Origin of the sequence: Bacillus sp. FSL R9-9834 (assembly GCF_038006905.1) — a bacterium.
In the GTDB taxonomy this organism is placed as follows: domain Bacteria; phylum Bacillota; class Bacilli; order Bacillales; family Bacillaceae_G; genus Bacillus_A; species Bacillus_A pacificus.
Window position 1 is genome coordinate 1900930 of the sequence record NZ_JBBOWD010000001.1, and the last position, 115343, is coordinate 2016272.

Annotated in this window: 109 protein-coding genes, 5 pseudogenes and 2 other annotated features (2 of these 116 only partly in view); of the genes and pseudogenes, 90 read left to right on the forward strand and 24 right to left on the reverse strand. The window is 34.6% G+C overall.

Going from position 1 to position 115343, the window contains the following annotated elements; genetic code table 11:
• The 11 genes from MKY00_RS09875 to MKY00_RS09925 form a co-directional block, all read left to right on the forward strand.
• Positions 1-824: the 3' portion of a CobW family GTP-binding protein gene (locus MKY00_RS09875; RefSeq protein ID WP_029141102.1), read on the forward strand. It extends 100 nt beyond the left edge of the window; the window shows 824 of its 924 coding nt (coding positions 101-924); its start codon lies off the left edge, out of view; its stop codon occupies positions 822-824.
• Positions 825-953: 129 nt separating this feature from the next.
• Positions 954-1559, forward strand: coding sequence for a TetR/AcrR family transcriptional regulator (locus tag MKY00_RS09880; RefSeq protein WP_016717210.1), 606 nt, complete (start codon positions 954-956; stop codon positions 1557-1559).
• Between the two features lie 15 nt (positions 1560-1574).
• Positions 1575-3065: an o-succinylbenzoate--CoA ligase gene (locus MKY00_RS09885; protein WP_073529996.1), complete on the forward strand. Its 1491-nt coding sequence runs from the start codon at positions 1575-1577 to the stop codon at positions 3063-3065.
• A 4-nt stretch (positions 3066-3069) separates the two neighbouring features.
• Positions 3070-3486 (forward strand): MaoC family dehydratase, encoded by a 417-nt coding sequence (locus tag MKY00_RS09890; protein ID WP_029141103.1) that lies wholly within the window; start codon positions 3070-3072, stop codon positions 3484-3486.
• Positions 3486-4481 (forward strand): 3-oxoacyl-ACP synthase, encoded by a 996-nt coding sequence (locus tag MKY00_RS09895; RefSeq protein ID WP_016717212.1) that lies wholly within the window; start codon positions 3486-3488, stop codon positions 4479-4481. The genes MKY00_RS09890 and MKY00_RS09895 overlap by 1 nt, the downstream gene beginning before the upstream one ends.
• Positions 4482-4543: 62 nt before the next feature.
• Positions 4544-6340: a 6-bladed beta-propeller gene (locus tag MKY00_RS09900; RefSeq protein WP_029141104.1), complete on the forward strand. Its 1797-nt coding sequence runs from the start codon at positions 4544-4546 to the stop codon at positions 6338-6340.
• Positions 6341-6561: 221 nt separating this feature from the next.
• On the forward strand, positions 6562-7779 hold the full coding sequence (locus MKY00_RS09905; RefSeq protein WP_016717214.1) for a substrate-binding domain-containing protein: 1218 nt from the start codon (positions 6562-6564) through the stop codon (positions 7777-7779).
• Between the two features lie 88 nt (positions 7780-7867).
• Positions 7868-8641 carry an ABC transporter ATP-binding protein gene (locus MKY00_RS09910; protein ID WP_000149326.1) on the forward strand — a complete coding sequence of 258 codons (774 nt, stop codon included), beginning with the start codon at positions 7868-7870 and terminating at the stop codon, positions 8639-8641.
• Entirely contained in the window at positions 8619-9320 is a 702-nt protein-coding gene (locus MKY00_RS09915) for a branched-chain amino acid ABC transporter ATP-binding protein (RefSeq protein WP_001196704.1), read from the forward strand. The genes MKY00_RS09910 and MKY00_RS09915 overlap by 23 nt, the downstream gene beginning before the upstream one ends.
• A 21-nt stretch (positions 9321-9341) precedes the next feature.
• Positions 9342-10202: a branched-chain amino acid ABC transporter permease gene (locus MKY00_RS09920; protein ID WP_000382789.1), complete on the forward strand. Its 861-nt coding sequence runs from the start codon at positions 9342-9344 to the stop codon at positions 10200-10202.
• A 49-nt stretch (positions 10203-10251) separates the two neighbouring features.
• Positions 10252-11205, forward strand: a complete 954-nt coding sequence (locus MKY00_RS09925) for a branched-chain amino acid ABC transporter permease (protein ID WP_029141105.1) — start codon at positions 10252-10254, stop codon at positions 11203-11205.
• Between the two features lie 98 nt (positions 11206-11303).
• Here MKY00_RS09925 and MKY00_RS09930 read toward each other — a convergent pair whose 3' ends face one another.
• The gene (locus tag MKY00_RS09930; RefSeq protein WP_016717215.1) at positions 11304-12092 is read right to left on the reverse strand and encodes a LysR family transcriptional regulator; all 789 of its coding nucleotides are present in this window, start codon (positions 12090-12092) and stop codon (positions 11304-11306) included.
• 120 nt (positions 12093-12212) lie between these two features.
• On the opposite strand from MKY00_RS09930, the gene MKY00_RS09935 reads away from it, so the two are divergent.
• From MKY00_RS09935 to MKY00_RS10005, 15 genes are all read left to right on the forward strand, one after another.
• Positions 12213-12752, forward strand: a complete 540-nt coding sequence (locus MKY00_RS09935) for a DUF4865 family protein (RefSeq protein WP_016717216.1) — start codon at positions 12213-12215, stop codon at positions 12750-12752.
• Positions 12753-12793: 41 nt separating this feature from the next.
• Positions 12794-13201 (forward strand): tautomerase family protein, encoded by a 408-nt coding sequence (locus MKY00_RS09940; RefSeq protein WP_016717217.1) that lies wholly within the window; start codon positions 12794-12796, stop codon positions 13199-13201.
• Between the two features lies 1 nt (position 13202).
• On the forward strand, positions 13203-13526 hold the full coding sequence (locus MKY00_RS09945) for a carboxymuconolactone decarboxylase family protein (RefSeq protein ID WP_000980852.1): 324 nt from the start codon (positions 13203-13205) through the stop codon (positions 13524-13526).
• A gap of 153 nt (positions 13527-13679) precedes the next feature.
• Positions 13680-14123, forward strand: a complete 444-nt coding sequence (locus MKY00_RS09950) for a MarR family winged helix-turn-helix transcriptional regulator (RefSeq protein ID WP_001205526.1) — start codon at positions 13680-13682, stop codon at positions 14121-14123.
• Positions 14124-14243: 120 nt separating this feature from the next.
• A complete protein-coding gene (locus MKY00_RS09955) occupies positions 14244-15299 on the forward strand; it encodes an LLM class flavin-dependent oxidoreductase (protein ID WP_016717218.1) in 1056 nt (351 codons plus the stop codon).
• Positions 15300-15904: 605 nt separating this feature from the next.
• Positions 15905-17308, forward strand: a complete 1404-nt coding sequence (gene cydA, locus MKY00_RS09960; protein WP_000448882.1) for a cytochrome ubiquinol oxidase subunit I — start codon at positions 15905-15907, stop codon at positions 17306-17308.
• Entirely contained in the window at positions 17295-18311 is a 1017-nt protein-coding gene (gene cydB, locus MKY00_RS09965) for a cytochrome d ubiquinol oxidase subunit II (RefSeq protein ID WP_016717219.1), read from the forward strand. The genes cydA and cydB overlap by 14 nt, the downstream gene beginning before the upstream one ends.
• Complete coding sequence (cydD, locus tag MKY00_RS09970; protein WP_016717220.1) at positions 18311-20026, forward strand: thiol reductant ABC exporter subunit CydD; 1716 nt, start codon at positions 18311-18313, stop codon at positions 20024-20026. Before cydB ends, cydD begins: the two co-directional genes overlap by 1 nt.
• A gap of 2 nt (positions 20027-20028) precedes the next feature.
• Positions 20029-21753, forward strand: coding sequence for a thiol reductant ABC exporter subunit CydC (gene cydC, locus MKY00_RS09975; protein ID WP_016717221.1), 1725 nt, complete (start codon positions 20029-20031; stop codon positions 21751-21753).
• A 315-nt stretch (positions 21754-22068) separates the two neighbouring features.
• Entirely contained in the window at positions 22069-23217 is a 1149-nt protein-coding gene (locus tag MKY00_RS09980) for a hypothetical protein (protein ID WP_016717222.1), read from the forward strand.
• Positions 23218-23323: 106 nt separating this feature from the next.
• Entirely contained in the window at positions 23324-25885 is a 2562-nt protein-coding gene (locus MKY00_RS09985; protein ID WP_016717223.1) for a glycosyltransferase, read from the forward strand.
• 19 nt (positions 25886-25904) lie between these two features.
• Positions 25905-27035, forward strand: coding sequence for an aminotransferase class I/II-fold pyridoxal phosphate-dependent enzyme (locus MKY00_RS09990; protein WP_016717224.1), 1131 nt, complete (start codon positions 25905-25907; stop codon positions 27033-27035).
• The gene (locus MKY00_RS09995) at positions 27028-27594 is read left to right on the forward strand and encodes an acyltransferase (protein WP_016717225.1); all 567 of its coding nucleotides are present in this window, start codon (positions 27028-27030) and stop codon (positions 27592-27594) included. Before MKY00_RS09990 ends, MKY00_RS09995 begins: the two co-directional genes overlap by 8 nt.
• A gap of 127 nt (positions 27595-27721) precedes the next feature.
• On the forward strand, positions 27722-27943 hold the full coding sequence (locus MKY00_RS10000) for a hypothetical protein (RefSeq protein WP_000459104.1): 222 nt from the start codon (positions 27722-27724) through the stop codon (positions 27941-27943).
• Positions 27944-28033: 90 nt separating this feature from the next.
• On the forward strand, positions 28034-28480 hold the full coding sequence (locus tag MKY00_RS10005) for a DUF6376 family protein (RefSeq protein ID WP_016717226.1): 447 nt from the start codon (positions 28034-28036) through the stop codon (positions 28478-28480).
• A 44-nt stretch (positions 28481-28524) separates the two neighbouring features.
• Here MKY00_RS10005 and MKY00_RS10010 read toward each other — a convergent pair whose 3' ends face one another.
• From MKY00_RS10010 to MKY00_RS10020, 3 genes are all read right to left on the reverse strand, one after another.
• Positions 28525-28863 (reverse strand): EamA family transporter, encoded by a 339-nt coding sequence (locus MKY00_RS10010; protein WP_016717227.1) that lies wholly within the window; start codon positions 28861-28863, stop codon positions 28525-28527.
• On the reverse strand, positions 28856-29197 hold the full coding sequence (locus MKY00_RS10015; protein WP_016717228.1) for an EamA family transporter: 342 nt from the start codon (positions 29195-29197) through the stop codon (positions 28856-28858). Before MKY00_RS10015 ends, MKY00_RS10010 begins: the two co-directional genes overlap by 8 nt.
• A 150-nt stretch (positions 29198-29347) precedes the next feature.
• Positions 29348-30349 carry a S66 family peptidase gene (locus MKY00_RS10020; RefSeq protein WP_016717229.1) on the reverse strand — a complete coding sequence of 334 codons (1002 nt, stop codon included), beginning with the start codon at positions 30347-30349 and terminating at the stop codon, positions 29348-29350.
• Between the two features lie 206 nt (positions 30350-30555).
• Between MKY00_RS10020 and MKY00_RS10025 the strand changes: the two genes are divergently transcribed.
• On the forward strand, positions 30556-31509 hold the full coding sequence (locus tag MKY00_RS10025; protein ID WP_000825886.1) for a D-alanyl-D-alanine carboxypeptidase family protein: 954 nt from the start codon (positions 30556-30558) through the stop codon (positions 31507-31509).
• Between the two features lie 243 nt (positions 31510-31752).
• On the forward strand, positions 31753-32355 hold the full coding sequence (locus tag MKY00_RS10030; protein WP_001993708.1) for a nitroreductase family protein: 603 nt from the start codon (positions 31753-31755) through the stop codon (positions 32353-32355).
• Positions 32356-32463: 108 nt separating this feature from the next.
• Here MKY00_RS10030 and MKY00_RS10035 read toward each other — a convergent pair whose 3' ends face one another.
• The gene (locus MKY00_RS10035; RefSeq protein WP_011040231.1) at positions 32464-32634 is read right to left on the reverse strand and encodes a hypothetical protein; all 171 of its coding nucleotides are present in this window, start codon (positions 32632-32634) and stop codon (positions 32464-32466) included.
• Between the two features lie 614 nt (positions 32635-33248).
• Between MKY00_RS10035 and entFM the strand changes: the two genes are divergently transcribed.
• Positions 33249-34547, forward strand: a complete 1299-nt coding sequence (entFM, locus tag MKY00_RS10040; protein WP_016717230.1) for an enterotoxin EntFM — start codon at positions 33249-33251, stop codon at positions 34545-34547.
• A 97-nt stretch (positions 34548-34644) separates the two neighbouring features.
• Here the strand turns inward: entFM and MKY00_RS10045 are convergent, their stop codons facing one another.
• On the reverse strand, positions 34645-35409 hold the full coding sequence (locus MKY00_RS10045) for an alpha/beta fold hydrolase (RefSeq protein WP_001194311.1): 765 nt from the start codon (positions 35407-35409) through the stop codon (positions 34645-34647).
• A gap of 239 nt (positions 35410-35648) precedes the next feature.
• Between MKY00_RS10045 and MKY00_RS10050 the strand changes: the two genes are divergently transcribed.
• From MKY00_RS10050 to hitS, 3 genes are all read left to right on the forward strand, one after another.
• Positions 35649-37409: an ABC transporter ATP-binding protein gene (locus tag MKY00_RS10050; protein ID WP_016717231.1), complete on the forward strand. Its 1761-nt coding sequence runs from the start codon at positions 35649-35651 to the stop codon at positions 37407-37409.
• Positions 37410-37497: 88 nt separating this feature from the next.
• On the forward strand, positions 37498-38175 hold the full coding sequence (hitR, locus tag MKY00_RS10055; RefSeq protein WP_016717232.1) for an envelope stress response regulator transcription factor HitR: 678 nt from the start codon (positions 37498-37500) through the stop codon (positions 38173-38175).
• Complete coding sequence (gene hitS / locus MKY00_RS10060; protein WP_016717233.1) at positions 38172-39245, forward strand: envelope stress sensor histidine kinase HitS; 1074 nt, start codon at positions 38172-38174, stop codon at positions 39243-39245. The genes hitR and hitS overlap by 4 nt, the downstream gene beginning before the upstream one ends.
• On the opposite strand, the gene MKY00_RS10065 is transcribed toward hitS, so the two are convergent.
• A complete protein-coding gene (locus MKY00_RS10065; RefSeq protein WP_016717234.1) occupies positions 39226-39852 on the reverse strand; it encodes a DUF3139 domain-containing protein in 627 nt (208 codons plus the stop codon). The genes hitS and MKY00_RS10065 overlap by 20 nt on opposite strands.
• Positions 39853-40048: 196 nt before the next feature.
• Between MKY00_RS10065 and MKY00_RS10070 the strand changes: the two genes are divergently transcribed.
• The 5 genes from MKY00_RS10070 (at position 40049) to MKY00_RS10090 (ending at position 43950) form a co-directional block, all read left to right on the forward strand.
• Complete coding sequence (locus tag MKY00_RS10070) at positions 40049-40768, forward strand: 3-ketoacyl-ACP reductase (RefSeq protein ID WP_000818985.1); 720 nt, start codon at positions 40049-40051, stop codon at positions 40766-40768.
• Positions 40769-40916: 148 nt separating this feature from the next.
• Positions 40917-41588: an O-methyltransferase gene (locus MKY00_RS10075; protein ID WP_029141106.1), complete on the forward strand. Its 672-nt coding sequence runs from the start codon at positions 40917-40919 to the stop codon at positions 41586-41588.
• 133 nt (positions 41589-41721) lie between these two features.
• The gene (locus MKY00_RS10080) at positions 41722-42594 is read left to right on the forward strand and encodes an aminoglycoside 6-adenylyltransferase (RefSeq protein WP_016717235.1); all 873 of its coding nucleotides are present in this window, start codon (positions 41722-41724) and stop codon (positions 42592-42594) included.
• A gap of 117 nt (positions 42595-42711) precedes the next feature.
• Positions 42712-43539: a peptidoglycan-N-acetylglucosamine deacetylase gene (locus tag MKY00_RS10085; protein ID WP_000291219.1), complete on the forward strand. Its 828-nt coding sequence runs from the start codon at positions 42712-42714 to the stop codon at positions 43537-43539.
• 72 nt (positions 43540-43611) lie between these two features.
• On the forward strand, positions 43612-43950 hold the full coding sequence (locus MKY00_RS10090; protein ID WP_016717236.1) for an SdpI family protein: 339 nt from the start codon (positions 43612-43614) through the stop codon (positions 43948-43950).
• 48 nt (positions 43951-43998) lie between these two features.
• Here the strand turns inward: MKY00_RS10090 and MKY00_RS10095 are convergent, their stop codons facing one another.
• Positions 43999-44607: an NUDIX hydrolase gene (locus tag MKY00_RS10095; protein WP_000141399.1), complete on the reverse strand. Its 609-nt coding sequence runs from the start codon at positions 44605-44607 to the stop codon at positions 43999-44001.
• A gap of 143 nt (positions 44608-44750) precedes the next feature.
• Between MKY00_RS10095 and MKY00_RS10100 the strand changes: the two are divergent.
• The 19 genes and pseudogenes from MKY00_RS10100 (at position 44751) to MKY00_RS10190 (ending at position 64221) form a co-directional block, all read left to right on the forward strand.
• Positions 44751-45430 (forward strand): annotated as a pseudogene (locus MKY00_RS10100) (IS607 family transposase).
• Entirely contained in the window at positions 45381-46226 is an 846-nt protein-coding gene (locus MKY00_RS10105; RefSeq protein WP_050558047.1) for a hypothetical protein, read from the forward strand. The pseudogene MKY00_RS10100 and the gene MKY00_RS10105 overlap by 50 nt, the downstream one beginning before the upstream one ends.
• 77 nt (positions 46227-46303) lie before the next feature.
• Positions 46304-46936, forward strand: coding sequence for an IS200/IS605 family accessory protein TnpB-related protein (locus tag MKY00_RS10110; RefSeq protein WP_141114867.1), 633 nt, complete (start codon positions 46304-46306; stop codon positions 46934-46936).
• Positions 46937-47240: 304 nt separating this feature from the next.
• Positions 47241-47342: pseudogene (locus tag MKY00_RS10115) on the forward strand (pyridoxamine 5'-phosphate oxidase family protein); the annotation flags it as partial.
• Between the two features lie 248 nt (positions 47343-47590).
• Positions 47591-47822 (forward strand) — a binding site (T-box leader).
• 114 nt (positions 47823-47936) lie between these two features.
• Positions 47937-48168, forward strand: a binding site (T-box leader).
• Between the two features lie 154 nt (positions 48169-48322).
• Positions 48323-49618, forward strand: coding sequence for a homoserine dehydrogenase (locus tag MKY00_RS10120; RefSeq protein WP_001067136.1), 1296 nt, complete (start codon positions 48323-48325; stop codon positions 49616-49618).
• Complete coding sequence (gene thrC / locus MKY00_RS10125) at positions 49611-50669, forward strand: threonine synthase (protein ID WP_000276440.1); 1059 nt, start codon at positions 49611-49613, stop codon at positions 50667-50669. Before MKY00_RS10120 ends, thrC begins: the two co-directional genes overlap by 8 nt.
• Positions 50666-51559: a homoserine kinase gene (gene thrB, locus MKY00_RS10130; RefSeq protein WP_341034883.1), complete on the forward strand. Its 894-nt coding sequence runs from the start codon at positions 50666-50668 to the stop codon at positions 51557-51559. The genes thrC and thrB overlap by 4 nt, the downstream gene beginning before the upstream one ends.
• 108 nt (positions 51560-51667) lie before the next feature.
• Positions 51668-51877, forward strand: a complete 210-nt coding sequence (locus tag MKY00_RS10135) for a DUF6366 family protein (RefSeq protein ID WP_000808278.1) — start codon at positions 51668-51670, stop codon at positions 51875-51877.
• A gap of 287 nt (positions 51878-52164) precedes the next feature.
• Positions 52165-54471 (forward strand): glycoside hydrolase, encoded by a 2307-nt coding sequence (locus MKY00_RS10140; protein ID WP_016717239.1) that lies wholly within the window; start codon positions 52165-52167, stop codon positions 54469-54471.
• A gap of 283 nt (positions 54472-54754) precedes the next feature.
• Positions 54755-55756, forward strand: coding sequence for an LCP family protein (locus tag MKY00_RS10145; protein ID WP_016717240.1), 1002 nt, complete (start codon positions 54755-54757; stop codon positions 55754-55756).
• Positions 55757-55920: 164 nt separating this feature from the next.
• Positions 55921-57168: a hypothetical protein gene (locus tag MKY00_RS10150; protein ID WP_016717241.1), complete on the forward strand. Its 1248-nt coding sequence runs from the start codon at positions 55921-55923 to the stop codon at positions 57166-57168.
• A 13-nt stretch (positions 57169-57181) separates the two neighbouring features.
• The gene (locus MKY00_RS10155) at positions 57182-57871 is read left to right on the forward strand and encodes a response regulator transcription factor (RefSeq protein WP_016717242.1); all 690 of its coding nucleotides are present in this window, start codon (positions 57182-57184) and stop codon (positions 57869-57871) included.
• Positions 57868-59229 (forward strand): sensor histidine kinase, encoded by a 1362-nt coding sequence (locus tag MKY00_RS10160; RefSeq protein WP_016717243.1) that lies wholly within the window; start codon positions 57868-57870, stop codon positions 59227-59229. The genes MKY00_RS10155 and MKY00_RS10160 overlap by 4 nt, the downstream gene beginning before the upstream one ends.
• 101 nt (positions 59230-59330) lie before the next feature.
• Complete coding sequence (locus MKY00_RS10165) at positions 59331-60152, forward strand: peptidoglycan-N-acetylglucosamine deacetylase (protein WP_016717244.1); 822 nt, start codon at positions 59331-59333, stop codon at positions 60150-60152.
• Positions 60153-60166: 14 nt separating this feature from the next.
• A complete protein-coding gene (locus MKY00_RS10170; protein WP_000873553.1) occupies positions 60167-60823 on the forward strand; it encodes a YkyA family protein in 657 nt (218 codons plus the stop codon).
• A gap of 159 nt (positions 60824-60982) precedes the next feature.
• The gene (locus MKY00_RS10175) at positions 60983-61663 is read left to right on the forward strand and encodes an MgtC/SapB family protein (protein WP_000119508.1); all 681 of its coding nucleotides are present in this window, start codon (positions 60983-60985) and stop codon (positions 61661-61663) included.
• Between the two features lie 93 nt (positions 61664-61756).
• A complete protein-coding gene (locus tag MKY00_RS10180; protein WP_016717245.1) occupies positions 61757-62281 on the forward strand; it encodes a GNAT family N-acetyltransferase in 525 nt (174 codons plus the stop codon).
• Between the two features lie 266 nt (positions 62282-62547).
• Positions 62548-62754, forward strand: coding sequence for an alpha/beta-type small acid-soluble spore protein (locus MKY00_RS10185; protein ID WP_000113545.1), 207 nt, complete (start codon positions 62548-62550; stop codon positions 62752-62754).
• A 237-nt stretch (positions 62755-62991) separates the two neighbouring features.
• Positions 62992-64221, forward strand: coding sequence for an MFS transporter (locus tag MKY00_RS10190; protein ID WP_033678375.1), 1230 nt, complete (start codon positions 62992-62994; stop codon positions 64219-64221).
• A 53-nt stretch (positions 64222-64274) separates the two neighbouring features.
• Here MKY00_RS10190 and MKY00_RS10195 read toward each other — a convergent pair whose 3' ends face one another.
• Positions 64275-64889 carry a LysE/ArgO family amino acid transporter gene (locus tag MKY00_RS10195; protein WP_001287294.1) on the reverse strand — a complete coding sequence of 205 codons (615 nt, stop codon included), beginning with the start codon at positions 64887-64889 and terminating at the stop codon, positions 64275-64277.
• Between the two features lie 115 nt (positions 64890-65004).
• Between MKY00_RS10195 and MKY00_RS10200 the strand changes: the two genes are divergently transcribed.
• Positions 65005-66450: an aminotransferase-like domain-containing protein gene (locus MKY00_RS10200; RefSeq protein WP_141114866.1), complete on the forward strand. Its 1446-nt coding sequence runs from the start codon at positions 65005-65007 to the stop codon at positions 66448-66450.
• Between the two features lie 12 nt (positions 66451-66462).
• The gene (locus tag MKY00_RS10205; protein WP_000816383.1) at positions 66463-66630 is read left to right on the forward strand and encodes a DUF3933 family protein; all 168 of its coding nucleotides are present in this window, start codon (positions 66463-66465) and stop codon (positions 66628-66630) included.
• Positions 66631-66735: 105 nt separating this feature from the next.
• On the opposite strand, the gene MKY00_RS10210 is transcribed toward MKY00_RS10205, so the two are convergent.
• Positions 66736-67701: a patatin-like phospholipase family protein gene (locus MKY00_RS10210; RefSeq protein ID WP_000686819.1), complete on the reverse strand. Its 966-nt coding sequence runs from the start codon at positions 67699-67701 to the stop codon at positions 66736-66738.
• An 87-nt stretch (positions 67702-67788) separates the two neighbouring features.
• Positions 67789-67944: a YjcZ family sporulation protein gene (locus tag MKY00_RS10215; RefSeq protein ID WP_000540426.1), complete on the reverse strand. Its 156-nt coding sequence runs from the start codon at positions 67942-67944 to the stop codon at positions 67789-67791.
• Between the two features lie 224 nt (positions 67945-68168).
• Here MKY00_RS10215 and MKY00_RS10220 point away from each other — a divergent pair, with 224 nt between their 5' ends.
• The 4 genes from MKY00_RS10220 (at position 68169) to MKY00_RS10235 (ending at position 71026) form a co-directional block, all read left to right on the forward strand.
• On the forward strand, positions 68169-68921 hold the full coding sequence (locus MKY00_RS10220) for a YwqG family protein (RefSeq protein ID WP_001041264.1): 753 nt from the start codon (positions 68169-68171) through the stop codon (positions 68919-68921).
• Between the two features lie 145 nt (positions 68922-69066).
• Positions 69067-70227, forward strand: a complete 1161-nt coding sequence (locus tag MKY00_RS10225) for a transglutaminase domain-containing protein (RefSeq protein WP_000520871.1) — start codon at positions 69067-69069, stop codon at positions 70225-70227.
• Positions 70228-70335: 108 nt separating this feature from the next.
• Positions 70336-70533 carry a DUF4083 domain-containing protein gene (locus MKY00_RS10230; protein ID WP_014893815.1) on the forward strand — a complete coding sequence of 66 codons (198 nt, stop codon included), beginning with the start codon at positions 70336-70338 and terminating at the stop codon, positions 70531-70533.
• A gap of 31 nt (positions 70534-70564) precedes the next feature.
• Entirely contained in the window at positions 70565-71026 is a 462-nt protein-coding gene (locus tag MKY00_RS10235; RefSeq protein WP_014893814.1) for an NUDIX hydrolase, read from the forward strand.
• Between the two features lie 48 nt (positions 71027-71074).
• On the opposite strand, the gene nadE is transcribed toward MKY00_RS10235, so the two are convergent.
• Positions 71075-71893, reverse strand: a complete 819-nt coding sequence (gene nadE, locus MKY00_RS10240) for an ammonia-dependent NAD(+) synthetase (protein ID WP_000174882.1) — start codon at positions 71891-71893, stop codon at positions 71075-71077.
• Positions 71894-72164: 271 nt separating this feature from the next.
• Between nadE and MKY00_RS10245 the strand changes: the two genes are divergently transcribed.
• From MKY00_RS10245 to MKY00_RS10255, 3 genes are all read left to right on the forward strand, one after another.
• Positions 72165-74045 (forward strand): FtsX-like permease family protein, encoded by a 1881-nt coding sequence (locus MKY00_RS10245; RefSeq protein WP_016717249.1) that lies wholly within the window; start codon positions 72165-72167, stop codon positions 74043-74045.
• Positions 74046-74161: 116 nt separating this feature from the next.
• Positions 74162-74449, forward strand: a complete 288-nt coding sequence (locus tag MKY00_RS10250) for an AbrB/MazE/SpoVT family DNA-binding domain-containing protein (protein WP_000648331.1) — start codon at positions 74162-74164, stop codon at positions 74447-74449.
• Positions 74450-74761: 312 nt separating this feature from the next.
• Complete coding sequence (locus MKY00_RS10255) at positions 74762-75712, forward strand: serine protease (RefSeq protein ID WP_001089044.1); 951 nt, start codon at positions 74762-74764, stop codon at positions 75710-75712.
• 210 nt (positions 75713-75922) lie between these two features.
• On the opposite strand, the gene MKY00_RS10260 is transcribed toward MKY00_RS10255, so the two are convergent.
• From MKY00_RS10260 to MKY00_RS10270, 3 genes are all read right to left on the reverse strand, one after another.
• Positions 75923-77026: an ABC transporter ATP-binding protein gene (locus MKY00_RS10260; RefSeq protein WP_016717250.1), complete on the reverse strand. Its 1104-nt coding sequence runs from the start codon at positions 77024-77026 to the stop codon at positions 75923-75925.
• A 235-nt stretch (positions 77027-77261) separates the two neighbouring features.
• On the reverse strand, positions 77262-78125 hold the full coding sequence (locus MKY00_RS10265) for a PucR family transcriptional regulator (RefSeq protein WP_016717251.1): 864 nt from the start codon (positions 78123-78125) through the stop codon (positions 77262-77264).
• A 68-nt stretch (positions 78126-78193) separates the two neighbouring features.
• The gene (locus MKY00_RS10270; RefSeq protein WP_016717252.1) at positions 78194-79054 is read right to left on the reverse strand and encodes an AraC family transcriptional regulator; all 861 of its coding nucleotides are present in this window, start codon (positions 79052-79054) and stop codon (positions 78194-78196) included.
• Positions 79055-79188: 134 nt separating this feature from the next.
• Here MKY00_RS10270 and MKY00_RS10275 point away from each other — a divergent pair.
• The 12 genes and pseudogenes from MKY00_RS10275 to galT all read left to right on the forward strand — a co-directional run bounded on the left by MKY00_RS10275 (position 79189) and on the right by galT (position 97088).
• Positions 79189-80566 (forward strand): annotated as a pseudogene (locus MKY00_RS10275) (carbohydrate ABC transporter substrate-binding protein).
• A gap of 70 nt (positions 80567-80636) precedes the next feature.
• A complete protein-coding gene (locus tag MKY00_RS10280) occupies positions 80637-81527 on the forward strand; it encodes a carbohydrate ABC transporter permease (RefSeq protein WP_001044589.1) in 891 nt (296 codons plus the stop codon).
• A 15-nt stretch (positions 81528-81542) separates the two neighbouring features.
• Positions 81543-82532: a carbohydrate ABC transporter permease gene (locus MKY00_RS10285; RefSeq protein WP_016717254.1), complete on the forward strand. Its 990-nt coding sequence runs from the start codon at positions 81543-81545 to the stop codon at positions 82530-82532.
• Positions 82533-82544: 12 nt separating this feature from the next.
• Positions 82545-84716 carry a 1,3-beta-galactosyl-N-acetylhexosamine phosphorylase gene (gene gnpA / locus MKY00_RS10290; RefSeq protein ID WP_016717255.1) on the forward strand — a complete coding sequence of 724 codons (2172 nt, stop codon included), beginning with the start codon at positions 82545-82547 and terminating at the stop codon, positions 84714-84716.
• Complete coding sequence (locus tag MKY00_RS10295; RefSeq protein WP_000646587.1) at positions 84706-84873, forward strand: DUF6903 family protein; 168 nt, start codon at positions 84706-84708, stop codon at positions 84871-84873. The genes gnpA and MKY00_RS10295 overlap by 11 nt, the downstream gene beginning before the upstream one ends.
• A 108-nt stretch (positions 84874-84981) precedes the next feature.
• Complete coding sequence (locus MKY00_RS10300) at positions 84982-85881, forward strand: ROK family protein (RefSeq protein WP_016717256.1); 900 nt, start codon at positions 84982-84984, stop codon at positions 85879-85881.
• A gap of 105 nt (positions 85882-85986) precedes the next feature.
• Positions 85987-87153 carry an SIS domain-containing protein gene (locus tag MKY00_RS10305; RefSeq protein WP_016717257.1) on the forward strand — a complete coding sequence of 389 codons (1167 nt, stop codon included), beginning with the start codon at positions 85987-85989 and terminating at the stop codon, positions 87151-87153.
• A 20-nt stretch (positions 87154-87173) separates the two neighbouring features.
• A complete protein-coding gene (nagA, locus tag MKY00_RS10310; protein ID WP_016717258.1) occupies positions 87174-88322 on the forward strand; it encodes an N-acetylglucosamine-6-phosphate deacetylase in 1149 nt (382 codons plus the stop codon).
• Between the two features lie 26 nt (positions 88323-88348).
• Complete coding sequence (locus tag MKY00_RS10315; protein ID WP_016717259.1) at positions 88349-89287, forward strand: hexose kinase; 939 nt, start codon at positions 88349-88351, stop codon at positions 89285-89287.
• Between the two features lie 12 nt (positions 89288-89299).
• Positions 89300-90307 (forward strand): tagatose-bisphosphate aldolase, encoded by a 1008-nt coding sequence (lacD, locus tag MKY00_RS10320; protein WP_016717260.1) that lies wholly within the window; start codon positions 89300-89302, stop codon positions 90305-90307.
• Positions 90308-90817: 510 nt separating this feature from the next.
• Complete coding sequence (locus MKY00_RS10325; RefSeq protein ID WP_016717261.1) at positions 90818-95194, forward strand: endo-alpha-N-acetylgalactosaminidase family protein; 4377 nt, start codon at positions 90818-90820, stop codon at positions 95192-95194.
• Between the two features lie 403 nt (positions 95195-95597).
• Entirely contained in the window at positions 95598-97088 is a 1491-nt protein-coding gene (gene galT / locus MKY00_RS10330; protein ID WP_016717262.1) for a UDP-glucose--hexose-1-phosphate uridylyltransferase, read from the forward strand.
• A 110-nt stretch (positions 97089-97198) separates the two neighbouring features.
• Here galT and MKY00_RS10335 read toward each other — a convergent pair whose 3' ends face one another.
• Entirely contained in the window at positions 97199-97507 is a 309-nt protein-coding gene (locus tag MKY00_RS10335) for an ArsR/SmtB family transcription factor (protein ID WP_001259915.1), read from the reverse strand.
• Positions 97508-97614: 107 nt separating this feature from the next.
• On the opposite strand from MKY00_RS10335, the gene MKY00_RS10340 reads away from it, so the two are divergent.
• Positions 97615-98550, forward strand: coding sequence for an aldo/keto reductase (locus tag MKY00_RS10340; RefSeq protein ID WP_016717263.1), 936 nt, complete (start codon positions 97615-97617; stop codon positions 98548-98550).
• A gap of 169 nt (positions 98551-98719) precedes the next feature.
• A pseudogene (locus tag MKY00_RS10345) lies at positions 98720-98983 on the forward strand (MFS transporter); the annotation flags it as partial.
• 193 nt (positions 98984-99176) lie between these two features.
• Here the strand turns inward: MKY00_RS10345 and MKY00_RS10350 are convergent.
• Entirely contained in the window at positions 99177-99401 is a 225-nt protein-coding gene (locus MKY00_RS10350; protein ID WP_000162606.1) for a hypothetical protein, read from the reverse strand.
• Between the two features lie 84 nt (positions 99402-99485).
• A complete protein-coding gene (locus MKY00_RS10355; protein ID WP_000426318.1) occupies positions 99486-99833 on the reverse strand; it encodes a DUF4257 domain-containing protein in 348 nt (115 codons plus the stop codon).
• A gap of 196 nt (positions 99834-100029) precedes the next feature.
• Here MKY00_RS10355 and MKY00_RS10360 point away from each other — a divergent pair, with 196 nt between their 5' ends.
• The 5 genes from MKY00_RS10360 to MKY00_RS10380 all read left to right on the forward strand — a co-directional run bounded on the left by MKY00_RS10360 (position 100030) and on the right by MKY00_RS10380 (position 105144).
• A complete protein-coding gene (locus MKY00_RS10360; protein WP_014893813.1) occupies positions 100030-100548 on the forward strand; it encodes a DinB family protein in 519 nt (172 codons plus the stop codon).
• A gap of 191 nt (positions 100549-100739) precedes the next feature.
• Positions 100740-101789: a ribosome small subunit-dependent GTPase A gene (gene rsgA / locus MKY00_RS10365; protein ID WP_001073055.1), complete on the forward strand. Its 1050-nt coding sequence runs from the start codon at positions 100740-100742 to the stop codon at positions 101787-101789.
• A gap of 204 nt (positions 101790-101993) precedes the next feature.
• Complete coding sequence (locus MKY00_RS10370; protein WP_000533117.1) at positions 101994-103976, forward strand: HAMP domain-containing methyl-accepting chemotaxis protein; 1983 nt, start codon at positions 101994-101996, stop codon at positions 103974-103976.
• A 197-nt stretch (positions 103977-104173) separates the two neighbouring features.
• Entirely contained in the window at positions 104174-104479 is a 306-nt protein-coding gene (locus MKY00_RS10375) for a hypothetical protein (protein ID WP_000539578.1), read from the forward strand.
• Between the two features lie 296 nt (positions 104480-104775).
• The gene (locus MKY00_RS10380; RefSeq protein WP_000965086.1) at positions 104776-105144 is read left to right on the forward strand and encodes a DUF3979 family protein; all 369 of its coding nucleotides are present in this window, start codon (positions 104776-104778) and stop codon (positions 105142-105144) included.
• A 38-nt stretch (positions 105145-105182) separates the two neighbouring features.
• Here MKY00_RS10380 and MKY00_RS10385 read toward each other — a convergent pair whose 3' ends face one another.
• The gene (locus MKY00_RS10385; protein ID WP_000370194.1) at positions 105183-106223 is read right to left on the reverse strand and encodes a YkvI family membrane protein; all 1041 of its coding nucleotides are present in this window, start codon (positions 106221-106223) and stop codon (positions 105183-105185) included.
• Positions 106224-106464: 241 nt separating this feature from the next.
• Here MKY00_RS10385 and MKY00_RS10390 point away from each other — a divergent pair, with 241 nt between their 5' ends.
• Positions 106465-106908: a Dps family protein gene (locus MKY00_RS10390; RefSeq protein WP_000105198.1), complete on the forward strand. Its 444-nt coding sequence runs from the start codon at positions 106465-106467 to the stop codon at positions 106906-106908.
• A gap of 155 nt (positions 106909-107063) precedes the next feature.
• Positions 107064-107519: a DUF3939 domain-containing protein gene (locus MKY00_RS10395; protein ID WP_000488187.1), complete on the forward strand. Its 456-nt coding sequence runs from the start codon at positions 107064-107066 to the stop codon at positions 107517-107519.
• 144 nt (positions 107520-107663) lie between these two features.
• Here the strand turns inward: MKY00_RS10395 and MKY00_RS10400 are convergent, their stop codons facing one another.
• The gene (locus MKY00_RS10400) at positions 107664-108665 is read right to left on the reverse strand and encodes an LLM class flavin-dependent oxidoreductase (protein WP_000594053.1); all 1002 of its coding nucleotides are present in this window, start codon (positions 108663-108665) and stop codon (positions 107664-107666) included.
• Between the two features lie 105 nt (positions 108666-108770).
• Complete coding sequence (locus MKY00_RS10405; protein ID WP_000805517.1) at positions 108771-108962, reverse strand: DUF3896 domain-containing protein; 192 nt, start codon at positions 108960-108962, stop codon at positions 108771-108773.
• A 177-nt stretch (positions 108963-109139) separates the two neighbouring features.
• Here MKY00_RS10405 and MKY00_RS10410 point away from each other — a divergent pair, with 177 nt between their 5' ends.
• Both MKY00_RS10410 and MKY00_RS10415 read left to right on the forward strand, forming a co-directional pair.
• Positions 109140-110612, forward strand: coding sequence for a flavin monoamine oxidase family protein (locus tag MKY00_RS10410; RefSeq protein WP_016717266.1), 1473 nt, complete (start codon positions 109140-109142; stop codon positions 110610-110612).
• A gap of 75 nt (positions 110613-110687) precedes the next feature.
• Positions 110688-111272 carry a GNAT family N-acetyltransferase gene (locus tag MKY00_RS10415; RefSeq protein ID WP_016717267.1) on the forward strand — a complete coding sequence of 195 codons (585 nt, stop codon included), beginning with the start codon at positions 110688-110690 and terminating at the stop codon, positions 111270-111272.
• 24 nt (positions 111273-111296) lie between these two features.
• Here MKY00_RS10415 and MKY00_RS10420 read toward each other — a convergent pair.
• Positions 111297-112201, reverse strand: a pseudogene (locus MKY00_RS10420) (aldo/keto reductase).
• A 164-nt stretch (positions 112202-112365) separates the two neighbouring features.
• Here MKY00_RS10420 and MKY00_RS10425 point away from each other — a divergent pair.
• The gene (locus MKY00_RS10425; RefSeq protein ID WP_016717269.1) at positions 112366-113316 is read left to right on the forward strand and encodes a CobW family GTP-binding protein; all 951 of its coding nucleotides are present in this window, start codon (positions 112366-112368) and stop codon (positions 113314-113316) included.
• A 97-nt stretch (positions 113317-113413) separates the two neighbouring features.
• Here MKY00_RS10425 and MKY00_RS10430 read toward each other — a convergent pair whose 3' ends face one another.
• Positions 113414-113884 carry a GNAT family N-acetyltransferase gene (locus tag MKY00_RS10430; RefSeq protein ID WP_000172424.1) on the reverse strand — a complete coding sequence of 157 codons (471 nt, stop codon included), beginning with the start codon at positions 113882-113884 and terminating at the stop codon, positions 113414-113416.
• Between the two features lie 135 nt (positions 113885-114019).
• The gene (locus MKY00_RS10435) at positions 114020-114970 is read right to left on the reverse strand and encodes a metal ABC transporter substrate-binding protein (protein WP_001126183.1); all 951 of its coding nucleotides are present in this window, start codon (positions 114968-114970) and stop codon (positions 114020-114022) included.
• Between the two features lie 267 nt (positions 114971-115237).
• Between MKY00_RS10435 and MKY00_RS10440 the strand changes: the two genes are divergently transcribed.
• Positions 115238-115343, forward strand: the 5' portion of a protein-coding gene (locus MKY00_RS10440; RefSeq protein WP_000540927.1) for a hypothetical protein. The gene runs 44 nt beyond the window's last position; only the first 106 of its 150 coding nucleotides appear in the window; it begins with the start codon at positions 115238-115240; its stop codon lies off the right edge, out of view.

Genomic DNA, 115343 nt, shown 5'->3' on the forward strand with positions numbered 1-115343 from the left:
AAGTTGCAGTATTGATGAATGAAATTGGTGAATACTCGGTAGATACCGATATTATTGGAAAAGAGAATGTTTTAAGGGAACTTCTGAAAGGATGTATTTGTTGTACGTTAAAAGAAGAGCTTGAAATACAGTTGCATTCGTTATATCAGCAAGAAAGACCAGATGTCATTTATATAGAAACGACAGGTGTTGCGCATCCAATTGAAGTGTTAGATGCATGTGTATCACCAATTTTAGCACCTTTCTTAGAAGTGAAATCCATTGTAGTCGTTTTAGATGCAGTAAGATGGTTAAATCGAAGTGTATTAAGTGCAAACGTTCAGCAATTATTGCATGAGCAACTGAAGTTTGGTAGTCACATTTTAATTAATAAATCAGATTTACTAACAGGTGCGGATAAGAACAAAGTAATAGAAGAAGTGAAAGTGATAAATAATCATGCGAAATTGTTTGAAACAAAATATTGTAATATATCTTTAGAAGACATAGAAGAAGCTGAATTTACGAATGACGCGGAACATGAGACACTACATGTAAAACAGCATTTACATATACAAACGATGACGTATCAATTTACGAAATCGATTGATCAAGATAAATTATACGAATGGCTTTCAAATTTACCAGATAGTATTTATCGCGTAAAAGGTTTTGTGAAATTTCATGGGGACAAATATCCTCACTTATTCCAATACTCGTTCGGAGTACCGACTTTACTGGAACAAGACTTCGGTTTCCCAACGAACTTAGTAGTAATAGGGGAAGGGCTAGATAAGAAGCAATTGGCTGAAGGGTTAGAGGAAGTGGAAAATAATTCTAATTAAGATAAAAGGCCTAACTTATTTTTAAGTTAGGCCTTTTTGTATGTAGAAAAACACTTGCAGATTTTGTCTAACGATAATAATTGTAAAATTAAGAAAAATATTTATAATCAAATCTAAGAGGTGATTCAGGTGTCAGAAAAAATAATAATGGATGTAAAAAACTTAACAACAAAAGGGTTAGAAACGAGAGAGAAATTATTGTGTGCTGCAGAAGAGGTATTTGGTAGTAAAGGATATTACGAGGCTTCTATCGTGAATATTACACAAGAAGCAAAGGTAGCGCACGGAACTTTCTATAATTACTTTCCATCTAAAAAAGATATATTTGATGAATTGATTCGCAGATTGAACCGTGAGTTACGCTTGCTTATTAAAGAAGAAATGAAGGGAATATCAAGTTATGAAGAGGCACAAAGAAGAGGTTTTCAGGCTTTTTTTCGGTGGGTGAAAGATCGACCTAATCTATATAACATTGTACAACAAGCAGTAGTAGTTGATGATAATTTATATAGATGGTACTATGCAAAGCTCGCAAATGGATTTTTAAAAAGTTTATCAGCTGGTATGGAAGCGGGAGAGTTTAAACAACTTGATACAGAAACAATTGCGTATTGTCTTATGTCAATTGGACAATTTCTAGGTATGCGATGGGGTTATTGGGAAGAGAAAGATGTTCCAGAAGATGTATTTGAAGCAGCGATGTCATTAATATTTGAAGGATTGAGAAAGAGATAAGGGAGTGGGGAACATATGCAAGGCATTGCTTATTGGATTGAAAAACGTGCCTATTTACATCCAGATCGCATTGCTATTATTACAGATGAGGAGGAAATGACATATAAACAGTTACATGAGTATGTAAATAAAGTAGCCGCATATTTCATTTACGACTTACATGTGCAAAAAGGAGAAAGGATAGCTATTTTATCGCAAAATAGCTTGGAATATATTGTGCTTTTATTCGCTATAGCAAAAGTAGAATGTATTGCTGTTCCACTGAATATACGGTTAACAGAAAATGAACTTATATTTCAGTTAAAAGATAGTGGAACTACATTGTTATTTGTAGAGGAAACATTTCAAAATATGGCAATGTCAATGCAGAAGGTATCGTATGTACAAAGTGTGATTTCGATTACAAGTTTAAATGAAATAGAAGATAGAAAAATTGATAACTTTGAAGAGATAAATGAAAGCGCATCCTTTATTATATGTTATACCTCAGGGACAACTGGAAAACCGAAAGGAGCTGTACTTACACAAGACAATATGTTTTGGAATGCACTAAATAATACATTTGCGATTGATCTAACTATTCACGATCGCTCCATTGTATTACTGCCTTTATTTCACATTGGTGGGATTGGTTTATTCGCATTTCCAACTTTATTTGCAGGTGGTGTAATCATTGTTCCAAGAAAATTTGAGCCAACTACAGCTCTTTCTATGATAGAAAAACATAAAGTGACTGTAGTGATGGGAGTACCTACAATTCATCAAGCATTAGTGAATTGCGAGAATTTTGAAACTGCAAATTTGCAATCAGTTCGCTGGTTTTATAACGGTGGTGCTCCATGTCCAGAAGAGTTGATGAGAGAATTTATAGATAGAGGATTTTTATTTGGTCAAGGCTTTGGTATGACTGAAACATCACCAACCGTATTTATGCTTTCAGAAGAAGATGCAAGACGTAAAGTAGGTTCAATTGGAAAGCCTGTTCTGTTTTGTGATTATGTACTTATTGATGAAAACAAAAATAAAGTTGAGATTGGTGAAGTTGGAGAGCTACTTATAAGAGGACCAAATGTAATGAAAGAGTATTGGAATCGGCCACATGCAACAAAAGAAGCGATTCAAGATGGTTGGTTATATACGGGAGATTTAGCTAGAGTTGATGAAGATGGTTTTGTATACATTGTCGGTAGAAAAAAAGAAATGATAATTTCCGGTGGTGAAAATATTTATCCACTTGAAGTAGAGCAAGTCATTAATAAGCTTTCGGACGTATATGAGGTAGCGGTCGTTGGTAGGCAACATGTAAAGTGGGGAGAGACTCCAATCGCCTTTATTGTGAAAAAGGGTAGCAGTGTATTAACTGAAAAGGAAGTCATTGAACATTGTCGTTTATTTCTAGCAAAATATAAAATACCGAAAGAGATTATTTTTCTAAAAGAATTGCCTAAAAATGCAACTGGTAAAATTCAAAAAGCACAGTTAGTAAATCAATTGAAAAGTAGGTGAAGAGATGACGATGTACAGCACGGGTCAAAAGGCGTCATGTAGTAAAACAATAACAGAAACGGATTTTGTATTATTTGCAGGTTTAAGTGGGGATTTTAATCCGATCCATATTGATCATGAGTATGCGAAGCAAACTAGATTTAATCAAAGAATAGCACATGGGTTACTAACTTCTAGTTTATTATCGCAATTGCTTGGTATTCATTTACCTGGAAAAGGATCCGTTTATATGGAGCAAACTATTAAATTTACAGCGCCAGTTTTTATAGGAGATACAATTACAGCAACGGCTACAGTGCAAGAATTTATGATAGAAAAGAGAGTTTTGAAATTGTTAACGGAGTGTCATAACCAAAAAGGAGATTTAGTATTAACAGGTGTAGCTACTATGATGGTGCCAAAAGAAGGAGGAGTAGTCTAATGAATATTGGGATTGAAGCGACTGGTGTTTTCTTCCCAAAAGACGTAGAGACGGCTGTAGACTTATCTAAAAAAACAGGTATCCCTGAGCACATTATTATAGAAAAGTTTGGATTACATGAAAAACATGTCGCAGATGAAACGATGCATGCATCAGATTTAGCTATTGCTGCTGCAAAGCCAATATTATCACAAGTAGATCCTCAATCTATTGATGTAGTCATTTATTTTGGCAGTCCACATAAAGATTACCACGTATGGTCTAGTGCCCCAAAAATTCAGCATGAACTTGGATTGAAAAATGCTTATGCTTTTGAAATTATGAATGTTAGTTCTTGCTTTCCTATTGCTCTCAAAGTCGCAAAAGATATGCTCTACTCCGATAACTCAATTGAAAATATATTATTAGTAGGTGGATGTAAAGAATCTCAAATTGTAGATTATGATAATCCACGCTCACGTTTTATGTTTAATTTCGCTGATGGCGGAAGCGCAGCTTTAGTGAAAAAAGATGCTAGCAACGGTGAAATATTAGGAAGTGCGATTATAACAGATGGTTCATTTCATGAAGATGTACGTATTCCAGCAGGTGGGTCAAAGCAGGTTGCGAGCTATGATACAGTTAAGAATCGACAACATTATATTGATGTAATAGATCCTAATAGTATGAAAGAGCGTCTAGACCGGGTTTCAATCCCTAATTTTGACAAGGTGATTCGAGAGGCGTTAAGAAAAAGTGGGTTAACTCCTAAAGATATTAAAGTATTATTACCATTGCATACAAAACGTTCTATGTTAATAGAATTGATACAGGGGTTAGGGCTAGAAGAAGAACAAGTTGTATATTTAGATCATTATGGACATATGTCAGCGCTTGATCCTTGTATTGGTCTTCACTTTGCAAACGAACAGGGAAAATTACAGGCCGGAGATATTGCAGTAGTAGTTAGCGCAGGGACTGGGTATACGTGGGCAGCTACTGTGATTAGGTGGTAATAAAGATGAATTTTATCAAAAAAATTATATATTGTTTTTTCATTGTTACTGTGAGTCTAGGGATGTTTGCTTCTTTAGGAAGTGCCTCTGCTGTAAAATATGTGAAATCATGGGGAAGTGAGCTAGATACTTCTAAGTTATTAAGGACACCAGTGGCGATGGCAAGGGATGCAAAAGGATTTTTGTATGTTGTTGATATGGGGAATAATAGAATTTTGAAAATAGATAAGAATGGAGAAGTTGTTGATGCTATAGGAACTTTTGGTGAAGGTCCGGGACAGTTTAATATGCCATTTGGTATTGCTGTTGATAAAGAAGGTAATATTTTAGTTGCGGATACAGCGAATTATCGTATTCAAAAATTTAATGAGGAGTTTCAATTTATTAAAAGTTGGGGCACAAAAGGTAAAGGAAGTGAGCAGTTCTCGTTTCCTAGGGAAATTGCAGTAGATAGCGATAACAATTACTATATTACGGATGAATACAATCATCGTATTCAAAAATATAGCCCGGATGGGCAGTATATTCAAACGATAGGGAGTTATGGAAAGGCGAATGGAGAAATGGCTTTACCACAAGGAATCGCGATAAATAAACAGGACGAGGTCTATATTGCAGACACATATAACAATCGTATTCAAGTGTTTGATAAAAAAGGGGAGTTTCAACGAGTAATCGGAACAGGAAGTGCAGGTTTAGGCCCATATCAATTCTACCATCCAAGAGGAATAAATTTTGAATCAATATCTGGATCGCTATATGTAGCAGATACATATAACAATCGGATAATGAAATTTACAAATAAAGATCAATTTTTATATACAGTAGGTAACTTTTTTCAGTTTGTTTATCCTAATCAAGTTCTTCCGGATAGTAAAGGGAATATCTATATAACGGATACGGGAAATAATCGTGTACTTTTATATAATGAGGTAGGCCTAACAGCGGTAATGAAGAAAACCCTAGGTAATGAAAGGAATGGAAATACACAATATGCAGGACCTTATGATGTCGAAAGAGACACGAATGGAAATGTTTTTGTATCTGATTCCTTTAATCATCGAATTTTGAAATATGATATATCTGGGAAGGTTGTTGGGAAGTGGGGAAGTTTATTTGGTGCTGGTGGACCATTAGGATACGGAAGTCTTCCGGGACAGTTTTATGTTCCAAGACAAATTGCAACGGATCGTTACAATAACGTGTATGTATCTGATTCTGTAAATCATCGTATCCAAAAATTCACCAACTCAGGGATAGTGCTTGCTTCATATGGTTCATTTGGAGTATTACCAGGTTTTTTTCAATTTCCATCTGGAATAGCTATTGATAGTAAAGGAAACATATTTATAGCTGATTCAGAAAATCATCGTATTCAAAAGTTTAATCCATTCTTTGTATATATGAAAGAATGGGGGAGAAAAGGAAGTGGAGAGGGAGAGTTTTTTCAACCTATGCAATTAGCAATTGATTCAAAAGATAATGTTTATGTTGTGGATCGGATTAATAATAGGGTTCAAAAATTTGATAATGAGGGTAATTTTCTTACAAAATGGGGTACAAATCATGGAGCCGGAAACTTAGATCCACTAGAAAATTGGAGAGAGGGTTCAGGAGATCTTTTTTTGCCAATAGGAATTGAAATCGATATAAATAATACGGTGTATGTTACAGATACTTCTAATAATCGTGTGAATATTTATAATGAAAATGGGGATTTTTTAGAGTCTTTTGGAAGTTTTAATGGTATGTCAGGGCAGTTTTTCTCGCCACAAGGAATAGATGTGGATAGCCAAGGGAATATCATTATTACAGATGGTTTACTCCAAAGAATTCAATTTTTTAAGAAAGCTAATTAATTTTGGATACTCAAAATTAATTAGAAAGGATAGAAGTTTAATAGAGTGGGAATGCGGTTAAAATATTTATATCAAATTGTAAAGGTGTTTAATTGAAATCGTAGAAGATACATGTATACTAACAATTTCGTTTATATTATTCAAAGAAAAAGTCATAATTACGGATGGGTAACTTTGGCGTGTTTGATTCTATCAGAAAGTAAAATATGGGGAGGATCACAATGTCGATGAAAAAACGTAAATGGCTAAGAATGGTAGCTACTGGTTGTGTTTTAGGTTCGTTATTCATAATGGCAGCTTGTTCAGGAAAGAAGGCAAGTACAGAAGATGAAAAGACGATTAAGGTAGGGGTTCTTGCTTCATTAACAGGACCGTTAGAATCGTATGGAAAACAAACAGTGAACGGATTTGAATTAGGGTTAGACTATGCAACGGGCGGAACTGGGAAAGTGGAAGGAAAGAAGATTAAGTTTGTTGTAGAAGATACAGAAACAAAAGCTGATGTAGCGGTTAAAAAAGCTACGAAATTATTAGAAGAAGAGAAAGTTGATTTTTTAGTCGGATCGTCTAGTTCAAGTGATACATTAGCGGTTTTACCACTAGCTGAAGAATATGAAAAAATAATGGTTGTAGAACCGGCGGTAGCTGATAGTATTACCGGTAAGAACTGGAATAAATATATTTTTAGAACAGGTAGAAATTCATCTCAAGATGCAGTCGCTGGTGCTGCAGCAATTGCTAAAAAAGATGTGAAAATAGCAACGTTAGCACAAGATAATGCTTACGGTCGTGAAGGGATTGCTGCATTTAAAGCTGGAGCGAAGAAATTAGGTGCAAATATTGTGAACGAGCAATATGCTGATACAAATTCGACTGACTTCACTGCAAATATTCAAAATATCATTAGCTCAAAACCAGATTATTTATTTATTGTTTGGGCAGGGGCAAATTCACCTTGGAAACAGTTGAAAGATATGAATGTGGAAGCGCAAGGTATTAAAATTTCTACTGGTGCACCAGATATTCCGGCATTAAAAACGATGGATGCGTTAGTAGGAATGCAAGGGTTTTCGGTATATTATCATACACTCCCGAAAAATAAGGTGAATGATTGGTTAGTAGAAGAACATAAAAAACGATTTAATGGTGCGGTGCCAGATTTATTTACAGCAGGGGGAATGTCAGCGGCAATTTCTATTGTAGAAGCGTTAAAGAAAACAAAAGGTGATACAGATGTAGATACATTAATTAAGAAAATGGAAGGAATGGAATTTGATACACCGAAAGGAAAGATGAAGTTTAGAGAAAAGGATCACCAAGCGATGCAGACGCTTTATTCTATCACGTTGAAAAAGCAAGATGGTGTTGACTATCCAGTGCCAGTATTAGAGCGAGAATTAACGATGAAAGAGACAGAGCCACCAGTTCAAAATAAATAGACTGAATTTTCTGTTGTTTTTGCATAAAGAGGGGATCCCCTCTTTGTACGTATTTTTTTCATACTTAAAGCTTTAAAGGGGGGATTTCATGACACATTTGCTAGAAACGAAAAATCTTAGTGTATCTTTTGGCGAGCATCATGTTATTAAAGATGTAAATTTAACTGTACAAAAAGGAAAACTCATTTCTATTATCGGGCCAAATGGTGCGGGTAAGACAACATTATTTAATTTACTAAGTGGACAGATTTCACCCACAACAGGTGAAGTGTATTTTAAAGGGCAAGATATTACAAAACTATCGATTTCAGATCGAACACGCTTAGGAATCGGTCGCTCTTTTCAGCTTACAAACATATTCCCAGAATTAACGGTACTTGAAAATGTCCGTTTAAGTGTTCAATCATTCGTACAAGATTACTATAGTTTTTTCCCGAGTCCAGCAAAATTAAAGCAACAAGTTGGAGAGGCGAGACGTTTCTTAAAAACAGTATTACTTCAGGAGAAAGAGAATGTATTAGCAAAAGATTTGGCACATGGAGAGAAAAGAAAGCTAGAACTTGCGATGTTATTAGCTTTAAAAACGGATGTGTTATTACTTGATGAGCCGACGGCAGGTATTTCGGTTGAGGAAGTCCCGGCTATATTACAAGTGATTGAAAATATTAAGAAACATCCAGAGAGTACAATTGTACTGATTGAACACAAAATGGATATGGTACTAGATTTGTCAGACCATCTAATCGTTTTATTTCATGGAGAGTTATTGGCTGAAGGTTTACCCGAAGAAATTATGAAAGATGAGCGTGTACAAAGTGCTTATTTAGGGGGATTATATAGTGGCACTATTACAAGTGAATAATATAGAGACGTATTTAGATCAGTTTCATATTTTACAAGGGGTATCTCTTACTGTTGAGAAAGGAACGATTACTGTACTGTTTGGAAGAAATGGGGCAGGGAAGACTACGACGTTACGTTCGGTTATGGGGTTTCACCATATCGCACATGGTGAAATTTATTATGATCGTACACAAGTAAATGGATTATCTACACATTTAATTTCAAGGAAAGGGATAGGGTATGTACCAGAAAATCAAGGTATTTTTCACGATCTGACAGTAGAAGAAACATTCGCTCTTGCTAGAGGTAAGGGCGAAGAAGCGGAAGAAAAGATAGAATGGATGCTTGAACTATTTCCAGATTTAAAGCAATTTTGGCACAAAAAAAGTGGACTCTTAAGCGGGGGACAAAAGCAAATGTTAGCAATTTCAAGAGCATTTATTAATAGTGATGGTTTACTACTTATTGATGAGCCGAGTAAAGGCTTGTCTCCTATTATGATAGAAAAATTAATGATAGCTATTTTGAAAATGAAGGAGAAAACAACAGTTTTACTCGTTGAACAAAATTTTATGATGGCTAGTCAAATTGGTGATTATTTTTATATTATGGATAACGGAAAAATTGTTCATAACGGTTTTATGCATGAATTAAAAGAGGATAAGGAAATGTGTCACAAATATTTAGGAATCTCTTAACATGAATCCGGGGTGAGAAGGATGGATGTGTTAATCAATTTATTTGTAAATGGGATTTCAACAGGGATGCTCATTTTTTTATTAGCATCAGGTCTTTCACTTATTTTCGGTTTAATGAGTGTTCTAAACTTCGCACATGGTGGTTTATTTGCATGGGGAGCATTTACAGGTGTTTGGCTATTTAATATGACAGGGAGTTATGTGTTAGCTTTAATTGGAGCAATAGCTATGGGAATGTTCCTTGGATTTATTTTAGAAAGATTCCTTATTAGACCGGTATATGGAAATCATGTTCGCCAGCTTCTTGTTACGCTTGGAGGAATGCTTGTACTTAGTGAATGTATTAAAGTATTTTGGGGACCAAATCCAATTGGGGCAAAGTTACCGTTATGGCTACAAGGAAGTTTTACGTTCGGAGGCGTTATATTAATTAAATATCGTCTATTCGTTATCATAATTGGGGTTATCATATACATTGCCTTATTATTATTGCTCAAAAAAACAAAGATAGGTCTTATGATACGCGCAGGTGTAATGGATAAAGAGATGGTTCAAGCGCTCGGTATTAACGTAAAAGCTATATTTTCTTTCGTCTTTTTATTAGGAGCAGGGATGGCTGCCTTAGGTGGCTTCTTATTAGCACCATACTCAGGCGTTATTTTCGCTGAGATGGGTATGCAGTATGCGATTTTAGCTTTCATAGTAGTAATCATTGGAGGGCTAGGAAGCGTACAAGGTTCAGCAATCGCTTCTTTAATTGTCGGATTAGCTGGTGCTTTTACAGCGTATTTTATACCGGATTTATCACTTGCAATCAATATGTTAATGTTACTATTTTTCTTAATAGTGAAGCCAAATGGACTTGTTGGTGAAAAGGGGTGAAATGGTGAACAGCACATCAAATCGAATTAAAGTATACTTCGGAGTATGTATGCTCATTTGTTTAAGTGTATTTCCATTCGTAAATGATTCACGGAGCTTGTTAATTTTGTTCACTCAAATCTTCATCTTTGCTATTTTTGCAATGAGTTTTGATGTATTGCTTGGATATACAGGAATTGTATCATTCGGCCATTGTATGTTCTTTGGGATAGGAGCATATGGCGTAGCGCTTTTATTTGATCGACAAGGAGTATCCATAACGAACTTTTTAATAGGAATAGTAGCTGCAATTATCATTTCAGCCATTGTTAGTTATATAATTGGTTTGCTTTCTTTACGGCTGAAAAGTCATTTTTATGCGATGTTAACACTTGCTATTTCACAGTTGTTTTTCGTACTTGCTGAAAAATGGCGTGGGCTCACTCACGGAGGAGATGGTTTTACATTTGGTGTACCAGAAGTATTCCGTGATCGTTTTACGTTTTATTATGTAACACTTATATGTTTACTTATCATTTTTGTTCTGTTACGTCTTTTCACCAAATCTTCTATTGGAAAAGTATTAAAGGCAATTTCACAAAATGAGCAACGTGTTGAAGCACTAGGATATAAAGTTCTTCATTATAAAATTATTGCTAGCATTGTTGCAGGAGTAGTAGCTGCAATTAGCGGTGGTTTATTTGTTATCACTTTACGCTTTGTTAATACAACTGTATTTTCAATTGAAATGACATTAAATGCATTATTGATGACTATGATTGGAGGCGTTGGAACGTTAATAGGAGCCATTGCAGGAGCTGGAATTATTGAATCCCTAAAATATTATTTATCAGAACTAGCTACAGAGTATCCGATCTTTGAACGATGGACGATTATTCTTGGTGTATTGTACATTATCGTATTGCTAGTTTTCCCGAAAGGATTAGTTGGCACGGTTAAGAGACTGAAGAATATGAAACGGAATAAGAAGGAGAAAAGTGCAGAAGTGGAGCAAAATGTGTGAAAAATCAATTGTATAGAATATGAAAATCCCTCTTTTAGATTCGGAAAGGAGGGATTTTTATTGCTGTATGTAAATTTAGTTCGTTTATAGCTATTATATTAATCAAATAGTTCATCAGGGATTTGTTTGAAAGAATTTTGATTCGTAAAGAAATGAACAGCTAATTTCTCAATTGGAACATTTTCAATTGGTACTAATTTATCATTTTTAATCGGTAAAAAGGCTATTCCTTTTCCGTCCTGAATAAACTCTTCTATAAGCGAATAAGAATCTAATTGTTGAAGTTGACGCTGAGATAAATTATTTTCTTTTAGAAATTGTATCGTCTTATTCCTAAAAGGGCACTTTTTGTCATTACTAACGAAGAAGAGTTCCTTTGAAAAGTCAATGGTACACTTTTCTTTCGGTTTTAATAAGCCGATAGAAATTGAAGTGGAAAATACTTTTTTGAACGATATGTCTGGGTAATCCTCATAAGTAATGACCATATCAACTTTTTGTTGCTGCAGTAATTTTTGCAAATGACTACTATTTTCTACATATATTTGATAACTCCTAAAATTTTCTTTAATGCGCTTGCTTACATAATTAGTCAAAATAGATTGTGATGTTGCGATTATATAAGAAGACCCACTCGTTTTAATTTTATCTTTTGCTTCTTCTACTAGCGTTAATATTTGATTTGTGTAGTCTAATAAAATGTCACCAGAAGGTAATAAAGAAACGCCTTTGTTATCTCTATGTAGTAAAGGTGTTTCTAACTCTTGTTCTAATTTTTTAATTCGCTCAGTTACGTTCGGTTGAACATACCCTAACTCTTTCGCAGCTTTACTAATAGAACCTTCGCTAGCCACAGTTTTGAATATAATAAGATCATTTATTTCCATTTATCACAGCCCCTTATACGATATCATTATAAATGATACCAAACATAATTTATACCTATTTTACGTTAGTCAATCATCGGTTTATCATTGTGTATATAAGATGGAAAGTGAGTGATAAACATGATTGGAATGCAATATAAGGTCATTTTGCCAAAGGATTATGACATGGATATTATTAGAAAAAGGGTAGAGGATAATGGATATAAAACGGACGGGTTTCAAGAATTGAATTTCAAAGCGTATTTAATTACTGAGGCGGGTAAGGAAGGGAATTTCTATAACTGTTATGCACCTTTATATATTTGGAATGGTCATGAAGGAATGAACAAATTTATCTTTGAAGGGTATTACGATAATATTTTACAATCTTTTGGATGGCAACAAATAAATATAGGTGTTCCATTAGTTGTTAATGTAAAGGGTAATTTTAAGAAATGTAGATATGTTGTTGGATATGAAGGAAGTATTTCTCCAAGTGAATCATTGAGTGGGATTCAATCTATCATTGTGGATCAAAAGGTAGAAAATTGTTTAGGAAATGTAATAGTATATAATCCAGATAAATGGGGATATAGTCAGTTTAATTTTTATGAAGAGAAGCCTGATATTATAGCGAATAAAGGTGTTACATTATATGAGATTTTGCACATTTCACGATGAAAACTTGTTGAAGTTAAATTAAGAAAAAGGAATGACAATGTATGCCTTTTGTGAACGTCTATTATCATGAAAATAAATTAAGTAAAGAAGAAATCAAAAAGATAGGTGAATGTATTCATCTTTCATTAATTGAACATTTTAACATTCCTGAAAATGATTTCTTTCAAATGTTTTTACCCTATCAACAAAATCACTTTTTATATAATCCATATTATTTATTAGAAAGAGGAGAAAAGAGAACAGAGAATATGATGTATGTTTCTATCACATGTGGACCGGGAAGAACGATAAAACAGAAAAGTGATCTATATCATTCGATATCCTCGAAGGTTTCTGAATGTTCTAGTATAAAAAGTGCAAATATTTTTATTACGGTAAATGAGACATCTGCAGAAAATTGGTCATTTGGTCAAGGAATGGCACAATTGGTAAAAGTGAAGGGGGAGTGAAATGATGAATGAATCCATTGGATATTGTATTCAAGAGAAAATGAGAGAAATGGCACCTGTATTTGCACATTATAGTGAAGAGATACTGTTCGGGGAAGTGTGGCGAGATGACACTTTAACATTACGAGAAAGAAGTTTATGTACTGTGTCAGCACTAATCAGTCTTGGTAATACAGAACAATTACCATTTCATCTGAAGCTAGCTAAACAAAATGGGATTATGGAGAATGAGTTGGTTGCATTAATAACACATATGGCTTTTTATGTTGGTTGGCCCAAAGCAGCGGGAACTTTACATATAGTAATGAATGAAATGGAAAGTTAAGAATAACGATAAGAAAGAATTCGTTTAAACATGAATTCTTTCTTATCGTTATGTATGCAATACTTTAATGAGATATTTTTCACGGTTTCTCTTGCTTTTTTATCACTTGCGTAGTAAAGTGATAGTAAGATTCACGATAGGAAGTGATCAAACATGCGTGATAATACGATAGGATCATTAATATGGTTACGTTTAATACGATTTACGAACCAAAGTAATCAGATGTCAAATGAGTTTTTAAAACGCTTTGATTTAACGACTGCTCAATTTGATGTGCTTTTGCAAATACGTACGTATCAACCACTAACACAAATGGAGTTAGCTGAAAAGGTAACTGTTACACAAGGCGGTATTTCTCGAATGTTAACACGTCTTGAAAAAGAAGGATATATTGTACGAAAACAAGATTGGAAAACGAAAACAATTAGTCTGACAGAGCAAGGGGAAGCGGCCTTAGAGAGAGCACTGCCAGAGCAGCTTGCATTTCAATCATCGTTTTTTGATGATGTATTAAATGAAGAAGAGCAGAAAATGTTATACGAGCTAATGACGAAAGTTCATAAGCATAGTGAAAAAAAAGAATTACCGCAAGAGTAATTTTTTTTACACTATCAATTGACTAATCAAGTGATGTTGTAAGCAATAGGGAAAAACATTTGACTTACAAATGTTTTTAAAAGAGAAAATAATAACACCTCATCAAAGGAGAGAGCAATGATGGAAAAATACCGTATGAATACAAGTAAAGGAATGGAGTTTGGATTATATTCAATTGGGGATCATGTTTTAAATCCACATAACGGAGAGAAAATTAGTGCTGAACAAAGAATTCATGAATTAATTAAAACAGCAAAGTTAGCGGATGAAGCTGGACTTGATGTATTTGCTGTCGGTGAAAGTCATCAAACGCACTTTACAACGCAAGCTCATACAGTTATTTTAGGAGCGATTGCGCAAGCTACGAAAAATATAAAAATTGCAAGTTCAGCAACGATAATAAGTACATCTGATCCGGTACGAGTATACGAGGACTTTGCTACACTTGATTTGATTTCTAATGGACGTGCAGAAATTGTGGCTGGTCGTGGATCTCGTATTGGGGGATATAGTTTACTTGGTTATGATGTGAATGATTATGAAGAGTTATTTGAAGAGAAGATGGATCTTTTATTAAAAATTAATAAAGAGGAACATGTAACATGGAATGGACAGTTCAGAGCACCGCTTGCGCATGCATCGGTTATTCCAAGAGCTAAAAATAATAACTTACCAATTTGGCGTGCAGTTGGTGGCCCACCAGCTAGTGCGATTAAAGCAGGACGTGCAGGTGTACCAATGATGATAACAACACTAGGTGGCCCAGCTATTAACTTTAAAGGATCAGTAGATGCTTACCGTGAGGCGGCTGCGCAAAGTGGATTTAATCCAGCGAGTTTGCCAGTTGCAACAACGAGTTTATTTTACACAGCAAAAAATTCACAAGACGCACTTAGTGAATACTATCCTCACATTAATGCTGGTATGCTTACGCTACGCGGTGGTGGGTATCCGAAACAACAATTTACAAATGCAATAGATTACCGTGACGCGTTAATGGTTGGTAGCCCGCAACAAATTATCGAAAAAATGCTTTACCAATATGAATTGTTTGGGCAACAACGTTTTATGGCAGAAATTGATTTTGGTGGTGTACCATTTGATAAAATTGAGAAAAACATCGAATTAATTGCTACTGAAATTTTACCGGCTATTAGAAAACATACAGAAAAGTAATTTGAAAAATACCGAGAGTCTAATCGATTCTCGGTATTTTTTTATGTATGAATTTAGTTTGAAAAAATGACAATAAAATGAATTTTCAGTCTAGAAAGAGGGAGTATATTTTCTATTTTTGAATAACATTATTTCGTGTTTGAATTTTAGAAATACATTTTTCTCTTGACAAAAAAATAACGAATTTATCCATTGATTAATAGGACATTTTTTCGTAGAAAAGTCAAGTGTATAAAGAGAGAAACGATTATTTTATTGATGCAAAGATAAGTCTCATATTAAAAAAACACATTTTATCGATGAGGAAAATATAATTCAAAAAAATACCAAAAGACATATTTCAGACAAAATGATGTCAATAATACGTCAAAAATCAGCTGAATTTACTATGCAGGTATATTATACAATTCGATTAACGAATAAAACACTACAGAAATAGTGAAAAGGTAAAAAATAGCATTACAATAGTTTGAAAAACTGAAACTTCATATTTTTCGACAATACATACAAAATGTTTTTGTCTTTTCGTATTTCTTAATAATTGAGTTTGATAAGATTGCTCAATTAACTTTTATTATAAAAACTATGAAGGAAGTGATTGTAGTATGGAAACGCTCGAATTGGCACGAATACAATTCGCATCAACAACGATTTTCCATTACTTTTTTGTTCCGCTGTCTATTGGTTTAGCTTTTATCATTGCGTTAATGCAAACGTTATATGTGGTAAAGGGACAAGAAATTTATAAGAAGATGACAAAGTTTTGGACGCAAATATTCCTTGTTAACTTTGCAGTAGGTGTAGTAACTGGTATTCTACAAGAATTCCAGTTTGGCATGAACTGGTCAACCTATTCACGTTTCGTAGGCGATGTGTTTGGTCCATCACTTGCGATTGAAGGTTTATTAGCATTTTTCATTGAGTCTACATTTTTAGGTTTATGGGTATTCGGTGAGGATAAATTACCGAAGCGCATTCATCTTTTATGTATTTGGCTCCTTTCAATTGGAACAATGTTATCAGCATTTTGGATTTTAACTGCAAGTGCATTTATGCAATCGCCAGTAGGATATGAAATGGCAGCAGATGGACGTGCACAAATGAATGATTTCTTAGCAATTATTCAAAATCCACAATTATGGGTACAATTCCCGCATACCATTACAGCGGCAATTGCAACTGGTGCATTCTTTATTGCCGGTGTGAGTGCATGGAAAATAACGAAAGCACAAGAAACTGAAGTGTTTAAAAAATCATTCCGCATTTCTATCATTGTTGGAACACTTACAACGGCGCTAGTATTATTCTTCGGTCATGCGCAAGCACAACAATTAATTAAGACACACCCAATGAAAATGGCAGCAGCTGAAGCGTTATGGAATACGAGCGAAGATCCAGCACCATTTACAGTATTTGCGAAAATTGATGCGGAGAAGAAAGAAAATTCGTTTGAAATTCAAATCCCGTATATGCTAAGTCTATTATCATATGATAAATTTAGCGGCCAAGTAGAAGGGATGAATCAAATTCAAAAGCAATATGAAGAAAAATATGGGCCTGGAGATTATATTCCACCAGTACACACGATGTTCTGGAGCTTTAGAGCGATGGTAATGAGTGGAACATTTATGCTTCTTCTAGGAGCGTACGGTTGGTTCTTATCAAGAAAAGATCGTTTAGCTGAAAAAACTTGGTATTTAAAATTAATGGTGTATGCAATTTCACTACCGTTTATCGGTAATACAGTAGGATGGATTATGACTGAAATGGGACGTCAACCTTGGGTAGTTTTCGGTGTTATGAAAACGGAAGATGCTGTATCTCCAAATGTTACGTTCGGAGAAGTGCTATTCTCTTTAGTTTCGTTCACATCATTATATTTAATTATAGGTGGAATTACAGTTTACTTATTCGTTCGTATTATTAAAGGACATGAGAATAAGAAAGCGAAACAGGATTCTCAAAGCCATGATCCATTTGATAAGGAGGATGAGTATGTTATCTCTTAATGAGTTGTGGTTTATTATTATTGCAGTTTTATTCGTTGGCTTCTTTGTACTTGAAGGTTTCGATTTCGGTGTAGGTATAGTTTCAAGGTTTTTAGGAGAAAACGATTTAGAGAAAAGAATATATTTAAATACAATTGGTCCATTTTGGCACGCGAATGAAGTATGGCTTGTTTGTGCAGGTGGCGCTATGTTTGCGGCATTCCCGCATTGGTATGCAACTTTATTTAGTGGGTTTTACATTCCGTTTGTATTTATGCTTCTTGCTTTAATTATTAGAGGTGTTTCTTTTAAATTCCGTGCGAAAATAGATAATCATAAATGGAAAGGCTTTTGGGATTGGGGTATGTTTTTAGGAAGTTTACTACCGCCTATCCTTTGGGGAGTTGCCATTGCTAACTTTATGGTAGGTATTCCAATTGATGAGATGAAAAATGCTGTAGGTGGATTCTTACAATTACTTCATCCATTTGCATTACTTGGAGGAGTTATGTTCCTTCTGTTATGTATTGTTCATGGATTGCAATTCCTTACTATACGTACAACAGGTAAGTTAAGAGAACGTGCACGTATTGCCGCGTTGAAAATTGCACCACTCGCAATTACAGCACTTCTTATTTTTGCCGGTGTAGGGTTATGGAAAACAGATATTTTCACTGGTCATGGTACAGAGTGGATTATGGTTCCAATCGGAGCTTTTGTAGCGTTATGTGCGTCAACATTATTAAATAAAAGAAGAAGAGATGGTTGGGCTTTCTTTATGACAAGTTTAACAATCATTTTACTAAGTGCGAGTGTGTTTGCTGGCATGTTCCCACGTGTCTTAATTAGCTCGTTAGGGTCAATATACGATTTGACAATTTATAATGCAGCATCAGGAGATTATGCACTAAAACTGATGACATATTTTTCAATTGCTATATTGCCATTTGTTTTGGGAAGTCAAATATGGAGTTTCTATGTGTTTAGACAACCTGTTAAGTCAGATAAAGATTTGGAGTACTAATGAAAAGAAAAAGAGGACTTCCGTCGTATCCTGGTAGCCGAGTTTTATATGTAGTGTTAACAATCATTAGCATGTTAGAAGCTTTTAGTATTATTGCACAAACAGTGTTTTTAGCGCGAGCTATTACGTTTTTATTTCAGGGAGAAGTAGTGCAATCTGTGTTAAATGAAACAGTTTATTTCGGAATCACGTTTGCAGTACGTCACTTGCTAGTTCGAATGTCACAAATATTAGTGGAACGTTTCGCTGAAAAAACAGGATCGCTACTGAGAAAACAATTAATAGAGGCGTATTTCACATTAGGTCCACGGTATGTTCAAACTGTTGGAACAGGTCATCTGGTTACCTTATCGATAGAGGGTATTGAGAAATTTAAAACATATATTGAATTAACAATTCCTAAAATGATTAGAAGTAGTATCGTACCAGGACTAATTGTACTATATGTTTTTACACTAGATATTGAGTCTGGAATCATTTTAGTTGTAACGATTCCTATCGTAATTATTTTTATGATCCTACTAGGATTAGCAGCGCAGAAAATGGCGGATAGCCAATATGAAACATATCGTGTTCTTTCTAATCATTTTGTAGATACGTTAAAAGGATTAGAAACATTAAAGTATTTAGGTCAAAGTAAACAACACGAAGGAAAGATTGAGAAAGTAAGTAAAAGATATAGAAAAGCAACGATGCGTACTTTGCGAGTTGCTTTTCTTTCTTCATTTGCATTAGATTTCTTTACGAGTTTATCAATTGCATTTGTAGCGGTCGGATTAGGGATACGTTTAATAGATGGAACAATTGTACTATTGCCAGCCCTTACGATTTTAATTTTAGCTCCGGAATACTTCTTGCCGATTAAACAAGTTGGCGCAAATTATCATGCTACGTTAGATGGACAACTTGCAATGGAGCAAATAGAAGAGATTTTACAGCGACAAAAAGAAATAGGGAAGAAAGAATCTAATGTAGACTTAATATGGAATTCAACTAGTAACTTGAAATTACAAGTTGTAAAAGTAAAGAATGATGAATCTGAAAAAGCTATATTAGAGGGAATTGATTTTACTTGGAAAGGCACTGGCGCTATAGGTGTAATTGGTGAAAGTGGAGCAGGGAAATCGACGTTAATCGATGTATTAGCTGGATTTTTAACTCCTTCGGGTGGAAAGATGATCGTAAATGGTGTAGAAATTGACGGGTCTACTCGTGAAGAGTGGCAAAAGAATATTGCTTATATTCCGCAGCAACCTTATATTTTCCCGCTTTCATTAAAAGATAACATTTGTTTCTATGAAACAAATATAACTGATGAAGAAGTGGAAAGAGTTATGAATGAAGTTGGTCTTCGTTCACTCGTTACATCGCTTCCAAATGGAATGTATGAAAGAATTGGAGAAGGTGGGCGTATGCTGAGTGGCGGACAAGAACAACGTGTCGCAATGGCGCGAGCCCTTTTAAGTAAAAAGCCAATTATTTTATTAGACGAGCCTACGGCACATCTTGATATTGAAACTGAATTTGAAATAAAGCAAGCGATGTTACGTCTGTTTGAAGGTAAGCTAGTATTTCTTGCAACACATCGTCTTCACTGGATGAAACAAATGGATCATATTCTTATTTTAAATAAAGGGAAAATGATAGAAAGTGGAACGTATGAAGAACTTGTAAAGAATGAGGCATTACATGTTCACAGGAAAGAGAGGGGATAGAGATGAGTAACTGGATTAAACCGTATATACAGCAAAATAAAGGTAGAATGACTGTAACTCTTTTCCTTGGTCTTCTTGGAGTTAGTTCAGGTGCGATGCTACTTTTCATTTCAGGTTATTTAATCTCTAAATCTGCTCTTAGACCAGAAAATGTAATGGCAGTTTATGTACCTATCGTTGCAACACGTGCGTTTAGTATAGGACAAGCGGTATTTCATTATGTAGAGCGTTTAGTTGGACACGATGTTGTATTACGCATATTAGAAAAGATGAGAACGAAACTATATGGGATAGTAGAACCACAGGCGTTATTTTTCCGTTCACGATTTCAAACGGGCGATATGTTAGGCGTATTATCCGAAGATATAGAGCATTTACAAAACCTATATTTACGTACAATATTTCCTAGCATATTAGCATTAGTTGTATATAGCATATTCGTACTTGTTATCGGTACATTTGACGTAGTGTTTGCACTTATTGCAGGGTGTATGCTAGCTATTATCGTTTTTCTGCTTCCATTTGTATCGTTACTTTTAATGAAGCGACATCATGTTACTTTAAAACAAGGAAGAAATCGTTTGTATCAACAACTAACAGATGCTGTTTTTGGATTATCTGATTGGCAAGCAAGTGGTAGAAAAGATGAATTCATTGATAAGTATGTAGAGCAAAATGCTCAGTTGTTAAAAACGGAAAAAAGAATGAAGCGTTGGAATCATATTCGGGACAGTATTATTCAATTAGTAGTGGGTATTGTAGTTATTGCAATGATTATATGGACTGGAAATGAGGCTGCGAGTGAACAAATTGCTCCTACCGTTATTGCGGCTTTCGTCTTAATGACGTTATCTGTCACAAACGCGTTAATTCCTCTGTCAGATGCTATCGATCGAATTCCATCATATGTAGAATCCGCTCATCGTCTCAATCAAGTAGAAGGTAATGGTGTTTTACAGGATGAAAAGGAATTACATGTAGATAAAGATTATATTGCATCTAAACATATAGACATTGAATTAAATCATGTATCGTATAGTTACCCACATAGTAATGAAATGATATTGAAAGACGTATCATTACAAATAAAAGCAGGAAAGAAAATTGCCATTTTAGGAAGAAGCGGAACCGGAAAATCTACTTTGTTAAAATTGTTAACAGGTGCGCTAAGCCCGTTACATGGTGAAGTTTTATTGAATAGTGAACATGCTCACACGAATCTTTTATCAAAATATATTTCTGTATTGAATCAAAAGCCGCACTTATTCGATACGACAATTGGAAATAATGTGCGAATCGGCAAACAAGAGGCAACAGATGAAGAGATATGGAAAGCTTTAGAGAAAGCACAATTAGCTTCTCATATTGTTTCTCTTCCAGATGGATTACAAACAAAAATGCATGAGATGGGAAAAAGATTTTCTGGTGGGGAAAGACAACGGGTTGCTTTTGCAAGAACGCTAATGCAAGAAGCACCAATCATTGTACTAGATGAACCTACAATCGGCTTAGATCCAAAGACAGAATTATGTTTAATAGAAACGATGTTTTCTGCAACGGAAGAAAAGACAGTAATTTGGATTACGCACCATCTTGTAGGAATGGAGCATGTTGATGAAGTAATATTCCTTGATCGTGGTCAAATTGTGATGCAAGGTAGTCATGAACAACTTCTGAAAGAAAATGAGAAGTATCGTATGCTTTATGAGTTAGACAAAGGAATATAATTTTATCCGACTTTAATGGGCAGTAAGACCCCCACCTTAAAATGCAGTGAAAGCAAAGAAGTTAGGTGGGGGATCAACTGCCCATAAAAGTCCGATTGGTTCAACTAATAATCAGTGGGGGATGAAGAAAACCCCCACTGATTAAAGTTTCACTTTATTAAGTATGTAATGGAAAAATAGCTACGCCTAATGGTGGAGCTATTTTTTTGTTTTGAAATGAATATTCTATTCTTGTTTATGATGGATGGCAAATGTATATGATCGTTACGAATGAAAAATGAATTTCATATTATACATATAATGGAGGGGATATACGTGAAGGAGCAGTATAAAATTATTGTTTTAAGTGATGAATTATCAAAGGAGAAGATTCAAAATACATTAGACAAAAATAAATGTAAAACAATCGTTCATCTTGTAGACGTGTCAGCTATTGTTCAAATAGAAAATTCTTTTCAATATATAGTCATTTGGAGAATGGACGCAGAAAAAATTACAAATGAATTGATAAATAGGGGCGTGCAAAGTACAAAAATTATTAATTTAACAAAATACATGTATGAATGGAGGAATAAATTAATTTCTATCTATCAAATAAATCCGGATCTTATGTCTTTATACATTTCTATGAAAAAAGCAAAGGGTGATCCGACGTATGAATTATTTGCGACGGGCTTATCTTATCCGCATTGTGGCATAAGTACGGAGCTCCTCTCAAAAAAGTCAATAAAACTAACACTTCCATCGCAAGATTTATACTATGATTATTTAATAGCGTCACAACTGCTATCAAACGATCATTCCTTTCAATATTGTTTGATAGGAATAGCCTATTTCTCTTTTTACTTTGACATGTCGTTATCATCTGAAGCATATAGAATTCACAAAGTATATTATCCATTGTTTCAAGACGGTCATCATACTGTAGTGCATTCTCCTTTACCCACTGCTGGATTCTCACATCTAGATACCCCGAAACCACTTTCTTCTATTTTTAATTTGCATTTTGAATATATTTTATTAGACGAACTAAAAGATGAATCATTGATGTTGCCTTGGTTAAATGCTGAATGGAATAACACGCCTCTTCACATTCCTTTTGAAGAACACGGAAAAATAAGAGCAGTTTCACATGCTAAATTGTCATATCCTCATACTTTAGTTGAAAATAAAACGATTTTCAAAAAATATTTAGAACTATTGTTAAAACATGATATAAAACCACTAATTGTTGTATTTCCTGTTACTTCACATTATTTCAATTGTAGTAGTAAGAAATTAAAAGAAGATTTTTATAACGTTATAAAAGATTTTCAATCTCAATATTCTTTTCAAATTATAGATTTATTTGATTCGCCATTATTTTGCGATGATGATTTTTATGATAGTGATCATATGAATAAAAAAGGTGCAAATAAAATGTCCGTGTTATTAAATATGTTTATTCAGGAACGAAAAGTATGATATTTCGTTTCATGTCTGCATAAAAGTATATAGGCTCCATTCGGTTACAGTAATGTGATTTTTGTGTCGCGTATATAAATAATATGCGAAGAGGTGAGAGAGTAAAATGAGAACTCGTATTGAAAGAAATGAAGAGGTGGTAGATCAACTTCCGTTGGTAAGTGTATTAATTCCTACATATAATCGTCCACGCCACTTTGAAGAGGCGTTATGTAGTGTGTTAGAACAAACGTACCCTAATATAGAAATTATAGTTGGAGATGATAGTACGAATGATGAAACAGAAAAGGTGTTACAAAAATACTTATGTGATCATTCAAATATTACTTATATAAAAAACAGGTCAACTCTCGGACAGTTTGAAAATGCTCTAATGTTATTTAATGAAGCGAGCGGTGAGTATATAAATTTTTTAATGGACGATGATATCTTTCATGTGGATAAAATTGAAAAAATGATGAAGTATTTTTTCAATGATTTAGATAATGAAATTAAGCTTGTAACATCCCATCGTCAAGTAATTGATGAAAAAGGGAAAGAACTACGACATATTTATTCAACTGTCCGTTTATTTAAAGAGGATACGATTATAGAGGGAACAGAATTAGCAAATAGGGTAATTGTCGATCAAAAAAATTATATTGGAGAACCGACAACAGTTTTGTTTCGTAAAAGTGATTTACAAGAACCGTATGGAATCTTTGATAAGAGGAGGTATCTTTGTAACGTAGATATAGCTTCATGGTTATCTTTATTAAGTAAAGGAAAAGCAGTATATATAGCAGAGACACTGAGTTACTTTCGATTACATCCAGATCAACAGTTAAATGAATCTAATAAAATGATGGATGGATTAGAAGATTTTTCACATAGTATTTTAGCAGGAGAAAAATATGGTTTCTTATCTAACGAAAAAGAGTTAGATAAAGCGATAACTAATTTTCTAGATTATGCAAGAAGGATAGTTCCATCATCAATATTATATACATTAGACTATTATCAAAAAATTAAAGAAAAGAAAATAAACATAGAAAAGAAAAAACAACATATAAATAATAATTCGCCTTTACCGAAAGTAAGTATACTTATTCCTGCGTACAATAGGCCGTATTACTTGGAATTGGCGCTTCACAGCGCTCTGAATCAAACATATGAAAATATTGAAATTATTATTTCTGACGACAGTACAAATAATGAAGTCAATGCTATGATTCAACCGTATTTACGTGAATATGAGTGTATTACATATGTTAAAAATGAAACTCCGTTAGTTGCTGAAAACTTTAATAAGTGTATAGAACTTGCGAACGGGGATTATATAAACTTTTTATTAGATGATGACTTATTTCATCATGAAAAGATCGAGAGAATGATGAAATACTTTTTGACGTTAGAAAATATTTCATTTGTGACGTCTTATCGTGAACTGATTGATGAGAACGGAGAGATATTACCACCTTCAACTTTGAATATGAAAATCGCGAAAGAAACTACACTTTTTGAAGGAAAAGAATTAGGGAATTACATATTGAAAAATTTAAAAAATATAGTGGGTGAGCCAACAACTGTTCTGTTTAATCGGAACTTGTTTGAAGGGAAGTTTGGGTATTTTAAAGGGAAGGCTTATTCTGCTATTAATGACATTGCAACTTGGTTAGATATGATGAGGAAAGGGAAAGTAGTTTATATAAAAGAGCCTCTTAGTTATTTTAGACAACATAGTGAACAAAATCAAAAACAAATGCATTTTATTTTAATGACAATTGACGAATGGATTGAATTAATTATAGATGCATATAATAGTGGTTTTTTAAGTTCTGAGAGGGATTATAAAGAGAGCCTATCTTATTGTTTAGAAAATGCAGGATTTATAGTTAAAGATGCAGTAAGAAATGGAGAACTAGATCAAATTTATAATGAAAAGATTAAAAAAGGATTAAACAAGCTAGTTGCTCATATGTTTGAGAAAGAATCGTGTTATTGTCAATATTGCAATCAACAATTTGAAAAATTTTCACCTTGGCCAGCAGATTATGATTTTCCGAAATATAAATTTGAGATGTGGAATAAAGATACAGGGATATGTCCAGTTTGTAGTTCAATGGATCGTGAAAGATTGTATCGTGCGTACATTGAAACGGAAACGGACTTGTTAAGTAGAAAATATACCATGCTTCATATTGCACCTGAAGCGAATTTAAGGGATTGGTTTAACGAGTATAAAAATATTACGTATGTATGTGGGGATATAGAACCAAAGGATCCATTAATGAAGGAAATTGATGTTACAAGTATTACATATGATAGTAATACGTTTGATGTAATTTTATGTAGCCATGTATTAGAACACGTTCTTGACGATGATAAAGCAATGCGAGAGTTATATAGGGTTTTAAAACCAAATGGATGGGGAATTATTCAAGTACCAATCGTAATGAATGTAGATTCTATTATAGAGAATAAATTAATTGTAACACCACAATTGAGAAAATTAGCTTTTGGTCAAGAAGATCATGTGAGAATTTATAATCAATCGGGATTCATTCAACGATTAACGAATGCAGGATTTAAGGTGGAATTATATAACATAGCTGAAAGACAAGGAATGAAAAGTGCGAGGGAATTTGGATTATCTGAAACAGATATGCTCTATATTGTCCGAAAATGATAGGAAGGAATAAATAGATATGGAGAATATTCCTTTTTTACGTGCTTCAACTGTACCAGTAATTGAGTATTTAGATGAATTGAAGGAAATTGATGCATCGCACATATATACGAATTATGGACCTATAAATCAACGTTTTGAACAAACAATTATGTCGGGATTTTTTCAGAACAGGGGAGCTGTTACAACAGTAGCAAACGCAACGTTAGGGTTAATGGCGGCCATTCAACTTAAGAAAAGAAAAAAAGGAAAGTATGCCCTCATGCCTAGTTTTACATTCCCTGCAACTCCATTAGCGGCTATTTGGTGTGGGTTGGAACCTTATTTTATTGATATTTCAATAGATGATTGGTATATGGATAAAACAGTACTCTGGGATAAGATTGAAGAATTAAAAGAAGAGGTTGCGATTGTTGTCCCGTACGCAACTTTTGGCTCATGGATGAACTTAGAAGAATATGAAGAATTAGAGAAAAAAGGTGTTCCGGTTGTCGTAGATGCGGCACCGGGATTTGGATTAATGAATGGAGGGATGCATTATGGTCAAGATTTTAGTGGAATGATCATATATAGCTTTCATGCAACAAAGCCTTTCGGAATTGGTGAAGGAGGGCTCATATATAGTAAAAATGAAGAAGATATACAACGTATTAAAAGAATGGGGAATTTCGGATTTGATACAAATCGTGAATGTACGATGATGGGGTTTAATTGTAAAATGTCTGAATACGCAGCCGCGATTGGGATTGCAACTATGAAAAAATGGGATGACAAATTAAAAGAACGCACCCGTATTTCTGAATGGTATAAACAATTGTTACAAAGTAATGGGTTAATGAAAAAAGGGTGGCAACTCCAAAAGACAGAAGCAGTTATTCAGCAATTTATGCCTATTCTTTGTCCGGAAGAAGTTCGCAACAAACAAGTAATAGAAGAACTGAAAAAACAGAAAATAGAAGCTAGATTATACTTTTCGCCCTCTTGCCACCAACAAGTTCTTTTTAGAAACTATAAGTCTACAGATTTAACAAGAACGAATAAAATAGCAAAACGAATAGTAAGTTTGCCTTTATGGGAAGGAATGACGAAAGAAATAGTAGAACAAATTGTAATCTGTTTAGGACAGAAGGTGGTGTCGGCAGATGAATAGTTTTTATAGTCAAGAAGAGCTAAAGAAAATTGGATTTTTATCTGTTGGGAAAAATGTATTGATTAGTAAAAAAGCAAGTATATATAATCCAGGTGTTATATCAGTTGGTAATCATGTAAGAATTGATGATTTTTGCATTTTAAGTGGCAAAATCACAATTGGAAGTTATTCGCATATATCAGCGTATACAGCGTTATATGGAGGGGAAGTTGGAATTGAAATGCATGACTTTGCAAATATCTCAGCTAAAACCTTAGTATATGCAGTACTAGATGATTTCAGTGGGAATACATTAATGGGGCCAACCGTCCCGAATCAATATAGGAATGTGAAAACAGAAAAAGTTATTTTAAAAAAACATGCGATTATTGGTGCTAATTCTATTCTTTTTCCAAATGTAACTATAGGAGAAGGCACGGCAGTAGGTGCGATGAGTATGGTGAAAAAGAGTTTAGAAGATTGGTATATTTATGCTGGAGTTCCCGTAAGAAAAATAAAACCTCGTCAAAGAAAGATGCTAGAGTTAGAAATTGATTTTTTAAAAAACATTCCTTCTTAACAAAAAGAAGGAATGTTTTTATTTTTATAGTGCAGCAGAGTGTGTATATAAACGTATTATGTTTTAAATTTTGCTGACCAAGGCAATACTGAGCCATAGTGAATGTAAAGTTGGAGGGCGAGCGTATATGTTTGATGAGGATGGGATTGTTTTAATTATGGAACCGGCTGATGAAAGAAATTTAAGGAGATTTATTTTTTCAGTACCAAAGTCAGTGTATGAAAAGAAGGGGCTTACATTACACTATGGAACAGCTATAGGACAAGGATATACGGATATAATTGAAGATATTATTAGCGTACATATAGAAGTAGATGTTGTAACGGTAATCGGGCATGTAAGAGGGTAAATAGCTATTTAAAAAAGGGTTATAAGTAATGTAGCTAGAAGTTAGGAGAGAGAAACTTACAGACAATTATAAAGACGAAGGGAGCCTAAAATGAAAATAAAATCAATTTTATTAGTATTTATAGTTACAATTGGTTTGATGGGATGTTCACTCGTTGAACAAGGAAAGAACTCCATAGATTATGCTCAAAAAGCGACAGATTATGTAAATGAAATAAGTGCATTTGCAAATGATGCACCAGCATTAGCTGAAAAGGCTGTTAATGATAGCGAAGCTCGAAAAGAATTAGAAACGAAGCTTAGTGAAATTAAACAAGATATACCCGCTTTTAATGAATTAACGCCACCTGATGTAGCAAAGGATCTTCATCAACAAATCGTCGGATATAACGAAAAATTAAATACGTTAATTGATACGGCGATGACAAAGATAGAAGAAGGGAAAGTGAATGTAGAGCAATTTAAAAACTCTGAGCTTATGCAGACGGTAGATCAAGTTCGAGATTTGAAAGATAAAGTGCAAAATTTAGGTCAATAGTGAAAAGCTCCGTTTGTGATAAACGGAGCTTTTTGTATAAGTGATTACTTAATAAAATACACCACAACACCCATTAAAATGATAGCATTCCCAATTACTTTTCTTTTCGTTACTTTTTCACCTAAAAAATACCAACCGAAAATTAATATGATGATATAACTTAATGATTCTAATGCAGAGACTTGATTTATTGTCAGTCCCTTTAAGGCGATAATATTGAATCCTGCGTTAAGTACAAATAAAGAGTAACCGATGATTACATATGGATTTACATATTCTTTTAATTTAGAATCATATTGCTGTAAAGTAGCCTTTTTTAATAAAATTTGTGAGTAATTGGCCAATACGATTCCAAAGATCAATAACAACATATAACTATTCATCTTTTGTCACCACCACAATTCCGACGATAATAATAGTCGCACCAAGTAAATGATTCCACTGTATCGTATCTCCAAATAGAACCACTGACCAAAGCATTGACCACAGTATAATAATTCCGCGATGTGAATATGCTTTTGATATTTCAAAATGCTTAATTACTTGTTGCCATAAAATTGCATATCCAAATAAAAGTACAACTAGTCCGAAATAAGCAATAAAAAATGAGATGGAAGCAATGGGAAACTTAGCTGCCCATTTCATGTAAACCACAATGATAGAATATATCAAAAAAGCTACATGTAAAAATACGTAATTTTTAATAGTTGGTTTCATTTATTCACTCTCTTTTACATATAAATATATATTTATATTTATATCTATCTTTTCCTAATAATAGATATTGGAACGTATTTTGTTTAATCTTTCACATTCCAAATTATATAGTATCATGGCTTTTATTGTAAAACAATAGAAGCTATGCATTCATTTTTTCCAAGGTTCTACAATATGTATCGTTTTATTTGTTGCATCCAACTCTACTTGAACACCGATAGGTATAGTAATCATTGGATGTGTATGACAACAATCGAAGTCAGCTAGAAAAGGAATTCTTTGATTTTGAAGTACTTCTAATAGTATTTCAAAAGGTGTTCGGTTGGTACCACAATCATCAAATTGCTCGTGTTTTCCAAGAATGATACCTGAAATTTTATCGAATACACCGTTAATTTTAAGGAATGAAAAGCTTCTTTCAATAGTAGCTGCATCTTTTGAACTGTCCTCAATAAAGAGAATGTCGCCTTCTTGAATATGTGGCATATAGGGGCTACCCAAAATTCCTTGTATCGTGTTTAAATTCCCGCCAATAATACGCCCAGTAGCTTTTCCATCAATTACTGAAATCCAATCGTTTGGTCGAAGTTCTTTCTCCTTCGTCTTTTCTTCCCAATTAATAAATTCATCTGACCAAAATAATGGTTGTTTTATATGATAAGGAAGAGAATGATCATGTAGTAAAGTTTCAGCAAAATATTTGTATGTGCAATCAACAAAAGGTTCAAATTCGCCAAAGGAAGGGACGAGAGCTGGTCCATAAAATGTAGGGATTCCTGTTTTGGCGTAAATTCCTAGTAATAAAGCAGTTGCATCTGAATACCCAATCATTATTTTAGGGTTATTTAGAAAAGCATCATAATCAATATAAGGTAATATTGAATTTGAATTCATCCCACCAATTGTTGACATAATACAAGAAACATTAGGATTTCTTATTAAAGCATTCAGTTCCTCAGCACGCTCTTGTATACTACCCGAACGATAATAATCATATCGACCTGTTAGTGAACCTTCTAATATATGAAATCCTTTCTGTTGTAAGTAAGATTTCGCTCGTTCAAATCTTTTAGGAGAAGTGTAGGTTACTGGAGAAGAAGGTGAGTAAATCCCAATTGTGTCTCCGTATTTTAATGATTTTGGAAGTGGCATTTGTATGAATCCCTTCTATTAATAGTTTTATTCATAAGGATTTATCATTGAATATTCTTATATTTCGGTATTGTTATTGTAACATACATGCATTGAAATAATAATTGCTGTAGATGAATAAATATGCTTTTTACCTTGACGATATAAAGGGAAAGTTGTTATGGTTAAATGTGAGTGTATAAAAGGTTTGTTAAAGGAGTTTTGAAATGAAGCGGTTAAAATGGGGAAGGCTGACAGTCCTATTAGTCATTGTTTTAGGGATATGTTGGTTCTTATTCCAAGGAACTCAAAAGAGTGCAACAAGTATAGAGGGACAACCTTTACAAGTGGCAGAACTACCTAAAACAGGATTAGTTGAAAAAGTAGTCCCACCAAAGTACATACCACCGGAAATTGATGCAAAAGCAGCTATGATTATTGATGCGAGTAATGGAGATATTATTTATCAACATAATGAAAATGAGGCTTTTGCGCCAGCAAGTATGTCTAAGATGATGACAGCATATCTTCTATTAGAAAATGTACATAATGGGAAAGTTCGCTGGGAAGATCCGGTGAAAATGAGTGCGAAAGCGGCACAAACAGAGGGAGCGAGAATCCCAGTACAAGTTAATGACACATTAACTGTTAAAGATTTATATCATGCATTAATGATTGAGTCAGCTAATAATTCAGCTGTGGCTTTAGCAGAACATATGGCAAAATCGGAGAAAGATTTCGTTCAGCTTATGAATGCAAAAGCGAAACAGTTAAAAATGTCGGAACATGCTAAATTTGCAAATGCTTCTGGATTACAAGAGCCCGATGGAAGTGAAACAAAAATGACGGCTGGTGATGTAGCAAACTTGGCGTATCATCTTATAAAAGATTACCCAGAAATATTAGAAGTGACTCACTTACGTCAAAGTCAGTTAGCATTTAATAATATTAATGTTATAAGTACAAATGATATGTTAAACAAAAATAATAAAGCTTTATATATAGAAGGAATAGACGGATTAAAAACAGGATTTACAGATAGCGCAGGGTATTGTTTTACGGGTACAGCAAAACAAGGTGATACTCGTATTATTACAGTTGTTATGGGAACAAAAGGTAAAACAAAGCGTTTTACAGAGACGAATAAGCTAATGTCTTATGCATTTGGCTTAGTTAATTAAGTGAAATACTGAGTTGGATCATCATATAAGAAAGGCAATTTGTTGTTACGTATTATCGGTAACAACAAATTGCCTTTTATTTTTTAGCACTAATAAAGTAAAAAGGTAAAAAATGTGAGTGTTATTATTTGAGTTTATTATTGTTTGTTTATATTATAAAGTTAGAAACTTATTAATGATAAGTTTTGAGGGGCATATGATGTGTACATAGGAAAAAGCCTCAAATGAAAATTGGAGGGAATTATGATGGCAAAAGATTTTTACTCAGCAATTGAAGACAGAAGATCTATTTACGCAATTAGTAAAGAACAAGTAGTTTCTGATGAAAAAATTCAAGAAGTAATTTATCATGCTGTAAAACATACACCTTCAGCTTTTAACTCTCAGAGTGCTCGCGTTGTCGTCTTGCTTGGAGAACAACACGATAAGTTATGGGATATTACGAAAGAAACGTTACGAAAAATTGTACCTGAAAATAACTTCGCTTCTACGGAAGAAAAAATGAATGCATTTAAAAGTGGTTATGGAACAGTTCTATACTTCGAAGATAGTGAAGTGGTGGAAGAACTGCAAGAAAAATTTGCATTATACAAAGAGAACTTTCCAATTTGGTCTCAGCAATCCTCAGGAATGTTACAATTTGCAATTTGGACAGCTTTGGAAATTGAAGGGTTTGGTGCTACATTGCAACATTACAATCCATTAATTGATGAAGAAGTGAGAAAAGAATGGGGAGTTCCAGAAAATTGGAAGCTTATTGCGCAAATGCCGTTTGGTAAACCAGTTGTACCTGCAGGTGAAAAAGAATACCAGCCTTTAGAAAACCGTGTGAAAATTTATAAATAATGTAGGAACGAGTGGGGGAATTGTTTATCCCCCACTAATTATTATTTGAACCAATCGGGGTTTTGCTACTTATAAAAAGGTGAACAGGGATACAACCTGTTCACCTTTTTATAAGTAGTAAGGATTTTTTTGATAGGAATTTTTCATCTGATTTTTTAATTCGTTTTTACGTGTTTCAATAGTTGATATTTTTTGTAAGGTAATAATTGAAACGAATTGAAAAAAAGCATAGTACAGTTCTATATTTTTATTTATAGGATCATCTATTATGTTTTTCATAAATATACCTCCCTTTTGATTCCACTATTTGCAAGCAATAAAACGCTACTATATATATGATAATATAAATAACCTATAAATTCCATAGATAGTTAAAAATGGGTAGCGGAATGTGTACTTTCGTCAAATTAGAACAAAATTTTTGAAGTTAAATCTTACAAATCGTCAAATCTTTTAAAAGTGATAGATAGTATCAAAAATAGTTTTCTAAAAATATTATACTATTGATAAAAAAAGTGTTTTTTGTCATGATAAGAGTATACTTCATAGGAGGAACTATACTAGGAAATACATTCTTTGCATTGTGTTAGATGAATAGAATTTTTTAAGTGGATAGAAAATATATACTAAGATAATGAATGGTATGTCGAATTTTCAATAAAATACATAAGAAATATAAAAAAAGCATTGCAAAAAGAGTAAGTTTAATGGTAAAGTTCACATGAAGTTCACACGGATTTCACTTCGCTCGTTTAAAATGAACTCTGTGTGAAAAATAAAACTCTTGTTAAAAAATGGAACTTAATGAATATTTTACTTTGATAATATTGTAAAGTATTAAGTTTATACGTTTTTTTTAAGAGGATAGTAGGGAAAGGAAGTAAAGACAACTTATGAAAAAAGTAATTGCAGGTTTAGCAGCAGCTTCAGTAGCAGGTGTTGCAGTTCCAGGTATGGATTCTGCTCATGCACAAGTTTCAAACGAAGCGCTAAAAGAAATTAATGGACAAACTCAAACACAAACGACTGTAACTGAAACAAAAACTGTAGAAACAAAATCTGACTTAAAATACACAGTAACTGCTGATGTATTAAATGTTCGTTCAGGTGCTGGTACAGGACATAGCGTTATTTCTAAAGTAAAACAAGGTCAAGTACTACAAGTAATTGGACAAGAAAACGGTTGGTTCAAAGTAACTGTAAACGGTCAAACTGGTTATGTAAGTGGTGACTTCGTAACGACTGGTGGTAAAACAGGAACTACTGTTCAACAAGGAACTGGTACTTACACAGTAAACGTTTCTTCACTTAACGTACGTACAGGCCCAAGTACATCTCATACAGTATTAGGCTCTGTAAATAAAGGTAAAACAGTACAAGTTGTTGGTGAAGTACAAGATTGGTTTAAAATCAATTTCAATGGTGGAACTGGATACGTAAGCAAAGACTTCGTAACAAAAGGTGGTTCTGCTGTATCTAACCAAACACAACAACCAACTACAAACAACAATACTACTACAGTTCAAACTGGTGGTTCTTATGTTGTTAACACTGGTGCTTTAAAAGTACGTACAGGCCCAGCTACATACAACGCTGTAATCGGTGGTGTAACAAACGGTACAGTATTAAACGTTACTGGCGCTGAAAATGGTTGGTACAAAATTAACCATAACGGCCGCACAGGTTACGTAAGTGCAGACTTCGTTAAGTTTGTAAAAGGCGGAGTAAACAACGTTACAAATAACAATAACGTTACAAATAACAATAACGTTACAAATAACGTTCAACAACCAGGTAAAGACGTACAAAAGCCAACAACTGGTGGAGATACATCTTCAATCGCTGGATTCGCTAGATCATTAAATGGTTCACCATACAGAACAGCTGGTACGACACCTGCTGGTTTTGATTGCAGTGGATTCATTCACTATGTATTAAATCAAACTGGTCATAAAGGCGCTCGTCAAACAGTTGCTGGATACTGGAGCTCTAAAACAAAAACTAGCAATCCACAACCAGGTGATTTAGTATACTTCCAAAACACTTATAAATCAGGTCCTTCTCACATGGGTGTTTACTTAGGAAACGGTCAGTTCATTAGTGCAGAAACTGATGCAACTGGTGTACGTATTAGTTCTGTAAGTAACTCTTACTGGAGCAAGCACCTATTAGGTTACACAAAAGCATACTAAGAAAAAGTAGATTATATACTTTTCGTATAGAGAAAAGGCTTTCCAGGGAAACTTGGGAAGCCTTTTTATAGTTTAATAAATTGGAAGGTAATAGTTTTTACTGTAACTTCCCGTTTAAAAATCGAGCGTATAGATCATGAAAGTAGTTGGGGCGGAATAAGTTTGCTGCATGTCCTGCTAACGGTATTTCTTTATATAAAACGTTAGGAAGAATGGACTTTAAATCAAAAAGACAAGATTTATAGAGATGATCATGTTCGCCCATTACCCATAGAATAGGGTGGGGAAGTGATTTTAATTTAGATTTTAAATCGAATTCTAACCGGTGACGTAATGATTGAGCAATAATTGATGAATGTAATTGCAATCCGAACCGATAATAAATATTTCTTGAAATGACTGCGAACGGATTTGCCTTTAGTATGCCACTTGGAAAAATGGTATTTGCGTATTGAGAGAGCCATTTAGAGTAATCGTCTCCTCGCTTCTCCCAAAACTTTTGAAATACGTTATATAAAAGGGAAGGGTTATTATAATGTCCACCAATATGACAAATGCTCAAAACTTTTTCTGGATGCATTTGTGCAAAAATGGTAGAGATATAACAGCCGTAGCTTAAAGCGCAAATATGAGCTTTTTGAATGCCTTCTTTTTCGTATAAATTCAATAATTGATCAACGAGACGCTGTAATGAAAATTCGATAGCTTCTCCTTTATCATCGCCGTGACCTAATAAGTCATAAGTAATAATGTTGTAAGAGGCGGAAAATCGTTTATGCTCTTTTTTGAAAGCACGACGATTGCCGACTAAACCATGAATAAAAATAATTGTTTCCTTTTTAGAATGTATATTTGTTTGCAAAAAGGATACTCCTTTCAATAACTGGAGATTTATATAGTATTGTAAATTAGTTATCTATCATTCACATAGAACAATATTAAGTACCAGGTAATAATATCAGATGTTTATATCTGTTGTAAAGATGAGTTTTTATGTATATTTTGTAAAAACAGAAAAAGTGTGTTTACATTCAGTTTACATTTGTATTGTATTCTATTTTTAGAAAGAACAGTTTTGTTTAACACGAGGAGATGACAGAAATGGAAGTTAGAAATGAAATAAAGAAAAAAGGGAGTTGGAGGCAGTTTTTACGCCTTATTCAAGATACAAATCCTTCGAAAGGGATTCTTGTTTTTGCGTTATTCATGAGTTTGCTTTCTACGGGAGCGAGTTTATTTATTCCGATGTTAACAAAAGGATTAGTAGATAATTTTTCACTTTCGTCAATTAGTACAGGACAAATTGTTGGGCTAGTTGCATTCTTTATTATGCAAACTATAGCTGCAGGATTATCTATATATTTACTAAATTATATCGGGCAGAAGATTGTAGCCGGACTGAGAGAACGTTTGTGGAAAAAGGTACTTATATTGCCAGTATCTTATTATGATCAAAATAGAACAGGCGATACAATTAGCCGAATGACAAATGATACAGGTGTTGTGAAGACATTAATTTCTGAGCATTTGTCAAATTTATTAACAGGCGGTATTTCAATTGTCGGATCATTAATCGTATTATTTGTTTTAGATTGGAAAATGACACTTTTACTTTTAACGGTTATTCCATTATCAGTACTGATCTTAGTTCCACTAGGGCGAAAAATGTATAAGATTTCAAAAGCACTTCAAGATGAAACAGCTTCTTTTACAAGTGTGCTAACGCAAGTATTATCAGAAATTCGTTTAGTGAAATCTTCGAACACAGAAAAAAGAGAATATGAAACTGGAAATAAAGGTATCGAGAAGTTATTGCAATTTGGTTTGAAAGAGGGAAAAGTGCAAGCGTTAATTTCACCAGTTATGTCGTTTGTTTTAATGGCATTACTTGTTATTATCGTAGGATATGGCGGGATGCGAGTTTCTAGCGGTGCATTAACAACTGGGGAACTAGTAGCGTTTATTTTATATTTAGTTCAAATTATAATGCCGATGAGTCAATTATCTATGTTCTTTACACAATTCCAAAAGGCAATTGGTGCAACGGAAAGAATTAATACTATTTTAGAATACGAAGTAGAAGACCATGAAACGGGTGTGAAAGTCACAAATGCTAAGCAACCAATTGTTCTTGAAAATGTACATTTCGAGTATAACGAAGAAGAGCAAGTGTTAAAGAATATTGATTTCACAATTGAATCAGGAAAAGTAACAGCGATCGTAGGGCCAAGTGGTAGCGGGAAAACGACATTATTTTCACTATTAGAACGTTTTTATGAGCCAACTAGCGGTGCTATTAAATTAGGGAAAGATACAATTACGAACTATTCATTACAGTCATGGCGACGTCAAATTGGTTACGTTTCACAAGATAGTCCGTTAATTGATGGAACGATTCGAGATAACATTTGTTACGGCGTTGAGGGAGAAGTGACAGATGGAGAAATTGAAAAAGTAGCGGCGATGGCATACGTTGATGCATTTATTCATGATTTGCCAAATGGATATGCAACAGAAGTTGGAGAACGTGGTGTGAAACTTTCTGGAGGACAAAGACAGCGAATTGCCATTGCCCGAGCGTTACTTCGAAATCCACAAATTCTTATGTTAGATGAAGCAACTTCTAGTTTAGATAGTAAATCAGAGTCTGTCGTTCAAAAGGCATTAAATAACTTAATGAAAGGGAGAACAACGTTAGTTATTGCACATAGACTTTCTACTGTAGTAGATGCAGATAAAATTATTTTTATAGAAAAAGGGAATCTTACAGGAAGCGGTACACATGATGAATTGTTACGCACACATGACATGTATCGTGAATTTGCAACGCAACAATTGAAAATTAAAGAGGGCGTATTATAAAATGAATCATCAGTGGGGCTTATACTCCGCTGATGATTCATTTTTACAAGTTATATAAAAGATGCTACGTAGAAAGGAGAGGTTTTCTTTGCTACCAAAAATTTTAATAGTAGATGACGATCCACATATTAGAGAACTTGTTTCTGTATTTTTAGAGCGGGAAGGATTTCAAACATATGAAGCAATTGATGGTCTAGATGCACTTCAAAAAATAAATGAAGTGAAAGTTGATATGGTTATTCTTGATATCATGATGCCGAATATGGATGGATTTGATGTATGTTTTGAATTAAGAAAATACTATGATATCCCTATTTTGATGCTAACTGCTAAAGGAGAAACATCTCAAAAAGTAAAAGGGTTTCATCTTGGTACGGATGATTATCTTGTAAAACCATTTGATCCGATAGAACTAGTAGTAAGGGTAAAGGCGTTATTGAAACGTTATCAAATTACTGTGTCGCAATCAATTCAAGTTGGAAATGTACTGTTAAACCGTAAAATATTTGAAGTTACAACCGGAGAACAAACGGTTACGTTACCGCTAAAAGAATTCGAATTGCTCTTTACTTTAGGTTCTAAAGCGGGAAGGACTTGTTCGAGAGAGCAATTAATTGAAGATGTATGGGGATATGATTTTGAAGGGAATGAGCGTACACTAGACGTTCATATAAATCGGTTACGTGAGAAGTTCCAAGAAGAGAAGTCGAAATTTAGTATTAAAACGATAAGAGGCTTAGGATATCGCTTAGAGGTAAGTAAATGAGAAGAAGAGAGCGAATGAATAAGGTGAAGATATTGAAAATAATTGGAGCGGTACTAGCTCTCTTTTCTTTTCTCACAATAATTTGGTCTATAGCCTTTTATGTATCATCAAGTGTAATAAATGCTCTTGAAATACAAGTATCACCTTTTGTTACTTTTTTAATTAGTGATATGGTCGGCTTTGTATTTATTGTTCTTATTTGGGTGTTGATTGGGGTATTAATGAGACCGAAGCGAGAGGCGATGATTTGGACTATTATTGAACCGATACAAAAAATTGCAAAAGGGGACTTCTCCGTAAAAATACGAAATGAAGAGAAATATGATGGAGAAATTGGTGTGCTCGTAAAAAGTATAAATGATATGACAGATGAACTAAATGCGATGGAGAAAATGCGCCAGGAATTTGTATCGAATGTTTCTCATGAAATACAGTCACCATTAACTTCTATAAAAGGATTTGCTAGAGCGCTACAAGATAACAATCTTTCCGAGGAAAAGAGAGAGCATTACCTTACCATTATTGAAACGGAAACGACGAGATTATCTAAACTAAGTCAAAATTTACTGAAGCTTACCCTTTTAGAGTCGGAAGAATATACACCAGAAAGAGTGACTTATCGATTAGATCAACAGTTAAAGCAAATTGTGTTAAATAGTGAACCGCTCTGGGCTGAAAAAGAAATTGAATTGGAACTTAATTTAGAGAAAGTGCACATTACTGCTGACCAAGAAAGTATGAGTCAAGTTTGGATAAATTTAATTCATAATAGTATTAAATTTACGCCAAATGGTGGCACGATTACAATTCAGTTAAAAGAATATGAGAAAGTAGTGGAAGTACGTATTCGCGATTCAGGAATTGGTATATCAAAAGAACAGAAGCAACATATTTTTGAGCGCTTTTATAAAGCGGATTCTTCACGAAATCGTGCTTATGGAGGAAGTGGCTTAGGTTTGGCTATCGTAAAAAAAGTACTCGACCTTCATCAAGGAGAAATAAAAGTCGAGAGTGAGGAAGGGAAGGGTACGGAATTTATTGTGTGTATTCCTAAGTATAAAGAGAAATAGTGTTAGGAGCATATCTTCTAACACTATTTTCTTTATACATACATTTACCATTGCTGCAGCTATACTGATAAGCTTTTCCTTCACTATTCATACGGTATGAGTAATCAGATTCTTTATCTTTTTTAAAGTCAACGTATGCTTCTGCACCGTTTTTATCATCATCAATATCAACGAATTGAACATGGCGTATAGAATAATCTTTCTTTTTACTTAAACCTCTTTCTTGCAAGTTTTTATGAATACCGTCTACTAACTCGTCAAACAATGACCAGTTTAAATTAAGATTTTTAAATGACTCAGTATGTCTTCCTAAAATGCCGTTGTCTTGTATTATTTTATTATTATCGTATGTATAAGAGTATGTAAAATAAGGTTCGTCTTTATATACGACTTCCGCATAATAGCCGATATTATAAAGAGGAGTATATTTTCCGGTTATGCTTTGTATTTCTTTTTGCTTATATCCTTTTATAGTATGGAGATATTCGTTAGTATCTTTTTCTATTACTTTATAATGTAGTGGATTACCAAATATAAAGTACATAGCCAAAAATATGATGCATAGTCCGACTGCAGTTAGTGGCAAGAACCATTTTTTTCTTGTCATACACATATACTCTCCTATGTAGAATTTATTTTTATTTTACATGAATTATGGCAAATCCATAAGAATTATAAATAAAAAATTTCTATAGTTACCTACAAGTAACCTACGCACATGAAAGTGCATCATTGCCTTTTTACATAAACATAGATACAATTTTCATATAGTACATAACTGAGATGATTAAGGAGTGTTATACTTGGCAGAATTATTACAAGGCAAAAATGCTTTAATTACAGGAGCAGGTAGAGGGATTGGTCGCGCTGTAGCGATCGCATTAGCGAAAGAAGGCGTAAATGTCGGTCTTTTAGCTCGTTCAGAAGAAAACTTAAAAGCTGTAGCGAAAGAAGTAGAAGCAGAAGGCGTAAAAGCTGTTATTGCGACTGCTGATGTTTCTTCATATGAAGAGGTAACTACTGCAATTGAAACGTTAAAAAACGGTTTAGGATCTATCGATATTTTAATTAATAACGCTGGTATTTCTAAATTCGGTAAGTTTTTAGAATTAGACGTTGCTGATTGGGAAAAAATCATTCAAGTAAACTTAATGGGTGTATACTATGCAACTCGCGCAGCTTTACCAAGCATGATTGAACAACAATCTGGTGATATTATTAATATTTCATCTACAGCAGGACAAAAAGGTGCACCTGTAACAAGTGCATATAGTGCTTCTAAATTTGGTGTTCTTGGCTTAACAGAATCGTTAGCGATGGAAGTTCGCAAACATAACATTCGTGTAACAGCTTTAACTCCAAGTACAGTAGCAACAGACATGGCTGTTGATTTAGGATTAACTGACGGAAATCCGGATAAAGTAATGCAAGCAGAAGATATTGCAGAGTTTATCGTAGCGCAGCTGAAATTAAATAAACGTACATTTATTAAATCAGCAGGACTTTGGTCTACTAATCCGTAAGGGATACATGTATAAATAAAAGAAGGGATATCTATTTTGTAATGAAGTAGATGTCCCTTCTTTATTTTTTGTATATAAGACGGAATTTTCGATATAATCAAAAGTGGATAGTAGAAAAGCATTGAAAAATTGAAGGGATGGTATTTTCATGAGTATGATTGAGACATGGACGGCCGTTGATCAATATGTGAGTGATGTATTAATACCGAAAGATTCTACATTAGAAGAAGTTCTTCAAGTAAACGCTGCAGCTAAATTACCAGCACATGATGTATCGCCAACGCAAGGGAAGTTTTTGCAACTATTAGTTCAAATTCAAGGAGCTCGAAACATTTTGGAAATTGGTACTCTAGGTGGATATAGTACGATATGGCTTGCAAGAGGATTGTCATCGGGAGGCCGAGTTGTTACATTGGAAGCAAGTGAAAAGCATGCTGACATTGCGCGTAGCAATATTGAACGCGCTAATTTGAATGATAGAGTTGAAGTGCGAACAGGATTAGCTTTAGATTCTTTACAACAAATAGAAAATGAGAAGTATGAACCATTTGATTTTATCTTTATAGACGCTGATAAACAAAATAACCCTGCTTATTTTGAATGGGCACTGAAACTATCACGCCCCGGTACTGTAATTATTGGGGATAACGTAGTACGTGAAGGAGAAGTGATTGACAATACGAGTAATGACCCTCGCGTACAAGGGATACGTCGCTTCTATGAGCTAATAGCTGCTGAGCCACGTGTAAGTGCTACAGCGCTTCAAACAGTCGGAAGTAAAGGGTACGATGGATTTATAATGGCAGTCGTAAAAGAATAACGAAAGGAGATAAATAGAATGAAAAAGATGTTTGAAAAGTTATAACATGTATCGTATACAACGCAGTTAGCTCGTGGACCTCCAACGTACTTCAAAATATAAGTTTATATTAAAAATTGGAGGTTAGGAATAGATGAGAACTGAAAAAGAAATGCTGGACTTAATTATAAATACAGCAAAAGAGGATGAAAGAATTCGAGCTGTCATCATGAATGGATCGCGTGTAAATCCAAATGTGAAAAGAGATTGTTTTCAAGACTACGATATTATATATGTTGTAAAAGATATACGCTCTTTTACGTCTAATCATAATTGGATTCATAGGTTTGGAGAAATAATGATTGTACAAATGCCAGAAGAAATGTTATTAGTTCCACCAGATGGAGACGGGAAGTTTCCGTATTTAATGCAGTTCATGGATGGAAATCGGATTGATTTAACATTAGTTCCGGTTGATTTAATAAAAAAGTTCGTTGGACAAGATAGCTTAAGTAAATTACTTCTCGATAAAGATAATTGTATGGAAGAATTCCCGCCAGCAAGCGATAAAGATTACTTAATAAAAAAGCCTACAGAAAAAGAGTTTTTAGGTTGCTGTAATGAATTTTGGTGGTGTAGTACGAATGTGGCAAAAGGATTATGGAGAGAAGAGCTTTCTTATGCAAAAGGAATGCTTGATGGTCCGGTGCGAGATATGTTCATCGTAATGCTAGAATGGCATATTGGTATGAAAACAGACTTTACAGTTAATGCAGGGAAGTTTGGAAAGCATTTTGAGCAATATTTCGAAGGAGATATGTGGGAGCAATTTAAAAAGACATTTTCTAATGCAGAATATGAAAACATATGGGAATCATTCTTTGTCATGGGTGATTTATTTAGGGAAGTGGCGAATGAAATTGCTAGCGCTTATGGATATCAGTACCCGCAAGGTGATGATGACAGAGTGACGAGTTATTTAAAACATGTGAAAGCTTTACCAAAAGATAGCACATCAATTTATTAACAATAGTAAGTAGTAAGACTGTCCAAATTACGGACAGTCTTATTTTTGTTTATGAATAAGAATTTCTCTAACAAAGTGTAGAGGAATCACATATGAAATTTTAGGGAGGTTTTTATTATGTATTATTTTTATTCGCCACAAATGTTTGCTCCATATCAATGGGGACTAGAACGAGATGTTCCGTATACCTATATGCCATATAACTTATTTTATTACGGAAATTATATAAGCACATTGCCATACACATATACCCCTCAAAGCTATGAAGTACAAATGAAAGCAGATGAACGTGGATCGTGGACACCATTTTCATGGGTCGAAAAATATGCGTACGCATTTTCAGGACCGTACAATAAAGCGGAAGTCGCACTTACATTTGATGATGGACCGGATTTAGAATTTACGCCGAAAATATTAGATAAGTTAAAACAACATAATGTAAAAGCGACTTTTTTCTTACTTGGTGAAAACGCAGAAAAGTTTCCGAATGTCGTAAAGCGTATTGCGAATGAAGGGCATGTAATTGGCAATCATACGTATAGTCATCCGAATTTAGCGAAAGTAAATGAGGTCGAGTACCGTAATCAAATTATAAAAACGGAAGAAATATTAAAACGTTTAGTCGGCTATGCTCCTAAATTTATACGCCCGCCGTATGGTGAAATACTTGAAAATCAATTGCATTGGGCAACTGAGCAAAACTTTATGATTGTACAGTGGAGTGTGGATACAGTTGATTGGAAAGGTGTAAGCGCTGATACGATTACAAATAATGTGTTAGGGAACTCATTTCCTGGTAGTATCATACTTCAACATTCAACTCCAGGTGGACGCCTGCAAGGATCTGTAGAGGCACTGGACCAAATCATTCCACAGTTAAAAACGAAAGGGGCACGTTTTGTAACGCTGCCAAGCATGTTCCAAACATCGAAAGAGCGAAAGTGAATGTGTTGTAAATTTGGAAAAAACAGGATTGTGTCGTATAATGAAGCTGTAGGTTAGGAGGGGATATAATTGATGTATGCACTAATAAACATAGGAATGAGTATTTTAATAGGTATTATATTTATACTTGCGGCAATTGTCCTTCAAAAAAATCCACCGAACGATATTAATGCGGCATATGGTTATCGTACGAAACAATCTATGAAAAATAAAGAATTATGGGATGCAGGTAATAGGTATAGTGCAGAAGTGATGAAGCAAAACGGATTCATTATGATGTTAATTGGAAGTGTGATTAGTATACTGTTTAGATATCCACATACAATGATAGCGATTATGGTGATTATGCTGTTATTAATCATTCGTTTATTTATACAAGTAGAGAGTAGATTGAAAATACTTGAACAATAATGAAAAACTAGGACTCCTTGCAGTACGATGCTAGGAGTCCTAGTTTATTTATAGACTATTATTTTCTAGTAAGTCTTTTCCTTGTTCAATAACAAATTCATAGTATGCAAAATCATATGGATAAATATCATCAAAAGTTATCGTTAGCGGTTTATTGCTCAAAACAGAAGTAGCGGTAAAAGATGAAATCTCTCTTTTTAATAGCTGTAGAAAAGAAGTTGCATGTATTTTCATCACATCGTCTACTTCTTGACCCGGTGCGAATGGAAGTGGGTTAATGACATTGTGGAAATACATATGACAAAACTCGCGATCTGTAAGATTTGAAATTTCATAATCTATTGTAAAGATGCCCTTATATGCTAAATCAGTCGTTTGAAAAGAAAGCCCTAATTCTTCTTCAATTTCACGAAGACCACCACTTTGTACATCTTCATCATGCATAATATGTCCAGCGGAAGTAATATCCCAAATGTTCGGAGCTTCTTTTTTATTTTTAGAGCGTAATTGGAAATATAAAAACATATCTTCATCATCTTTTTCTACAAACCAACAATGAAATGTTTCGTGCCAATCACCGTCACGATGCACTTCATCACGTAATTTCTTCCCAAGTATATTTTTTTCAGTATCAAATATTGTTAACCACTCTGTCATTTAAATTCCCCTTTCTGCAAATTTTATTATACAATATTTGTAATGAATTTTGGGAAAATAAAGAAAAAAGGAGAGGGTGTTTAGCAGTTGAATGATTTTATAGACAGACATATATATTCGTTGTCATATATGATAAAGTGTGAGTGTGGAAAAAATTATTAAATTTAAAAACAGTAACTGAATTATTAGATGTTTCCGTTAAAACATTACAACGATGGGATGCACAAGGGAAAATACAAGTCGTTCGCACTCCTAGTGGTAGAAGACGTATTCCTGAAAGCGAAGTGCATCGCATATTAGGTGTAGAAAATATAAAAACAAATAAAAAATTAGCTATTTATGGTCGTGTTTCTTCAAACGAACAAAAACAAAAAGGAGATTTGGAACGTCAAATCTCCTTTTTGTTCAAGAAAAAATGGAAAAATTACATTTTTCTTCTATTGTAACCTTTTCGGATGTCGGTTCAGGTTTGAACGATAAACGAAAAGGTTTGTTAAAACTAATGGATTTGGCGAAAAAAGGAGAGATAACAGATGTAGCTATCCGTTATCGAGATCGATTAACACGTTTTGGCTATGGCTATTTAGAAGAATATTTTAAAAGCCACAATGTAACTATTCATGTATTAGATGAAAAAGAAAATACAAAAAGTATACAAGAAGAGTTAGCGGATGATTTAATTGGTATTATTACCAGTTTTTCAGGAAAATTATATGGACTACGAAGTAAAAAACATAAGGAGTTGCAAAAAACAGTAGAGGAGGAAATCATTCGTGTTCCAAACGTACAAAACAAAACTTCAGAACACGAATGTTCTGAGTAGTAAAGGTATAACAATCAACACTTATGAATACTATCAACAATTCGCAAAAGAATTTGGTCATATCGAACGCAAACTATTTGTGGATTTATATGTGCGTGGTCACAATGAAAACCAAACAAAAGTACGCTATTGTCGTTTATACGACCTTACTTCTCGTCAATATAATAGCATTAAGAGACAATTAGACGGACGTGTCAAAGCACGTAGAGAACTACAAAAATTATATATAAAAGAAACGACAGAAAAAATCATTCATTTACAGGGTGTAATCATAAAGAAAATGGAACAAAAAGAAAAAGCACATGAAAAATTGCTACAAATGAATGGGAAAGAAAAGAATTTTACAAAAAAGGTAAGAAGTTATAGAAAACAAAAGCATACCATTCATCAAAAGAAAAGAAGATTATATCGTTTAGAACTAAAATTAAAGCGATTACAAGAAGATGAAAAAAATAAAAAAATTCGTATTTGTTTTGGTTCAAAAGAATGGTTTCATAAACAATTCCATTTAGAAGAAAACAAGTTAACCTTTAAAGAATGGAAACAAAAATGGCAAGAAAAACGTGCTGCTCAATTTACGTTTATTGGTTCGAGTGATGAAAAGAATGGCAATCAAACCTGTATGTATGACACCGACAATCATTTACGGATTCGTGTAGATAACCAAAATGAAACAACATATGGCACACATTTTACTGTTCCGAACGTTGTGTTCCCTTATGGTCAAGAACAATTAGACGTAGCAAAAATAGGTCGAGTGGGATATACAAAGGGAAAAGGAAATAAAGTAACGTAACGTACTATCGTGCCTTAACCTTTAAATTCATTCGAGAAGAAGACAATTGGTATTTGTGTGCGACTGTGGATGTTGATATGCCAGACATTCAAACCATAAAAGGGAATGGATGCATTGGAATTGATTGTAACGCAAACTTTTTATCGGTAACGGAAACAGACCGTTTCGGAAATCCAATTTATACATTCGATGTTCCATTTAAGGGATACAATGTTTCTTCGGAAGTTGCCGAACAAAGTTTAAGTGTAGCATTAAAACAAGTGGTCGAATACGCATTAGAAAAGAAAAAACCAATTGCTTATGAAGATTTAGATTTTAAAAAGAAAAAATTACAGCTTCGTGAAAGTAGTAAAAATGGAGCAAGACTATTAAGTGGTTTTTATTATAGTCGTTATAAAGAACTTTTACAGCATAAGTGTTTAAAAATAGGCGTAGAAGCAATACCTGTTAACCCTGCTTATACCAGTCAAATTGGTCATACAGTATTTATGAAACGGTATGGATTAAGTTCTCACGGAAGTGCGGCTTGTGTAATTGCAAGAAGAGGGATGGATTTGACATTTGAAAAAGTGCCGTATGCTTGTCCATTAGGGTATCCGAAAAAAATGAATCGTTCGATGGAACGAAAAAAACAATGGGCTTCGGCAACAAAACATTGGAAAAAACATACGTTCCAACAAAAATTATATGTATTATCTAAATTAGGATAGTTTTAAATTAAAACAAAAAAACGGTGGTGGCAATGCCATGGATAACCTGTAAGGAAGACTCCGTGCCCATGAAATCGTCGTGACAACAAAGTGCAGTAAAAAGTCGAGCTAACAGCTCCTACTGAGTCAGGGGTGACCTCTGATCCTATGAACTGGAACTTCGAAAGGAGGGAAAGGGCAATTGTGACGTCAAATATTCGGTAGACGTGGGTGAGATTCCCTGTGGCGAATCGTACAAGGCGCACCGTTTTTGCTTGTGCGTGACGAATGTATACATTTGTCTAGTTTTTTTCAAACGGTATAAGTGGGTATAGAGAGGACGGAAATAAAATCGATTATTTCAACAGAGGAAGAATTACGGAAAATATTGGGGCAACCAAGTGAGAGAGCGTTAAAGAAAGTTATACGAAAAGATTGTATTGAAAAATTTTATTGGTATAGTTTTTTGTGGGGATGTACGTGTTTTAGAATGGGATATTTATATGTGAACTGTTGATTTAAAAACTGGAGAAATAACAAAATAGGTAAATTGAGTGGCAGTTGCATAATGATATTGTGAAATATAATAAAAAAATTTCTTGAAAATAGTTAGTAAAAATAGGCTTGCTTTTTAAAAACTTCATAACTATAATAAATTAACAAATAGACATGAACGAAAAAGTAATGATAAGGACACGGAATCATTTTTACGGTTTACAGAGAGGGAAGTCAAGGGTGTGAGCTTCCTAACACGAGAAATGATTTTACCACCTTTGAACTTCAATAGTGAACGAGTAATCTAGTAATTATTGACGGAATCAGCCGTTATCTGAACTTGAGCAATCTAGAGAGAAATACGTTTAGATTGGAACAAGGGTGGAACCACGAAAACACATTCGTCCCTTTCCTAGGGATGAGTGTGTTTTTTTATGGTTTTAGAGATTGAAAATTAAAAATAATTAAAAAATAGTATTGATTTTGTTTTTTATGCGAGTATAATGAGTTAACAAATAAACATGAACGAAAAGTAACGATAAGGACATGAAATCATTTTTACGGTTTACAGAGAGGGAAGTCAAGGGTGTGAGCTTCCTAACACGAGAAATGATTTTACCACCTTTGAACTTCAATAGTGAACGAGTAATCTAGTAATTATTGACGGAATCAGCCGTTATCTGAACTTGAGCAATCTAGAGAGAAATATGTCTAGATTGGAACAAGGGTGGAACCACGAAAACACATTCGTCCCTTTCCTAGGGATGAGTGTGTTTTTTTATTACTTTGAAAGGAGGTGCTGTAACATGAAACGATTTGTACGTACGGAAATAACCACCACCTGCATGATTGAAAAGCAGAGTAAGGTGATTGATAAAGATAAAAAATAAAATTGTAGGAGGAGATTAGAAGATGAATAATGTTGTTAATGTAGGGGTGTTAGGATTAGGTACGGTCGGAAGTGGTGTTGTCCATATTTTGAAAGAACATTGTAAAAAAATTGCGCTTGATACAGGGTATGAAGTGAAAGTGAAGACAGTTGCTGTACGTGATTTAGAAAAAGAACGTGATGTTTGTATTGATGGAATCGTAGTAACAAGTCATGTCGATGAAGTTCTAAATGATTCAAATATTGATATTGTAGTAGAGGTAATGGGCGGAATTGAAGAAGCGAAGCAGCATATTGTTAAAGCTTTACGAAATAAGAAACATGTCGTAACAGCAAATAAAGATTTAATGGCTGTATATGGTGCAGAGCTTCTCCAGCTGGCGAACGATAATGATTGTGATTTATGTTATGAGGCAAGTGTAGCGGGCGGTATTCCGGTGTTAAGAGGGTTAACAGACGGATTAGCATCAGATCAAATTGAAAAAATAATGGGAATTGTAAATGGTACAACAAATTACATGTTAACAAAGATGAGTCAAAATGGATGGTCGTATGAAGAAGCTTTACAGGAAGCACAAAAATTAGGTTTTGCAGAATCAGATCCGACAGCGGATGTAGATGGGCTAGATGCGGCGAGAAAGGTAGCGATTCTTGCAAACTTAGGTTTTTCGATGAATGTTTCTTTAGATGATGTACAAGTAAGAGGGATTCGAAAGGTCGAAAAAGAAGATTTACAAATGGCTGAAAAGTTAGGGTTTACAATGAAATTAATTGGTAAAGCAGAGAAACAAGGATCAGCCATTCATTTAAGTGTAGAACCGACTCTTTTACCTAGTCATCATCCATTATCGAATGTAAATAATGAATTTAATGCAGTATATGTTCACGGTCAAGCAGTAGGGGAAGTAATGTTTTACGGACCTGGAGCTGGGAAGTTACCGACTGGTTCTGCTGTAGTAAGTGATATTATTTCAATCGTTAAAAATATGAATCAAGTTCAGAAAAATAAAAGTGCGTTAAAAGAACCAGAGCCGTACGAATTACAGGGAGATGAAGAAGTCGTTTCGAAATATTTCTTGCGTATTTCATTACGAGACGAACCAGGGATGTTGCAAAAAATAACAGAATGTTTCGTTAATTATTCCGTAAGTTTAAAAGAAGTGATTCAATTACCTTTAAATCGTGAACTTGCAGAAGTCGTTGTTGTAACACATCAAACTTCAAAGTATCAATTCGAACGAGTTTTAGGAGCGATAGAAGATGTCGCAAGTGAAATAAACAGTTACTACATTATTGAGGAGGAAAAACAATATGTATAAAGGATTATTAAAACAGTATGCTTCTTATTTACCAGTAAATGAAAATACACCTGATGTGAGCTTAATGGAAGGGAATACACCGCTTATCCCGTTATTAAATATATCAAAACAATTAGGAATTCAGTTATACGGTAAGTATGAAGGAGCGAATCCGACAGGTTCTTTTAAAGATCGTGGTATGGTAATGGCAGTTGCGAAGGCGAAAGAAGAAGGTTCAGAGGCCATTATTTGTGCGTCAACAGGTAATACATCAGCATCGGCTGCCGCATACGCGGCACGTCTTGGAATGAAATGTATTATCGTAATCCCAGAAGGGAAAATTGCACATGGAAAATTAGCGCAAGCAGTTGCCTATGGTGCTGAAATTATTTCAATAGAAGGAAATTTTGATGATGCACTAAAGGCTGTAAGAAATATTGCTGCAGAAGAGCCAATCACATTAGTTAACTCGGTAAATCCTTATCGAATTGAAGGGCAAAAAACAGCAGCATTTGAAATTTGTGACCAATTGCAAAGTGCACCAGATGTTTTAGCGATTCCTGTTGGGAATGCTGGGAATATTACAGCGTACTGGAAGGGTTTCTGTGAATATGAGAAAGAAAAAGGATATAAGAAGCCAAGAATTCATGGATTTGAAGCGGAAGGAGCAGCTGCTATTGTAAAAGGGCATGTAATTGACGAGCCAGAAACAATTGCAACAGCGATACGCATCGGTAACCCAGCAAGTTGGTCATATGCAGTAGAGGCTGCTGAGCAGTCTCACGGTGAAATAGATATGGTATCAGATGAAGAAATTTTACATGCGTATAGATTATTAGCAAAATCGGAAGGGGTTTTCGCTGAGCCAGGATCGAATGCTTCATTAGCTGGCGTAATGAAACATGTTCAATCTGGAAAAATCAAAAAAGGAGAAACAGTTGTTGCAGTTTTAACTGGAAACGGCTTGAAAGATCCTGATATCGCAATTTCTTCTAATACATTAGATATTGCAAGTGTTTCAAATAATATAGAACAAATTAAAGAGCATATTAAAGGGGTGATTATGTCGTGATACCATTAAGTATTCGTGTTCCTGCTAGTACAGCGAATGTTGGACCTGGATTCGATTCAGTAGGAATAGCTTTGTCATTGTATTTGCATGTAGTAGTAAAAGAGAAATCTAATAAATGGCAAGTGATCCATTCTTTTGATGAGTCGATTCCGACAGACGATAAAAATTTAATCGTTAGTACGGCATGTAAAGTGAGTCCTTCTTTATCACCTTATATAATAGAAGTTACTAGTAATATCCCATTAACAAGAGGACTAGGAAGTAGTGCATCAGCAATTGTAGCTGGGATAGAGCTTGCGAATCAACTAGGTAACTTGAACTTAACGACTGATCAAAAAGTTCAAATTGCTACAAATTTTGAAGGTCATCCTGATAATGTTGCTGCTTCTATATTAGGAGGAACGGTAATCGGAGCACTTGATGGAAAGAATGTTTCGGTTGTAAGAATTGAAAGTAAGGAATTAGGCGTTATTTCTCTTATTCCAAATGAAGAGCTAAATACAGATGAAAGTCGATCTGTATTACCAGATGTATTCCCGTTTCATGAAGCTGTTAAGGCTAGTGCAATAAGTAATGTATTAGTAGCTGCTTTATGTCAAAAGAAATGGGAAGTTGTAGGCGAAATGATGGAAAGGGATCATTTTCACGAGCCGTATCGTTTAGAGCTTGTACCGTTATTACCATCTATTCGTAAATGTGCAAAAGAATTCGGTGCATACGGTACAGCGCTTAGCGGTGCAGGGCCGTCTATTTTTATATTAACGCCGTATGAGAAACGTCAAGAAATTGCTGAGCAATTAGCAAGAGTATTTACGTCTATGAAAGTGTGTGAGCTAGAAATTGAGCATAGAGGGATTACTGTAAATAAGGAAGAACATATTGGATTATAAAAAAAGCTAGCATCGCTAGCTTTTTTTATGTTGTAAATATGTTTGCGTATAAAAGAAAAATATTAATGTATAATTTAGTAAAGAGTGTATTCATTTGGAGGTGATCCTATGAAGCAAGAGTCACCAGAAGAAAAAAGAGAACGTATAAGGCAAAGTGAATTGAAAAATAATCCTACAGGTTCTTTAAAGGATGGATTAAACAGAGCTGAAACAGGTAGTCCAGTTGATATGGCAGGTGGTATGAATTGGAAAGGTACAGCGCTAGTAATTTTAGTGCTAGCTTTAGGCTATATTATATACACTTATTTCTTTAGTTAAGAAATAAGTGTTACAACTTAGAATGATTTGCCTTTATTCCGCGTTAATGGACAGTAAAACTCCCATCTCAAAATTCAGTTGGAGCAAAGAAGTTAGGTGGGAGATGAACTGTCCGTAAACGTCCGATTGGTGAGGGCTAATCATCAGTGGGGGATGAACAAAACCCCCACTGATTAAAGTTTCACTTTATTTTTAATACGCAAATAGAGCTAGTTTATGCTAGTTCTATTTTTTTGCCACATTCCTGTAACAAAGCCCCTGTATATTCGGTGGTGGAGGTGCAGAAGATGAAAAAAATGATAGCGATATGTCTTCTTACAACGATGTCATTTTCGACTTTAGTCGGGTGTGATGTAAAAGATAGCAATACTGTTCAAGAGTCTAAAATAAAGAAAGCGACGTATAAAGAGTTTACTTATGATGTAAATCCAGAGACTTTCACGTTAATTGTAGAACATGATGGCGTAAAGGAACTGGCATCACAGCCTTTGCCGAAAATGAAGGTGTCGAATGTAAAAAAAGATAAGGATCGTACATCTTGGGAATATCCAGATCAAAAAGTAAAAGTGAATCTAGAGAAGAAAAAAGATCACTTAAATATTGAAGTGGAATCGACTGGTGCAGAAAGCTTTACTTGGCCGAAAGTACAAGCTGAAAATTATACACTTCCGTTATGGGAAGGGAAACAAATTCCGAGTAATGATGAAAATTGGAAGAAGTTTTTAAAGGATGATGCCTATTCATTTGCTGAATCATTTTCTATGAAGTTTTTCGCGTTAAATGGTTCGAAATATTCGATTGTATATATTTCGAACAATATGTTTAATAATGAATTGAAATTTCATTCGGATCCGAAAATAGGATTTGATTTTATACATGAATTTCCGCGTATAAATAAAAATAAAACATATGGATTTCAAGTATATGTGACAAATAATGATGCAGTAAGTATTGCTAAACTGTATAAAGACAATATCGCTCGAAAAGGCGAATTTAAAACATTAAAAGAAAAGGCTAGAAAAAATAAAGAGATAGAAAAGCTTTACGGTGCAGCTCATTTTTATTTTTGGAATCAAAATGGCTTATCAGAAAGTAATGTAAATTGGCTAAAGCTAAGAGAGAAAATAAATAGCCCTGTGTTTAGCCATATAAAAGAGCTTATTCAAAAATATAGTTCAGAGCCTGGAGAATTAAATGTATTCGATCAAGTAAGTAAACAAGATTTCATTGATAAGTATCAAAAAAATGTTATTTTGCGTTATATAAATGAAGTATTATCAATGAAGGAATTATATAAAGAGGATATTTTCCAAAGAGTGGATCAGAAGGCTAGTGAGTTATTAAACAAAGGTGTGGATCATTTATCAAAGATGGAGTTATATAACTTAAATAAGCATGTATTAAAGTCAGCGCTCGATGATGCAGTTGAAGAAGTAAGTAAATGGGGTAAGGCAGATGGAACGGATATTATAAAGGAAATGAAAGCTGCAGGAATAGATAATGCATGGATTGGGTTACCGAACTGGGAACAAGGGTATATGCAGCCTGATTTCGTGACAGAAGCTAAGAAAATGGGGTATTTAGTTGGTCCGTATGATTCTTACCATTCTATTCACGAAAAAGCTGATAAAAATTGGAATACAGCTTCTTTTACTGATCCATCGTTATATGAAGAGGCAACTGTGACGAAGAAAAATGGAGAAAAGGTACAAGGATTTTTAGGTAGAGGGCGAAAATTAAATCCAACTTTATCTCTTCCTAGTGTAAAAGAGAGAATGAACGATATATTACAAAATGGACCTAAATATAATTCATGGTTTATTGATTGTGATGCGACAGGTGAAATTTATGATGACTATTCGGCCAAACATATAACAACACAAGAACAAGATTTAAAAGCAAGGTTGCAACGAATGGATTATATTGCGCAAGAAAAAGGTATGGTAGTTGGTTCAGAAGGCGGAAATGACTTTGCAAGTAGCACGATTGCATTTGCTCACGGCATTGAAACGCCTGTTATTAAATGGGACGATGAAGATATGAGGAAAAATAAAAATAGTCCGTATTATGTGGGCGGATATTGGTCACCGAATCAAAATGTTCCAGAAAAATATGCAAAACAAGTACCATTAAAAGAAGAATATAAACAAGTATATTTAAATCCAGTATATTCGGTACCGTTATATAAATTAGTATACAATGATTCTGTAATTACAACGCATCACTGGGAATGGGGAAGTTTGAAAGTAAAAGATGAGGTAGGAAGCCGTATGTTATATGAGTTATTGTATAATGTTCCTCCGTTGTATCATTTAGATGAAGTAGAGTGGAATAAGCATAAACAAGAAATTACGCAGCACCTGAAGGTTTGGAATGAAGTTCATGAAAAGGCAGTAAAAGAAGAAATGACGAACTTTGTATATTTGTCAGAAGATAAATTAGTTCAATCTGCATCATATGGAAAAGATATTAAAGTTATTGTGAATTTCTCAAATGAAGAGATAGAAATAGATAAGGCGAAACTAAAAGCAAAATCCGCTTTCATTTATAATCATGGAAAAAAAACAATGTATACACCGCTCGAGAAAAAATAATGTGAAATGTATTGTTGCATTACTAATTTTTCACATGAAAATTGAAGGATTTGAAACGGATAAATTTATAAATCTGTAATTTAGGATGTTGGGAAATGTTAAATTTTTGAAGTTAAAAAATAGTGACTTGCCAAAAATAAGCACGAGAGTATAATGTGAAATGTAATACATATTGGATTCATTATGTAACCTTACAAAAATGTAAGGTATTTGAAAGGAAATTCAATATGAAGATTGCTAGACATACATTATACTAGGGAAAGAGAAAGAGAGGCGAATGAAGATGAGCTCTGAATTAGAACAAAATACGAGAAGCAATAAAAAACGTTCTAAAAGAAGGTCAATAAAATGGTTCATTTTAATTCCATTTTTCCTACTTATTTTTGGAGGAGTAGGATATGGATCGTTTATATATAACAAAGCAAAAGCGGTTGTAAGTGATGCGTATGCACAAATTGATAAGTCATCGAAGCGTGATAAAGAAGTTGAACCTTTAAAGGATAACATCTCCATTTTAATTATGGGTGTAGATGGTAGTGAAATGCGGAAAAGTCAATACGGTGAAGCTGTTCGAACAGATGCACTTTTATTAGCAACAATTAATAAAAATGATAAGTCCGTTAAGTTAGTAAGTATTCCGCGTGATTCACGTGTTTATATTCCATCTAGAAAGAAATTAGATAAAATTACACACGCACACGTATTTGGTGGTGTTGAAAGTACACGAGATACAGTGGAAAGATTTTTAAATGTTCCTGTGGATTATTATGTGAAGTTTAACTTTGAATCATTCGTACAAATTGTCGACTCAATTGGTGGTATTGACATTGATGTACCAGTTACTTTCACTGAACAAGATAGTAAAGACCAAGCGGGTATGATTCATTTAGAGAAAGGTTACCAACATTTAAATGGGGAACAAGCACTTGCACTTGCAAGAACGCGTAAAATTGACAGTGATGCAATGCGTGGTCAAAGACAACAACTTGTAATAGAAGCAATTGCTAAAAAAGCGATGTCTGTTCAATCAATTAGCAAAATGGGCTCTTTACTTGATGCGGTTGATAAAAATATGAAAACGAACTTAACTTTTGATGATATGCTTGCTATTACAAAAAATATGGCAGGATCTAATTTGGAAATGGAAAAAATGCAAGTAGAAGGTACAGATAAACGTATCGGAGGTATTTATTATTACATTCCAAATGAAAAAAATGTGAAAGATATTTCGAACAAATTAAATAATCATCTAGGTGTAACACCAAAACCAGTTCGAAACGAATAATAAAAAAAGATTGGCTTTCGCCAATCTTTTTTTATCGGAATGGATTTGTAACTTTTCTGTAACGATTTTTTATTTTAGAAAAATTATACTCATATGTATGAGAATATTGGAGAAGCAAAAAGTAAAGGGGAATAATTAAAATCTGTAATAAGGAAAGATATCATATGCAGAAATGGATAGGCATTATGGGAATCATTTTTATGTTAACTGGATGTAAAATGTCTGAAGCTCCAACAAGTTTAATGGGTGCTCCTGCCAATGAAAAATGGATTAATGAACTAAAAGAGCAAATAGATAAAGATTTGCCTGTAAATTATCGATTGCTAACTCCAATGTCTAATAAAGATAAACAGATGATCTGGTCAATGGATTTTAAACAAGATAATAAGAAAGAAGCCATCTTATTTTATAAATTGCCGAATGAAGATCATAGCGTATATTTAGCTGTATATGAAGAATTCGGAAATGGCTGGAAAGTAAAGTCCACGCATAGATTTGATGGTGGAGATGTAGATATCGTTGAAGTTGGTGATTTTACAGGGAACGGGAAGCGGGAGCTATTAATCGGAATTTCTGTCAATCGTGAATCGTTAGAACATGTTATGTATGTTTTTTCGGAAGAAAATGAAGATATGAAGGAAATATATAATCGAAGTTATACGAAGTTATTCATAGAGGATTTAAATAAAAATGGACTGAAAGATATAAGCCTAGTTACGTATGAAAAGGATGAGAAATTGACAGTTGAGTTCATGGAACAATTCAAGACTTTATCTGAAACGTCATTCGATCCGTTTATAAATAGCATTCAAAGAATACAAATGGGCCGCATTTCTAAATCACTAAAGGCGGTTGTAATTGATGCAGGTGTTGGCGCTCATTCAGGGATAACGTATGTAGCAAAATTTGATAAGGGTCATTATGAGCCACTACATATAGATGGAAAAGAAGACTTATTCAATGATTATGTAGTGGAAAGCAAAGATATAAATGAAGACGGCATTATTGAATTTGTTCGTACAGTGCGTCCAAAAGGTTGGGAAGAGGTATCGTACGGAGAGAGTACGATGTTTGAACGTTATATTCAGTGGAGTGAAGAGGGAATTAAACCGATAGAAGAAAGATATGTAAATATAGAGAAAGGTTATTTTGTCAAAATCCCGCAAGCGTTAATTGGAAAAATAACTGTTCCAGTTCAGCAAGAAGCATCAGATGTACAAAAATTTATAGATACTACGAAAAATGAACTATGGCTTGAAGTCCATATATTTAAGCGGAAAGAATGGTTCAAAATAAAAGGATACGAGGCAGCAGTAAAAACGGCTTCTCACGTATATGCCGTACCGAAACAACCACATTTTGAAAAGGTGAAAGAATATGTAAAACCGCTAGCGGATTATCAACAAGAGTAGGGAGGTGGGAATTATGCCAACAATTTTAGTTTTAGAAGATGAAATACCTATTCGTAGTTTTATCGTATTAAATTTGAAACGCGCTGGATTTTATGTATTAGAAGCTAGTACGGGAGAAGAGGCGTTACAGATTTTATGTGAACATACTGTTGATGTAGCATTGCTTGATGTAATGTTACCAGGAATGGATGGTTTTCAAGTTTGTAAAGCGATCAGGGAAGAAAATAAAAAAATCGGTATTATTATGTTAACCGCACGTGTGCAAGATGAAGATAAGGTACAAGGATTAGGAATTGGTGCAGATGATTATATCGCAAAGCCGTTTAGTCCAGTGGAATTAACTGCACGTATACAATCGTTATTAAGAAGAATAGAAGTACATGATGAAAAAGCAAATATTATCACATCTGGCCCGTTTTCATTAAATGTTATAGAAGAAAGATTATATAAAAGTGGACAATTAGTTGATTTAACCCCTACAGAGTATATGATATTACATTATTTAATGAATCAGGCTGCAAAGCCGGTTTCACGTGATGAAATTTTAAATATGATTTGGGGAACGAATTATGTAGGTGAGACGAAAGTAGTAGATGTAAATATGAGGCGATTACGTCAAAAGATAGAATGTAATCCGTCAGAACCTGAATTCATTCTTACTGTGTGGGGAAAAGGATATGTGTGGAAGGAAAGTATAAGATGAAAAGAAAAGTGACTTTATATTTTATGACGGTCATTATACTTATGCTTGTATTATTTGAAGTCGTATTTTCAGTCTCCATATATCGTTATTATTATAATGGTATTGTGCAATATATAGAATCTCATGCGAAGACAAGTACACGATTTTTCTCTGAATACAATTCCCTATACTTTATTCGTTTGCAAGAATACAGCGGTGATATAATTGAGAGCTTTCAGTTAGAAGGAACAGAATTACAATTAATTGATCGACATGGTACGATTATACAGTCTTCAAGTGGACAAAAGGTAAAAGGTAAAATAGTTATTCCGTATTCGTTACTAGAAGGAGAAATGTATCATCAAGTGACTACTACGAAAGATAATGTGAAACAATTAGAAGTGATTAGTCCGCTTATTCATCAAGGACAAACGATAGGTGTTTTGAAATATACGACTGTTTTAACGAATGTAAATGCAAAGATTATCGAAATCATTATGTTTACTATTTCTGTAGGCATTGTTATTTCAGGAATTGTCTTCTTAATCAGTAGACGATTAGCAAATTCGTTTGTTAGACCTATCGAATCTATTATTCATGCTTCTTCACAAATTGCAGAAGGTACATTAAAGAAAAAAATTAAAGAGGATTATCCTGGTGAATTAGGTGAATTGGCACATAGTTTAAATCATATGTCTAATAAAATAGAAAAAGCGGAACAGATGAAAAATGAATTCATTGCTTCGATTTCTCATGAAATACGAACGCCTTTAACTGGAATTAAAGGTTGGAGTGAGACGTTAAAAACGGTAGATCATTTAACGGAAGAAGAGATAAAGCAAGGCATGGGAATTATATCAGGTGAGACAGACCGATTGATTCATTTAGTAGAAGAATTGCTAGATTTTTCAAGATTACAATCAAATCATTTCAATTTATATAAACAAAAGGTGCAATTATACGATATACTAGAGGAGACGATTTGGCAATTAACTCCTAATGCTGAAGAGAAGCAAATGCAATTCATCAAAACTATAGAACGAATCGAATTGATAGGAGATCGAAATAGACTAAAGCAAATTTTCTTGAATATTGTTCAAAATGCCATTAAATATTCACATAAAAATGGTAAAGTATATATTGAAGCGACTAAAAATGAAGGACAAGCAGTGATAAAGGTGAAAGACGAAGGGATTGGAATTGCTAAAGAGCATTTACCGTATATAGAACAGTCATTTTACCAGATTAATAACCATGCTACAGGTGCCGGTCTTGGTTTAGCTATCGTTAAAAAAATGGTAGAGCTTCATGGAGGTACACTTAGTTTTATAAGTAAAGAAGGAATAGGAACAACTATTTTGATAAAACTCCCATTATAATACATATATAGGTCTGTTTATATAGTGTAATAAAATAAATAGATGTATAATTATATTGGGTGATTTATATATAAGATTAATAGGGAGAGGAATTCGATAGAATGGAAAAAGCTTTTAACATTAAACGAGTAGTAGTCGTTTTAATAGCGATTGCAGCAGTAGCTATTGGGTATTTCATGTTTCAATCCATTACTTCACCAGCAAAGGCTGTTGCAAAACAAGAAAACGTAGTACAGCTTGCAAGTGAACAACCGAAAGTAGAAATGAATAAAACGGCACCAAGTCGTTTTAATGGGAAAGAAAGAAAAGTTGCTTATCTTACATTTGATGATGGCCCAGGGAAATATACGGCTGAATTATTAAATATGTTAAAACAGCATGATGCGAAGGCGACATTCTTTTTAATTGGAGCGAATGTAAAAGAATTTCCGGATTTAGTGAAACGTGAAAATGCAGAGGGTCATTATGTAGGTATGCATAGTATGACACATAATTTTGCAAAGTTATATAAAAATGGCGAGTATGTAAATGAAATGAAAGAAGATCAAAGCTTAATCGCAAATATTATTGGAAAATCACCTAAATTAACACGTCCGCCATACGGTTCGATGCCTGGATTAAATGAAGGTCTTCGAAATAAAGTAGTAGAGGGCGGTTTTAAAGTATGGGATTGGACAATTGATTCATTAGACTGGAAATATAACAAAGTGCAAGTTGATGCAGCGGCAGCTCAAATTGCTCAAAATGTAATAACAAATGCAACAAAACCACAGGAAGTTATTTTAATGCATGACATTCACCCACAATCAGTTGCTGCTGTGCCAGCAATTTTAAAAGGGTTAAAAGAAAAGGGTTATGAGTTTGAAGCTTATCATGAAGAGAGTCACTTCCCAGTGAATTTCTGGCATGATAACCGTATGTAATGGAGGAATGAACGTTGAAGTATGGAAAAGTAGCAGTAGTAGGAGCACTATCAGTAGGACTATTAACAGGTTGTTTCGGTGAAAAACCAGAAGAAAACTTATATACAGCTTTTGAAACAGCGGCGACACAAGAGAAATCATTAGTTGATGAAGCGAAAAAATTAGAGAAGTTAGAGAAGGAAGGTCAAGAACTATATTCTCAAATTTTACAAGAAGGTAAAGATCATAATGACGCTGTTATGAAGAAAATAGAGCAAGCTACTGCAAATGTAGATGATCGTGAAAAAGCATTGAAAAATGAGAAAGAAATGCTAGAAAAAGCTCAGAAAGAAACAAAATCTGTTCAAGGAAATATAGAGAAGCTTGAAGATAAAAAGTTACAAAAACAAGCGAAAGCAGTAGAAGAGTCGTATAAAAACCGTTATGATGCATTCCAAAAGATGAATGAAAATTATACGAAGGCGTTGGCGACTGAAAAAGAACTGTATGAAAAATTAAAAGTAAAAGAAACGAAATTAAAAGAGATTGGTGAAAAAGTTAAGGCTGTTAATGAATTAACTGTGGAAGCACAAAAATCAAAAGAGCAATTTAACAATTTTACAAAAGAGTATAATGACAGTAAATTAGCATTCTACAAAGATGCAGAGATTAAGATTAAAGATCAGAAATAAAGAAGAGTTTTAAGCGTAATAAAAAGCCGGAGAAACATCGTCACAAATGTTTTTTCGGTTTTTTACGTTAAATGAATAGAAAAGACTGGAATTGATATCATAAAAGAGTTATAGTGAATTATTCTAAGGGAAACATTGTTAAGTAAGGAGAATGGAAATATGTCATATGAATTTTTACTCAAATTAGGTTTAGCACTCTTTTTAGGATTATTCATTGGGATAGATAGGCAGCTAAAGAATAAACCACTTGGTGTGAAAACAAGTATGGTTATTTCTGTAGCAAGTTGTTTAATTACGATGGTTTCAATTGAATCTGTACATGTATATTCTGTTCCAGGGCATACCAATATGGATCCCATGCGTTTAGCTGCTCAAATTGTGAGCGGAATTGGTTTTCTTGGAGCAGGTGTTATTTTACGAAGAAGTAATGACGTTATTTCTGGATTAACGACTGCCTCTATGGTGTGGGCTGCTTCAGCTTTAGGTATAGCGATTGGAGCAGGATTTTATTTACAAGCGACGGTTGCTATGATTTTAATTATTTTAGCAATTAATGTACTTCCGCAACTGGTGAAAATTGCAGGACCGTATTCATTAAGACAAAAGGACTTGTCTATTAAAATTACTGTAAAAGAGCATCATGAGTTAGATGGTATATTTAAGCAGATTAAAAATTTAGGAATGCATGTAAAACGCGTGAAGATTAAAGATATAGATAGTGGAGCATTTCAGCAACTGGAGATGGTTATTTTAGCTCCAGAAGATTTATATACAACAGAGTTATATAGTTCCCTAAAAGAGATAGATCGTGTTGTTTCAGTTGAAGTGGAAAGTAGATAAAGATGATAAAAAAGAGTGAAGTGAATTCACTCTTTTTTATTTGGATTTTTAAGGAAAGAAATTGATATAATGGTGAATAACAAGGGGGGAGAAATGTTGGAAATACATATTAGAAGAGCGATAAAAGATGATATACCAGGTATAGCAAAGGTCCACGCTGATAGTTGGAAAACGACATATAAAGGCATATTCCCTAACGAGATTTTAGAAAATATAACATATGAGCAACGGGAAAAACAATGGGAAAATATTTTTCAAAAAGCATGTAATCATCAATTTAGATTTGTAGCAGAGACGTTAAATGGAGAAATAGTTGGATTCATCGATGGAGGAGCAGAAAGAACTGGTACATATAATTGTGATGGAGAATTATATGCGATTTACCTTTTACAAGAGTATCAAGGAATGAAAATAGGACAAAAGTTATTTCAAGCTTTACTATCTGAATGTACAAACAATAATATGCGATCACTTTTAGTATGGGTTGTTACGAATAACCCTTCTAAAACGTTTTATGAAAAATTTAATCCAGAAAAAATTGATACAAAATTTTTAGAGAGATTACAGGTGGAAGAAACAGCGTATTGTTGGAAAGATATTAATAATATTATTATGTAAAGTGTATGTTTGAGAGAGGTATACCAATTAAAGTTTACCTCTTTTGTTTCACTCGAATGGTTTGGACATAATGTGAAAGATATATGAAAAGAAGAAATGAAAGTACTAACAAATAGAAATTTAGAAGTAGTAACTTCTTAGTATAAAATGATGTAAGAGTCTCTCATTGTAGAGACTCTTTTTTTAAAATACAAATAACCAAAAATTACCATGTATTTAAATTAAAATTTAACACAATTTATATATAAATAAGGAGGTGATTGGTAATGGCTAGAAATCGTAATTCTAATCAATTAGCATCACATGGAGCACAAGCTGCTTTAGATCAAATGAAATATGAAATTGCACAAGAGTTTGGTGTACAACTTGGCGCTGATACTTCTTCACGTGCAAACGGTTCTGTAGGCGGTGAAATTACAAAACGCCTTGTAGCGATGGCAGAACAACAACTTGGTGGCGGATATACTCGCTAATTGTAGAAGGTTATAGGAGAAAGGAAGGATTCTTCCTTTCTTTTTTTTTTCAATTAATTGGTATGGATATATTGTGAACTGGATTCAAAGAATAGGAATAATACTATATTTTCCCCAATTTCTTTTGTTGTGAATGGGAAGTAGTAAAAATGTAATAGCCCTGGTGGAATGAAAAGTTACGTTCCAGCAGGGCTATTATATGGTAAGAAATATATGATGAAAGGTTTCGAAGCCAACATGTTAAAAAAAGAAAACTGTTGTTTAATTGCGCTTGCATCAGTTCCACTTGTTATGACATTAGGGAATTCAATGCTCATCCCAATTCTGCCGACTATTGAAAAAAAATTACATATTTCATCATTTCAAGTATCCATGATTATTACAATTTACTCTATCGTAGCCATTCTACTTATACCGATTGCTGGTTATTTATCAGATAGATGGGGACGAAAGATGGTAATGGTTCCGAGTTTGCTGATTGCGGCTATAGGAGGAGCGATAACTGGTTGGGTATCTTGGAAAGTTGATAATCCCTACACTTGGATATTGATCGGTAGAGCGATTCAAGGTATTGGTGCTGCTGGTGCAATGCCAGTTGTTATACCGTGTGTTGGTGATTTATACAAAGATGAAAAACAAGTTAGTACAGGTTTAGGAATCATCGAAACATCCAATACATTTGGGAAAGTGTTGAGCCCTATTTTAGGGTCTGCTCTTGCTGCCATTGTATGGTTCCTACCGTTTTGGGCGATTCCAGTTTTATGCGTAGTATCAATTGTTTTATTACTTGTTCTAGTAAAGGCAAAGAAACAAGAAGGAGAAGTACCACCGCTTAAAGAGTTTATAAAATCAATTCTTGCTACGTTTCGAGAAAAAGGAAGATGGTTAATTGCCATTTTTGCATTAGGTGCAATTATTATGCTTATTTTATTCGGAATTCTCTTTTATTTGTCAACTATACTGGAATCAAAGTATGACATTCATGGTATTTGGAAAGGGTGTGTACTTGCAATCCCGTTACTTGTACTGTCACTTAGTTCATATATGGCTGGCAAAAAAATTGGAGACAACCAAAATGTGATGAAGAAGTGTATTTACATTGGTTTTTTAATGGCTGCTGCATCAGTCATCATTCCTTTATTTATAAAAGGAATTTATTTACTACTTCTTTGTCTCGTTATTATGGGGGTAGGAATTGGTATGGCACTCCCATGTTTAGATGCTCTCATTACACAAGGAATTGAAAAGGAGCAAAGGGGGACGGTTACGTCATTTTATAGTTCTATGCGATTTATCGGTGTAGCAGCTGGACCACCTCTATACTCTTTTTTCATGAAAGGTGCTGACCATGAAGTGTTTTATTTAACAAGTATTTTCGCTGGGATCGGTGCTGCTATAGCAATCATTTGGATTAAACCAGCAAAAGATGCAAAGAACGTAAAAAAGAAACCAGAACCTACTTCATAATTTGTAAGAGAATTGCATGATGTTTTCAGTAACATGCAATTCTCTTTCGTTCATTAGGAATAAATAACTTGTTTTAACATATAAAGTGCGACACTCCATATGATGAGACCAGAAAATTTATTTAATAATACGATTGTCTTTCCGGTTGAGTCTAGCCTTTTTAGAAATTTCCCCGCTAAAGCTAAGCTTATAAACCAAATCCAAGAAACGATAATAGTTGCAAGTGTGAAAGCCCATTTTTCATTTCCTATGTATTGAATAGAATTGGTTCCAATTACACCGATTGTATCTAAAATTGCATGTGGATTTAATAACGAAACCGATGCGGCGAAAAGGATTTGCTTTTTTAAGGGCATGCTTTTTTCTTGTTTTACATCGTTGGAAGGGTTACTTCTCCAAATAACAAAGCCCATGTATAGGAGAAAGAAAAATCCAATTATATATAACGAGTTAGTTAGCCAAGAAAAAGTAAGGAGTACAAGGGAAACACCTTGTACCGCTATCAATATGAGTAACGTATCACATATAGAGGCAGTTAATACGACAGGGGCTGCTCTCCAAATATTCGGTTGGCTCGCACCTTGGTTAAAGACGAAAACATTTTGAACACCTAATGGAATGATAAGGCCAAATGCAAGAATGATACCATGAATAATTGCTTCACTCATCATATTACCTCCTATTTTAATTCGTTATGATAGTGTATATTGTATAGAAGAAATGAAAATTTGTATCCATCCATATGGTTGGGGAGGTTACCAACCAAAAAGAATGTAAGGTGATATGATGGAAAGAATCGTTTGGAAACCGAATATGTCTCTAGCGACGCCTCTATATAAACAAATAGAAATGTATATAAAAGAAAGAATCGTTAATGGAGAATGGACTGTTGGAACGAAATTACCTTCACAAAGAGAATTGGCATATACATTTGGTGTGAATCGAAGCACAATTGTAATGGCTTTCGATGAACTAGTTGCCAAGGGGTACATTGAAGGAAACGGCAGGAAAGGAACAATTGTTGTAAATAATAATGTGAATGCTTCCACATACGCACCCCCGCCTAATTGGCAGTCTTATGTAGAAACAGGACTTCATTATCCGAATCTGCCTGCTATTCAAGAAATAAATCAAGCTGAATTTGATCCGCATGTCATTCGTTTAGGAACAGGTGAGCTCGCGCCAAGTCTTTTACCTGAAAAAAAGATGAAAGATATTATGAATAAGCTTTTAGGAGCCAAGATGATACTTGGCTATGAAGAGCCGAAAGGAAATCTTTCTTTAAGGAAGAAGATTGCAGATTATTTAAAAGGACAGGGTATATATGTATCTCCTGACTCTATATTGATTGTTTCAGGAGCAATTCAAGCGCTTCAACTTATTTCTATTGGGCTTCTTCCGAAAGGAGCGTCAATTTTATTAGAAAAACCATCATATTTATACTCTCTCAATGTTTTTCAATCAGCAGGAATACGTTTAATTGGAATGCCATTGGATGAGAGAGGGCTAGATGTGTCATATATTGCGAAATATAAGAAGCAATTTAATGCTTCTATTTTATATACAATCCCTTCTTTTCATAATCCAACTAATTTTAGCATGGATACGAAGAAGCGGACAGAAGTGATGGAGATATGCAATGAGATTGGATTGCCTATTATAGAGGACGCAGTGTATCAAGACTTATGGTTTGATGCTCCTATTTCGAAACCTTTAAAAGCATATGATAAAAATGGAATCGTACTACATATTGGAAGTATGTCTAAAGTTATTAGTCCGGGATTAAGAATTGGATGGATTGTTGGGTCTGAGCCTGTTATTCAAAGATTGGCAGACATAAAAATGCAAACAGATTATGGATCGAGTTCTATATCCCAGCAAATTGCAGCGGAATGGTTTACAAATGGATTGTATGATGAACATTTACAGTTTGTAAGAACTAAGTTGAAAAAACGCAGAGATTTTATGTTACAAATGTTAGAGAAATATTGCCATGATATAGCAACTTGGTATGAACCAGCAGGTGGTTTTTATATTTGGTTACATATGAATATCCCCGTTTCAAATCGTAGCTTATTTGACAAAGCTTTGAAAGAAAAGGTTTTATTAAATCCAGGTACTTTGTATGATAGAAGTGCAAATCAATTTTTGCGTTTATCATATTCATACGCAACGTTAGAAGAAATTGAAATAGGTATAAAAAAACTTGCACAACTAATGAAAAAGTAAGAGGAGAAAGTAATGAAACAATATGTAATTTGCCAAATTATCAATGGAGAAAAATATTTAGCTGCTTATGCGGAGACGAAGCAGGAAGCAATTGAAAAAGCAGAATTGTTAGGATTACGAACGGGAAATCGATACACCGTTATTACTGCAGAGGAAGCAGAAGGGTTAACTTATCCTTAAACAACGTATAATAATGATGCAGAAAGTAAATAAGCTTAGTAATATATTATTACTAGGCTTATTTTTTTGAAAGCGTTACGTGTTCTCGTATAAAAGATAATAATATTATGAGTCAAGTTGACGGAAATAACGATTTGATTTTCGATCCTGATTTCCGTTTCTATAGTTATCAATATATTGTCTGAAGTTCCACGATTGTAAAAACTTATTTGCGGCGTTATAACCAGAATTGTATAGCCACTCTTTTTCTTCCATTGTTAACTCAAAGTTTGTACTAGTAATGGACCCTGTTGGGATTGTAATTGTTCTTGCTTTTGATTCCTTGTCTAAATGACGTAAATCATGGGCTTGCATCATTGTTTTAAAAAGTCCTTTGAACATGGAGATCGGCTCGTTGTAGTGGGCTGGGTCAGCTTGAATCTCATCTTTTACGAAATGAAACCCAAAAGTCGGCCAGCGGGGAGAGGTAGGGGAGTCGAAAATCCAAATTGGATAATTGCTTAAAATTCCTCCATCAACCATATAACAAGGCTGCTTCCATTTTGGGGTTCTCCATTTCACCGGTTCAAAAAAGAAGGGGATTGTACTACTCATTCGTACAGCTTTAGCAATAGAGAAGCGATAATTTAAAAATCCGTAGTTTGGTAAATCATCGGGAAAGATAACCATTTTACCATTACTTATATCAGAAGCGATAATTTTAAGCTTATTTAAATCAGGTAAATCTGTAAATAAATGAACTCCTTTTTTTCGAAGTAATTCTTCAATCCATTCTTCTATAAAAATATTAGAGTAAATACCAAGAGTAGTCCATGCGCTTAATCCTTTTCCGATAAATGGGATTCTGTCAATAAAGGTTTTCTTCGTAAATTTATTATAATCAATATTTGTTATAATCGTTTTTAGCTCTGAGCAAGAGTATCCTGCTGCTAGGAGCGCAGCGATAATCGAACCAGCTGATGTTCCAGCTACACGTTCCCATTCATAGCCTTTTTCAGCTAACGCGCAAATTGCCCCTACATGCGCAATTCCGCGTACACCGCCTCCTTCAAAAACACCATCAATCTTCATAAAGCATACTTCCTTTCACATAAAAAATTTGAAAATGGCAAAAAAGCACGTATTGTACGTGCTTTTTTACAATAGTTTTTAAATTTACTAGCAGCCTACAAAGCCGCCCCAACAGCTAGCTCCGATGATGATTAGAAGGATGAATAAAACGATTAATAAAGCGAAACCTCCATAACCACATCCACCACAACTACCGCCGTAACCGCCGTAACCGTAGCCGCCGCAACTATATCCGTAACCCATGTGGAATTCCTCCTTATATTAAAAATAAAAATGAACGAGGGGAAAATGTACTGGAAGAAATAATGAACTATCGTGTTTGTAGGAACAATGTATACTATGCTTTTTTAAACTTGTTCGCGTATGAAGGAAGAGCCCGTTTTTTCGGAGGCTTGTTGTTTTTATAAAGAATGGAGTATAATTTTTGTGCGATGATACAAATAAGTATGTAAATATAAGGAGAATGTATGAATAAACAAATTGAAGTATTAATTGATAAATATGGGCTGACGCATTTAAAAGAGGAACTTATGAATACTGTATTTCCTTGTATAAAAGTTGTGCCAAAGCAGGAGGAAACAGTAGCGATAGGTAGTTCGAAAATGGGAGGGGTTCCTGACTTGCCATTTACATTTGAATATCCAACGCATAAAGGAAATCCGTTACAGTTTATTGCACAATTTAATTTAAAGGATTTACAAAATGTTGGTATAGATCATAATCTTCCTAAGACAGGGATGTTATATTTCTTTAGCGTTGAAAATTACTTTGAAGAAGATGTGAATCCAACCGAAGCGGGACGTGTACTTTATTATGATGTTCCTGTTGAGCAATTACGGAGAGCGGATGAATTGCAAACGGATTATAACCAGTGTGCAACTACTTTTGAACTGACATATAAATTGCCAGAGCTTTTCATTGAAGATGAGAATGATTCAGATCGTTTCTTACAATTACTTGAAGAGCTAATCCCAGATAACTACGATAACCATCAAATATTTGGTGAGCCATTTTCTGTACAAGATGAGGTATTGTACGAAACTGGACAGTATATGGAAATAGACCCGCAGCAAATGACGCTTTTATTCCAAATTGACTCAGATACTAAAAATTGTAATATGATGTGGGGAGATTTAGGGATGCTTTATTTCTGTATTGGAAATGAAGACTTGAAAAATCGACGTTTTGAAAATGCATGTTGTGTATTACAAACTTGTTAAGGAAGAAGGTTGTTCTTATAAAAAGAACAGCCTTTTTACAATGTTAAATATGCATAATCTCATATGACCTATACGAAAAAGTATTGTATACTCTGAAACTATACGATACTTTTTCGTATAGTTATAGAATGTAAGGAGTGACATGATGGGAAAGACAAGTAAGTATGTGACAGCTGCCGCACTTTGTTCAACGATAGTAATGGGAGGCTTACAGGCTTCATCTGTATCTTATGCAGCTACGAATTCAACTGTAGCGACATCACAATCAGATGCAAAGTTGTTAAATGATTTTAGAAAAGAATTAAAAAAACAGGTTGATAATCGAGAAGAAAATATTACAATCACATATAAAACGAAAGATAGAAATGCTAGAAATGTGATGGACCAATTGTACGGCGAGTTTAATAAAGTTGTAGATGCAGATGAGTATGTAAAATATAATGTAGCGTCTACTAAATATTCTATTAAAGGGTTACCAGGAAACTATACGTTTACACTGCAAGTTAAGTACCGTGAATCAAAAGAGCAAACACAATATGTAAAATCCCAGGCGAAAGCGATTATAGGCTCGATTGTAAAACCAGGAATGGATGAGCATGAGAAAGTAAAAGCTATTCATGATTACGTTGTAAAACATGTATCGTATGATACGTCTTATGGAGCATATACAGCATATGAAGCGTTAGCGAATCGTTCTGCCGTTTGCCAAGGATATACGTTATTAACATATGAATTACTAAAAGAAGCGGGTATCCAAAACCATATTGTAACAGGTACAGGAAATGGACAAGCTCACGCATGGAATTTAGTGAACATTGAAAACAAATGGTACCACCTTGATACTACATTCGATGATCCGGTACCGGATAAAGCTGGGCGCGTAACATATTCATATTTTAATATGTCTGATGAGCAATTAAGTAAAGATCACGACTGGGATCGTAGTAAATATCCTGCAGCATCTACAAGTTATTTTAATGAATTAACAAACAAAATAAAAGCGGGTAGTTCAAAGACTGCGGCGTATGAACAAATGTTAAAAGAAACAAATTTAAAATATATGTCTACACAATACGGAGCAGAGAATTATAGTGAGTTTAAGAAGAAATTACAGCAACAATTTGCTTCTAAGCCAGAAAAGGTAGAAGTACGATATAAGCAGTCTATGGATGGAACAATGCAAGATATAAAGAAAGTGTTAAATGAAATAAATTGGCCAAAAGGTGCAAAGCGTGTATCTTATCAAGTAGCACCTTATAGTGCGATGGCAGATTATTCATTAGCGACAATTACATTTACGTATTAAGTAATGAAAAAGAGCATCTGTAAAAAGGTGCTCTTTTTACATTTGTTTATTACTTTAAAATATTGGGAATTATGTGATAAAATAACGAGGAGAGGATGTGAATGCTGAATGAACTTCTTCGAAAGTAATATATTTACATTGATATATACTTGTTTAGTAATCGGACTTATCGTTTTGTTTTTCATATCATTTACTTTGTTTATTAGAAGAGTATTACAAAGCAGTGCTGCAAAGAAACACCACGCGATTAATATGAACCAGAAGCTAGATCGAATTATTGAATTGCTTGAAAAAGATAAGAAATAGTGATAAAAGAAGTATGAAAAGGGGAAAGAGAATGGCCAATTATATAAAAGAATTACGTGAAAAAGTAGGACATGATTATGTTTTCTTAAACTTTGCCGGTGGTTGTGTATTTAATAAAGAAGGAGAAGTATTACTGCAAAAAAGAGGAGACTTTAATGCCTGGGGCTTTCCTGGCGGGGCAATGGAAATTGGAGAATCGGCTGCAGAAACTGCAATTCGAGAAATAAAAGAAGAAACCGGGTATGATGTAGAAATAAATGAGCTTATTGGAGTGTATACAAAATATTTTCAATCATATCCAAATGGAGACAAGGCACAGTCAATTGTGATAGTCTTTTCATGCTCAATTGTTGGAGGAGAGAAAAGAACAGACGGTGATGAAACATTGGATTTGCAGTTTTTCCCGTTAGATAAAATGCCGCCTTTATTTTGTAAACAACATGAAGATTGCTTGCAGGATGTATTGGAGAAAAGAGTAGGGGTATATCGTTAACATATAAAAAAGAAGCTAAATGAGATTAGCTTCTTTTTTATGTTTTACTTACTTCCACCAATCATCAAACATAGATGCTGGAACTTGTCTCTTATGTTCGCTCACTGTGTAACGTTTTTCAATTTTTTCTGCAACGTCAGTTGGAACTGCTTTACCTTCTAAATAGTCATCAAGTTGATCGTATGTAATACCTAACTCTGTTTCATCAGCTTGACCAGGTTTTTCATCCAATAAATCAGCTGTTGGCATTTTTAAATAAAGTCGCTCGTCTGCACCTAATTCTTGTAGTAAAGCACGTCCTTGGCGCTTCGTTAATCCTGTTAATGGTAATAAATCTGCACCACCATCTCCGAATTTTGTAAAGAATCCCGTTACAGCTTCTGCAGCGTGATCTGTTCCGATAACAAGAAGGCTGTTTTGTCCACCGATTGCATATTGTGTAACCATGCGGATACGTGCTTTCACGTTACCTTTATTGAAATCTGTTAATGATTCACCTAATAAGTTTTCGTATTGATTTGAGAAAGCATCAACTGTTGAAGCGATATCAAATGCAACAGATTGATCAGCTTGAATAAATTGTAATGCTAATTGCGCATCATCTTCGTCTTTTTGCACTTTATAGGGAAGGCGCACGGCGATAAACGTTGCGTTACCACCTTCATTACGAATTTCTTCAACTGCAAGCTGGGCTAAACGTCCCGCTAATGTAGAGTCTTGTCCGCCACTAATTCCAAGTACAAATCCTTTCGCACCTGTTTTTTTTACATAATCTTTTAAGAAATCAACACGTTTACGGATTTCTGCTTTCGGATCAATTACAGGTTGAACGTGTAATGCTTTCATAATCTGTTCTTGCAATGTCATTATGTTTTCCTCCTATTCATATTAAAGCGGTAAATAAGTTTATATGTATATTGGTACATACTTCTATCCTTTATTATTTCGCAAAATTAACGAATATACAATAGGATGTGTGTATGAATATGAATGTAGTCATTATAATGAAACTGCATCGTTTAAGCAATTTTTTTGAAACCTTTCAACAATGTAAGGTTTTTGTCATTTGAATCGATGGAAGCTATTTCCGCATTTTACTAATATAAGAACATAGCTAGTAGAAGGGCGGAGAAGGAATATGAACATTAGAGAACTCGCATACCGAAATGTAACGCGAAATAGACGAACATACTCAGCATATTTTTTAAGTAGTGCATTTGCTATTATGGCTTTTTTTGTTTATTCATTTTTTGCGTTTCATCCGGCGTTAAGTGCTGGAGAATTGGGACAATACGTGTTCATAAGTATGTCGTTTGCACAGTCCATTATTTACTTATTTACATTTTTCTTTATTTTATATTCGATGGGAATGTTTTTAAAAACGAGAAAGCGTGAATTAGGAATTTTAATGATGTTAGGTATGACGAAATATCAATTAAAGCGTCTTATCTTTTTTGAAAATATTATGATTGGGATAGGGGCAATTATTTTTGGAATTCTAGCAGGAATGTTATTTTCTGGAGTATTAATGTTTGTAGCTCCCATGATATTAAAGTTAGATATTTCCTTACCTTATTACATTCCAATGAAAGCCATTGTTGTAACGAGTATTATGTTTTTCGTATTATTTATGATTATTTCATTGTTTAGTGCAGGAATGATCCGGAAGAATAAAATTATGAAATTGTTTAGAGGATCAGCAGAAGCGAAGCCGGAACCGAGAGCATCCATTATTTCTTCTATATTAGCAGTCATATTGCTTAGTGCGGGATATGCAGGAGCGCTTATGTCACACGGTGCAATGGTATTTATCATGATGATTCCTGTTACAACGGTAGTCATTATTGGTACGTATTTGCTGTATAAGCAGTTGAGTGTCTTTATTATTAGACTATGTAAAAAAAGTAAACGTTTCTATTGGACACAGACAAATATTATTACGTTGTCAGATTTAGCTTACCGTATGAGAGATAACGCAAGAATGTTCTTTATTGTAACCATAATTTCAACTGTAGCATTTTCAGCAATAGGTACATTAGTTGGCTTTACATCAATGACAAAGGCGATTATGGAGAGACCAATTGCGTTTCACTATCATTCTAAGCAAGGAAATAGTAATGAATCACAGCATTTGAAAATGATTGACGAAGGATTAAAGAAACATAGTATAGCAGCTTCAAAAACTAATATTTCAACGAAGAAAACGGAAGAGCAGTCGTTAAAAAGCGCCACCTTTATAAAGGAATCAGACTATAAGGAATATGCGAAGTTAACAGGAGAACCCTTTCATGCGGTATCCCAAAAAGAAGTTTTATTTTTGTCAGTCGATATACCAGGACCACCGATAAAGGAAAGAAAAGAAATTACTTTACCACATTTGAGTGAACCTTTACATGTGAAAAAAGTTAATACTTCTTCATTAAGTAAAATATTAAGAGGTAACGTTTATGTAATCTCTAAAAATCAATATGATGCATTACAAGATGGATTTAAAGAGGAAAAAGATTATGTGTACAAAACAGAAGGAACGAAAGATGAAGTTGAGGTTGGTAAAGAACTAACGCATCAGATGAAGCCTTATGAAGAACATACAACGTTTAGTGCAGAAGAGTACGAACAAAACCAAAGTTTACAAATTGCAGGACCAATTCTATTTGTAGGTTTCTTTATTGGTATTGTATTTTTCGTATGTGCAGGAAGCTTCCTTTATTTCCGTTTGTTTTCTGACTTGGAGGATGATACTCGTTTGTTTGAAATGATTCGAAAAGTAGGCTTAACAAGTGGAGAATTATCGAAAGTAGTTACAATTCGATTGGGACTTTTATTCTTCGTTCCAATAGGTGTTGCAACATTACATGGGGCAGTAGCGTTAACTGCACTCGGACAGATGTTTGAGTACTCACTATTTAAAGAAAATGCGATTGTATTAAGTATTTTCATAGGAATTCAAGTTGTATATTTTTTACTGATTCGCTCTCGTTATTTAAAACAATTGAAAGAGAGATTACGTATTCGTTAAATGTGTTTTTTTAACTTGAGTACAAAATTTTCTAAAAAGAGGCAGGTATTACCAAAAAGTGATAAAATGGAAAAAGCGAGGTGAAAAAATTAATAAAAAGTAAGGGAGGAAGTAATATGAAAGCAACAGGAGTTATTCGAAAAGTAGACGAATTAGGACGAATTGTAATTCCTAAAGAATTACGTGATGTATTGGGAATACAAATTAAATCACCGCTTGAAATTTTCGTAGAAGAAGACAAAGTCATTTTACAAAAATATCAACCTTACAATGCTTGTCAAATAACAGGTGATGTTTCAAATCAAAACATATCATTAGCAAATGGAAACATTACTGTTAGTATAGATGGAGCGAAATATTTAATAAAAGAAATAGAAAAGTTTTTAAACAAGAGTGAGGTTTAGTCTTAATTCAAATTATTTTTAAAATTCCATATCATTCTTTAAAAACTATAAAAGGACCATTCAATTGGTCCTTTTATTTATCTCGTAATTTTTCGTTTCTAAAAATTACGAGATAAATAAAGTGAAACTTTAATCAGCCCTCACCAATCGGGCTGCCCATTAAAGCGGGATAAAAGAGTAGTATAAAATTCGTAAGCCTTATTGAGAAACATTTTTAAGGAAGGAAAACGAAACACATAAAACGAATGTTACATGTAAGTGTTTTCAAAAGTGGTCTGAAATGAAAATAATATATTTTCAGGAGGGATTACGATGAATAGTAGTACAGCGAATAAACAAAAAGGTATACAATTGATTCCTTTTACAGTAGATAAGGTGGTTGAACAAGTAAATGAAATTCCGCCAGGTGTACAACTCATTCATGCTCCGCAAGTATGGGAGAAGAGTGCGAAAGGAAAAGATATTGTCGTTGCCGTATTAGATACAGGGTGTGATACGAATCATATAGATTTAAAGGATCGTATTATCGGCGGAAGAAATTTCACGAAAGATTACGAAGGAGATCCAAATATTTATCTTGATAATAACGGACACGGTACTCATGTAGCGGGGACAATTGCAGCGACTGAAAATGGAATCGGTGTTTTAGGAGTGGCACCACTTGCTAAAATGCTAGTGTTAAAGGTTTTAGCAGGGGATGGTTCTGGAAGTTATGAGCAAATTATTGAGGCGATTCATTATGCTGTAAATTGGAGAGGGCCTAATAAAGAAAGAGTTAGAGTCATTTCCATGTCACTTGGTGGCCCGCAAGACGTTCCGGAATTACATGAAGCAATTCAAAATGCGGTAAAGCAAGATGTTCTCGTCGTATGTGCTGCTGGGAATAATGGAGATTGTAATGATAACACGGAGGAACTAGATTTCCCAGGTGCATACTCAGAAGTAATTGAAGTCGGCGCTGTCAATTTAGATCGGAAAATCGCATGTTTTAGTAATTCAAATCAAGAAATTGATTTAGTGGCGCCAGGCGATGAAATATTATCTACGTATCCTGAAGGGAAATATGCGGTATTAAGTGGTACTTCTATGGCGACACCGCATGTCGCTGGAGCACTGGCATTGCTCATAAAGCAGTGTGAAAGGGAATATGGTAGAAAGTTATCAGAACCAGAAATATATGCACAACTTATTAAAAGAACTGTACCTTTAGGATATGAACGTACATCTGAAGGGAATGGTTTATTAGATTTATTAAAAGAATAGAAAATACTAAAAAACATTTCATATTCATATGAGATGTTTTTTAGTATGGTTCTGTCGCATATATAGTGGAATCTAGTCTTGAATTCTTTTTCAAGAAATGTTTGTCGTAGCTACATCTATTTTTTTCGAAGTAGAAGTTATGCATACAATAAAATGGAAAGATTGAGTTACTTACGGGACAATTCTATCGGGATTTTTTTTAGACATTCGTCAATTATTACGTATTCTTTGCTCGGTAGTGATATCAAAAAAGTGTGCTTTCGCTAAACTAAAAGCTAATGGAAGTGTATCGTTAGTTTTAATCTCGGAACGAGCGTTAATTCGTGCAATAAAGTTTTGGTTTGAAAGTTTTCCATGAATCATCGTTTCAGCACCTAATAATTCAGCAACTTCTACTGTAATTTCGACTGTGGATTCAGGAGAAGATTGAAGAACGATAGGTTCATCATGAATGTCTTCAGGACGAATACCGAGTATGATTTTTTTTCCATTATACCCTTTTTGCTTTAATGTCTTTAGTTGACCATCTGGTACTTTGAAGCGGATATTTTCCATGTGAAAATAGCTATCTTGTAATGTACCGGTAAAGAAATTCATAGCTGGAGAACCAATGAATCCGCCAACAAATATGTTCTCAGGAGTATCATATACCTCTTTTGGAGTTCCAACTTGCTGGATGAGCCCATCTTTCATAACAACAAGGCGTGATGCCATTGTCATTGCTTCTGTTTGATCATGTGTCACATATATAGTGGTCGTATTTAAACGGCGGTGAAGTTTAGAAATTTCTGAACGCATGCTTACGCGTAACTTTGCGTCTAAATTTGATAGAGGTTCGTCCATTAAAAATACTTTTGCATCACGGACTATAGCTCTTCCTAGTGCAACCCGTTGGCGTTGTCCACCTGATAATGCCTTTGGTTTGCGTTGTAAGTAATCTTCTAGTCCTAAGATTTTCGCCGCTTCCGTTACTCGACGATTAATTTCATCTTTTGGAAGTTTACGTAGTTTCAAGCCAAACGCCATATTATCATAAACAGTCATATGCGGGTAGAGTGCGTAATTTTGAAATACCATTGCAATGTTGCGATCTTTTGGAGCGACATCATTCATACGATCTCCATCAATATAAAACGAACCATCAGAAATGTCTTCTAGACCTGCAATCATACGTAGAGTTGTTGATTTCCCGCACCCAGAAGGACCGACAAATACAATAAACTCTTTATCTTCAATATGTAAATTAAAGTCAGAAACGGCAGTGATTTTATTATCATAAACTTTAAAAATATGATCTAATACAAGTTCGGCCATAAATATTCACTCCTTTTTTATAATTAATAGAATTGTAAGATTATTAAAAGTGTAAGTAAATTGGCGTTGTGCACAAAAAAATAAGAGGCTTTTATGCAAGTTTACAGATTTAAGATACGAGAAAGCTCTTTTAGATATAAGTTCAACTATAGATAAGAGAAATAATGGGAAAGAGTTTCCAAATCATGCAAGAGTGTATATAACGATGTGGCATAAGAAAAATGAATATTGTTTTTCATGAGATATCTAAAGAAAGAAACGCCATATAAACTGCTACTGCACCTTCAAAGGTTTTTATATTAATCCCTGTTTTTTCAATGAATTTATCAATTCGATACTGCAAAGTATTACGATGTAAATATAATTGTTTAGCTGCAAGAGAGACATTTAAGTTACATTGGAAGAATACTTTAACGCTATCTATTAGTTCTTTGTCATTTGAAATATGTGCCAATAATTGATGCGTATATTTTTCTCTTTTTTCTTTCGGTAATGAAATCATTAATTGATAAGGGAGCAGTTGTTCAATGTATGTAATTTTTTTTGATAAATAGGGAGAAAGAACAGAAAATAATGTTCGTTCCCATTGATACAGGTAAGTAAATTCAGTTGTTTGCGTATAACGTCGTCCAACAAAGAAGGATAGGGATATAAAAAAATCTGTTTCTAGTGTATCTAAGGCTGTTTGCAATACAGATTCCGTTATGTTTTCTTCCAAGATGAGAACACCAGCTTGCGAGGTTTCCCATATCATTGTAGTAGTAAAAGAAAACATAGACTGTAAAGCATCTTGAAATTCTTCTCTTTCTACAATAGATTGTGTTGTGAAAAAGTGTAAAAAACGAACGGACCGTATAGGGATGTTGTTATTTCTGTATAATGCTTCATACCACGATTTTTCTTTTTCTGTTTTATAAAATGTATCAGTATGAATGGGTGTTAAGATGGATGAAAGCAATTGATGTTCCCTTTGATGTAATCGAATTTTTCGGATTCCGACTTTGTTTCCTTCAACTAAAAACCAGCTATAATCTTCTGACAACACAGCTTCATTAATTTTTATATCCTCACCATAATATGTTTTTAATTGTTGAATCATAGGAACACTCTCTTTCCAAAATAATAGTAACAATACATTAAAGAAGTATAGGTTAATTGAATGTATCTTTAAATTTTTGCACTAGAATCTAGTTTGTTTTTGCTAGAATTTATAGCGTTTCTGTATTGTGAAGGAGATAGATTTGTTTCTCGTTTAAATGATTGTGCAAAGAATGATTGGGAAGAAAAACCGGTAATGGTTGAAATATTAGAAATCGAATAATTAGTAGTTTCTAGCAAAATTTTACTTTCTCTAATACGAGTTTGAATTAAATATTCAATAGGCGACACACCGACGAATTTCCTAAAGGAATGGGATAGATAATATTTATTAATATGACTAATGCTTGCTAATGTATCTAGGCTAATATTTTCGTGAAAATGCTGCTTAATATAGTTTTTAATAAATTCAATATCTTTATTGATTTTTTGAGTAGATGTTTTCTCTACATTAAAAGATTTTTTTCGCATCATCTTAAGTAATAATATTTCCAGAATATTTTGTATAATCAAATCGTAATCTTCTTGATGGTTTTCCACTTCTTCAACCAATTGCTGAAGGTAGAAGAGGAAGTTTTTTTGATCCTGTTTATAGTTATGAATAGTGACGGGACTGGGATTTTCTATGGATGAAAAGGACAGACCTTGAATGCCAAGTGCAATGTATTCGAGTGGATAATTCGTATCAGACTTTTCCGTGTGCTCGATATTTGGATTGATGATAATTAAATTGTGTTCTTGGACAGGGATTTCTTCTTTATAAAAGATAAAAGTTCCTTTGCCCTTAGTAATATACAATAGCTCTGTAAAGTGATGAGCGTGAATGGTGCTATGCCAATCTTTATCGTATTTTGATTTTGTTATATAAAGAAGTTTAACTGGAAGGTGATTTCGTTGAAACTGCGGAATCTCATATACTTCATTGGACAAATGAATCCCTCCTTCGTAGACTTTTTATCTATTTTATAAAGATTTTAGTGGGATATTCAGTAAAAAGCAAGATATCTAAAAAACAGAACAAGATGTTTATTGTGAAAGCGTTATCTATTTTGTATTCTTTAATTATGAAAGGAAGATTAGGAGATGGGGGTAAATAGAGATGAAAAAAAGTTATTGTTGTCTGGGATGACAGCTTTGTTATCTTTTAGTTTAATAGCTTGCCAAAGTAATACTACAAAAGTTGATAACGCTAAGGATGGTAAAGGCTCCAGTGAGAAACAAACCCTTCATGTGGCAACACTTGAATCGGCTTATGGTAAAGAGATGTGGAACAAAGTGATTGACGCATATGAGGCTGCTAATCCTAAAGTTGATGTTAAATTGACAGTGGACAAAAATCTTGAGGATGTCATAGGCTCAAATATGAAAGCAGGAAAGTATCCGGATGTTGTGTTGTTGGCAACCGGGAGAAAACAGGCGCTAACAGAAACTTTGATTAAAGATAAAGCATTAGAAGACATTACTGATGTTTTTGATAAAAATGTTTATGGTGAAGATGTTAAAGTCAAAGATAAGTTAGTACCAGGGCTTACTGGTACACCTGCAACTAATCCTTATAATGACGGTAAAATTTATATGGCACCGATGTTCTATAGTCCAACTGGATTATTTTATAATGCTAGTTTATTAAAAGAAAAAGGTTGGGAAGTGCCGAAGACTTGGGACGAAATGTGGGCGTTAGGAGATAAAGCGAAAGCAGAAGGGATTGCATTATTTACTTATCCTACTACAGGCTACTTTGATACATTCTTCTACTCTTTACTACTAGGGGTGGGCGGGCCTGAGTTATTTAATAAAGCTATGAAATATACAGATGGTGTTTGGGAAACTTCTGAAGCAACAAAATCCTTCGAAATTATCGGAAAATTAGCAAAATATACAGAGCCAACTACTGTTGCGAATGCAAATGATAAAGACTACAAGAAAAATCAACAGTTGATTCTCGATAACAAAGCTTTGTTTATGCCAAATGGTACGTGGGTAGTTGGTGAAATGAAAGAAGCTCCTCGATCTAAAGGGTTTGAATGGGGCATGATGGCTTTACCGACAATTGATGCTAATAGCGACCGTTATGCATTTACTTTCTTTGAACAAATGTGGATTCCATCGGCAGCTAAAAATAAACAACTTGCTAAAGATTTCATGACGTTTGTTTATTCGGATAAGGCAGCTGAAATTTTTGCTGAGTCGAGTGCGATCCAGCCTATCAAAGGCCTTTCTAATAAACTGACAGGTGAAAATAAATCATTCTATAGTATCTATGATAATGGAGTGAAAGTGGGAATAGGTGGATTTGCTGCAACGAAAGCTGTTGAAGGTGTAAGTATGCCAGATACATTATTTAGAACGATTGACAGTGTTGTTTCTGGTGATAAAAAGGTGAAAGATTGGCAAAGCTCTGTTGAAAAAGTGAGTGACCAATTACGGTCTGCATTAAAATAAATTCGTTTTCACTATATACAATGGTGAGTCGTCTAGTCTCACCGTTGTACTTATTAACTGAGGTGATGGCATGAATAAGACGACAGAAAAAAGAATTTTTATTTTTGTTTGTACTGCACCAGCACTAATCCTGTTAGCCATTTTTATGATTGTTCCTACGATTGAGGTATTCAGGATGTCTTTATATAAGTGGGGAGGATTTTCTAATAATAAGGTATTTGTTGGGCTCGAAAACTTCAAGATTTTATGGAATGATATGAACTTCTTTCGGTCTCTCCAAAACAGTATAGTCTTGATTGTTATCGTCACACTCATCACGATGGTGATGGCGATCTTGTTTGCCACTTTGTTAACGAGAGAAAAAATAAAAGGAAAAAGCTTCTTTCGAATTATTTTTTATATCCCTAATATTTTATCGGTTGTAGTTATCGCGGGAATATTTTCTGCAGTTTATGACCCAACTACAGGGTTGTTAAATAATTTACTTGCTTTATTTAATCTGGAACACCTACAAAAGATGTGGCTCGGAAATCAAAAAATTGCCATTTACAGCATTGGCGGGGCACTCATTTGGCAAGCGATTGGTTACTATATGGTCATGTATATGGCGGCAATGGCAAGTATCCCGGAAAGTTTTTATGAAGCATCTGCTTTGGAAGGTGCTGGACGGTTCAGACAATTTTTTAGTATTACTTTACCGTTAATTTGGAACAACATTCGGACGACGTTAACTTTCTTCGTTATTAGTACGATTAATTTAAGTTTTCTTCTCGTTCAAGCAATGACTGGCGGCGGACCTGATGGATCGACGGAAGTGTTTTTAAGCTACATGTATAAGCAGGCTTACACAAATTCTTCTTACGGTTACGGTATGGCTATTGGGGTGGTCATTTTCTTATTCTCATTCGCATTATCTGCAATTATCAGTGGTGTTACTAAAAGGGAAGTGTTGGAGTATTAAGGAGGTCCAAAAACGATGGAAACACAAAAAAGAATGACTACAGAAACAGCTTATCGAGATCCAAAAAAGATAGAAACACAAAAAGAAATGACTGTAGAATCAGCTTATCCAGCCCCAAAAACAATGAAAACACAAAAAGGAATGACTACAGAAGCAATGTATCGCTGTTTTATCTACGTAGCACTTATTACGTTAGCGATTTCAATTGTTATTCCTGTTGCATGGGTTTTCTTAGCCTCAGTGAAGCAAAATTCGGAGTTTTATGGAAGTCCTTGGGCCATGCCGAAAAGTTTCTATTTTCAAAACTTTATCGATGCTTTCCAAAAGGCAAACATGGGTACCTATATGTTGAATTCAGTCATGGTAACTGCGTTGGCCCTTCTTATTTTATTGATTGTGGCTTTACCAGCAGCTTATGTGTTGGCAAGATATACCTTTAGAGGAAGCAAATTAATAAATACTTTTTTTAAAGCTGGATTATTCATCAATGTGAACTACATTGTTGTGCCAATTTTCTTGATGTTATTGGACGGAGATAACTTTTTACGAGGCCAACTAGGTGATGGATTGCTACTAGACAATTTATTTATTTTAGCTGTGGTATATGCGGCGACGGCGTTACCATTCACGATTTACTTGCTGTCTAGTTTTTTTCAATCGCTGCCATCCACGTATGAGGAAGCGGCGTTGGTTGATGGTGCTGGATATTTCAAAACAATGATTTCAGTTATGATTCCGATAGCTCGTCCAAGTATTATTGCCGTCATTTTATTTAATTTTCTTGCCTTTTGGAACGAATACATTATTGCTTTAACATTAATTCCAGGGCCGAATAAGACGTTACCTGTTGGGTTAATGAACTTGATGGCAGCTCAAAAATCCGCTGCAAACTATGGTCAAATGTATGCAGGAATGGTTCTTGTCATGCTACCAACTTTGATTTTATATATCATTGTTCAAAAAAAATTAACACAAGGAATGACCCTTGGTGGTTTAAAGGATTAGAGGAGGATTTACATGAAAAGGAAAAAAGGTCGAGTTACTTTACCGAGTGAAGAAAATTTTCTTAAGGAAACGAAAGAATTAATGGAACGATGGGGTGCAGATGCGATTCGCGATAGTGATGGAACGAAACTAGATGATGATATTAAACAATTGGATGCGAAAATTTATACGACTTATTTTGTTGCTCGAGCTCACAATGAGTTCGCAGAGAAGCATATGGATGAATGCCAGCAACTTTATTTAATGAGCTTGTTCAATACGGCGCTTACTGACACCCTCGAAATTGATTTTATGAAAGGCTACTTTGAGGAACAATTAAAACCGGATTATGTTCACAGTCCAAAAAAATACTGGGAGGTTATTGATCGGACAACAGGAGAAGTTGTTGACGTTAATGATTGGGAAGTAAACGAAGATCAAAATCGTGTTTTGATTACGAAGGCGATTCCTTGGCATGAATATACGGTTTCATTCCTAGTCTATGCGATTTGGGATCCAACCCAAATGTACAATCATATTACTAATAATTGGGGAGATAAGCCACATGATATTCCTTTTGATGTCAGGCAGCCACATTCTAATGAATTTATGAAAAACTATTTAAAACAATGGCTGACAGAAAATCCGGATACAGATGTAGTCAGGTTTACAACGTTTTTCTATCATTTTACCCTTGTGTTCAATAATCTTGGCAAAGAGAAATTTGTCGATTGGTTCGGATATGGTGCAAGTGTTTCAGTTGCTGCTTTGGATGCTTTTCAAAAAGAAAAAGGCTATCGCTTAAGACCAGAGGACATTGTTGATCAAGGTTATTATAATACTTCGTTTCGAATTCCAACTCCAGCTTTTTTAGATTATATAGATTTTGTTCATAAGTTCGTTGCTGAAGAAGCAAAGAAACTTGTGGATATTGTCCATGAAAGTGGAAAAGAAGCAATGATGTTTCTTGGTGATAACTGGATTGGTACAGAACCATATGGGAAATACTTTGAAAATATCGGATTGGATGCAGTTGTAGGCAGTGTGGGCGGTGGGGCTACATTGCGTATGATTGCAGATATACCACATGTTCGATATACAGAAGGGCGTTTCTTACCTTATTTCTTTCCAGATACTTTTTACGAAGGTAACAACCCGACGATTGAAGCGAATGAAAATTGGCTAACGGCGCGTAGAGCCTTATTGCGTAATCCTGTTGATCGTATCGGCTATGGGGGGTATTTAAGTCTAGCGTATCAATTCCCAGAATTTATCTCCTATATTGAAAAAGTAACTGAGGAATTTCGTGAAATTCATGACACAATCAAAGGTGTGAAGCCATACTGCGGTCTTAAAGTTGCGATTTTGAATTCTTGGGGCAAGTTGAGAACTTGGCAAACACATATGGTTGCTCATGCACTTTGGTATAAACAAATTTATTCTTATTTAGGTGTTTTAGAGTCCTTGAGTGGGGCTGCAGTGGAAGTTACGTTCATTAGTTTTGATGATGTCATGAATGATGGGATATCTGAGGATATTGACGTCATTATTAATGCCGGTGATGTGGGAACAGCTTTTTCAGGAGGTGCTAACTGGATTAATGAAAAGTTAGTCACTACAATCAGAGCTTGGATGTATAATGGCGGAGGATTCATAGGTATTGGGGAACCTACAGCTTATCAGCATGAAGGGCATTATTTTCAATTGGCAAATGTCTTAGGCGTTGACAAGGAACTTGGATTTAGCTTATCAACAGATAAATATTTTATTAATCCTGTCGAAAATCATTTTATTTCTGCTGACAGCATCCAATTTGATTTTGGTGAAGGAATGAAAAATATTTATGCGTTATCAGAAGAAACCGAAATAATTGAATATTCAAATGGTGAAGTTCATCTTTCTGCTCATCCGTTTGGAGAAGGCAGAGCTGTCTATATAGCAGGGCTTCCATACAGTGAAGAAAATACACGTCTGCTGATGCGTGCTTTATACTATGCTGCCCATAAGGAAGAGGAATTTCAAAAGTATCATGCGAGCAATATTTATTGTGAAGTTCATGCATATCCATCTATCCGAAAAATGGCAATTGTTAACAATTCGATGGTCGAACAAATGACGTTTGTCTACGATGGACAAGGAAACAGGATAGAAGTGACGTTGGCACCTAGTGAAATCAGGTGGGAGGATTTTTCAAATGAAGGCTAATATCGTATTCGTTATTAAAATTGTTGTGTTTCTCGTATGCCTATCTTTCATTATCGTCTACCAAAAAACAGCTGGTAAATTTGAACTGGGTATGATGTTGATTGGCTTAGCTGGTCTTTTAGGGCTGCTTTATAATTACAATCGGAAATACGTATAAATCAATTAGGGAAAGTGGATTGATCAATGAATCGCAAATATATGTTCAACGATAACAATTGTAGAAAATTGCTCAATACTTTAAATACAAACCTAGGGGTGCAGACAAATGAAAAAGGCAGTCGGCATTGATGTTGGGGGAACGAAGATTGCAGCGGGAGTTATTTCAGATACAGGCGAACTGCTTGAACGTACCGAAGTAAAAAGTGATCCTTTAGACCGGGAAAAAATGTTTGGTAGAGTTGTAGAAGCTGTGGAACAAGTTCTCAGAAAATCATCAATTTCCATCGCTGATATCGAGGGTATTGGTGTTGGAGTACCGGGAAAAGTGGATTGTGAGAATGGAATTGCCGTTTTTCAAAACAATTTACCGTGGAGCCAGTTTCCTATTTCAGTCCGTTTGCAGGAGCAATTTGGAATCCAGCGGATCACGATTGACAATGATGTCTATATGGCGGCTTTTGCTGAATGGAGAGCAGCACATGTAAAAGGAAATGAAACCTTTGTCTACGTGACTATAAGTACGGGAATATCTTGTTCTATCATCCATAAAGGCTCATTTTTTAGGGGAGCAGGGTTTGCTGGAGAACTAGGTTTGATCCCTGTTCTATCGAAGGAGGGGAACAATGAACGATTAGAAAAAATCGCTGCTGGGCCAGGGATCCAGAGAATAGCCGAAAGAGACTTACAGGTAGATACTATTTCAACAAAAGATGTTTTTGCTAGTTATATAAATGGGGTACCAGAATATCAGTCCATTATCAATGAGGTAACTGATTATTTAGCTCAAGGTCTTTATAAGATTTCCTGTTTATTAGATCCGCATAGAATGGTTTTGGGTGGCAGTGTCATTGTGAAAAATCCATTTCTACTAGAGTTGATTAAAGTGAAGCTAAAGAGTTTTCAGCTGCCTGAGCAACAACATCTTTTGGAGCAGATGAGCATCAGTACATTGGCACAAAATAATGGAGTTGTTGGTGCAGGATTACGAGTATTTGAAGGTATGTAATGAGACGGCGCTGGTCTTCTTTTCTTTTATTCCGATTGGTGAGGGCTGATTAAAGTTTCACTTTATGGAGAGAATGATGGCAAATAGGTAGAGGAGTGAACGAATATGTTTACATTAAGTCAAGAAAAATTAGTTTCGTTAGGCGCATCGATAACAACGGCGGAAATAAGACGGCAGCCTGATTTATGGATTGAAACCTTTGCTTTGTATATGGAGAAGAGCGAGAGAATTGATGAGTTTTTGCAAAAAATAGTAACGAAACATAATCGGGTTCGAGTTATTTTTACAGGCGCTGGAACGTCTGCTTATGTCGGTGATACAGTCACCCCTTATGTAATAGAAAAAGTAGATGAACAACAGTGGGAAGTACTAAGTATCCCGACAACTACGTTAGTTTCAAATCCTTACCAATTTTTCAAAAAGGATTTTCCAACCTTACTCGTTTCATTTGCTAGAAGCGGGAACAGCCCAGAAAGTGTCGCTGCCGTACAATTAGCTGAGCAAATAGTAAGCGATTTGTATCAAATCACGATTACTTGTGCGAAAGATGGAAAATTAGCTAAACAGGCCGTGAATAATGACAAAAACTTATTGCTATTGATGCCTGAAAAATCAAATGATCATGGTTTTGCAATGACAGGAAGTTATACTTGCATGGCGTTAACGGCATTACTTGTTTTTGATTCTATATCGACTGAAGAAAAATCAAAGATAGTGAAAGAAATTCATCAAATGGGTGAAAGTGTCATTCAAAGGGAAGACGCTATCCAAAAGATAGTAGATTTGGATTTTGACCGAATTATTTACTTAGGTTCTGGTAGTTTAGAAGGTTTAGCAAAAGAATCACAATTAAAAGTGTTAGAACTGACAGCTGGAAAAATTGTCACCGCTTTTGATTCACCGCTAGGATTCCGGCACGGTCCAAAATCATTTGTAAACGAAAAATCATTAGTTTTTGTGTTTGTTTCTAACAATCCGTATACACGTCAATATGATTTAGATATGTTAAACGAAATGCAACAAGACAACATTGCCAGCTATATATGTGCCATCGAGGTTGATGGAGAAACGAATTACGCTGGGAATAGGTTTGTATTTGGCAGCGAGGCACAGTCTGTACCAGATGCATACTTAGCATTACCTTTTGTAATGATTGGGCAAACAATATCACTGTTAGCCTCCGTGAAAGTAGGTAATACACCGGATACACCTTCACCGACAGGAACGGTGAACCGTGTCGTTAAAGGTGTTACTATCTACGAATATGAGTAACTAGGGTAGGGGAAACATACATGTCTATTTTTATCTTTGCAGATAAGTTTTTTCTTGAGGGGAAGGTCGTAGGTCCTGGTTTTTTGGGAATAAAAGATGGAAAATTCGGTGTTTTTTCGGCAAACAGGCCAGAAGAAGCAGAAGAAATCATCGATTATGCAGGATATTGGATTGCTCCTGGTCTAGTGGATACACATATTCATGGTTTTAGAAATCACGACGTTATGGACAATAATTTTGAAGGACTAAATCAAATATCGGTAGGACTCCTTTCTTGCGGCGTTACATCCTTTTTACCGACAACTTTAACATCCTCAATAGAATCGTTGAATAATGTCGTTGAAATGATTGGTGCCAATTACAAAAAAGTACAGGGCGCAAAAATTAAAGGGATCTTTTTAGAAGGGCCGTTTTTTACTGAAAAGCATAAAGGAGCACAAAACACGAAATATTTTTGTGACCCATCAGTTGATATGTTGAAAGGTTGGCAGAAATTATCAAATGATTCTATTAAAAAAATTGCGATTGCACCTGAAATAAAAGGAGCAGCGGAATTCATTGAATATGCTGTAGGAGAAGAGATTATAGTGGCATTGGCCCACAGTGATGCAACTTATGAAGAAACGAAGCAAGCTAGTGAAAAAGGTGCATCCATTTTTGTTCATACTTTTAATGGTATGAGTCCGCTGCACCATCGTGAACCAGGAATGGTTGGAGCAGCCATGAATTTAAAAGATGTTTTTGCCGAAATCATATGTGATGGACATCATGTTCATCCTGTTGCTTTAAATATTTTAATGAATGTCCGCGGCAGAGAAAAGGTTGTAATGGTATCCGATTGTATGATGGCCGGGGGTATGCCTGAAGGAACGTATCAATTGGGAGAATTTCCTGTGAAAGTAAAAGATGGGATGGCCCGTTTGGAAAGTGGAAGTTTAGCAGGTAGCATTTTGCAATTAAAAGATGCTGTAAAAAATGTCGTCGATTGGGGAATTGCCGCGCCCGAGCAAGCAATTTATATGGCGAGTACGGCACCAGCTAAAAGTATTCAACTAGATGGCGAATGTGGGAAAATCGCTGAAGGATATGCTGCTGACTTTATAGTACTGACGCCAGCGATGGATTTAGCAGCTACCTATCTTGATGGTGTGTGCCGTTTTCAAGCTTAAATATTTTTCTGAAAGAGGGATTTCAAATGATTTTATCTGTCACCATGAATCCATCTGTCGATATTTCCTATTCGACTCATGAATTAAAGTTAGATGTTGTTAACCGTGTGGAAACAGTTCATAAAACTGCTGGTGGAAAGGGCTTGAATGTGGCGCGAGTGATCGCTCAAATGGAAGAAGCTGTTCTAGCGACAGGTGTGATTGGTGGTACGATTGGCGAATACATTGTTCAAGAATTAAATAAAAGCAATATTCCAAATGACTTTTTAAAAATTAAAAAAGAATCAAGAAATTGTATTGCCATTCTTCATGAAGGGATGCAAACAGAGATTTTAGAATCAGGGCCGACATTATCCAACGAAGAAGGGGCAACTTTTTTAGAAAAATTTGAATATCTGCTTACAACAGCTTCACTTGTGACAATTTCGGGCAGTTTGCCGAAAGGGTTACCGAATAACTTTTATTATCAAATGTTAAAAATCTGTAATAACAATGGAATTCCAGTGATTATAGATTCTTCAGGAGAATCTTTGAAAAACGCCTTGGTGCATAAAGAAAAACCATTTGCCATCAAACCAAATAAAGCGGAATTATCTCAGTTGTTGGGCATTAACATGGAAATGGGAATCATAGATTTGAAGCAAGCATTAAACCATGAACTATTTACTGGAATTGAGTGGATTATCATGTCGATGGGTGGTGAAGGTGCTTTAGTTAGGCATGTCGAGGACTATTACAGAGTTACGATTCCGAAAATAGAAGTGATCAATCCTGTTGGGTCTGGTGATGCGACAGTTGCAGGATTAGCTGTGGCATTATATCAAAATCAAACGGTTGAGACTGTTCTTAAAACGGCGATGACTACAGGAATATTAAATACGATGGAAGTTGGTACTGGTTATATTAATATAAATAAGTTTAAACAATACTTTGATCTCATTAAAATTGAAAAAATAGATTGGTAGAGGAGAATGTTGATGTTAGAACTAACCAAGAATAAATTGGAAGCTCTAAAACGTTTATCTGCTGAAAATGGCATAATTGGAGCATTGGCTATTGATCAACGCGGTTCGTTGAAAAAAATGATTGCGTCTGGCGGTGCAAGTCATGTTGGAGATGAGGGCATTATCCGTTTCAAAGAATTGGTTTCTGAGGAATTAACACCATTTGCAACAGCAATTCTTTTGGACCCGGAATACGGACTGCCAGCGGCAAAGATCCGACATAAAGAATCAGGCTTAATAGTAGCGTATGAAAAAACCGGATACGATGCGTCAGAAGTAGGACGGTTACCAGATTTATTATCGGAATGGTCAGTGAAACGATTAAAGGCAGCAGGTGCCGATGCTATTAAATTCTTACTCTACTATGATTTCGATGAAGATGAAAAAATTAATAACTATAAACATGTCTATATGGAACGTATCGGATCTGAGTGTGCTGCTGAAGATATTCCATTTTTCTTGGAGATTGTTACTTATGATGCTGAAAATGATGATGCGAAAAATAAAGAGTACGCAAAAATAAAACCACATAAAGTGATTGAGGCTATGAAGGAGTTCTCGAAACCTCAATACCAAGTAGATGTTTTAAAAGTAGAGGTTCCAGTGGATATGAATTTTGTGGAAGGGTATACGACAGGTGAATTCGTTTACAGAAAAGAAGAGGCTGCTTCTTTTTTTAAAGAACAAAGTGAAGTAACTGAGCTGCCTTTTATCTTCCTAAGTGCAGGTGTAAGTGCTAAATTATTCCAAGAAACATTGAAATTTGCTAAAGAATCCGGTTCTACCTTTAACGGAGTGTTATGTGGTCGGGCAACCTGGAAGGACGGTGTGGCACCTTTTGCTATAAGCGGCGAACAAGCAGGTCGTGATTGGTTAAAAGATACTGGTAAAAGGAATGCTGAAGAACTAAATCTCGTGTTGAAAGAGACAGCCAACTCATGGTTTGCTAAAGTAAAACAAACAGCGGAGCTTCAAAGTTAGTAAGATATCTTTCCTTCTATATGTTCTTTATTTCTTTCTATCTTTAAGTGATAATTGCATCAGAATCAATTTTTAAACGGAATGAAAAATTAAGAGCAGACATTCGTCTGCTCTTTTTTTTAGTGTGTCCAACATGGTGAAAAACCTAGAATGAAAATCGAGAACAGCAAGGACGGTAGTAACTATAGCTTCAGGTAAAGGCATATGGGGACCCTTTATATATAAAGAAAATGGTAAGTACTAATTGCCATGTACAATCAAACTAATTGAATTTTAGCGGGGTTTCGCTAAAAAATACACTTGAAAAAGCTAACAATATCTTTGTATTGTAAGCGTTTTTAAAAAGACAATATACCTAAAAAAAGAAACAATATCTTTATTGTGGAGGCACTTTAAAAAAACTATTCTAAACATAAGTGAAAGCGGTGCCTTTCAGGTTTTTGTTTATTTAAAAATTAATGTGCAGGTATCGTCTTTAACCAAAATTTTAAATTCAAAGGAGGAGAAGAATTGGAAAATAAGCATTTCAAGAGAGTTTTTAATACCCTTCTTGCATGTATGTTGATTGTGCCAACACTTTTAGTAAGCATGATTGTGCCGCTACATGTAGGGGCAAATACGTCTAATCCATGGATTACAATTTCATCTGTTGGAAACGAAATTAATGCATTAATAGAACAAAATGGTAAGTCATATGCAAGGCTTGGAGCAGGTGCTGGCAACGATAATGGGGCTAAAGCTGCAGTTTTTCAAGAGCAGAATAAAGTCGCTAAAGAATCAGGAACGATGGAATATAGTTTTATTCCAGAAACAAAGGGAGAAGATACTAGATTCGGTTTCTATCCTCATTATATTGACAATAATAATTTCGTTTTTGTAGGCTACGACTCACTTGGATGGTTCTACGAATACAAATATCAAGGGAAAGGTGACTGGTTAAAAACTAGACCTAATGTTCCACTTCCAGAGGCTGGAACTTCGCATTCTATTAAAATTGATTATAATAAAACCACTTTGAATATTACATTAGATGGAAAAGATTTATTTGGACCGGTTACCTTATCTAATGATGTAAATAACCTTCTTACAGGTAAGGAAGCGATTAAACTTGGTGCTTATGGAGATAAAAATAGTCAAGTACTCATTGAATTAGGAAAGGCGCCTAGGGATGGAGGCACAGATCCAGGAAATGAAAAACTTGTGGACATTACGGATAATAAATTGGAAGAAGGCGACTTGAAAATTATCTCAGGTGACGGAAAAGTTACCTATAATGAAGATGGTTCAGCCACTTTCGGTGTTACATCTACCCAAAAGAATCGAATTGTCTACAACCAAATGAAGGCGATTAAAAATGGTGTTTTTGAAGCAGATGTTACTACTAATACTGATAAGATGAATCGTTTTGGATTCATCTATCGTGTTCAAAATTCATCTACATACACATATGTGGGAACAGGAGATACGAACGATCAGTATTTTGGAGAAACTTTTGGTCCTATAAACAATTGGACGTCGATGACTTCAAACGTGCCGTTAAAAGCAAAACAAACATACCATTTACGTTTAGTATTCATGGACGATGTTGCGACATTATACATTGATGGTAAAAAGGTAGATTCTTGGACTTTAACAGGTGGTGTAGATCAAGCTGGCTTACTAGGATTTGAAAAAAGCCGAGGTGCTGCCGATATTACGATTTCAAATGTCAAAATAAAGGAATATAGTGCACCAAAGCCTCCAGATACTCAACCAGTAGAAAATATAATAAAGTCAAAGTATATGGACGTCACAATTGACCAAGTATTCCCGCGGATTGTGAAATACAAAGTGGGCGATAAAGTAATGAGCGGACAGGAAGCTCCTGTTTACGGATTGAAAGTAAATGGTGGACTATACTATCCTAAAGTAAACTTTGAAAAGTTAAACGATAGTGAAGCACTATATACATTAAAAGTTGTAGATGAAATGAAAAACCTTGATGCGGTATTTAAGGTATCTGTAAAGGTGAATGATAATAAGGTTATTTATAGCTTCGATGAAATTAAGAATAATGGTAGTGCCAAAATCGAGACGGTTGAGTTTGCTGATATGAACTTTATATCGGTAAATTCGGAACAAAAAGGTGCAAAAGCTAAATTAACGAATATTAGTACAGATGTTAGGAAAACAGGTGATGTAGATGTAAGCGTAGATTCTTCTATGGGAGAAATAGGTACATCTACTAAAAATTATATAGCATTCTTGTCAACTGACGAATTGAGCGCAGGTGTATGGTCTAGTTCAGAAGTGGACGGCTATAAAAATTTAGTTGCAAATCGATATGTAAATAAAAATGGTGCTAAAGCAATGGGAATCGGTTCTAGTGCACTTTATTATCAAAGAGATTTTATGCCAGAACCACAAAAAGATAAACCAACTATTAAAATAGCTATTGCTAAAGATTTGAATAATGATAATAAGGCAGACTGGCAAGATGCGGCGATTGCATACCGTGATATTATGCAAGACATTAAAGGATACCAAGATGTAAACAATAATGTTGGAATGCGTATTGCAATGAATTTCGGCTCACAAGCGCAACAACCATTCTTAAAAACATCCGATAATGTGAAAAAGGTTGCTCTTGCTACAGATGAATTGGGGCAAGCGGTCATATTAAAAGGATATGCAAACGAAGGGCATGATAGTGGTCATCCAGATTATGGTGATGTGGGCGAACGTATGGGAGGCGTTAAAGATTTAAATACGCTTATTAAAGAGGGGCATAAGTATAATACCCAATTTGGTGTCCATATAAATGCTCAAGAAACTTATCCAGAAGCGAAAGCTTTCAATAATGATTTTATTGATCGTCCAAGTTCATTAGGATGGGGATGGTTAGATCAATCTTATACAATTAATAAATTAAAAGATTTGTATTCTGGATCGCGTGCGAAAAGACTAGATGAATTGAAAACGGCTGTTCCTGATCTTGACTTTATTTATTTAGATGTATGGTATCAAAATCAATGGGAATCAAATAGAATAGCAGATCAATTTAAAGATAGAGGTTGGAGATTAACAACGGAATTTGGTGGTTCTATGGCCAATTACTCAACGTGGCAACATTGGGCTACTGATAAAAACTACGGTGGACCGGAAAGTAAAGGGATTAACTCAGAAGTACTGCGTTTTATTAGTAATCACCAAAGAGATTCTTGGGTGTTGAATTGGCCTGAAGTAGGTGGAACTGCTGACCATCCATTACTTGGTGGATTTGAATTAGCTGGTTTCGAAGGATGGCAATCTGATAAGAATTTCGATAACTTTATTCGTATGACATTTGATACGAATTTACCTACTAAATTCCTACAAAAATATTATGTAACGAACTGGACAAATGTAGAAGGGGATAAAAGCAAGACGAACTTAGAAAAGGAAATAAAATTGAAGGACCCAAGCAATGGGGATGTTGTCGATGTAACTAGAAAAGACAATGCTAGAGAACGTGTTATTAAGCTAAATGGAAATGTTATACTTGATGGCCATGCGTATTTAATTCCTTGGGTGAAACAAGACTTTAAAAATCCAACTGCTGATTCAGAAAAATTATATCACTGGAATTTAGAAGGTGGTACAACGACTTGGACACTTCCAGATGAATATAAAAATGCCACTACTGTTTATGTATACAAATTGACAGATCAAGGTAGAACAGATGTGAAAGAAGTAAAGGTCGTAAATAATAAGATAACTTTGACAGCTAGTGCTGCAACTCCTTATGTTGTCGTACCAAAAAGAGATAAGGGTTTGGAAATCCTTGACTACAATTGGGGCAAGGATGCTCATATATATGATGGGGGATTCAATACAGGAAAAGTAAGCGCATATACAACTATTGAGGGTGATAATAAAGCAGTAAGCGTCATCAGAACGAATCAAACTGGAAACAACCGTAATGTAAGTAGTGGAGATTACTACTTAAACATTGATAGTCCATCAAAAGATACAACTGTTTCCCGTGTCCTTACTGGTTTGGAACCGGGTAAAGATTATGTAGCAGAGGTATATGTTGAAAACAATAGTGATGTAAAGGCTGGAATTACAGTAACAGGTGGGAAAGAAGATGCTAGCAATTACACACTTCGCAGCCTGCAAAAGAACTATGTTAAGGCAGATTCACATGCCACAAATGATGGATACAATAGCAAAATGCAAATCATGCAAGTGAGCTTTACAGCTGTATCTAATAGGGCTAAATTAACTCTAAGCCGTGATTCTGGGAAAGGAAACACAAAATTTGATGACATTCGAATCGTTCAAAAGTCTTTAAAAAATAATGTCTCACCGACGGAATTTAAACAAGATTTTGAATCGGTAGTACAAGGTATTTACCCATTTGTTATTGGTAATACAGAAGGTGTAGAAGACAACAGAATTCATTTGTCTGAATTGCATGCTCCATATACGCAAAAAGGGTGGGCAGGTAAAAAATTAGTCGATGATGTATTAGGTGGGAGTTGGTCCGTTAAAGTGAACACTGGAAATAAAGGTTTGCTGTACCGTACTATTCCTCAAAATTATCGTTTCGAACCAGGCGTAACTTATAAAGTATCATTTGACTACCAAACAACAGCAAATGCATTCCGCTTTATTTCAGGGGATCAAGAAATTGATGTTCGAGACATTGCGAGTGCAAAGGGATTGAGTGTGAATAACACTCTTACTGCATCTACTGACACAAAAACAGCAGAGTTTACTGTGACAGGTTCTGAGAATGGTCAAACTTATGTTGGAATTTTCAGTGATGGAACGAATTTAAACGGAGATACCGGAGCGGGTACGTTTATTTTAGATAATTTACGTATTGAAAGGGTAACTTCTGGTGGAGCGTCACAGAGATAAATAATCTAAATTTAAGAAAAAGGTAGTTTTATAGCTAGTGTAATATCGTAAATTAGAGGCCTATCTCGAAGGAGATAGGTCTCATTGTATTCATAAAATCATCGGAAACTGCTTTTGAAAAATGTTCTTTTGTATGTTTTTAGTGAGATGGTAAAAGTGAAAAGCAAGATGTCTAAAAAATACGACAAGATGTTGATTGTAGAAGTGTTTTTACGTACGTATAATGTAACAAAATAGCTTGCTAAACGGGCGATTCTAGTATGCTAATAGCTTCTTCGGAGAAAGCAAAACGTATATTCGAATGGTGGTTATCCCATACGTCCGTTCATAAAATGATAAAAGGTACATAGAACTTGCATCGTAACAACATAAACCGCTATAAGGTTAGAGGAGGTATATACTGATGATATATCAAGCTATCCAGCAGTTAATTGATCGTGCTATTGAAGTTCAATTGATTGAAAAAGAAGATGAAATATATACAAGGAACCAAATCCTTTCCTTACTTCGTTTAGATGACTTTGTAGTGGAAGCGTCAACGCCCACGCCCGCAAAGAAAGTAATTTCGGAGTTATTGGAAGAGTTAATTGAATATGCTTGTATGCATAAAGTCATTGAGGAAGTACTGGAAGAGAAGGAGATTTTAGCAAGTGCAATTATGGATGTATTTATGTCCAAACCGTCCGTTATCAATTCTCTATTTTATGAAAAATACGAACAAAATCCGAAGGCTGCGACAAATTACTTCTATGAATTAAGTAAAAACAGCAATTATATCCAAATGAAGCAAATTGCCAAAAATATAAATTATAAAGTAAATACGGAATATGGTGCCATTGATATAACGATTAATTTATCAAAACCAGAAAAAGACCCTAAACAAATTGCTAAAGAAAGAGTATTGGAAAATACAAATTATCCAAAATGTTTACTCTGTATAGAGAATGAAGGATATAGGGGCAGAATTGGACATCCTGCACGCTCGAATCATCGTATGATTCGAATGAATATTACAGATGAAAGCTGGTTTCTACAGTATTCTCCGTATATATACTTCAATGAACACTGTATTGTATTGTCCTCAGACCACCGGGAAATGAAAATTGATCGTCAAACATTTTTACGTTTATTAAAATTTGTAGAAAAATTCCCGCATTATTTCCTCGGTTCCAATGCAGATTTGCCAATTGTAGGAGGATCTATTCTAACACATGATCACTATCAAGGTGGAAACTATGAATTTGCTATGGCAAATGCAGCGAACGACCTAAATTTTGAACTAACTAAATTTCCAGAAATGCAATGTTCGATTATTAAATGGCCTATGTCAGTTATTCGCTTAAGAAGTAACGACATAGAACAAATAGTAAATGCAGGGGATTACATACTAGAGAGGTGGAAGGAATATAGTGATCCTTCTGTTAATTTATTTGCATTTACGAATGATGTTCCACATAATACGATTACTCCTATTGCTCGTTACCGGAATAATATGTACGAATTGGATCTAGTTTTACGGAACAATCATACAAGTGAGGAGCATCCATTGGGTATTTTCCACCCTCATGCGGAAATACAACATATTAAAAAGGAAAATATCGGTCTGATTGAAGTAATGGGGCTAGCTGTACTTCCTGCTCGTTTAAAAACAGAACTTCAGGAAGTGGAGAAATTCTTACTTAATATTCCAAGTAATATTTCAACACCTCATATACAATGGGCAGAACAATTAAAAATCAAATATGAAAATAGGATGAATGAACAAAATATACAGGAGATTATGAGAGAAGAATTGGGACGGAAATTTATTCAGGCGCTTGAAGATGCTGCTGTTTTTAAACGAGATGAAGAAGGGGTATTAGCGTTCAAACGTTTTATTCAGACTTTAATTTAGGAAGGGACTTGGTAGTTATAGTGAAGAACAAAATCCTCAATGAATAAAGCTTCACAGTATTAAAAGAATAGAAAAACTAAACAACATCTCATATTCATATGAGATGTTGTTTAGTATGGCTCTGTCGCATGTATTATGACATCTAATAAACCGGGGAATCTAGCATTTAAGTCATCTTCACGAATTGAAATGAAACGTTGAGTTCCTTCAAGGCGTGTATACATAACACCGGATTCACGTAAAACTTTGAAATGGTGTGATAAAGTTGATTTCGCGATTGGAATGTTTAACGCGCCACAAGATTGTTCGTTTTTTTCTAGTAGCATAGTTACAATTTGTAAACGAATTTGATCGCTAAGTGCATATAGAACAGAAGAGAATTGAATTTCTTCTCGATTTGGATGATAGAGAGTACGCATTTTTTCACCTGCTTGTATAAGTTAATATATTTGCACTATAACATATAAAGTGGTATATTTCTATTGTTCGAATATATTCGAACAATAGAAATATAGGGGGAGAAAAAATGAAGTATACAAAATTGCAAAAGGCAGGACTACATATTTCAAAATTGGGGTTAGGAACAAACGCTGTAGGGGGACATAATTTATATGCTGATGTGAATGAGGAAGAAGGAAAACGATTAATAGAAGAAGCTATCGGGCAAGGGATTACATTTTTTGATTCGGCAGATTCATACGGTTTCGGTAGATCAGAGGAATTGGTGGGAGAAGTATTGAAAGGAAAACGCCATGAAGTTGTAATTGCTACCAAAGGTGGAATACAACCGTTATTAAATGGAGAGGTTTATATGAATAATGAACCGAGCTATTTAAGAAATGCTGTAGAAAATAGCTTAAGAAGATTACAAACTGATTATATTGATTTATATTATTTACATTTTACAAACCCAGAAACAAGTTACATAGATTCAATTGGAGAACTTACTCGCCTAAAAGAAGAAGGGAAAATTCGTTCAATTGGAATATCTAACGTAAACGTAGAGCAATTAAAAGAAGCGAATCAGCACGGACACATAGATGTTGTACAATCACCGTATAATATGTTAGATCGTACTGCTAGGGAAGAACTTTTGCCATATTGTATAGAATCAGGTATTTCATTTATTCCTTACGGGCCTCTTGCTTTTGGGATACTAGGTGGTAAATATACAGAAGATTTCAAATTGAATAAAGGAGATTGGCGTCAAAGTGTAAATCTATTTGAAGAGAATACATATAAGAGTAACTTTAAGAAAGTTGAAAAATTAAAAGACTTAGCTAAAGAAAAGGATCTCGAATTATCGCATTTAGCTTTAGCGTGGTTATTAAACCAAAAAGGAATTGATACTGTTATTCCTGGTGGGAAACGAGCGGAGCAAATAAGAGAAAGTGTAAGAGCGGTGGAAGTTTCATTGAATGAAAAAGTCATGAAAGAGATTGAATCTATTTTAGAAGATTAATTGAAAGGGGGATAGTTTCCTCTTTTTATCCCGCTTTAATGGGCAGTAAGACCCCCATCTCAAAATTCAGCGAAAGTAAAGAAGGTAGGTGGGGGGATCAACTGCCCATAAAAGCCCGATTGGTGAGGGCTGATTAAAGTTTCACTTTATATAAAAGGAGAAGATTTAAATGAAAAGAGTACTAGCTGTATTCTTTACAATCATGTTTATGATCGGTACAGATACTTTCTTAATTTCACCACTTTTACCAACTTTACAACAGGTGTATCATATTTCAACTGAGTTGTCAGGGTGGATGGTAAGTTCATATGCTTTAGGATACGCTGTATTTGCACTTATCGCTGGTCCTATATCAGATGGCTTAAATAGAAAAAAAGTGATGGTAATAGGAATGAGTTTTTTTGCTTTAAGTACGTTTTTATGTGGGATTGCGTCATAAAGTCTTTACAAATAAAAAAAGAGCCCAAAAATAAAAATCCCTATAGAGATAGGGATTAATATATCGGCATATAGTTCCTTGGAAAAGGATATACTGAGTATAACATATAGGACTACTTATAATTGTGAAATAGATGTGAAAGTAATGTGAAAAATAACATAATAAAAGCACTGTTTTAGCTAATGAACTAAAACAGTGCTTTTCTTTTTGATTGAACAGTTGCTGCATTTTCATCATGTATGCCTGCATCTTTAATAATTCGTTGTTTTGCTTTATTTAATAGATGGTTTACCGCTTCTCCAAAATAGTTAGCTTCGCTTTTTGTGCGGGCTTCTCGTAAACATTTATAGTTTTCTAGCAGTTCCTCTTTTTCAGTGTTTGTTAAGAAATCTTCTATTTTCTTTTTTGTCATACGAAACACCCTTTCTTCTGACAAACGACGCAATAGAAAATATTTATTGTTTATTATAGCAATAATTTTTAAAGAAAGTACAGACTAACGTCGTAATAATTTGTCAATTTCTTGAATCTTCTCATCAGCTTTCCCAATTTGTTTATTTTTAGCCTGCTCACCACCGAGCGCTTGGTGTAGTAAGAAAGTCTGACCGGAAATAGCAGTCACAATGGATACTTTAATAATTTCTTTTATTAAGGTGACATCGAATAAAACGAGTCCAAGAAGTGCAGCTAGACTACCAGTGAAAATATCAGTCAAAAACCCAAAGTGAAAAAAAGTTTTCAAACGGCGTGGAAGCAATAACTTACCTTGGTTATTGATTAGATGGGAAACGAAACCGGTAATGCCACCAACGAGAACAGCAGTTAGCCATTGATACATTTCCATCGAATCCACTCCTTTTAGTGAATAAGATTCGATTATTTTATATTGATTCCTTTTAATATTTCATAGAAGCATATTGAGAAAGTTTGTTTGGTTTTTTTCTATATTCAATTTAATTGTATCAGAAAAATCTGATATATATGAGTCTATTATATGAAGCAGTTATTCCTTAATATGAATGTAAAAAGGGGTGCGTGATATGAATATAGATTACCGAATAAGAAGTGTGGATGGTTATACAAAAAATATAGGGGAATTAGTCAGCATGCTGGAGCATACAAGGGCTGTAACATTCCTGGAAATAAAAAATCTATCGGTTGAGCAATTAGATTTAATGATACCGAGTGGAGGGAATTCCATTGGAGCGTTACTAAAGCATATAGCAGCTATTGAAAAAGCACATCAGCTTATTTCATTTCAAGAGCGTGACTTTACAAAGGAAGAATTAGAAATATGGAAAGACGCACTCTATTTAGGAGAATCGGGGAAAACGATTCGTGGTCATGAAATAAAATATTATGTCCAACTTCTACAAAGTGTTCGAGAAGAATCACTGAAGTATTTGGGTGAACAAGGTGATGAATGGCTCATGTCAGAAAGAAAGTGGCTTAACGGTGTAGCGCATAACCAGTACTATTTGTGGTTTCACGTGCTAGAAGATGAGATGAGTCACCGTGGGCAAATTAGAATGATAAAAAATAAATTATTTGAAAATTAAGTTAAATAAGGTAGCTTTTTGTATGGATATTCCATATAATGAGAGTAATTAAAATGAGAACGGGGTGATGTATTATGGCGAACATAACTTATATGAATAATAAACCAAATACAAAGGTGGATGGAAAGGGCGAGACTGTATAAGTTAGCGCGCGATCCTTCCGCTTAGCTTACACTAGGGAGGATATTAATTTGAACCAAAATATTTTAGAATCGTTCGGCTGGGATTCTTTTTTTGAGGAACAAGCTGTAGAGAACTTTGAAGTAGGGCGTATTTTACTCGAGCATAAGCATATATATCGAATTATTTGTAATGATGGTGAATATATGGCAGAGCTGTCTGGTAAGTTTCGGCATGAAGCAGTAACGAAGGGTGATTATCCAGCGGTTGGTGATTGGGTATATATAAAGAAAATAGAGAATGAAAAGAAAGCAATTATTCATCGTATTTTTCCGAGAAGAAGCTCTTTTTCTAGACAAGAGGCCGGTACTCGAACGGAAGAGCAGGTAATAGCAGCAAATGTAGATTATCTATTTTTAGTGAATGCACTTAACCATGATTTTAACGTAAGAAGAATAGAGCGCTATTTACTATTAGCGTATGAAAGTGGTGCAATGCCTGTTATTGTTTTAACAAAGAGTAGCTTATGTGAGGACGTGGAACAGAAAATCGTTGAAACAGAAGCTGTGGCAATTGGTGTTCCGATCTTCGTTGTTGATAGTTTAGAACATACTGGTATTGAATCGTTGCAGCAATTTGTTTCTTCAGGAAAAACAATTGCTCTAGTCGGATCATCTGGGGTTGGAAAATCCACTTTGTTAAATGCACTTATAGGAATTGAAGTAGCAAAAACGGGTGATATTCGAGAGGAAGATAGTAAAGGGAGGCATACGACAACTCATCGTGAATTGTTCCGATTACCGAGTGGTAGTTTAGTTATTGATACTCCTGGTATGAGGGAGCTACAGCTTTGGGAAGGAAGCGATGCAATTCAAACAACATTTTCTGATATTGAAGAACTAGCAAAAACGTGCCGTTTTAGGGACTGTAAGCATGAAAATGAGCCAGGGTGCGCAGTGCATAGTGCAATTGATAACGGGATTATGACGATAAATCGTTTGCAAAGCTATAAAAAATTACAAAGAGAACTAGCGTATTTCATTAGAAAACAAGATGCTATTCTTGCAAGGGCAGAGCGTGATAAGTGGAAAAAGATTTCTAAACAGCATAAAAAAATGTGAAAAGTCAAAGGGTGGTTCCCTTTGGCTTTTTGTATTTGTAAATTTTATAATAATATTATTCATATATATGGACAAAGGGAAATTAATTGTTTAAACTTTACAAAGTATTCATCATAATAGGTTATGAAAATAATAATTAGGGAATGGGAAATATTTATAATTCGTTAGATTTAACTTTTAAAATTGAAAAGCAGGAGGTTTGTAATGGGTAGACTATTAAATTGGTTTCGTGATATGAAAGTAGCAAAAAAACTATTAATTTCATTTTTTGTTATTTTAATTGCGGCTGTCTCTATTATAGGAGGCATGTCTTATCAAACAGCTAAAAAGAATTTTGAATCACAAATTACGAGCAGTGCTCACGACAATATAAAAATATTAGATAATTTAATCAATCAAATGATTGAGGCGAAATTTAATGATGTAAATAATTTTGCACGGGTGATTCAAGGGAATATGTATCAAGGGGATAATCAAGAGGAATTAAGAAAAATATTATCACAATATATCAATTTGAATAAAGATGTTGAACAAGTATATGTTGCTGGAAACGATAAAAAATTTGTACAAGAACCAAATATACAAATGGCAGCAGACTACGATCCAACAGAACGTTCTTGGTATAAAGATGCAGTAGCAAAACAAGGTGGTATTGTAATTACTGAGCCGTATAAGGCAAAAGGAAATGGACATATTGTCGTAACGATTGCAAAACAAGCAGAAGATAAAAACGGTGTTGTAGCGGTAGATTTAAGTTTAGATAATTTATTAAAAACAACGAAGTTAATTAATATTGGTAAAAAGGGATATGCTTTCATCTTAGATGGGAAACAAAAAATAATTGCACACCCTCAAGAAAAATCAGGAGAAAAAGCAGCCGATTCTTGGGCAAAGAAAATTTATGAAGATAATCATGGGGCTTTTTCTTATACGTATGACGGTAGTGAAAAACAAATGGTATTTGCTACAAATGTAAAAACAGGTTGGAAAATTGGCGGGACTATGTACTCAAATGAAGTAATTGAAGCTGCGCAGCCTGTATTTTATAATATGTTAATTGTTATGTTCATTTCATTAGTTATAGGTGGGGCACTTATTTATTTTGTGACACTTTCTATAACAAAGCCCTTAAAAAGATTAGTTGTCACTTCTAAAGAAATAAGTGAGGGAGATTTAACGCAAACAATTGATATTCATTCTAATGATGAAATCGGTCAACTTGCAAAAGGATTTAATGAGATGACAGATGCATTGCGAACATTAATCGGAAGAATTAATACTTCGGCTGGACATGTTGCAGCAGCATCAGAAGAGCTAACAGCAAGTGTAAGACAGGCGAGTGAAGCGACTGAGCAAATTACGATGGCAATGGACGAAATATCAAGCGGGGCAACAACGCAAACGACAAGTGTAGAAAATGGGGCAATGTTACTATTTGATGTAACAGAAGGCATTCAGCATGTAGCAAATAGTTCATCATCAATTAGTACGGCTTCGGCTCATACTCGTGAAAAAGCAGAAAATGGTGGGAAACTAGTCGGAAAAACAGTAAATCAAATGCAGTCAATTGCAGAATCTGTTTCACAATCAGATGAGGTTATTCAGTTACTAAATAATAAATCAAAGCAAATTGGTGACATATTAGAAGTAATTCAAAATATTGCAGATCAAACAAATCTTCTAGCTTTGAATGCAGCAATTGAAGCTGCAAGAGCGGGAGAGCACGGAAGAGGATTTGCAATTGTTGCAGATGAAGTACGTAAATTGGCGGAGAAGTCTAGCGTATCTTCTAGTGAAATAAGTAAATTAATATGTGAAATACAAGATGACATGAGTAAGACAGTAAAGTCTATGGGTCATGTAAATGAAGAAGTTCAATCTGGACTTGTTATTGCAAATGAAACGAAGCAAAACTTTACTGAGATTTTACAATCTACAAATGAAATTGCCGATCAAATTAAAACGATGGTTGAAACGGCTAACGGGATGTCAAAAGGTGCAAATGAAGTGTCTATTTCGGTAGGACAAATTGCAATGACAGCGCAGAATAATGCGACGAGTACTCAAAACGTTGCAGCATCAGCAGAAGAACAATTAGCGTCCATTGAGGAAATTAGTTCTGCGGCGGGTACATTATCTCAAATGGCTGAAGAGTTACAAGGGTTAATTGAAAGATTTAAAGTTTAGCAGAGGACAGGCAACTCCCAAATAGTAATATGCTATTTGGGAGTTGCCTGTTTTTATTATATAAAAGTAAATGGGGATGGAGAGTATTTTTATAATATTTAAAGGTATATTTTATATAATATTTGTCGAAAAATAGAGGTATTTGTTAACTTTGTGTATAATAAGAATCATATAGAATACAAATAAAGGAGATAAATATGGGAGTGTACTGGGGTACCAAAAGACATTCTTGGCTTAGTTATGTCTCATTTTGGTTAAGTATTTCGTTTTTCATGGTTTTTCTCATTGAAGTGTTTATTTTAAAAACACTTTCAAATAGTTCGGTGCAAATTGTTAAATACTTTTATTTTATATTTGTACCAGTAAACATCTTTCTTAGTTTAAAGTTACTCTTTAAGAAGAATGAAAAGAAAGCATTACCTATTTTTAGTTTCATTGTATCCTTATTATTTACAATTTTAATACTAGTATTAGCATTAGCAGCTACGGGGAAATTCTTTTAAGGAGAGTGTTATAAGTCACTCTTCTTTTTTGTTGTTGCAAGGAAATAATAAGTGGAGGATGGACAAAGAAAGCATTTCTTTAAGTTTGATATGATTTGAAAGCTTTAGAAGGGTATTAAGAAATGAATTAAGATACAATCCACAAAGTAATACAGAGAATCAGGTGTTTTATATGCAGTTATGAAGCAAATGAATACGGTAAAAACGGCGATATATGGTACAATACATATGGATAGTGATAGAGATAAAGGGTATATAAAATACTCATCGTTTTTTAGTAAGAGAGGGGTTATCTTATGCTATACGAGGATTTGATGACATTGTTTCAAGCAGCTCCGAAAGAAGAAGGTAGAGGCGGCTGGAAATATATAATCCAGGAACGAAATGATAAATATGAAATTGTTAATGAAATGTTGAAAAATCAAATGAGTGTTGAATTGTATTTTAATGAATATGATGAGGTGAAAATCACTTTATATAAAGATGGAATGCCTATTTCGACGATGCAAAGAATTGCGATTTCAAAAGTTGAATTAGACGAAGAAGAAGAAGGGATTCAATTCGTTTTAGAACGTATGCCTAGTCGGATGATTCGGTTGCAATTAAAGCCGTATTTAGCACTCGAAATGGGGCCGTACTGGGAAGTATGTGATGATTGTGAATGAACATATAAAAAAAGCATCCAATAACATGGATGCTTCTTTTATGTTTTTTGAAGTTGTTTAAAAGCAATAATCGGAAGTAAAATGATGCTGACCCACCCGATTATAGGATATAGAATGTGGAGTAATTCACTGTAACCAACGTAACTAAAGCAATAACTTATTAGTAAAATGAAGAAAATAATATTGTTATTTTTCCAGCCAGTGATGGATTGCATTTGTTTTGTCATTCCGAACACATTGCCAACTAAAGTTGTGAATACTTCACCGAAAATGATAAGAACAAAGAAAAAGTGAAAAGTGGCATTGAATTTTCTTATGACTTCAGCCATTGGAATGTTATATTGATAAAATTGGTCGACTGATAAGATAGCTAAATGGCTACATAATAATATTAAAGAAAGTCCTGCCCCACCTAAAATACCGCCCCATAAAATGGCCTTTCGATCTTTTACTTCACTGGCTAACGGGACGAGGACGCTTTGGGCGAGAGAAAGATTTAAGGCGACATATGTAATAGGACTAGTTATCCACTTCATATTCCAGCTTTCTGCAGGAATAGTATTGCTAATAGGAGTTGTACCGTGAAAAAACGTTGTAATAGCAAGTCCGATAATGAAAATCATCATAATAGGTACGACAAGTGTATTAACTTCAAAAACCCCTTGTAACCCGCGACTACCTATAATGAGACAGGCGATTACTGTAATGAAAATACCGAGTTGTCTTGGTAAACGAAGTTGCTCTTCAAATACCGCTCCAGCGCCTGATAACATAACGCTCGTTACACCAAATAATACGAGTAATAATAGTGTATTTACAACATTTCCAAATACATCCCCAAATAAGTATTTGTTAAATTCTTGCGCTGAAAATGCACCGATTTGTGAGGAGAGTAACATCATCTTTGTGCCAAGCCAAATAAAAAAAAATCCACTTACACATATACCAATAGTTCCATAAAATCCGTTCACTGTAAAAAATTCAACAATTTCTCGTCCAGTAGCAAATCCAGCTCCAACGACTGTTCCAATATAAGTAGCAGCCACTTTCTTTGCTACTTGCCATTGTTGATTGTCCATGTTATCCCTCTTTCTACTACGATGAGCTTGATTTACTATTATGCATATGTATGAGCTTGGACAATTAGACGTATGAACTGTTAGAAAACATACATGAATGAAAAGATATTAGGGAAGTATTAAAGGTGTTAAAACTTTGTTACATATGAGCCAATCGTTCGAAAGGATAGGAAAAGTATGGTAATATGTAACTAGGTTCTTAAAAGACAAACATTATGAAATGATAAGAGGAGTGGATTGTATGAGTACGAAAACAAATGTTGTTGAAGTATTAAACAAGCAGGTAGCAAACTGGAATGTGTTATATGTGAAACTACATAATTATCATTGGTATGTGACAGGACCACACTTCTTTACATTACATGAGAAATTTGAAGAGTTTTACAATGAAGCTGGAACGTATATTGATGAATTAGCAGAACGTATTTTAGCATTGGAAGGTAAGCCGTTAGCGACAATGAAAGAATATTTGGCAACATCTAGTGTGAATGAAGGGACAAGCAAGGAATCTGCAGAAGAAATGGTGCAAACATTAGTGAATGATTACTCTGCATTGATTCAAGAATTAAAAGAAGGCATGGAAGTTGCTGGTGAAGCTGGCGATGAAACATCAGCGGACATGTTGTTAGCAATTCATACAACATTAGAACAACATGTATGGATGCTAAGTGCGTTCTTAAAATAAAGTGAAACTTTAATCAGTGGGGGGCTTACTGCCCATTAAAGTGGGATAAATATAAGAATATAAAGAAAAAAGTCATTGAAAAATTCTTTCAATGACTTTTTTGTGATTTTTCAGTTTTCTTTTATGCTATAATATAGTAAAAAGGAGGCGATGCGATGTTTCGCTTTTTCAAAACTGGAAAAGAAGAGCGTGAAATTACGAAAGATGAATTGGAACAAGCGATGGCCAAGTTTTTAGAAAAGAATGCTAATATCGTTTATACAGTATTAGTAAATGATGATTATACAGTGAATTATGATTTGTTAAAGCCGTATTTACCTGCATTTCCAACAAACCATTTTCTTATTACGAAGGAAACGCTTGAGGTATTTGAACATACAGAAGAAAACTTAAACTTAGTGAAAGAAATTGATATCGTACAAAAGGCAGTAGATCAGTATGTAACAGAAAAAGAAATGTTTCCAATTGTAGAAGGTAGTGAAGATCGCCTCATATGCGGAATGAAACTAGGACCTTACTTAGATCGTATATTAAAAAGAGACTTATATATTTCAGAAAAACATTATTTAGTTTCAAGTAAACCAGATAGAAAAAAACAAAAGAGTGGGTAGATGTATTGAGAACAACAATAAATATATTGTTGTCTTTTTTTGTGTGATGAACTATTAAAAGAAGCTATTAAATATATAGAAGACAAAAGTAATAAGTAGTAAGAAAGGGAGATGCATCATAATGGATGTATCTCCCTTTTATCCTTATAAATGAAAAGCATTCGCTAGTAAGCGATAAGAATTTAATTTATCTTCAAATCGATGAGTAATTGTGACAATCATAAATTCATCAGTATTGTACGCTTTGCTTAAGTTTACGATTTGTTCTTTCACAGAAGAGGGATCACCGACGATCATACGTTGACGATTCTCTTTTATACGGAATAAATCATAGGCGCTGTATGAATAATTTTGTGCAGTTTCAATAGAAGGTGTACCAGTTGTACGCTTTCCTTGTTCTAGTAATAAGATTGATAAATCTAAACTAGAAGCAATTTTTTCCGCCTCTTCAGTTGTTTCACCGCAAATAACAAAAATAGCGACGATTGATTTTGGTTTATCTCCTAAATAGGAAGGTTGGAATTGTTTTTGATAGGCCTCCATTACCTCGGGTCCACCGTATCCGTTTATGAACTGTGCGAATGCAAAAGAAGCACCTTGTTGTGCGGCAATCTTTGCACTCTCTCCGCTAGAGCCAAGCAACCACATGTCAGGAGATGTGGGAATTACAGGAGTAGCCTTTAAATTTGCATAATGATGGTTTTCTGGTACTTGATCATGTAAGTACATTGCAACATCTGCAATTTGCTCTGGATATTGATCAAGTGAGACCATTTTTCCTTCTTGAAGTGCGCGAGTTGCAATGGGCATACCACCAGGTGCTCTGCCGACACCAAGGTCAATACGATTTGGATAAAGCGCTTCTAAAACACGGAAATTCTCAGCAACTTTATACGGACTATAGTGTGGCAACATGACACCACCCGAACCGACTCTCATCCGCTCTGTTTTCGCTGCAATATGAGAAATAAGTATTTCTGGACTTGAGCCAGCAAGGCTTACAGAATTATGATGTTCTGATACCCAAAAGCGTGTATAGCCGAGTTTTTCAACTTCTTGCGCAAGCGTAACTGTATGTGAAAAAGCTTGGGCTGCCGTACTACCATCTGAAATAGGGGATTGGTCTAATACACTTAATTTGATCATAGAATATACCTCTCAATCTTAATGTACATCCTATTATATATTTACTTACGAAAAATGCGTAATGAAATGCTCAAAATAAAAAGTGGATAAATTACATATCCACTTTTAACGTGAAAATCCTCGTTCATAATGATTCATTTCGACTACATTTAGAATATATTCGTAGTTATCAATCTCAAGTTTTAGTTGTTCACGTTCTTTTTTAGATAGATGCATATTACTAAGTTTGTTGCATAGCTGTTGTTTCTTTTCTTCTAAATACTTCTTTGTAGCATTGTAGTCGTAAGTTGGTTTCATATTCAACCACTCCTTATTTGCTGTTGCTATATTATACGAAGCGTAAAGAGATGTGAGAGCGATCTCTTATGTATTTTTAGTGAATATTTAACTTGCTCTGTTGTTATGTTTATAGAAATTTATGAATAAAATGCACTAAACGACTAATGCCCATTTGATGAAGTAAGGGGTGGAATTGTGCAGAAAGATATAATGTATAACACGGAGATGGATGAAACGTTAAAAATTATAGATAAAGGATTAAAGGAGACGACGAGCCCGAAACAAATTATTGTAGTAGGGGCTGGCATGGCTGGATTAGTTTCGGCATCTTTATTAAAAGCTGCGGGACATGAAGTGAAGATGTTTGAAGCAAACAACCGGGTAGGTGGCCGCATAGAGACAGTTAGAATGGAAGATACCGGTTTATATTTGGATGTAGGGGCAATGAGAATTCCGTATTCGCATACATTAACGATGGCATATATAAGAAAATTTGGGCTACAGGTAAGCCCTTTTATTAATAGGAATGAGACTGATATTATTTACGTAAACGGCCGAAAAACGACATTAAAACAATATGAAAAAGATCCAAATATATTAAAGTATCCTGTGGAAATGAATGAAGTTGGGAAAACGTCTGAGGAGCTATTATTGTTAGCGGTGCAGCCTATTATAAATTTTATTAAAAAGAACCCAGAGAAAAATTGGGATGTTGTAGTAAAGGATTTTGGGAGATACTCTACAGGGCAATTTTTAAAATATCACCCTTATCAATATAATACTTACTTTTCACCAGTAACAATTGAGATGATTGGCGTTTTGTTAGATTTAGAAGGTTTTTTAGAAAGGTCATTCGTTGAGACATTACGTTTTTTATACATTATGCAAGAGGAGAGCGGATTTTGTGAAATAATAGGCGGGAATGATAGATTGCCAAAATCTTTTTTACCACAATTAGAGGAAGATATTATATATAATCAAAAATTAATGAAGCTACATCAACATGATAATGGTGTGACAGCTTTCTATCGAAACGAAGAAACGTTTGAATATAGTAGTATTACAGGGGACTTAGTTATTGTGACCATTCCATTTTCAACAATGCGGTTTGTAGAAGTAGATCCATTTGATTCTATATCGCATGAGAAATGGAAAGCAATTCGTGAATTGCATTATATGCCTGCGACAAAAATAGGAATTCAATTTAAAAGTCGATTTTGGGAAGAACAAGGACAATTAGGTGGCAGAATTATAACGGATTTGCCAATTCGTTACGCCTATTATCCAAGCTATGGAATTGGAGGAAAGGGACCAGCAATGATGCTAGGAAGCTATACGTGGTCATATGATGCGTTGTTATGGGATGGTTTATCAAAGGGAGATCGTATTTATTACACATTACAAAACTTAGCAACGATATTAGGTGGTCAAGTATATGATGAATTCTTATCTGGTATATCAAAAAGTTGGACGTTGGATCCATATGCACTTGGAGGGTTTGCTCTATTTCAGGCAGGTCAAGAATCAGAGTTGCAACCAGCGATTGTCAAACCAGAGGGAAGAATATTCTTTGCTGGAGACCATACAACGTTATATCACGGATGGATACAAGGGGCAATTGAATCTGGCGTTCGTGTTGCAGTAGATGTAAATGAATTAAATATATAAAATTCAGAAATTTCTTTACTGTATAGTTTGAGATGGATATTATTATATATAAAAGAATTATAGGGAGTGTTGAAAGTGAATCCGTTATTATTCGATTTTCCTTCTGAATTTTATACTGAAAGGCTATTGATTCGAATGCCGAAACCGGGTGATGGTAAAGCTGTATACGATGCCATTCAAGCTTCTATAAAAGAATTAAAACCATGGATGGTTTTTGCACAAAAAGAGCAAACAGAGGAAGAAGTAGAAGTGAGCATTAGAAAGTCACATATTCAATTTTTACAGCGTGAGGATTTAAGGTTACTAGTATTTTCGAAAGAAACAGGCGAGTTTATCGCATCTAGCGGATTGCATCGCATTAATTGGGATATACCACAATTTGAAATCGGGTATTGGATTGATTCGAGGTTTAGTGGAAAGGGTTATATGGTCGAGGCTGCAAAGGGGATAACAGATTATGCTTTTTCTGAACTGAAAGCAAACCGCGTAGAAATTCGTTGTGATTCTTTAAATAAGAAGAGTAGGGCGATACCTGAGAAATTAGGTTTTAAATTAGAGGGTGTTTTAGAAAGTGCGAGTGTTGCAGTAGATGGAAATGGATTAAGGGATATGTGTGTATTTGCGATGACTAGAAATACATATGAAAAAGAAGAGCTGTAGAGAAACGGCTCTTCTTTTTGTGCATTATGGTACAGGATGTCCGTTAGAGCTTTCGAAAATTGTAAACCATTGTTGACGGTCTAAGTTAACTTTTGTAGCAAGAGCGGCTGTTTTAACACGATCTAATTTACCAGAGCCGATGATTGGCAACATTTTAGCTGGATGTGCAAGTAACCAAGCATACATAAAACCGTATCGATACTAGAAACACCTAGCTCAGTAGCAACTTTTTGCACAGTTTCACGTACACGTACAGCGCGTTCTGATTGACCAGTAAAGATTTCTCCGCCAGCAAGAGGTGACCAAATCATTGGATTGATTCGTTTTCCCTGACATAAATCAATTGTTCCCTTTTCAAAATGCTCAAGCTGCAGAGCTGATACTTCAATTTGATTCGTAATAAGCGGAAAATCTAAGTATGAACTTAACATATTGAATTGGGAAGGTAAAAAGTTAGATACACCGAAATGACGAACTTTTCCTTCTTGTCTTAAGCGTGAGAACGCTTCTGCCACTTCATTTGGATCCATGAAAGGATCAGGACGATGGATAAGTAATACGTCAATATAATCTGTATGTAAATTTTTAAGTGAAGCTTCCGCACTTTGAATAATATGTTCTGCACTAGTGTTGTAGTGAGCAACATAACGCTCTGGAAATTTCGGTGATGGGGGAGCGATTCCACATTTTGTGATGATTTGCATGTTTTCGCGTAAGGAAGGCTTTAGTTGTAATGCCTCTCCGAACAGTCCTTCACACGTATAACCGCCATAAATATCAGCATGATCAAAAGTAGTAATTCCCATATCCATACAATCTTCAATGAAAGAAAGTAATTCTTGTTTCGTCATATTCCATTCTGCTAAACGCCAAAAACCTTGAATAATACGAGAAAATTCGAGTGTTTCGGCCATTTGAACTCGTTCCATTATAGTACCCCCTTGATGAATGATTATTATTTTGAAAAGGCTTTCTTACTACATATTATTATATAGTTTGAGGGGCGTACAAACAATAAATATGTTTTGCTATAAAAACGATTTTTTCTATGTGCTATAATGTAGAAACATATAGCTATAAGGAGATGTAAGGCATGATTCCAGTAACAATATTAACTGGTTTTCTTGGATCAGGGAAAACGACATTATTAAATCGTATTTTATCAGAGAATCACGGACAGAAATTAGCGGTGATCGTAAATGAAATCGGGCAAATTGGTATTGATAATCAGTTGATTATGAATGTTGAAGAAGAAATTATGGAAATGACAAACGGCTGTTTGTGCTGTACTGTACGTGAGGATTTACTCGTTGCGTTAAAACAATTACTGGACGTAAAAGCAGAAGGGAAAATGGACTTTGATGGATTAGTAATTGAAACGACTGGTCTTGCAAATCCAGGTCCTATTATTCAAACATTCTTTTTAGATCCTGTTATTCAATCTGCATACCAAATTAACGGTGTTGTAACAGTAGTAGATAGTTATCATATACATAAACATTTTGAAAAAGGGCTAGAAGCAAAAGAACAAATTGCATTTGCTGATGTTGTATTAGTGAATAAGTTAGATTTAATTGAAGAGAGTGAAAAAGAAAATCTCTTCCATGAACTTCAAGGAATAAACCCAACTGCAAAGTTAATTCAGTCGACTAATTGTGATGTGGATATTCCATCGTTACTACAAATTCAAACGTTTAAAACGAAAGATACGTTACAAATTTATCCTCATACAGAGCATAATCATTTAGAAGGTGTAAAATCGTTTGTACTATGCGAAGAGCGTCCGTTAGATTTACAAAAACTAAATGAGTGGATGTCAGCTGTCGTTCAAGAACTAGGAGAATACTTATATCGCTACAAAGGAATTTTATCGATTGATGGAGTGGATAAACGTATCGTTTTCCAAGGTGTACATACGTTATTTGCTGCTTCGTATGATAGAGAGTGGCAAGAGGGCGAAGATCGAGTAAGTGAAGTTGTTTTCATCGGAAAAGATATTAATAAAGAATGGTTCCAAGCACATTTTGAGGAGTGTGTGAAATAAGTCTGCGCATATTGCAGGCTTATTTTTTGGATTAACTAAGCACTTTGTAGAAAAATGCTAGATTGCAAAAAATGAAGGATAATAAAAAAGCCTGTTTTCACAGGCTTGTATGTTCATCTAAAAGTAACTCCATTACAACACCTACAACAGGGCCTTCATCATCAATATCGCCATTTAAACGGAATCCAAATGATTCATATAATCCCATTGCAAGTTTGTTATCTGGATGTAAACTTAAATAAATTGTTTTACATTCAAATTTATTTTGTAAGAATTGAATGAGCAAGCGAAGGAAACGTTTTGCGTATCCTTTTCCTTGATATTGTTGGTCAATCATAAAGCGATCTAACCATACGCTTTTACGTTTTTCACAATACCATCCATACATTGCATATCCTACAAGTGTTTCTCCATCATATAAACCTACTGACGTTCCGTTTCCCTCATATAATGATTCTGCTAAAGAAAACGCATTGCTTTCAATAAATTGCTGCTGGTCTTTTGCGACGTTTAAAGCAGCTACCGAACGCCAATTTTTTTCTGTTACTTCACAAATGTGAAGAGTCATAATTCCAACTCACCTTCTAAAATGATATAGCTTGAAAGCTAATATGGATAATTTTACTTGTTATTTTGGTCAAGTCAAGCAGAAACACATAAAAAAGAAGCTGAATGTCGTATTCAGCTTCTTATCAAAAGTTGGTTAGTTAGTAGCTTCTTTCAATGTGTTTACGTTTTCTTCCATTAAAGTGAAGTAATCTTTATTATTTTTCGCATCGTCTTCAGAAATAGTAGCTAAGTGATTTAAGCGTAAAATCTTTGTACCTGTTTCTTTTTGAATAACGGATGCTACTTTTGGAGTAGAAAATGTTTCAAATAAAATATATTTTAGATTATGTTCTTTTACTGTTTTTGTAATGTCAGCAAGTTGTTTTTGAGATGGTTCATCAGAAGCTGAAATACCGGCGATAGCAATTTGTTTCAGGCCATAGCGTTGTTCCCAGTATCCATAAGCCGCATGAGAAACTAAAATATCTTTCGTTTTTGCATTCGCAACTGCTGCTTTAAACTGATCATCTAAATCAGTAAATTTTGTTTGAAGTGCTGCGAAGTTTTTTTCGAACTCTTGTTTATGGTCAGGTTGTAATGCTACAAGTGCATTTTTAATTTTTTCTGCCTGTTTCATTGCTAGAGTAGGGTCTAACCAAATGTGTGGATCTTTATCGTGATGATGTTCATCCTCTTTATGGCCGTCTCCGTGATCATGATGCTCTTCTTCAGTAGAAGTACGCAGTTCAATACCTTTTGATGCATTTACAATTTTAACGTTTTCTTTTTGTAATGTTTTTTCCATTTTTTCAGCAAATGGTTCTAATTCAGCGCCGTTATAAACGAATAAATCGGCTTTTGCAACTTGTACTGTTTGTTTCTGACTTGGTTCAAATGTATGAGAATCTGCACCAGGTGGGTAAATTGCTTCAACAGTTACATAGTCACCACCAATTTTTTTTGCAAAATCTGCAAGAGGAAAAATAGTTGTATAAACAGTTAGCTTTCCGTCTTTCTTGGCATTACCTTCTTTTGTATTTGAGCAGCCAGTAAAAATTAAAGTGAAAATAAGTAAGAATGAAAGTATAGTCAATCTTTTAGGCATGAAGTTCTCCTCTTTTCTTTTTTTACGGATATATTTTCCCCAATTATAGAAGAAAAATATCATTTTAATACAAAACGGAATAATTACGTTTTAGTTTGCGAACTTAGTATAATACATCTTTTATAAAGTTGCAATAAATAATAATCATTCCGATTTGATTTTGTTATAAAGTTGTCAAATATAGATGTGTTATTTTTGCAAATACATGCATATGTGACAACGCAGTGTTCATATATATGAAAGGAGGGTATAGAGGGGGATGAGTGTTTGGGTTACTTAATGGAAGCTATTTTATTGATATTAGCGGTAGTACTACCATTAGCCGTAGTCTTAATTTTTTTAAGAAGATTAATAAGTAATTTAGGAGATGCAT

What these genes read in the sequence shown, in the direction of transcription:
- gnpA (WP_016717255.1), top strand. Translation starts at nt 82,545, where the DNA reads ATGAAAAGGAAAAAAGGTCGAGTTACTTTACCGAGTGAAGAAAATTTT.
- MKY00_RS10135 (WP_000808278.1), top strand. Translation starts at nt 51,668, where the DNA reads ATGAAGCAAGAGTCACCAGAAGAAAAAAGAGAACGTATAAGGCAAAGT.
- MKY00_RS10315 (WP_016717259.1), top strand. Translation starts at nt 88,349, where the DNA reads ATGATTTTATCTGTCACCATGAATCCATCTGTCGATATTTCCTATTCG.
- cydB (WP_016717219.1), top strand. Translation starts at nt 17,295, where the DNA reads ATGTTATCTCTTAATGAGTTGTGGTTTATTATTATTGCAGTTTTATTC.
- MKY00_RS10285 (WP_016717254.1), top strand. Translation starts at nt 81,543, where the DNA reads ATGGAAACACAAAAAAGAATGACTACAGAAACAGCTTATCGAGATCCA.
- MKY00_RS10020 (WP_016717229.1), bottom strand. Translation starts at nt 30,349, where the DNA reads ATGCCACTTCCAAAATCATTAAAATACGGAGACACAATTGGGATTTAC.
- MKY00_RS10155 (WP_016717242.1), top strand. Translation starts at nt 57,182, where the DNA reads ATGCCAACAATTTTAGTTTTAGAAGATGAAATACCTATTCGTAGTTTT.
- MKY00_RS09955 (WP_016717218.1), top strand. Translation starts at nt 14,244, where the DNA reads ATGGAAAAATACCGTATGAATACAAGTAAAGGAATGGAGTTTGGATTA.
- MKY00_RS10295 (WP_000646587.1), top strand. Translation starts at nt 84,706, where the DNA reads ATGAAGGCTAATATCGTATTCGTTATTAAAATTGTTGTGTTTCTCGTA.
- MKY00_RS10195 (WP_001287294.1), bottom strand. Translation starts at nt 64,889, where the DNA reads ATGAGTGAAGCAATTATTCATGGTATCATTCTTGCATTTGGCCTTATC.
- MKY00_RS10350 (WP_000162606.1), bottom strand. Translation starts at nt 99,401, where the DNA reads ATGACAAAAAAGAAAATAGAAGATTTCTTAACAAACACTGAAAAAGAG.
- MKY00_RS10265 (WP_016717251.1), bottom strand. Translation starts at nt 78,125, where the DNA reads ATGATTCAACAATTAAAAACATATTATGGTGAGGATATAAAAATTAAT.
- MKY00_RS10385 (WP_000370194.1), bottom strand. Translation starts at nt 106,223, where the DNA reads ATGGACAATCAACAATGGCAAGTAGCAAAGAAAGTGGCTGCTACTTAT.
- MKY00_RS10430 (WP_000172424.1), bottom strand. Translation starts at nt 113,884, where the DNA reads ATGACTCTTCACATTTGTGAAGTAACAGAAAAAAATTGGCGTTCGGTA.
- MKY00_RS10085 (WP_000291219.1), top strand. Translation starts at nt 42,712, where the DNA reads ATGTATTATTTTTATTCGCCACAAATGTTTGCTCCATATCAATGGGGA.
- nagA (WP_016717258.1), top strand. Translation starts at nt 87,174, where the DNA reads ATGTCTATTTTTATCTTTGCAGATAAGTTTTTTCTTGAGGGGAAGGTC.
- galT (WP_016717262.1), top strand. Translation starts at nt 95,598, where the DNA reads ATGATATATCAAGCTATCCAGCAGTTAATTGATCGTGCTATTGAAGTT.
- MKY00_RS10280 (WP_001044589.1), top strand. Translation starts at nt 80,637, where the DNA reads ATGAATAAGACGACAGAAAAAAGAATTTTTATTTTTGTTTGTACTGCA.
- MKY00_RS10175 (WP_000119508.1), top strand. Translation starts at nt 60,983, where the DNA reads ATGTCATATGAATTTTTACTCAAATTAGGTTTAGCACTCTTTTTAGGA.
- hitS (WP_016717233.1), top strand. Translation starts at nt 38,172, where the DNA reads ATGAGAAGAAGAGAGCGAATGAATAAGGTGAAGATATTGAAAATAATT.
- MKY00_RS10210 (WP_000686819.1), bottom strand. Translation starts at nt 67,701, where the DNA reads ATGAAGATTGATGGTGTTTTTGAAGGAGGCGGTGTACGCGGAATTGCG.
- MKY00_RS09945 (WP_000980852.1), top strand. Translation starts at nt 13,203, where the DNA reads ATGATGAATGAATCCATTGGATATTGTATTCAAGAGAAAATGAGAGAA.
- MKY00_RS09910 (WP_000149326.1), top strand. Translation starts at nt 7,868, where the DNA reads ATGACACATTTGCTAGAAACGAAAAATCTTAGTGTATCTTTTGGCGAG.
- thrC (WP_000276440.1), top strand. Translation starts at nt 49,611, where the DNA reads ATGTATAAAGGATTATTAAAACAGTATGCTTCTTATTTACCAGTAAAT.
- MKY00_RS10375 (WP_000539578.1), top strand. Translation starts at nt 104,174, where the DNA reads ATGGGAGTGTACTGGGGTACCAAAAGACATTCTTGGCTTAGTTATGTC.
- MKY00_RS10225 (WP_000520871.1), top strand. Translation starts at nt 69,067, where the DNA reads ATGGGAAAGACAAGTAAGTATGTGACAGCTGCCGCACTTTGTTCAACG.
- MKY00_RS09890 (WP_029141103.1), top strand. Translation starts at nt 3,070, where the DNA reads ATGACGATGTACAGCACGGGTCAAAAGGCGTCATGTAGTAAAACAATA.
- MKY00_RS10180 (WP_016717245.1), top strand. Translation starts at nt 61,757, where the DNA reads ATGTTGGAAATACATATTAGAAGAGCGATAAAAGATGATATACCAGGT.
- MKY00_RS10235 (WP_014893814.1), top strand. Translation starts at nt 70,565, where the DNA reads ATGGCCAATTATATAAAAGAATTACGTGAAAAAGTAGGACATGATTAT.
- MKY00_RS09930 (WP_016717215.1), bottom strand. Translation starts at nt 12,092, where the DNA reads ATGGAAATAAATGATCTTATTATATTCAAAACTGTGGCTAGCGAAGGT.
- MKY00_RS10305 (WP_016717257.1), top strand. Translation starts at nt 85,987, where the DNA reads ATGTTTACATTAAGTCAAGAAAAATTAGTTTCGTTAGGCGCATCGATA.
- MKY00_RS10080 (WP_016717235.1), top strand. Translation starts at nt 41,722, where the DNA reads ATGAGAACTGAAAAAGAAATGCTGGACTTAATTATAAATACAGCAAAA.
- MKY00_RS10335 (WP_001259915.1), bottom strand. Translation starts at nt 97,507, where the DNA reads ATGCGTACTCTCTATCATCCAAATCGAGAAGAAATTCAATTCTCTTCT.
- MKY00_RS10065 (WP_016717234.1), bottom strand. Translation starts at nt 39,852, where the DNA reads ATGACAAGAAAAAAATGGTTCTTGCCACTAACTGCAGTCGGACTATGC.
- MKY00_RS10395 (WP_000488187.1), top strand. Translation starts at nt 107,064, where the DNA reads ATGTTTCGCTTTTTCAAAACTGGAAAAGAAGAGCGTGAAATTACGAAA.
- cydD (WP_016717220.1), top strand. Translation starts at nt 18,311, where the DNA reads ATGAAAAGAAAAAGAGGACTTCCGTCGTATCCTGGTAGCCGAGTTTTA.
- MKY00_RS10355 (WP_000426318.1), bottom strand. Translation starts at nt 99,833, where the DNA reads ATGGAAATGTATCAATGGCTAACTGCTGTTCTCGTTGGTGGCATTACC.
- MKY00_RS10090 (WP_016717236.1), top strand. Translation starts at nt 43,612, where the DNA reads ATGTATGCACTAATAAACATAGGAATGAGTATTTTAATAGGTATTATA.
- MKY00_RS09985 (WP_016717223.1), top strand. Translation starts at nt 23,324, where the DNA reads ATGAGAACTCGTATTGAAAGAAATGAAGAGGTGGTAGATCAACTTCCG.
- MKY00_RS10050 (WP_016717231.1), top strand. Translation starts at nt 35,649, where the DNA reads ATGGAAGTTAGAAATGAAATAAAGAAAAAAGGGAGTTGGAGGCAGTTT.
- MKY00_RS10095 (WP_000141399.1), bottom strand. Translation starts at nt 44,607, where the DNA reads ATGACAGAGTGGTTAACAATATTTGATACTGAAAAAAATATACTTGGG.
- MKY00_RS10255 (WP_001089044.1), top strand. Translation starts at nt 74,762, where the DNA reads ATGAATAGTAGTACAGCGAATAAACAAAAAGGTATACAATTGATTCCT.
- MKY00_RS10145 (WP_016717240.1), top strand. Translation starts at nt 54,755, where the DNA reads ATGAGCTCTGAATTAGAACAAAATACGAGAAGCAATAAAAAACGTTCT.
- MKY00_RS10030 (WP_001993708.1), top strand. Translation starts at nt 31,753, where the DNA reads ATGATGGCAAAAGATTTTTACTCAGCAATTGAAGACAGAAGATCTATT.
- MKY00_RS10000 (WP_000459104.1), top strand. Translation starts at nt 27,722, where the DNA reads ATGTTTGATGAGGATGGGATTGTTTTAATTATGGAACCGGCTGATGAA.
- MKY00_RS10360 (WP_014893813.1), top strand. Translation starts at nt 100,030, where the DNA reads ATGAATATAGATTACCGAATAAGAAGTGTGGATGGTTATACAAAAAAT.
- cydA (WP_000448882.1), top strand. Translation starts at nt 15,905, where the DNA reads ATGGAAACGCTCGAATTGGCACGAATACAATTCGCATCAACAACGATT.
- MKY00_RS10245 (WP_016717249.1), top strand. Translation starts at nt 72,165, where the DNA reads ATGAACATTAGAGAACTCGCATACCGAAATGTAACGCGAAATAGACGA.
- MKY00_RS09990 (WP_016717224.1), top strand. Translation starts at nt 25,905, where the DNA reads ATGGAGAATATTCCTTTTTTACGTGCTTCAACTGTACCAGTAATTGAG.
- MKY00_RS10200 (WP_141114866.1), top strand. Translation starts at nt 65,005, where the DNA reads ATGATGGAAAGAATCGTTTGGAAACCGAATATGTCTCTAGCGACGCCT.
- MKY00_RS10380 (WP_000965086.1), top strand. Translation starts at nt 104,776, where the DNA reads ATGCTATACGAGGATTTGATGACATTGTTTCAAGCAGCTCCGAAAGAA.
- MKY00_RS10150 (WP_016717241.1), top strand. Translation starts at nt 55,921, where the DNA reads ATGCAGAAATGGATAGGCATTATGGGAATCATTTTTATGTTAACTGGA.
- MKY00_RS09940 (WP_016717217.1), top strand. Translation starts at nt 12,794, where the DNA reads ATGCCTTTTGTGAACGTCTATTATCATGAAAATAAATTAAGTAAAGAA.
- MKY00_RS10015 (WP_016717228.1), bottom strand. Translation starts at nt 29,197, where the DNA reads ATGAAACCAACTATTAAAAATTACGTATTTTTACATGTAGCTTTTTTG.
- MKY00_RS10165 (WP_016717244.1), top strand. Translation starts at nt 59,331, where the DNA reads ATGGAAAAAGCTTTTAACATTAAACGAGTAGTAGTCGTTTTAATAGCG.
- lacD (WP_016717260.1), top strand. Translation starts at nt 89,300, where the DNA reads ATGTTAGAACTAACCAAGAATAAATTGGAAGCTCTAAAACGTTTATCT.
- MKY00_RS10260 (WP_016717250.1), bottom strand. Translation starts at nt 77,026, where the DNA reads ATGGCCGAACTTGTATTAGATCATATTTTTAAAGTTTATGATAATAAA.
- MKY00_RS09995 (WP_016717225.1), top strand. Translation starts at nt 27,028, where the DNA reads ATGAATAGTTTTTATAGTCAAGAAGAGCTAAAGAAAATTGGATTTTTA.
- MKY00_RS09895 (WP_016717212.1), top strand. Translation starts at nt 3,486, where the DNA reads ATGAATATTGGGATTGAAGCGACTGGTGTTTTCTTCCCAAAAGACGTA.
- MKY00_RS10390 (WP_000105198.1), top strand. Translation starts at nt 106,465, where the DNA reads ATGAGTACGAAAACAAATGTTGTTGAAGTATTAAACAAGCAGGTAGCA.
- MKY00_RS10005 (WP_016717226.1), top strand. Translation starts at nt 28,034, where the DNA reads ATGAAAATAAAATCAATTTTATTAGTATTTATAGTTACAATTGGTTTG.
- MKY00_RS10160 (WP_016717243.1), top strand. Translation starts at nt 57,868, where the DNA reads ATGAAAAGAAAAGTGACTTTATATTTTATGACGGTCATTATACTTATG.
- entFM (WP_016717230.1), top strand. Translation starts at nt 33,249, where the DNA reads ATGAAAAAAGTAATTGCAGGTTTAGCAGCAGCTTCAGTAGCAGGTGTT.
- nadE (WP_000174882.1), bottom strand. Translation starts at nt 71,893, where the DNA reads ATGACATTGCAAGAACAGATTATGAAAGCATTACACGTTCAACCTGTA.
- cydC (WP_016717221.1), top strand. Translation starts at nt 20,029, where the DNA reads ATGAGTAACTGGATTAAACCGTATATACAGCAAAATAAAGGTAGAATG.
- MKY00_RS10190 (WP_033678375.1), top strand. Translation starts at nt 62,992, where the DNA reads ATGTTAAAAAAAGAAAACTGTTGTTTAATTGCGCTTGCATCAGTTCCA.
- MKY00_RS10400 (WP_000594053.1), bottom strand. Translation starts at nt 108,665, where the DNA reads ATGATCAAATTAAGTGTATTAGACCAATCCCCTATTTCAGATGGTAGT.
- MKY00_RS10140 (WP_016717239.1), top strand. Translation starts at nt 52,165, where the DNA reads ATGAAAAAAATGATAGCGATATGTCTTCTTACAACGATGTCATTTTCG.
- MKY00_RS10010 (WP_016717227.1), bottom strand. Translation starts at nt 28,863, where the DNA reads ATGAATAGTTATATGTTGTTATTGATCTTTGGAATCGTATTGGCCAAT.
- MKY00_RS10120 (WP_001067136.1), top strand. Translation starts at nt 48,323, where the DNA reads ATGAATAATGTTGTTAATGTAGGGGTGTTAGGATTAGGTACGGTCGGA.
- MKY00_RS09920 (WP_000382789.1), top strand. Translation starts at nt 9,342, where the DNA reads ATGGATGTGTTAATCAATTTATTTGTAAATGGGATTTCAACAGGGATG.
- MKY00_RS09925 (WP_029141105.1), top strand. Translation starts at nt 10,252, where the DNA reads ATGCTCATTTGTTTAAGTGTATTTCCATTCGTAAATGATTCACGGAGC.
- MKY00_RS10435 (WP_001126183.1), bottom strand. Translation starts at nt 114,970, where the DNA reads ATGCCTAAAAGATTGACTATACTTTCATTCTTACTTATTTTCACTTTA.
- MKY00_RS10425 (WP_016717269.1), top strand. Translation starts at nt 112,366, where the DNA reads ATGATTCCAGTAACAATATTAACTGGTTTTCTTGGATCAGGGAAAACG.
- MKY00_RS10300 (WP_016717256.1), top strand. Translation starts at nt 84,982, where the DNA reads ATGAAAAAGGCAGTCGGCATTGATGTTGGGGGAACGAAGATTGCAGCG.
- MKY00_RS10370 (WP_000533117.1), top strand. Translation starts at nt 101,994, where the DNA reads ATGGGTAGACTATTAAATTGGTTTCGTGATATGAAAGTAGCAAAAAAA.
- MKY00_RS10035 (WP_011040231.1), bottom strand. Translation starts at nt 32,634, where the DNA reads ATGAAAAACATAATAGATGATCCTATAAATAAAAATATAGAACTGTAC.
- MKY00_RS09935 (WP_016717216.1), top strand. Translation starts at nt 12,213, where the DNA reads ATGATTGGAATGCAATATAAGGTCATTTTGCCAAAGGATTATGACATG.
- MKY00_RS10025 (WP_000825886.1), top strand. Translation starts at nt 30,556, where the DNA reads ATGAAGCGGTTAAAATGGGGAAGGCTGACAGTCCTATTAGTCATTGTT.
- MKY00_RS10250 (WP_000648331.1), top strand. Translation starts at nt 74,162, where the DNA reads ATGAAAGCAACAGGAGTTATTCGAAAAGTAGACGAATTAGGACGAATT.
- MKY00_RS09885 (WP_073529996.1), top strand. Translation starts at nt 1,575, where the DNA reads ATGCAAGGCATTGCTTATTGGATTGAAAAACGTGCCTATTTACATCCA.
- MKY00_RS09905 (WP_016717214.1), top strand. Translation starts at nt 6,562, where the DNA reads ATGTCGATGAAAAAACGTAAATGGCTAAGAATGGTAGCTACTGGTTGT.
- MKY00_RS10405 (WP_000805517.1), bottom strand. Translation starts at nt 108,962, where the DNA reads ATGAAACCAACTTACGACTACAATGCTACAAAGAAGTATTTAGAAGAA.
- MKY00_RS10230 (WP_014893815.1), top strand. Translation starts at nt 70,336, where the DNA reads ATGAACTTCTTCGAAAGTAATATATTTACATTGATATATACTTGTTTA.
- MKY00_RS10340 (WP_016717263.1), top strand. Translation starts at nt 97,615, where the DNA reads ATGAAGTATACAAAATTGCAAAAGGCAGGACTACATATTTCAAAATTG.
- MKY00_RS10220 (WP_001041264.1), top strand. Translation starts at nt 68,169, where the DNA reads ATGAATAAACAAATTGAAGTATTAATTGATAAATATGGGCTGACGCAT.
- MKY00_RS10110 (WP_141114867.1), top strand. Translation starts at nt 46,304, where the DNA reads ATGCCAGACATTCAAACCATAAAAGGGAATGGATGCATTGGAATTGAT.
- MKY00_RS10215 (WP_000540426.1), bottom strand. Translation starts at nt 67,944, where the DNA reads ATGGGTTACGGATATAGTTGCGGCGGCTACGGTTACGGCGGTTACGGC.
- MKY00_RS09900 (WP_029141104.1), top strand. Translation starts at nt 4,544, where the DNA reads ATGTTTGCTTCTTTAGGAAGTGCCTCTGCTGTAAAATATGTGAAATCA.
- MKY00_RS10075 (WP_029141106.1), top strand. Translation starts at nt 40,917, where the DNA reads ATGAGTATGATTGAGACATGGACGGCCGTTGATCAATATGTGAGTGAT.
- MKY00_RS09950 (WP_001205526.1), top strand. Translation starts at nt 13,680, where the DNA reads ATGCGTGATAATACGATAGGATCATTAATATGGTTACGTTTAATACGA.
- MKY00_RS10205 (WP_000816383.1), top strand. Translation starts at nt 66,463, where the DNA reads ATGAAACAATATGTAATTTGCCAAATTATCAATGGAGAAAAATATTTA.
- MKY00_RS10185 (WP_000113545.1), top strand. Translation starts at nt 62,548, where the DNA reads ATGGCTAGAAATCGTAATTCTAATCAATTAGCATCACATGGAGCACAA.